This window comes from Lysinibacillus sp. NPDC093197 (assembly GCF_044754025.1).
Taxonomy (GTDB): domain Bacteria; phylum Bacillota; class Bacilli; order Bacillales_A; family Planococcaceae; genus Lysinibacillus.
The window spans coordinates 1,013,603-1,128,945 of the sequence record NZ_JBIVOH010000001.1 but is presented as its reverse complement, the minus strand read 5'-3'; the positions used below and the strand labels follow the sequence as shown (position 1 = coordinate 1,128,945).

The 115,343-nt window shown below is 38.4% G+C and carries 117 protein-coding genes, 1 other RNA gene, 1 riboswitch and 4 other annotated features (2 of these 123 running past the window's edge); of the genes, 105 read left to right on the top strand and 13 right to left on the bottom strand.

From position 1 onward, the window contains the following. From ACIP9G_RS05735 to ACIP9G_RS05630, 22 genes are all read left to right on the top strand, one after another. On the top strand, nt 1–2,129 hold the 3' portion of the coding sequence (locus ACIP9G_RS05735) for a valine--tRNA ligase (protein WP_401018083.1). It extends 517 nt beyond the left edge of the window; the window shows 2,129 of its 2,646 coding nt (coding positions 518–2,646); its start codon lies beyond the left edge, outside the window; it ends in the stop codon at nt 2,127–2,129. Between the two features lie 124 nt (nt 2,130–2,253). Further along, a riboswitch (cyclic di-GMP riboswitch) is annotated at nt 2,254–2,355 on the top strand. 98 nt (nt 2,356–2,453) lie between these two features. After that, nucleotides 2,454–2,855, top strand: a complete 402-nt coding sequence (locus tag ACIP9G_RS05730; protein WP_401018080.1) for a hypothetical protein — start codon at nt 2,454–2,456, stop codon at nt 2,853–2,855. Nucleotides 2,856–2,996: 141 nt separating this feature from the next. After that, on the top strand, nt 2,997–4,289 hold the full coding sequence (locus ACIP9G_RS05725; protein ID WP_401018079.1) for a bifunctional folylpolyglutamate synthase/dihydrofolate synthase: 1,293 nt from the start codon (nt 2,997–2,999) through the stop codon (nt 4,287–4,289). Continuing rightward, nucleotides 4,286–5,545: a bifunctional folylpolyglutamate synthase/dihydrofolate synthase gene (locus ACIP9G_RS05720; RefSeq protein ID WP_401018076.1), complete on the top strand. Its 1,260-nt coding sequence runs from the start codon at nt 4,286–4,288 to the stop codon at nt 5,543–5,545. Before ACIP9G_RS05725 ends, ACIP9G_RS05720 begins: the two co-directional genes overlap by 4 nt. 352 nt (nt 5,546–5,897) lie before the next feature. Beyond that, nucleotides 5,898–6,548, top strand: coding sequence for a hypothetical protein (locus ACIP9G_RS05715; RefSeq protein ID WP_401018073.1), 651 nt, complete (start codon nt 5,898–5,900; stop codon nt 6,546–6,548). Nucleotides 6,549–6,646: 98 nt separating this feature from the next. Further along, nucleotides 6,647–7,240: a Maf family protein gene (locus ACIP9G_RS05710; RefSeq protein ID WP_401018071.1), complete on the top strand. Its 594-nt coding sequence runs from the start codon at nt 6,647–6,649 to the stop codon at nt 7,238–7,240. A gap of 33 nt (nt 7,241–7,273) precedes the next feature. Then, on the top strand, nt 7,274–7,945 hold the full coding sequence (gene radC / locus ACIP9G_RS05705) for a RadC family protein (protein ID WP_401009863.1): 672 nt from the start codon (nt 7,274–7,276) through the stop codon (nt 7,943–7,945). 571 nt (nt 7,946–8,516) lie between these two features. Then, entirely contained in the window at nt 8,517–9,536 is a 1,020-nt protein-coding gene (locus ACIP9G_RS05700) for a rod shape-determining protein (RefSeq protein WP_340823403.1), read from the top strand. A 13-nt stretch (nt 9,537–9,549) separates the two neighbouring features. Then, nucleotides 9,550–10,461 (top strand): rod shape-determining protein MreC, encoded by a 912-nt coding sequence (mreC, locus tag ACIP9G_RS05695; protein WP_340823405.1) that lies wholly within the window; start codon nt 9,550–9,552, stop codon nt 10,459–10,461. Beyond that, nucleotides 10,461–10,985, top strand: coding sequence for a rod shape-determining protein MreD (gene mreD, locus ACIP9G_RS05690; protein WP_340823406.1), 525 nt, complete (start codon nt 10,461–10,463; stop codon nt 10,983–10,985). Before mreC ends, mreD begins: the two co-directional genes overlap by 1 nt. A gap of 29 nt (nt 10,986–11,014) precedes the next feature. Next, nucleotides 11,015–11,683, top strand: coding sequence for a septum site-determining protein MinC (minC, locus tag ACIP9G_RS05685; protein ID WP_340823407.1), 669 nt, complete (start codon nt 11,015–11,017; stop codon nt 11,681–11,683). 1 nt (nt 11,684) lies between these two features. After that, entirely contained in the window at nt 11,685–12,482 is a 798-nt protein-coding gene (minD, locus tag ACIP9G_RS05680; protein WP_172772210.1) for a septum site-determining protein MinD, read from the top strand. A 142-nt stretch (nt 12,483–12,624) separates the two neighbouring features. After that, a complete protein-coding gene (locus ACIP9G_RS05675; RefSeq protein WP_340823410.1) occupies nt 12,625–13,179 on the top strand; it encodes a peptidoglycan DD-metalloendopeptidase family protein in 555 nt (184 codons plus the stop codon). Then, nucleotides 13,169–13,780 (top strand): zinc metalloprotease, encoded by a 612-nt coding sequence (locus ACIP9G_RS05670; protein WP_340823411.1) that lies wholly within the window; start codon nt 13,169–13,171, stop codon nt 13,778–13,780. The genes ACIP9G_RS05675 and ACIP9G_RS05670 overlap by 11 nt, the downstream gene beginning before the upstream one ends. 45 nt (nt 13,781–13,825) lie before the next feature. Then, nucleotides 13,826–13,901 (top strand) — a sequence feature (ribosomal protein L21 leader region). 14 nt (nt 13,902–13,915) lie between these two features. After that, nucleotides 13,916–14,224, top strand: coding sequence for a 50S ribosomal protein L21 (gene rplU, locus ACIP9G_RS05665; RefSeq protein ID WP_010860053.1), 309 nt, complete (start codon nt 13,916–13,918; stop codon nt 14,222–14,224). 16 nt (nt 14,225–14,240) lie between these two features. Next, nucleotides 14,241–14,597 (top strand): ribosomal-processing cysteine protease Prp, encoded by a 357-nt coding sequence (locus ACIP9G_RS05660; RefSeq protein WP_340823413.1) that lies wholly within the window; start codon nt 14,241–14,243, stop codon nt 14,595–14,597. After that, nucleotides 14,594–14,893: a 50S ribosomal protein L27 gene (rpmA, locus tag ACIP9G_RS05655; protein ID WP_024363181.1), complete on the top strand. Its 300-nt coding sequence runs from the start codon at nt 14,594–14,596 to the stop codon at nt 14,891–14,893. Before ACIP9G_RS05660 ends, rpmA begins: the two co-directional genes overlap by 4 nt. Before the next feature lie 137 nt (nt 14,894–15,030). After that, complete coding sequence (locus ACIP9G_RS05650; protein WP_401018065.1) at nt 15,031–15,558, top strand: Spo0B domain-containing protein; 528 nt, start codon at nt 15,031–15,033, stop codon at nt 15,556–15,558. 5 nt (nt 15,559–15,563) lie between these two features. Beyond that, nucleotides 15,564–16,853: a GTPase ObgE gene (gene obgE, locus ACIP9G_RS05645; protein WP_340823416.1), complete on the top strand. Its 1,290-nt coding sequence runs from the start codon at nt 15,564–15,566 to the stop codon at nt 16,851–16,853. Between the two features lie 24 nt (nt 16,854–16,877). Continuing rightward, nucleotides 16,878–17,333: an ACT domain-containing protein gene (locus ACIP9G_RS05640; RefSeq protein ID WP_172772204.1), complete on the top strand. Its 456-nt coding sequence runs from the start codon at nt 16,878–16,880 to the stop codon at nt 17,331–17,333. Between the two features lie 366 nt (nt 17,334–17,699). Next, entirely contained in the window at nt 17,700–18,578 is an 879-nt protein-coding gene (gene pheA, locus ACIP9G_RS05635) for a prephenate dehydratase (RefSeq protein ID WP_340823417.1), read from the top strand. A gap of 20 nt (nt 18,579–18,598) precedes the next feature. Then, nucleotides 18,599–18,988 (top strand): thiol-disulfide oxidoreductase DCC family protein, encoded by a 390-nt coding sequence (locus ACIP9G_RS05630; RefSeq protein WP_401018062.1) that lies wholly within the window; start codon nt 18,599–18,601, stop codon nt 18,986–18,988. Between the two features lie 205 nt (nt 18,989–19,193). Here ACIP9G_RS05630 and ACIP9G_RS05625 read toward each other — a convergent pair whose 3' ends face one another. Further along, on the bottom strand, nt 19,194–19,724 hold the full coding sequence (locus ACIP9G_RS05625) for a transcription repressor NadR (protein WP_340823421.1): 531 nt from the start codon (nt 19,722–19,724) through the stop codon (nt 19,194–19,196). 142 nt (nt 19,725–19,866) lie between these two features. Here ACIP9G_RS05625 and ACIP9G_RS05620 point away from each other — a divergent pair, with 142 nt between their 5' ends. The 8 genes from ACIP9G_RS05620 to ACIP9G_RS05585 all read left to right on the top strand — a co-directional run bounded on the left by ACIP9G_RS05620 (nt 19,867) and on the right by ACIP9G_RS05585 (nt 27,050). Then, nucleotides 19,867–20,907, top strand: a complete 1,041-nt coding sequence (locus tag ACIP9G_RS05620; protein WP_401018059.1) for a LysM peptidoglycan-binding domain-containing protein — start codon at nt 19,867–19,869, stop codon at nt 20,905–20,907. A 70-nt stretch (nt 20,908–20,977) separates the two neighbouring features. After that, nucleotides 20,978–21,775: a phosphotransferase gene (locus ACIP9G_RS05615; protein WP_401018058.1), complete on the top strand. Its 798-nt coding sequence runs from the start codon at nt 20,978–20,980 to the stop codon at nt 21,773–21,775. Between the two features lie 112 nt (nt 21,776–21,887). Next, complete coding sequence (ruvA, locus tag ACIP9G_RS05610; RefSeq protein WP_340823426.1) at nt 21,888–22,508, top strand: Holliday junction branch migration protein RuvA; 621 nt, start codon at nt 21,888–21,890, stop codon at nt 22,506–22,508. Between the two features lie 19 nt (nt 22,509–22,527). Further along, nucleotides 22,528–23,532 carry a Holliday junction branch migration DNA helicase RuvB gene (ruvB, locus tag ACIP9G_RS05605; RefSeq protein ID WP_340823427.1) on the top strand — a complete coding sequence of 335 codons (1,005 nt, stop codon included), beginning with the start codon at nt 22,528–22,530 and terminating at the stop codon, nt 23,530–23,532. Between the two features lie 18 nt (nt 23,533–23,550). Then, nucleotides 23,551–24,597: a tRNA preQ1(34) S-adenosylmethionine ribosyltransferase-isomerase QueA gene (gene queA / locus ACIP9G_RS05600; protein ID WP_401018055.1), complete on the top strand. Its 1,047-nt coding sequence runs from the start codon at nt 23,551–23,553 to the stop codon at nt 24,595–24,597. Between the two features lie 114 nt (nt 24,598–24,711). Then, the gene (gene tgt, locus ACIP9G_RS05595) at nt 24,712–25,857 is read left to right on the top strand and encodes a tRNA guanosine(34) transglycosylase Tgt (RefSeq protein WP_340823429.1); all 1,146 of its coding nucleotides are present in this window, start codon (nt 24,712–24,714) and stop codon (nt 25,855–25,857) included. A 147-nt stretch (nt 25,858–26,004) separates the two neighbouring features. Beyond that, nucleotides 26,005–26,271 (top strand): preprotein translocase subunit YajC, encoded by a 267-nt coding sequence (gene yajC, locus ACIP9G_RS05590; RefSeq protein ID WP_340826447.1) that lies wholly within the window; start codon nt 26,005–26,007, stop codon nt 26,269–26,271. Between the two features lie 143 nt (nt 26,272–26,414). Continuing rightward, nucleotides 26,415–27,050: a DUF421 domain-containing protein gene (locus ACIP9G_RS05585; RefSeq protein ID WP_401018052.1), complete on the top strand. Its 636-nt coding sequence runs from the start codon at nt 26,415–26,417 to the stop codon at nt 27,048–27,050. Here ACIP9G_RS05585 and ACIP9G_RS05580 read toward each other — a convergent pair. After that, complete coding sequence (locus ACIP9G_RS05580; protein WP_401018050.1) at nt 27,047–28,564, bottom strand: putative polysaccharide biosynthesis protein; 1,518 nt, start codon at nt 28,562–28,564, stop codon at nt 27,047–27,049. The genes ACIP9G_RS05585 and ACIP9G_RS05580 overlap by 4 nt on opposite strands. 93 nt (nt 28,565–28,657) lie before the next feature. Between ACIP9G_RS05580 and ACIP9G_RS05575 the strand changes: the two genes are divergently transcribed. Both ACIP9G_RS05575 and secDF read left to right on the top strand, forming a co-directional pair. Further along, nucleotides 28,658–28,996: a post-transcriptional regulator gene (locus ACIP9G_RS05575; protein ID WP_340823434.1), complete on the top strand. Its 339-nt coding sequence runs from the start codon at nt 28,658–28,660 to the stop codon at nt 28,994–28,996. A 356-nt stretch (nt 28,997–29,352) separates the two neighbouring features. Further along, on the top strand, nt 29,353–31,620 hold the full coding sequence (secDF, locus tag ACIP9G_RS05570) for a protein translocase subunit SecDF (protein WP_401018048.1): 2,268 nt from the start codon (nt 29,353–29,355) through the stop codon (nt 31,618–31,620). A gap of 431 nt (nt 31,621–32,051) precedes the next feature. Here the strand turns inward: secDF and ACIP9G_RS05565 are convergent, their stop codons facing one another. Continuing rightward, nucleotides 32,052–32,462, bottom strand: a complete 411-nt coding sequence (locus ACIP9G_RS05565; protein ID WP_401018046.1) for a hypothetical protein — start codon at nt 32,460–32,462, stop codon at nt 32,052–32,054. Between the two features lie 103 nt (nt 32,463–32,565). On the opposite strand from ACIP9G_RS05565, the gene ACIP9G_RS05560 reads away from it, so the two are divergent. From ACIP9G_RS05560 to ACIP9G_RS05520, 9 genes are all read left to right on the top strand, one after another. Then, on the top strand, nt 32,566–32,754 hold the full coding sequence (locus tag ACIP9G_RS05560; protein ID WP_401018044.1) for a hypothetical protein: 189 nt from the start codon (nt 32,566–32,568) through the stop codon (nt 32,752–32,754). A 147-nt stretch (nt 32,755–32,901) separates the two neighbouring features. After that, nucleotides 32,902–33,216, top strand: a binding site (T-box leader). Between the two features lie 102 nt (nt 33,217–33,318). Further along, nucleotides 33,319–34,692: a chorismate-binding protein gene (locus ACIP9G_RS05555; RefSeq protein ID WP_401018041.1), complete on the top strand. Its 1,374-nt coding sequence runs from the start codon at nt 33,319–33,321 to the stop codon at nt 34,690–34,692. Beyond that, nucleotides 34,692–35,723, top strand: a complete 1,032-nt coding sequence (gene trpD / locus ACIP9G_RS05550) for an anthranilate phosphoribosyltransferase (RefSeq protein WP_340826448.1) — start codon at nt 34,692–34,694, stop codon at nt 35,721–35,723. The genes ACIP9G_RS05555 and trpD overlap by 1 nt, the downstream gene beginning before the upstream one ends. Then, nucleotides 35,720–36,511 (top strand): indole-3-glycerol phosphate synthase TrpC, encoded by a 792-nt coding sequence (trpC, locus tag ACIP9G_RS05545; RefSeq protein WP_401018039.1) that lies wholly within the window; start codon nt 35,720–35,722, stop codon nt 36,509–36,511. The genes trpD and trpC overlap by 4 nt, the downstream gene beginning before the upstream one ends. Continuing rightward, on the top strand, nt 36,508–37,143 hold the full coding sequence (locus tag ACIP9G_RS05540; RefSeq protein ID WP_401018036.1) for a phosphoribosylanthranilate isomerase: 636 nt from the start codon (nt 36,508–36,510) through the stop codon (nt 37,141–37,143). Before trpC ends, ACIP9G_RS05540 begins: the two co-directional genes overlap by 4 nt. Next, complete coding sequence (gene trpB, locus ACIP9G_RS05535; RefSeq protein WP_401018033.1) at nt 37,121–38,329, top strand: tryptophan synthase subunit beta; 1,209 nt, start codon at nt 37,121–37,123, stop codon at nt 38,327–38,329. Before ACIP9G_RS05540 ends, trpB begins: the two co-directional genes overlap by 23 nt. Then, nucleotides 38,329–39,111 carry a tryptophan synthase subunit alpha gene (gene trpA, locus ACIP9G_RS05530; protein ID WP_401018030.1) on the top strand — a complete coding sequence of 261 codons (783 nt, stop codon included), beginning with the start codon at nt 38,329–38,331 and terminating at the stop codon, nt 39,109–39,111. The genes trpB and trpA overlap by 1 nt, the downstream gene beginning before the upstream one ends. Nucleotides 39,112–39,319: 208 nt before the next feature. Next, a complete protein-coding gene (recJ, locus tag ACIP9G_RS05525) occupies nt 39,320–41,659 on the top strand; it encodes a single-stranded-DNA-specific exonuclease RecJ (RefSeq protein ID WP_401018174.1) in 2,340 nt (779 codons plus the stop codon). Between the two features lie 14 nt (nt 41,660–41,673). Next, the gene (locus ACIP9G_RS05520) at nt 41,674–42,186 is read left to right on the top strand and encodes an adenine phosphoribosyltransferase (RefSeq protein ID WP_340823452.1); all 513 of its coding nucleotides are present in this window, start codon (nt 41,674–41,676) and stop codon (nt 42,184–42,186) included. 78 nt (nt 42,187–42,264) lie between these two features. On the opposite strand, the gene ACIP9G_RS05515 is transcribed toward ACIP9G_RS05520, so the two are convergent. After that, a complete protein-coding gene (locus tag ACIP9G_RS05515; protein WP_401018028.1) occupies nt 42,265–42,717 on the bottom strand; it encodes a MarR family winged helix-turn-helix transcriptional regulator in 453 nt (150 codons plus the stop codon). Between the two features lie 189 nt (nt 42,718–42,906). Between ACIP9G_RS05515 and ACIP9G_RS05510 the strand changes: the two genes are divergently transcribed. From ACIP9G_RS05510 to ACIP9G_RS05485, 6 genes are all read left to right on the top strand, one after another. Further along, nucleotides 42,907–44,163, top strand: a complete 1,257-nt coding sequence (locus tag ACIP9G_RS05510; RefSeq protein ID WP_401018025.1) for an MFS transporter — start codon at nt 42,907–42,909, stop codon at nt 44,161–44,163. 201 nt (nt 44,164–44,364) lie between these two features. Continuing rightward, on the top strand, nt 44,365–45,456 hold the full coding sequence (locus ACIP9G_RS05505; RefSeq protein WP_401018024.1) for a carbohydrate kinase: 1,092 nt from the start codon (nt 44,365–44,367) through the stop codon (nt 45,454–45,456). Between the two features lie 3 nt (nt 45,457–45,459). Beyond that, nucleotides 45,460–46,374, top strand: coding sequence for a pseudouridine-5'-phosphate glycosidase (locus ACIP9G_RS05500; RefSeq protein WP_340823457.1), 915 nt, complete (start codon nt 45,460–45,462; stop codon nt 46,372–46,374). A 206-nt stretch (nt 46,375–46,580) separates the two neighbouring features. Continuing rightward, entirely contained in the window at nt 46,581–48,776 is a 2,196-nt protein-coding gene (locus tag ACIP9G_RS05495) for a RelA/SpoT family protein (protein ID WP_340823458.1), read from the top strand. An 83-nt stretch (nt 48,777–48,859) separates the two neighbouring features. After that, nucleotides 48,860–49,300 carry a D-aminoacyl-tRNA deacylase gene (gene dtd / locus ACIP9G_RS05490; RefSeq protein ID WP_401018019.1) on the top strand — a complete coding sequence of 147 codons (441 nt, stop codon included), beginning with the start codon at nt 48,860–48,862 and terminating at the stop codon, nt 49,298–49,300. A 71-nt stretch (nt 49,301–49,371) separates the two neighbouring features. Beyond that, nucleotides 49,372–49,593, top strand: a complete 222-nt coding sequence (locus ACIP9G_RS05485) for a DUF2642 domain-containing protein (protein WP_401018017.1) — start codon at nt 49,372–49,374, stop codon at nt 49,591–49,593. A 43-nt stretch (nt 49,594–49,636) separates the two neighbouring features. On the opposite strand, the gene ACIP9G_RS05480 is transcribed toward ACIP9G_RS05485, so the two are convergent. Further along, nucleotides 49,637–51,220, bottom strand: coding sequence for an N-acetylmuramoyl-L-alanine amidase family protein (locus ACIP9G_RS05480; RefSeq protein ID WP_340823462.1), 1,584 nt, complete (start codon nt 51,218–51,220; stop codon nt 49,637–49,639). A 163-nt stretch (nt 51,221–51,383) separates the two neighbouring features. After that, nucleotides 51,384–51,626, top strand: a binding site (T-box leader). A gap of 122 nt (nt 51,627–51,748) precedes the next feature. Here ACIP9G_RS05480 and hisS point away from each other — a divergent pair. The 17 genes from hisS (at nt 51,749) to ACIP9G_RS05395 (ending at nt 68,088) form a co-directional block, all read left to right on the top strand. Then, on the top strand, nt 51,749–53,014 hold the full coding sequence (hisS, locus tag ACIP9G_RS05475; protein ID WP_340823464.1) for a histidine--tRNA ligase: 1,266 nt from the start codon (nt 51,749–51,751) through the stop codon (nt 53,012–53,014). Between the two features lie 18 nt (nt 53,015–53,032). Then, the gene (aspS, locus tag ACIP9G_RS05470; protein ID WP_340823466.1) at nt 53,033–54,802 is read left to right on the top strand and encodes an aspartate--tRNA ligase; all 1,770 of its coding nucleotides are present in this window, start codon (nt 53,033–53,035) and stop codon (nt 54,800–54,802) included. A gap of 137 nt (nt 54,803–54,939) precedes the next feature. Further along, a non-coding RNA gene (gene ssrS / locus ACIP9G_RS05465) (6S RNA) lies at nt 54,940–55,143 on the top strand. Nucleotides 55,144–55,465: 322 nt separating this feature from the next. Next, complete coding sequence (gene nagA, locus ACIP9G_RS05460; protein WP_401018012.1) at nt 55,466–56,623, top strand: N-acetylglucosamine-6-phosphate deacetylase; 1,158 nt, start codon at nt 55,466–55,468, stop codon at nt 56,621–56,623. A 30-nt stretch (nt 56,624–56,653) separates the two neighbouring features. Then, nucleotides 56,654–57,376, top strand: coding sequence for a GntR family transcriptional regulator (locus ACIP9G_RS05455; RefSeq protein ID WP_340823470.1), 723 nt, complete (start codon nt 56,654–56,656; stop codon nt 57,374–57,376). A gap of 1 nt (nt 57,377) precedes the next feature. Then, nucleotides 57,378–58,100, top strand: a complete 723-nt coding sequence (locus ACIP9G_RS05450) for a sugar isomerase domain-containing protein (protein WP_340823471.1) — start codon at nt 57,378–57,380, stop codon at nt 58,098–58,100. Between the two features lie 17 nt (nt 58,101–58,117). Next, entirely contained in the window at nt 58,118–58,387 is a 270-nt protein-coding gene (locus tag ACIP9G_RS05445) for an HPr family phosphocarrier protein (protein ID WP_340823472.1), read from the top strand. Continuing rightward, nucleotides 58,381–60,093, top strand: coding sequence for a phosphoenolpyruvate--protein phosphotransferase (ptsP, locus tag ACIP9G_RS05440; protein ID WP_401018007.1), 1,713 nt, complete (start codon nt 58,381–58,383; stop codon nt 60,091–60,093). The genes ACIP9G_RS05445 and ptsP overlap by 7 nt, the downstream gene beginning before the upstream one ends. Nucleotides 60,094–60,132: 39 nt before the next feature. Beyond that, nucleotides 60,133–61,308: a GNAT family N-acetyltransferase gene (locus ACIP9G_RS05435; RefSeq protein ID WP_401018004.1), complete on the top strand. Its 1,176-nt coding sequence runs from the start codon at nt 60,133–60,135 to the stop codon at nt 61,306–61,308. Between the two features lie 262 nt (nt 61,309–61,570). Beyond that, nucleotides 61,571–61,882, top strand: a complete 312-nt coding sequence (locus tag ACIP9G_RS05430) for a PTS sugar transporter subunit IIB (protein WP_340823478.1) — start codon at nt 61,571–61,573, stop codon at nt 61,880–61,882. Between the two features lie 12 nt (nt 61,883–61,894). After that, nucleotides 61,895–62,215, top strand: coding sequence for a PTS sugar transporter subunit IIA (locus tag ACIP9G_RS05425; protein ID WP_340823480.1), 321 nt, complete (start codon nt 61,895–61,897; stop codon nt 62,213–62,215). Between the two features lie 36 nt (nt 62,216–62,251). After that, nucleotides 62,252–63,583 carry a PTS sugar transporter subunit IIC gene (locus tag ACIP9G_RS05420; protein WP_401018000.1) on the top strand — a complete coding sequence of 444 codons (1,332 nt, stop codon included), beginning with the start codon at nt 62,252–62,254 and terminating at the stop codon, nt 63,581–63,583. A 24-nt stretch (nt 63,584–63,607) separates the two neighbouring features. Then, on the top strand, nt 63,608–64,690 hold the full coding sequence (locus ACIP9G_RS05415) for a DUF871 domain-containing protein (protein WP_401017997.1): 1,083 nt from the start codon (nt 63,608–63,610) through the stop codon (nt 64,688–64,690). A 74-nt stretch (nt 64,691–64,764) separates the two neighbouring features. Then, nucleotides 64,765–65,745: an N-acetylglucosamine kinase gene (locus ACIP9G_RS05410; protein ID WP_401017995.1), complete on the top strand. Its 981-nt coding sequence runs from the start codon at nt 64,765–64,767 to the stop codon at nt 65,743–65,745. Nucleotides 65,746–65,925: 180 nt separating this feature from the next. Beyond that, the gene (locus tag ACIP9G_RS05405) at nt 65,926–66,687 is read left to right on the top strand and encodes a tRNA threonylcarbamoyladenosine dehydratase (RefSeq protein WP_401017992.1); all 762 of its coding nucleotides are present in this window, start codon (nt 65,926–65,928) and stop codon (nt 66,685–66,687) included. A 274-nt stretch (nt 66,688–66,961) separates the two neighbouring features. Then, complete coding sequence (locus tag ACIP9G_RS05400) at nt 66,962–67,348, top strand: hypothetical protein (RefSeq protein WP_401017989.1); 387 nt, start codon at nt 66,962–66,964, stop codon at nt 67,346–67,348. A 221-nt stretch (nt 67,349–67,569) separates the two neighbouring features. Beyond that, on the top strand, nt 67,570–68,088 hold the full coding sequence (locus ACIP9G_RS05395) for a hypothetical protein (protein ID WP_401017988.1): 519 nt from the start codon (nt 67,570–67,572) through the stop codon (nt 68,086–68,088). Nucleotides 68,089–68,308: 220 nt separating this feature from the next. Here ACIP9G_RS05395 and ACIP9G_RS05390 read toward each other — a convergent pair whose 3' ends face one another. Then, on the bottom strand, nt 68,309–69,592 hold the full coding sequence (locus tag ACIP9G_RS05390) for a replication-associated recombination protein A (RefSeq protein ID WP_401017985.1): 1,284 nt from the start codon (nt 69,590–69,592) through the stop codon (nt 68,309–68,311). A gap of 135 nt (nt 69,593–69,727) precedes the next feature. On the opposite strand from ACIP9G_RS05390, the gene cymR reads away from it, so the two are divergent. The 4 genes from cymR (at nt 69,728) to ACIP9G_RS05370 (ending at nt 73,425) form a co-directional block, all read left to right on the top strand. After that, nucleotides 69,728–70,147 (top strand): cysteine metabolism transcriptional regulator CymR, encoded by a 420-nt coding sequence (gene cymR / locus ACIP9G_RS05385; RefSeq protein WP_340823491.1) that lies wholly within the window; start codon nt 69,728–69,730, stop codon nt 70,145–70,147. 102 nt (nt 70,148–70,249) lie between these two features. Next, complete coding sequence (locus ACIP9G_RS05380) at nt 70,250–71,395, top strand: cysteine desulfurase family protein (protein ID WP_401017982.1); 1,146 nt, start codon at nt 70,250–70,252, stop codon at nt 71,393–71,395. Nucleotides 71,396–71,501: 106 nt separating this feature from the next. Further along, nucleotides 71,502–72,626 (top strand): tRNA 2-thiouridine(34) synthase MnmA, encoded by a 1,125-nt coding sequence (gene mnmA / locus ACIP9G_RS05375; protein ID WP_340823493.1) that lies wholly within the window; start codon nt 71,502–71,504, stop codon nt 72,624–72,626. Nucleotides 72,627–72,765: 139 nt separating this feature from the next. After that, complete coding sequence (locus ACIP9G_RS05370; protein WP_401017978.1) at nt 72,766–73,425, top strand: tetratricopeptide repeat protein; 660 nt, start codon at nt 72,766–72,768, stop codon at nt 73,423–73,425. A gap of 226 nt (nt 73,426–73,651) precedes the next feature. Here the strand turns inward: ACIP9G_RS05370 and ACIP9G_RS05365 are convergent, their stop codons facing one another. The 3 genes from ACIP9G_RS05365 to hisA all read right to left on the bottom strand — a co-directional run bounded on the left by ACIP9G_RS05365 (nt 73,652) and on the right by hisA (nt 75,770). Further along, the gene (locus tag ACIP9G_RS05365) at nt 73,652–74,386 is read right to left on the bottom strand and encodes a GTP pyrophosphokinase (RefSeq protein ID WP_340823496.1); all 735 of its coding nucleotides are present in this window, start codon (nt 74,384–74,386) and stop codon (nt 73,652–73,654) included. A 332-nt stretch (nt 74,387–74,718) separates the two neighbouring features. Then, a complete protein-coding gene (locus ACIP9G_RS05360; protein WP_340823497.1) occupies nt 74,719–75,006 on the bottom strand; it encodes a hypothetical protein in 288 nt (95 codons plus the stop codon). Next, nucleotides 75,003–75,770 carry a phosphoribosylformimino-5-aminoimidazole carboxamide ribotide isomerase gene (gene hisA / locus ACIP9G_RS05355; RefSeq protein WP_401017973.1) on the bottom strand — a complete coding sequence of 256 codons (768 nt, stop codon included), beginning with the start codon at nt 75,768–75,770 and terminating at the stop codon, nt 75,003–75,005. Before hisA ends, ACIP9G_RS05360 begins: the two co-directional genes overlap by 4 nt. Nucleotides 75,771–75,962: 192 nt before the next feature. On the opposite strand from hisA, the gene recD2 reads away from it, so the two are divergent. From recD2 to mtnN, 22 genes are all read left to right on the top strand, one after another. After that, the gene (gene recD2 / locus ACIP9G_RS05350; protein ID WP_401017970.1) at nt 75,963–78,407 is read left to right on the top strand and encodes an SF1B family DNA helicase RecD2; all 2,445 of its coding nucleotides are present in this window, start codon (nt 75,963–75,965) and stop codon (nt 78,405–78,407) included. 32 nt (nt 78,408–78,439) lie between these two features. Further along, nucleotides 78,440–80,155 (top strand): polysaccharide deacetylase family protein, encoded by a 1,716-nt coding sequence (locus ACIP9G_RS05345; protein ID WP_401017967.1) that lies wholly within the window; start codon nt 78,440–78,442, stop codon nt 80,153–80,155. 229 nt (nt 80,156–80,384) lie between these two features. Then, nucleotides 80,385–81,815: a 4-hydroxyphenylacetate 3-monooxygenase, oxygenase component gene (gene hpaB / locus ACIP9G_RS05340; RefSeq protein ID WP_401017963.1), complete on the top strand. Its 1,431-nt coding sequence runs from the start codon at nt 80,385–80,387 to the stop codon at nt 81,813–81,815. A 107-nt stretch (nt 81,816–81,922) separates the two neighbouring features. After that, nucleotides 81,923–82,140: a binding site (T-box leader), on the top strand. 75 nt (nt 82,141–82,215) lie between these two features. Further along, the gene (gene alaS / locus ACIP9G_RS05335) at nt 82,216–84,876 is read left to right on the top strand and encodes an alanine--tRNA ligase (RefSeq protein WP_401017960.1); all 2,661 of its coding nucleotides are present in this window, start codon (nt 82,216–82,218) and stop codon (nt 84,874–84,876) included. Nucleotides 84,877–84,964: 88 nt separating this feature from the next. Then, on the top strand, nt 84,965–85,231 hold the full coding sequence (locus tag ACIP9G_RS05330) for an IreB family regulatory phosphoprotein (protein ID WP_024363117.1): 267 nt from the start codon (nt 84,965–84,967) through the stop codon (nt 85,229–85,231). Between the two features lie 2 nt (nt 85,232–85,233). Next, complete coding sequence (gene ruvX, locus ACIP9G_RS05325) at nt 85,234–85,650, top strand: Holliday junction resolvase RuvX (protein ID WP_340823504.1); 417 nt, start codon at nt 85,234–85,236, stop codon at nt 85,648–85,650. 17 nt (nt 85,651–85,667) lie between these two features. After that, nucleotides 85,668–85,976: a DUF1292 domain-containing protein gene (locus ACIP9G_RS05320; protein ID WP_401017958.1), complete on the top strand. Its 309-nt coding sequence runs from the start codon at nt 85,668–85,670 to the stop codon at nt 85,974–85,976. Between the two features lie 152 nt (nt 85,977–86,128). Further along, nucleotides 86,129–86,656 (top strand): DUF1292 domain-containing protein, encoded by a 528-nt coding sequence (locus ACIP9G_RS05315; RefSeq protein ID WP_401017955.1) that lies wholly within the window; start codon nt 86,129–86,131, stop codon nt 86,654–86,656. Between the two features lie 567 nt (nt 86,657–87,223). Further along, a complete protein-coding gene (locus tag ACIP9G_RS05310; protein ID WP_340823507.1) occupies nt 87,224–88,030 on the top strand; it encodes a MetQ/NlpA family ABC transporter substrate-binding protein in 807 nt (268 codons plus the stop codon). Between the two features lie 52 nt (nt 88,031–88,082). Then, on the top strand, nt 88,083–89,162 hold the full coding sequence (locus tag ACIP9G_RS05305; RefSeq protein WP_401017954.1) for a methionine ABC transporter ATP-binding protein: 1,080 nt from the start codon (nt 88,083–88,085) through the stop codon (nt 89,160–89,162). Then, a complete protein-coding gene (locus tag ACIP9G_RS05300; protein ID WP_340823510.1) occupies nt 89,104–89,757 on the top strand; it encodes a methionine ABC transporter permease in 654 nt (217 codons plus the stop codon). The genes ACIP9G_RS05305 and ACIP9G_RS05300 overlap by 59 nt, the downstream gene beginning before the upstream one ends. A gap of 13 nt (nt 89,758–89,770) precedes the next feature. Continuing rightward, nucleotides 89,771–90,607, top strand: a complete 837-nt coding sequence (locus ACIP9G_RS05295) for a MetQ/NlpA family ABC transporter substrate-binding protein (protein WP_401017950.1) — start codon at nt 89,771–89,773, stop codon at nt 90,605–90,607. Between the two features lie 18 nt (nt 90,608–90,625). After that, nucleotides 90,626–91,969, top strand: a complete 1,344-nt coding sequence (locus tag ACIP9G_RS05290; protein ID WP_401017948.1) for an LLM class flavin-dependent oxidoreductase — start codon at nt 90,626–90,628, stop codon at nt 91,967–91,969. Further along, nucleotides 91,969–93,156, top strand: coding sequence for an acyl-CoA dehydrogenase family protein (locus ACIP9G_RS05285; RefSeq protein ID WP_401017945.1), 1,188 nt, complete (start codon nt 91,969–91,971; stop codon nt 93,154–93,156). The genes ACIP9G_RS05290 and ACIP9G_RS05285 overlap by 1 nt, the downstream gene beginning before the upstream one ends. A 130-nt stretch (nt 93,157–93,286) precedes the next feature. Next, nucleotides 93,287–94,414 carry an endolytic transglycosylase MltG gene (gene mltG, locus ACIP9G_RS05280; RefSeq protein WP_340823518.1) on the top strand — a complete coding sequence of 376 codons (1,128 nt, stop codon included), beginning with the start codon at nt 93,287–93,289 and terminating at the stop codon, nt 94,412–94,414. A gap of 275 nt (nt 94,415–94,689) precedes the next feature. Next, nucleotides 94,690–95,322: an O-methyltransferase gene (locus ACIP9G_RS05275; RefSeq protein ID WP_340823519.1), complete on the top strand. Its 633-nt coding sequence runs from the start codon at nt 94,690–94,692 to the stop codon at nt 95,320–95,322. Nucleotides 95,323–95,327: 5 nt separating this feature from the next. Beyond that, nucleotides 95,328–96,260 (top strand): peptidase U32 family protein, encoded by a 933-nt coding sequence (locus ACIP9G_RS05270; RefSeq protein WP_340823520.1) that lies wholly within the window; start codon nt 95,328–95,330, stop codon nt 96,258–96,260. 14 nt (nt 96,261–96,274) lie between these two features. Then, nucleotides 96,275–97,555, top strand: a complete 1,281-nt coding sequence (locus ACIP9G_RS05265; protein WP_401017942.1) for a peptidase U32 family protein — start codon at nt 96,275–96,277, stop codon at nt 97,553–97,555. After that, nucleotides 97,555–98,193 carry a uridine kinase gene (udk, locus tag ACIP9G_RS05260; RefSeq protein WP_340823524.1) on the top strand — a complete coding sequence of 213 codons (639 nt, stop codon included), beginning with the start codon at nt 97,555–97,557 and terminating at the stop codon, nt 98,191–98,193. Before ACIP9G_RS05265 ends, udk begins: the two co-directional genes overlap by 1 nt. Before the next feature lie 187 nt (nt 98,194–98,380). Further along, entirely contained in the window at nt 98,381–98,869 is a 489-nt protein-coding gene (gene greA / locus ACIP9G_RS05255) for a transcription elongation factor GreA (RefSeq protein WP_340823525.1), read from the top strand. A 106-nt stretch (nt 98,870–98,975) separates the two neighbouring features. Continuing rightward, nucleotides 98,976–99,620: a YrrS family protein gene (locus ACIP9G_RS05250; protein ID WP_401017938.1), complete on the top strand. Its 645-nt coding sequence runs from the start codon at nt 98,976–98,978 to the stop codon at nt 99,618–99,620. A gap of 202 nt (nt 99,621–99,822) precedes the next feature. Next, the gene (gene mtnN / locus ACIP9G_RS05245; RefSeq protein ID WP_401009199.1) at nt 99,823–100,515 is read left to right on the top strand and encodes a 5'-methylthioadenosine/S-adenosylhomocysteine nucleosidase; all 693 of its coding nucleotides are present in this window, start codon (nt 99,823–99,825) and stop codon (nt 100,513–100,515) included. 364 nt (nt 100,516–100,879) lie between these two features. Here the strand turns inward: mtnN and sigK are convergent, their stop codons facing one another. Next, a complete protein-coding gene (gene sigK, locus ACIP9G_RS05240; protein WP_340823529.1) occupies nt 100,880–101,587 on the bottom strand; it encodes an RNA polymerase sporulation sigma factor SigK in 708 nt (235 codons plus the stop codon). A gap of 87 nt (nt 101,588–101,674) precedes the next feature. Then, nucleotides 101,675–102,175, bottom strand: coding sequence for a CDP-diacylglycerol--serine O-phosphatidyltransferase (gene pssA / locus ACIP9G_RS05235; protein ID WP_173477657.1), 501 nt, complete (start codon nt 102,173–102,175; stop codon nt 101,675–101,677). 136 nt (nt 102,176–102,311) lie between these two features. On the opposite strand from pssA, the gene ACIP9G_RS05230 reads away from it, so the two are divergent. The 12 genes from ACIP9G_RS05230 to ACIP9G_RS05175 all read left to right on the top strand — a co-directional run bounded on the left by ACIP9G_RS05230 (nt 102,312) and on the right by ACIP9G_RS05175 (nt 111,958). After that, nucleotides 102,312–103,094 (top strand): phosphatidylserine decarboxylase, encoded by a 783-nt coding sequence (locus tag ACIP9G_RS05230; protein WP_340823531.1) that lies wholly within the window; start codon nt 102,312–102,314, stop codon nt 103,092–103,094. A 36-nt stretch (nt 103,095–103,130) separates the two neighbouring features. Continuing rightward, on the top strand, nt 103,131–103,652 hold the full coding sequence (locus ACIP9G_RS05225) for a YqeG family HAD IIIA-type phosphatase (RefSeq protein WP_172772137.1): 522 nt from the start codon (nt 103,131–103,133) through the stop codon (nt 103,650–103,652). Further along, nucleotides 103,649–104,752, top strand: coding sequence for a ribosome biogenesis GTPase YqeH (yqeH, locus tag ACIP9G_RS05220; RefSeq protein WP_401017933.1), 1,104 nt, complete (start codon nt 103,649–103,651; stop codon nt 104,750–104,752). Before ACIP9G_RS05225 ends, yqeH begins: the two co-directional genes overlap by 4 nt. Nucleotides 104,753–104,784: 32 nt before the next feature. After that, the gene (gene aroE, locus ACIP9G_RS05215; protein ID WP_401017931.1) at nt 104,785–105,615 is read left to right on the top strand and encodes a shikimate dehydrogenase; all 831 of its coding nucleotides are present in this window, start codon (nt 104,785–104,787) and stop codon (nt 105,613–105,615) included. 5 nt (nt 105,616–105,620) lie between these two features. Beyond that, on the top strand, nt 105,621–105,923 hold the full coding sequence (gene yhbY, locus ACIP9G_RS05210) for a ribosome assembly RNA-binding protein YhbY (RefSeq protein WP_139860444.1): 303 nt from the start codon (nt 105,621–105,623) through the stop codon (nt 105,921–105,923). Between the two features lie 9 nt (nt 105,924–105,932). Further along, entirely contained in the window at nt 105,933–106,523 is a 591-nt protein-coding gene (locus ACIP9G_RS05205) for a nicotinate-nucleotide adenylyltransferase (RefSeq protein WP_340823536.1), read from the top strand. Then, nucleotides 106,492–107,064 (top strand): bis(5'-nucleosyl)-tetraphosphatase (symmetrical) YqeK, encoded by a 573-nt coding sequence (gene yqeK / locus ACIP9G_RS05200; RefSeq protein WP_340823537.1) that lies wholly within the window; start codon nt 106,492–106,494, stop codon nt 107,062–107,064. The genes ACIP9G_RS05205 and yqeK overlap by 32 nt, the downstream gene beginning before the upstream one ends. Then, complete coding sequence (gene rsfS, locus ACIP9G_RS05195; RefSeq protein ID WP_340823538.1) at nt 107,061–107,405, top strand: ribosome silencing factor; 345 nt, start codon at nt 107,061–107,063, stop codon at nt 107,403–107,405. Before yqeK ends, rsfS begins: the two co-directional genes overlap by 4 nt. Continuing rightward, nucleotides 107,406–108,146 carry a class I SAM-dependent DNA methyltransferase gene (locus tag ACIP9G_RS05190; protein WP_401017928.1) on the top strand — a complete coding sequence of 247 codons (741 nt, stop codon included), beginning with the start codon at nt 107,406–107,408 and terminating at the stop codon, nt 108,144–108,146. It begins immediately after the preceding gene. Between the two features lie 195 nt (nt 108,147–108,341). Then, nucleotides 108,342–108,980, top strand: a complete 639-nt coding sequence (locus tag ACIP9G_RS05185; RefSeq protein ID WP_401017926.1) for a helix-hairpin-helix domain-containing protein — start codon at nt 108,342–108,344, stop codon at nt 108,978–108,980. A 120-nt stretch (nt 108,981–109,100) separates the two neighbouring features. Beyond that, a complete protein-coding gene (locus ACIP9G_RS05180; RefSeq protein WP_340823543.1) occupies nt 109,101–109,670 on the top strand; it encodes a ComE operon protein 2 in 570 nt (189 codons plus the stop codon). Nucleotides 109,671–109,705: 35 nt separating this feature from the next. Continuing rightward, on the top strand, nt 109,706–111,958 hold the full coding sequence (locus ACIP9G_RS05175) for a DNA internalization-related competence protein ComEC/Rec2 (RefSeq protein ID WP_401017922.1): 2,253 nt from the start codon (nt 109,706–109,708) through the stop codon (nt 111,956–111,958). 32 nt (nt 111,959–111,990) lie between these two features. On the opposite strand, the gene ACIP9G_RS05170 is transcribed toward ACIP9G_RS05175, so the two are convergent. Further along, on the bottom strand, nt 111,991–112,128 hold the full coding sequence (locus ACIP9G_RS05170) for a YqzM family protein (RefSeq protein WP_340826450.1): 138 nt from the start codon (nt 112,126–112,128) through the stop codon (nt 111,991–111,993). 169 nt (nt 112,129–112,297) lie between these two features. On the opposite strand from ACIP9G_RS05170, the gene holA reads away from it, so the two are divergent. Next, on the top strand, nt 112,298–113,308 hold the full coding sequence (holA, locus tag ACIP9G_RS05165; protein ID WP_401017919.1) for a DNA polymerase III subunit delta: 1,011 nt from the start codon (nt 112,298–112,300) through the stop codon (nt 113,306–113,308). Nucleotides 113,309–113,365: 57 nt separating this feature from the next. Then, nucleotides 113,366–114,403: an acyltransferase gene (locus ACIP9G_RS05160; protein ID WP_401017916.1), complete on the top strand. Its 1,038-nt coding sequence runs from the start codon at nt 113,366–113,368 to the stop codon at nt 114,401–114,403. A 187-nt stretch (nt 114,404–114,590) separates the two neighbouring features. On the opposite strand, the gene rpsT is transcribed toward ACIP9G_RS05160, so the two are convergent. Continuing rightward, complete coding sequence (gene rpsT, locus ACIP9G_RS05155) at nt 114,591–114,839, bottom strand: 30S ribosomal protein S20 (protein ID WP_172772128.1); 249 nt, start codon at nt 114,837–114,839, stop codon at nt 114,591–114,593. Between the two features lie 163 nt (nt 114,840–115,002). On the opposite strand from rpsT, the gene gpr reads away from it, so the two are divergent. Further along, nucleotides 115,003–115,343 carry the beginning of a GPR endopeptidase gene (gene gpr, locus ACIP9G_RS05150; protein ID WP_340823549.1) on the top strand. It continues 676 nt past the right edge of the window, so only the first 341 of its 1,017 coding nucleotides appear in the window; it begins with the start codon at nt 115,003–115,005; its stop codon lies off the right edge, out of view.

Sequence of the window (115,343 nt, the reverse complement as noted above, 5' to 3'; positions counted from 1 at the left end):
GCGGTGAGCGTATTATTAACTGGGACCCAGCAGCGAAAACAGCCTTATCGGATATTGAAGTAATCTATCAAGATGTTCAAGGTGCATTCTACCACATGAAATACCCGTTAGCAGATGGCTCGGGCTATGTGGAAGTTGCAACAACACGCCCTGAAACAATGCTGGGTGACTCTGGTGTAGCAGTTCACCCGAAAGATGAGCGTTATCAACACTTAATTGGTAAAACAGTTATTTTACCAATTGTGGGCCGTGAAATTCCAATCGTAGCAGATGATTACGTTGATATGGAATTCGGTACAGGCGTTGTAAAAATGACTCCAGCCCATGACCCGAATGACTTTGAAGTTGGTAACCGTCATAACTTAGAACGAATTCTTGTTATGAACGAAGATGGCACAATGAATGAGCTTGCTGGTAAATACAATGGCATGGATCGTTTTGAATGCCGTAAACAAATCGTAGCAGACTTACAAGAAGCGGGTGTCTTAATCAACATTGAAGAGCATATGCACTCTGTAGGGCACTCTGAACGTTCTGGAGCGGTTGTAGAGCCTTACCTATCAGCACAATGGTTCGTTAAAATGCAACCACTTGCAGATGCCTCTTTAGAGCTTCAAAAAGACGAGGAAGGTAAAGTAAATTTCGTTCCATCACGTTTTGAAAACACATATTCTCGTTGGATGGAGAATATCCGTGACTGGTGTATCTCTCGCCAATTATGGTGGGGACACCAAATTCCTGCCTGGTATCACAATGAAACAGGCGAGATTTACGTAGGGAAAGAAGCTCCTGCTGATGCAGAAAATTGGACACAAGATGAAGATGTATTAGATACATGGTTCTCATCTGCACTATGGCCATTTTCTACAATGGGTTGGCCGGACGAGGCAAATGAAGAATATCAACGTTACTATCCAACAAGTACGCTTGTAACGGGCTATGATATTATTTTCTTCTGGGTTTCTCGTATGATATTCCAAGGTATTGAATTTACAGAACAACGCCCATTCAAAGATGTATTAATCCATGGATTAGTACGTGATGGTGAAGGACGTAAGATGAGTAAATCACTTGGTAATGGTGTGGACCCTATGGATGTTATTGAGAAATACGGTGCTGATTCACTTCGTTATTTCTTAGCAACAGGCTCTTCTCCGGGTCAAGATTTACGTTATACAACTGAAAAAGTAGAGTCTGTTTGGAACTTTGCTAATAAAATTTGGAATGCTTCTCGTTTTGCATTAATGAACATGGATGGTATGACGTATGATGAAATCGACTTGACCGGTGAAAAATCAGTGGCTGATAAGTGGATTCTGACTCGTTTAAATGAGACGATTGAACGTGTAACATCATTAGCAGAACGCTATGAATTCGGTGAAGTAGGTCGTGAACTATATAACTTCATTTGGGATGATTTCTGTTCTTGGTATATTGAAATGGCGAAATTACCAATGAATGGTGAAGACGAAGCTGCTAAAAAAACGACTCGCTCTATATTAGCTTATGTACTAGACCAAACAATGCGTCTATTACATCCGCTTATGCCATTCATTACAGAAGAAATTTGGCAACACTTACCGCATGAAGGTGAGTCGATTACAGTTGCAACATGGCCAACTGTACGCACAGACCTTCACTTTGCAGAGGAAGCAGACAATATGAAGCTTCTTATGGATATTATACGTTCAGTGCGCAATATTCGTGCGGAAGTTAACACACCAATGAGCAAAAAAGTACCATTATACATTTCTGCTAAGGATGCTGCTACGGTTACCATTCTTGAAGCCAATAAAGGCTATTTAGAAAAATTCTGTAATCCAGAGTTATTAACAATTGGTGAAGGCTTAGAGGCTCCAGGACAGTCTATGACTGCTGTAGTAACAGGGGCAGAGCTATTCTTACCACTTGTGGGACTGATCAACCTGGAAGAAGAGATTGCTCGTCTTGAAAAAGAATTAGAAAAATGGGCAAAAGAAGTGAAGCTTGTAACTGGTAAGCTGTCAAATGAAAAATTTGTTTCAAAAGCACCAGAAGCGTTGGTTAACGCAGAACGCGAAAAATTAGCGGACTATGAAGAAAAACATGCCGTTGTATTAAAACGTTTAGAAGAACTAAAAAATATGTAATAACATAGTGAATGATAGAAACAGCAGATGGCGAAAAAGTCATCTGCTGTTTTTCTTTTTGTAAGCCAAAAGATATGTGTTGAGTTAGGAAAAAATGTATAGTATCATACAATGTAGTTAGTATAATAGATAAAGGCAAACTATCCGAAAGGTTAGGACGCAAAGCCTAGGGTCTAAGGTGAAGAGAGAATTGTTTTCTTTCAACTACGATTGCCTGGTTACCATTTAAAGTAATTTCATTTAATTTTATGGCTATTCTATATTGATTAGAATGGCTTTTTTCTTTGGTATGAAAAAGTTATGAAATATAAATGGAGGTTTATCATGTCTGGAAATATTGGAACAATAGTTGTGAAGGTGAACAAAGCCTGTGATGATTTAGATTTTGTTAATGCAAGAGGGCTGATAGAGGTAAATCTACTAAAGCTATCGGAAGCGAAATACTATCGCTTATTAAACGCAAGCGGGCGCGTTCTTATTAAACATGTTTTAGCGAATAGCAATGGGCAAAATGAAGTGAAGAAAACATTAACACGTACAGATTTACTAGTTATTAATAAGATTAATGAATATTGTTCAAATTTTGATATTTCGATGTTGAAAAGAACATTAAAGAACTCGTTTGAATTAGTGCAAAGATCGGATGTTTTGCCACTTTTAAATAATGATGCAAAAATTATTTTAGATGATATGGGTGCGCTATTAGGTGTCCATCAATTACAATAATTTGCTGTTTATTTGAAATAAACTAGTTGAAAACACACAGATAATCACTCCTAAAGTGCTTTTCTGTGTGTTTTTAAAATTGTGTCTGAATTGTTTGTGTGCCTGGCACCCTTTATACTAGAGTGAGAGGGAGTGTTTCTTTTGTTTACAACGATAAAAGCATGTACAGATTTTATTTTTACATTAAAAGCAGTTGATTTTAAACGTGAGCCATTAGTAATGATGCGTGAAGTATTGGCCCGTTTGGGAGACCCGCAAAACAAGCTACGAACTATACATTTAGCTGGTTCCAATGGCAAGGGGTCTACAGTAAACGTATTGAGGGAAATGTTAGAGGATGCAGGTTATCGAGTAGGAGCTTTTACTTCTCCACATTTAACACGCGTTAATGAACGAATGACTATCAATGGCACGCAAATTTCTGACGAGCAATTTTTACAGTATATGAACAATATCGCTTCAATTATTGAGGCGCATTATAATGGGGACTATCCGAGCTTTTTTGAAGTCGTAACACTTATTATGTTCCAGTATTTTGCTGAAGAAGAAGTAGATTTTGCACTAATTGAAACAGGGCTTGGCGGTCGTTTAGATGCGACAAATGTCATCACACCACTTGTTTCAATTATTACGACAATTTCATTGGAGCATACAGCATTTTTAGGCGATACGTATGCGAAAGTTGCATTTGAAAAGGCAGGTATTATTAAAGAAGGAGTACCTGTTGTGGTAGGGGTTAAAAACGATGAGGCGCTTGATGTTATTCAAAAAGTTGCACAAGAACGTCATGCGGAATGCCTTGTTTTAGGAAACGATTTTCACGTAGTGGCAAAAAATCAAGGGATTGTTATGCAAACCTTCAACTATCGTAACGCAAATGTTGAAATAAATGATATTCAACTAAAAATGGCTGGTGAGCATCAAATTGCGAATGCCAGTCTTGCCATTACAGCGATGGATATTTTACGTGAGCAAGGACATATTCAACTAACAGAACAATCCATGCGTCAGGCGTTGCAAAATGCTCAGTGGGCAGGCCGCTTTGAACAATTTCCAAATAATATCGTGCTAGACGGTGCTCATAATTCTGAAGGAACAGCCGCGTTGATTCAAACACTTCAGACTGTTTATCCAAATCATCATTATCGCTTCATTTATGCAGCGCTGTCTGATAAGGATCATGCAAATAGTATTGCATTAATGGATGGAATCGCTTCATCCATGTCCTTTACGCAAATTGGACTGCCAAATGCCATGCCAGCTGAAAAATTAGCGATGCTGTCTACGCATAATGACAAACAATATGATGCAAATTGGCAAGCAATCGTCCGTTCTGTTATACAAAGCAAGGGCCTTCACGATATTGTTGTTATTACTGGCTCACTTTATTTTATAGCGGAAGTTCGCCAATGGTTGCAGGAGGAAGTACGATGATTCCACAGTTTGATATATATAAGAAAAAATGGGCAATAACAAGCGATGATATCATTAAGCCTGGTCTGAAAGCTATTGAAGAGGCATTAGCGCTCGTAGGAAACCCAGAGAGAAAACTACAGATTGTACATCTTGCAGGTACGAACGGCAAAGGCTCAACACTTACATTTTTAGAGTCAATTGCACAGGAGCATGGCTTAAAAGTAGGCAAGTTTATGTCTCCATGCATTTTAAATGTGCATGACCAAATTCAAGTAACGAAAAAGCCCATTACAGAAGTAGAGATGGATCGCGTTTTTCAACAAATGAAAAGCGCTGGACTTAGCGGTAAACTAACAGATTTCGAATTATTAACGGTTGCTGCATTCTTGCACTTTGTTAATTGTGATGTAGATGTGGCTTTAATTGAAGCAGGAATGGGTGGCTTATTGGATAGCACCAATGTAGTGATGCCAATTGTCTCCATTATTCCAAGTATAGCGCTCGAGCATACGAAATTTTTAGGCTCAACAATCGAAAGTATTGCTGAGCATAAAGCAGGGATTATTAAACAAAATCGGCCAGTTGTTATAGGTGAGGTACCTTTACAAGCGAAGGCAATAATTAATAATGTAGCACATGCAAAGCAAGCACCAATTCTTGAGCTTAAAAAACAATTTACGCTAGAGCAGTCGAATCATTATGAGTGCTATAAAAATAATGAAAAAAACATCTGTATCTCCAATCTTACACGTAATATGAAAGGGCCACATCAAGGAAATAATATGGCATTAGCCATCACTGCCTTTATCGAAGTGGCTACAGTACTAGACGTTGCTATTAACGAAGAAAGTATACGCCGTGGAATAAAAGTGGCACGTATTTTAGGACGATTTGAAGAAGTAATGCCTTATATTATTTTTGACGGTGCACATAATCCTGCTAGTGCAGAGAAATTGGTCGAAACTGTTCGTCTTGAATTTCCTAATGAGTCGGTTACCTTCGTTATCGGCATATTAGGTGATAAAGATGTAAAAGAAGTTTTGCAATACTTTGAGCAAATAAGTGATAGCTTTTATTTTGTTGATTTTGATAATCCACGAGCAATGTCAGCAAAAGATATGGTAGAACTAAGTAATGCACCGCACAAAGCGGTTTTAAGTGATTATCTTCAATTTATTCAGCAGCAATCAGAAAATAAATGTAGAACTATTGTATCAGGCTCTTTATATTTGTTAACAGAAGTGCGTAGTAGGTTGCTACAACAAAACAATTAGGACCGTTAAGCCATTTTCACCTCATTGCGTCAAATTATGTATATGTCATTGTTAGAAGGACAAGCAATTCGTCATAGTTCTACTGAAAACAACGTAACACTACTTTTGCTAAATTACAGGTTTTCTGAATTTAGCAGAAGTTTGATACAAGCTATGCACTGCTTTCTATAATACCTAGCCCAAATGACCAAGAGAACACAAAAACATCGGCTAGATAGGATGATGTGACGAGCCTTGAAAGTTATGGACGATTTTTGATAATTAATAGCGATAAATTTTTTAGGCGAGGCGACAGCAGTCTCGTCTTTTTTCATCCTCATTTTGATAGGTTGAAATAAGAGGTGATGAACGTATGAAAATTGTTAGTCAGGTAATAAGAAAACAAATAGTGCGCGCAATGCTAATTGGTGGCATCGTCGGGCTTTTTGGAGTAGCCATTTTTTTAGGCGTTCTACAGGCGAGTACCCAATTTTCTTTAAAAAAGGACAGTGAGGTAGCGAAAAACGAAACTGAAACACAAGCAGAAACAGATTCAGAAACAATACCGACAGCAGGAGGTACTGGGACCTCAACTATGTTTTATGCGAGTCAAGCTGGTGTATTTTCTAATTATGAAAGTGCAAGTGCATTTATAGCAGAACATCCTACACTGCAAGAAAGTGCAGTAGTAGAAGTAGAGGGTAAATATTATGTTTGGACAAGTATGGTGACAGCGGAAAGTGACTTAGTTTTTTTAAAGGATCCCCCAACATTTAAAAAAGCATTTAGTGTTAGTGGCGATAGTTGTAAAGAGGCGACAATTGCAGAAATAACAAATGTATTAGCTGATAAAAATACTAAAAAATTAAATTTTAGTGAGGCAGCAAATGATTCTACGCTACCTTCTGATTGGCAAAGCATTGGCAAGGCCGCAACCTCTATTTCCAGTGATATAAGCATTATACGCCTTCAAATTTTCGCGCATTACAAATCAAAAAATGCTTGTCTTCAAACAAAATTTTAAGTAGATAATTTAGCTAAAAGCGCATTATCTTGATTTTTAGAAAATTTTCAAATATCACATTCTCCGTTATGATAGAGAGAAGGAGGAATGGTGAAATAATGTTTGAAACGAATCATAAATTAGTGCTTGCTTCCGCTTCACCACGACGAAAAGAATTGCTTGCTATGCTTGACCTTCCGTTTGAAATTGTGACAAGTAATGTAGAAGAGACAAGCGTAACAGCAACAACAATGCAAGATTATGTAAAAGGTGTGGCACTTCTAAAAACGCGTGATGTAGCGCAAAAAAATCCAAATGCAACGATTATTGGTGCAGATACGATTGTCGTCTTTGACAATGAGCTACTGCATAAGCCAAAAACCCGTGAGGAAGCAATTTCTCACTTATCACGTTTATCAGGCAAGCGTCATGCGGTCATGACTGCTGTTGCCATCATTGAACCAAATGGATTGGAAACGACATTTGTGGAAGAAACAGCCGTTGTATTCCATACTTTATCGCAGGAGCTTATAGAAGCGTATGTAGCATCTGGAGATCCTTATGATAAGGCAGGCGGTTATGGTATTCAAACAGCTGGTACCCTTTTAGTTGAGCGAATTGAAGGAGATTATAACAATGTTGTAGGGTTACCACTTGCAGCGTTGTTTGCGCAATTGGTAGCACGACATATTATCCAATTTGCGAAGGAGTGAAACTAATTGCCAATAGATGTTTTACCAGATATGATGATTCGTGACGTCAATATAGCAGACCGACCACGTGAACGACTTTTAAGGCAGGGGGCAAAGAGCTTATCCAATCAGGAGCTGCTAGCCATTTTACTTAGGACAGGCACGAAGGAAGAATCTGTACTTGTACTTGCCAATCGTGTTTTAAGTACATTTGAACGTTTACATCATTTAAAACATGCGACAATTGAAGAAATGGTTGCCATAAAAGGTATTGGAGAGGTAAAGGCAATCCAAATTTTAGCTGCAATCGAGCTTGGAAGGCGCTTGTCTCAAAAGCAAAATGATGACAAGTATACTGTTCGTTCTCCACAAGATGCCGCTGCATACCTAATGCCTGATATGACCTCACTGAGTCAGGAACATTTTGTTGTACTTTTTCTTGATGTAAAAAATCAAATCATTCATAAAAAAACGATTTTTATCGGGGGTTTGAATGCGTCCATTGTGCATCCGAGAGAAATTTTTCGGGAGGCTGTAAAGCGATCCGCTGCCTCTATTATATGTGCTCATAATCATCCAAGTGGTGTGCCGACACCGAGTCCAGAAGATATTGAGGTAACGAAAAGAATTCAGGAAGCTGGTTTTATTATTGGTATTGAATTACTTGATCACGTCATCATCGGTGACCATCAATTTATTAGCTTAAAAGAAAAAGGCTATTTTTAGCACTGTACGATTAACTTAACTCCTCGTCTGCTAAATGCGCGTATTAGTAAGGAGCATGTCGCTCACGCATGCAATACGCAGTAGTGGAGCTTGCTAGTTTTACTACAGAACAGCTTTTTGTAAATTAAATAGCTTTGTTGACAAGCTGAGCTCTGCAAATATTTTGCAGAGCTCTTTAGATTGATACTTCTGTTAATATTACTAAGTGACTCCCTAGCACATTTATTTAGGAGAAAAAATTTTTCTAGTATATTTTAGCTTTAGTATAGTTTGAGCGATTTTAAGCACTTTAATAAAAAAATGAACCTTTTTCATTGAATGACGTTATTGTATTCGTAGAAATATCTATAGCATTCACAAAAATTGGTAGCCTATAATGCGTTGTTTTACATGAAAAAAAATAATATGCTAATCTATACGTACTATTTTTAGTTTAAGAGGGAATTAAAATAGTAAGTTTTCTGCAAGATGAGGTATGTGGCACTACAAATTCTTGCATTTATCCGTTATAATGAACGGTATGATTTTATGTCAACGATAGTATGGCTTAAATAGAAAGGGAGTACACAATTTGTTTGGATTAGGTAGTAAAGATGTCGGGATTGACCTTGGCACAGCGAATACATTAGTTTTTATTAAAGGGAAGGGGATCGTTTTACGCGAGCCTTCTGTAGTAGCGAAAAACACAAAAACAGGAGACATCGTTGCAGTTGGTAATGATGCGAAAAATATGATTGGCCGTACACCTGGGTCAATCGTGGCGATTCGTCCGATGAAAGATGGCGTTATTGCTGATTATGATATTACAACAGCGATGATTGAATATTATTTAAAAGAAGCTTGTAAGAATTCTGGCGGTAATTGGAAAAAACCGAATGTAATGATTTGTGTGCCATACGGTATTACATCGGTTGAACAACGTGCAGTTATCGATGCATCTCGTCAAGCAGGCGCAAAAGAAGCCTTTACAATCGAAGAGCCATTTGCAGCAGCTATTGGAGCGAACCTACCAGTTTGGGATCCAACAGGTTCGATGGTTGTTGATATCGGTGGTGGTACTACTGAAGTAGCGGTTATTTCTTTAGGTGGTATCGTTACAAGTGAGTCTGTACGTATCGGTGGGGATGCGATGGACCAATCGATTATTTCATATATCCGTAAATCGTATAACTTAACAATTGGTGAACGTACAGCGGAAGCAGTAAAAATGGAAATTGGTACAGCGTTTGCTGAAGGACCTGATGAGAAAATGGAAATTAGAGGTCGTGACCTTTTAACTGGTTTACCAAAAACGATTGAAATTTCGTCTCAGGAAATTTCAGAATCATTGCGTGAAGCGGTATCATCAATTATTGATGGTGTACGAAAAACGTTGGAACAAACACCTCCAGAATTATCTGCTGACGTGATGGAGCGAGGTATTGTTTTAACTGGTGGTGGCGCGTTATTAACGAATTTAGACAAAGTTATTAGCCGTGAAACAAATATGCCTGTATTTATTGCTGAGGATCCATTAGACTGTGTAGCTATTGGGACAGGTAAAGCTTTAGATCATATTGATTTAATTCGTCAACAACAAGTAAAAGGGTAAGGAGGTTTAGGCAATGCCACATTTTTTTTTCAATAAGAAAGTAATACTGCTACTTGTGGGCATGGTTTTTCTTGTGGCATTGATTAGCTTCTCATTACGAGATCGGACGAACGCAACTTTACCAGAGCAAATTATTAAAGATACTGTCGGCGTCGCACAATCTATTGTTGCGAAGCCGGCGAATTACATAACTGGTATTTTTAATAATATTGACTCCCTCTTAAACACGTACGAAGAAAATAAACGTTTAAAAGCACGCTTAGAAGATTTTGCAGCTGTACAAGCCGAAGCATTGGTATTAAAATCTGAAAATGAAAAACTACTAGAACTTACAAAGTCAGAAAGTTTAAAGGCGTTTAATCCTATTCAAGCAACGGTTATTGCTAGAAATCCTGACCAATGGGAAGAAAAAATTATTTTAAATAAAGGTTCATCTCATGGTGTAGAAAAAAATATGGCAGTTATGACAGCGAAAGGGCTAGTCGGTAAAATTACGTTAGTGACCCCTTTCACCTCTGAGGTTGAGCTTTTATATACAAATAATCCTAACTATCGTGTTTCAGCGATGGTTTTAGGAGAAAAAGAGGCATACGGTTTAATCGAGGGCTTTGATAAAGAACGAAATGAACTCATTATGAAGCGAATCGATTCTAGCTTAACTGTAAAAGTAGGCGAAAAAGTAGTTTCTTCAGGTCTTGGTGGTATTTTCCCTAAAGGTGTACCAATCGGAGAAATTACGGAAGTTAGCACAGATGATTTTGGCTTAACGAAAATGGCTTATGTAAAACCATCTGCTGATTTTTCTATTTTAGAAAATGTTGTAATCGCAAAACGATCAGTAACAGTTATTGATGGTTCTGACGGTGATGCAACAAATGAAGATTTAACAAATCCACAAAAGGTTACTGAAGAGGGGGAAAAGTAATGGTTCGATTTCTTATTCCCTCTGTTGCAGTATTGCTATTTTTACTAGAACCAGAGTTTGCTATGCTCTCACCGATTGAAGTGGGAGGGCATATCTATTATCTAGTACCTCGATTTTTAATTTTATACTTAATATTTATATCCATCTATTACAGCCGTCAACGAGCGGTAATGTATGGACTTTTTTTTGGTGTCTTGTATGATGTGTTTTACATTGATATTATTGGATTATATTCGGTACTATATCCGCTTATTTGTTTTTTAGCAGGGTCTATCGTGAAAATAATTCATCAGCACTTAGTTGTGACAACGACTATTTCAGTTGTTTTAGTAGCAATTTTAGAATTCGTACTTTATCAATTCTTCTACCTAATCGCTTTTACAACGATACCGTTAACGGATTTCTTACAATCACGACTACTACCAACAATCATTGCTAATACGTTATTTTTAATGATTCTTGGTTGGGCCTTCAAGTATCTAATTAATGCGCGTGTCTTACAGAGAGCACGTGAAGTTTCTTAATATCAAGAGCAACGTGGGGTGAGGCATTCATGAAAAAACAATTAGTTAATATGAAGGGAACAAAGGATGGTTTTGTTCTTCGTTTAGACGATCAATGTTCGTATGCCGATTTAGTAGATGAGCTAAAACGAAAAGTTTCAGAAGGCGGTATCGATGGTAAAGTAGATGTACAATTACATTTAGGCTATCGATACTGTTCAGATGAACAAGTAAAAGAGCTAGTAAAAATTGTTCAAGAATCAGAACAGTTAATTGTAGCAAAGGTGCAAAGTGATGTACTGACTGTCCATGAAAGCAACCAGAAAATGATAGAAAGCCAACAAGATACATATGTAGGAGTGGTCAGATCGGGACAAATTCTACGTGCCACTGGGGATATAGTAATTGTGGGGAATGTGAATCCGAATGGACGTGTAGAAGCTGGTGGTAATGTTTACGTCCTTGGCAGACTAAAGGGAATTGTACATGCAGGTGTACATGGAAATAAGGAAGCAATTATTGCTGCCTCTCGTTTAGAAGCCACACATATTATGATTGCTGATCAGGTTGAGGCAATGTCAGATGAACATGTAAAAGCTATCAATCAAGCAGACATGGCTTGTGCATTTATTGGCTATGATGGGCGTATTGCGTACGATCAAATTCATGCGTTAAAAAATATTCGACCATTATTGAATGTGTCTAAGGGAGGAAGCTAGTGTGGGAGAAGCGATCGTCATAACTTCAGGTAAGGGCGGTGTCGGTAAAACGACAACAACGGCTAACCTCGGGACTGCATTGGCTCTACAAGGGAAAAAAGTATGTTTAGTAGATACAGATATTGGCTTGAGAAATTTAGATGTCATTCTAGGTCTCGAAAACCGTATTATTTATGATTTAGTTGATGTTGTTGAAGGACGATGCAAGATCCATCAAGCATTAATTAAAGATAAACGTGTAGATGATAAACTATTTTTATTACCTGCTGCTCAAACGACAGATAAAAATGCTGTCACACCTGAGCAAATGGAGAGCTTAGTAGAGGAATTAAAGAGAGACTATGATTATGTTTTAATTGATTGTCCCGCTGGTATTGAGCAAGGCTATCGCAATGCAGTGGCAGGTGCAGACCATGCAATCGTTGTAACGACACCGGAAATTTCAGCTGTACGAGATGCAGATCGAATTATTGGACTGCTTGAACAAGAAGAAATAACTGCTCCTAAACTAATTATTAATCGTATTCGTCAGCATATGATGAAAAACGGCGATACACTGGATGTCAATGAAATTACAACACATTTGTCAATTGATCTATTAGGCATTATTGTCGATAGTGAAGGTGTTATCTCATCATCAAATAAAGGTGAGCCAGTCGTTATGGATCCGACTAATAAAGCATCTTTAGGTTACCGTAATATTGCCCGACGCATATTAGGTGAATCTGTGCCCTTGATGGCCATTGAGGACGAGCACCGTGGAATGTTCTCAAAACTTAAAGCATTATTTTCAAGATAATCAAAACCTTTTCGTGCATGTGCGCGGAAAGGTTTTTTTATTGAAAGCGAATTGTGTAAGAATTGTGTGAGTGACTGGCACATTTTTTGCGTGCATGAATGGACATGCTGCCTCATATAGTGTGAAAAAAGAGGATGAGAGCTTGTTTAAAAAATGGAAATGGATTGTCATGATATTACTTGTGGCTGCAATTATGCTTGTTATTCGATTAGAAGATCAAGGCGTAATGGAAACTCCTGTGCGAAAGCTTGTAACGACATCAGCAGATTTAACATACTTAAGTGAGCTCGGAAAAAGTCTGCTAAAAAAAGAGGAAGAAACGATAATGGTTTCAAGTGATGTAGGGCAAACTGAACTATTAACGTTCACGAATGCGCAAGTTTTTAAAGAAGGGTTTTTATTACAATATGATGTGGGTCTTCCTGTATACGCAGGGCAAAGTGGGCTCGTTGTTTTTACAGGCCATACAAAATATACCGGTAAAACGATGACAGTTAGCTATGAAGATGGCACAACGGTCTCCTATGGGATGCTCGATAGTTTAGCGCAGTTACCATATACGACTATACAGGCCAATGACTTAATCGGTATGAAGCAGACTGGACAACTCTATATTTCGATTGAGAAAGACAAAACTCATTTTGATTTAGAACAAATTGTCCAGTGGCTTGAAACAACGGAGAACGATGAAAGTTAAATTGCATTTATTATGTATCCCTCTGATTCTGTTAATGATTTTCAGTGGCCAGATTGCTTATTATGCAATTATTTTAACTTCGTTGCTATGGCATGAAGCTGGTCATATATTGGCCGCGGTGCTTTGTGGCGTGAAAATAAAATCATGTGTTATTGCACCATATGGAGGGGAAATTGAATTTGAAAATCCAGCAGCTGTGCAGGCATCTTCACTACTTTGGATTGCACTAGGAGGTCCAATCGCCACTATACTGGGGATTGGTCTTGCTTTTTTCATGCCGGATTTAATTGCAATTCGACTAGTCAATGTGCAGTTAGTGTTACTAGTAATTAATCTAATCCCAATTATTCCACTGGACGGTGGAAGGATACTCTTAGCATGTTTATTTTTATTTTATCCAAGTGTGCGAGTATTTGAATATTATTATTCGCTCTCACTTATTTTTGCCACAATCCTATTCATTGTAACCTTAGTGAATTTGCCACAATCCATTTTTTTGACTGTCCTTTGCCTATTTATATGGTTGCAAGTACTAAAAGAATGGAATTATCGAAAGTATCGTTTAGCTTTTGAGAAATATGTAATGAACAGGTTGACTTGATAGAATTCGTGTGGTAGTATTTTAATGTTATTGTTTGTAGCACCCGTGCTACTACAACCGCTCTGGGAAGGTTCAAGTATCTTTGGATCACCTTCATATACAGGCGAGTCTGAGTCTAAGAGGAGGTGCAGTAAAATGTACGCAATTATTGAAACTGGTGGTAAACAAATCAAAGTAGAAGCTGGTCAAGAAATCTATGTTGAGAAATTAGGCGTAGAAGCTGACGAGGTTGTAACTTTCGATAAAGTTCTATTCGTAGGTGGCGAAAACGTAAAAGTTGGAGCTCCATTCGTAGAAGGCGCTACAGTAACAGCTAAAGCTGTTAAAGAAGGCCGTCAAAAGAAAATCGTTGTTTTCAAATTGAAAGCTAAAAAGAACTACCGTCGTAAACAAGGTCACCGTCAACCTTATACAAAATTAGTTGTTGAATCAATCAATGCTTAATTGTGAGGTGTAACATTTGATAAAAGTTACGATACATCATGATGAAAACAGACATGTGTCTGCATTTGAATTTTCAGGACATGCTGAGTACGACGAATCTGGTAAAGATTTAGTATGTGCAGGCGCATCTACCATTGCCATTGGTACGGTGAATGCGATTTATGCATTACTACAATTACAACCAGAAGTTGAACAAGCGGCTGAAGGTGGAGGCTTTCTTAAGGTATCCTTACCAACAGATTTAGAACCTGAAATTGATACAAAACTACAATTAATTGTCCAAGTAATGACTGCTCAAGTGTATTCTATGGTGCAAAATTACGGACAATATATCCAAATCAACTACAACCAAGTAGGAGGTGGAACAGAATGAAATTGTTATTAGCATTAGACCTTCAACTTTTCGCATCGAAAAAAGGGGTAGGTTCTACAAAAAACGGACGTGACTCTGAGTCTAAACGTCTTGGCGCTAAACGTGCTGATGGCCAATTTGTAACTGGTGGTTCTATTCTTTACCGTCAACGCGGTACAAAAATTTACCCAGGTACAAACGTAGGTCGTGGTGGTGATGATACGCTATTTGCTAAAGTTGATGGCGTTGTTAAATTCGAACGCTTAGGTCGCGATCGCAAACAAGTATCTGTATACCCAGCTACACAAGAAGCTTAATTTTAATAAAGTAGACATAAAGCGGAGGACTGCATTTATTGCAGTCCTTTTTTTGGCTAAATTTCAATGAAGAATTAAGGGAAAAATACATCAAAACTTGTTATACTAGTTAAGATAACTTTATTGGAGTGAATGGGATGAACAATCAATCACTAACCATTAGTGAGGTATTACGTTTTGCAAATCATGATTATGTGAATCAACTTCAACTTATTCGCATGAATTTAGATTTAGGTAGAATTGATGAATCAAAAGAACTTATTCAACATTATTCGGAACAGCTACGAGTATTGTCTATCATGAGTCGTCTACAATTACCACAAACAATGGAGTGGCTACAAACAGCAGGATGGCGCTATCCATCTTTATCGCTGGAGCTTAATGGTGAGATCAAAAAACCAGTCACTAATAATATTGACAAGGATGTTGTAGAGTATTTAAACAAAACAGTTATGCATGTTTATGATACATTAGATCCATTTACGGAGCAGAGCTTAACGCTTGATGTACGTGTTGACGATCATACATTTGTTTTGGCGTTTACGCTAAATGGACTGTGGAGTGCAGACGCATTCACCGAAAGAGGTTTGAAACAATTCGACATTCAAACAATTGTGCAGACAAATACGTGCTGGCAATATGTGTTGAGTGCAAATAGGGAGTGAAATAAATGTTTGTCGATCACGTAAAGATATATGTAAAAGGTGGCGATGGCGGCGATGGAATGGTAGCATTTCGCCGTGAAAAATATGTACCAAATGGTGGTCCAGCTGGTGGAGATGGCGGTCACGGAGGTAACGTTGTCTTTGAAGTAGAAGAAGGCTTACGTACGTTAATGGATTTCCGTTATAAACGCCACTTTAAAGCAGATCGTGGTGAACACGGGATGAGTAAAGGGATGCACGGAAAACGCGCTGAAGATTTAATTGTCAAAGTGCCACCAGGTACAGTTGTGATGAATGAGGAAACAGGAGAAGTCATCGCAGATTTAGTTGAGCATGGTCAACAAGCGATTATCGCTAAATCAGGTCGAGGTGGACGTGGGAATTCCCGCTTTGCAACCCCGGCTAATCCTGCGCCTGAGCTTTCTGAAAAAGGCGAGCCAGGACAAGAATTAAATGTTATATTAGAGTTAAAAGTATTAGCAGATGTTGGTTTAGTTGGTTTCCCAAGTGTAGGAAAATCAACACTATTATCTGTTGTTTCTGCAGCAAAACCAAAGATTGGTGCTTATCATTTTACGACAATCGTGCCGAATTTAGGAATGATTGAAACAGATGATCACCGAAGCTTTGCAATGGCAGATTTACCTGGGCTAATTGAAGGTGCACATGAAGGCGTAGGGTTAGGACATCAATTTTTACGTCATATCGAACGTACACGTGTAATTGTGCATGTTATCGATATGTCAGGAATGGAAGGCCGTGACCCGTACGAAGACTATTTAACAATTAACGAGGAGTTAAAGCAATATAATCTGCGTTTAACAGAGCGTCCTCAAATTATTGTAGCAAATAAAATGGATATGCCAGAAGCAGAAGAAAACTTAGTGGAATTCCGCAAAAAGGTAGGCGAAGATGTGCAAATCTTCCCAATCTCAGCAGTTTCACGACAAGGCTTAAAAGAATTATTATTTGCTATAGCAGATTTACTTGAAGTAACGCCTGAGTTCCCTCTATTTGAAGATGTAGAGGAGCAATCAGACGCAACGGTGATGTACAAGCATCAATCACAAGGTGATGATTTCGAGATTACACGTGATGACGACGGTACATTTATCATTAGTGGCTACTCGATTGAACGTCTATTTAAAATGACAGACTTTAGTCGTGAAGATGGTATTCGCCGTTTCGCACGCCAATTGCGCGGTATGGGCGTGGACGAGGCATTGCGTGAGCGTGGTGCTCAAAATGGTGATACAGTTCGTCTGCAAGAGTTTGAGTTCGAATTTATAGATTAAGACAGGAGTTTTAGGGGGAAGCGTATGAAGAATGTTGCGAATCAGCGATATTATTTAGTTCGTGAAGATGTATTGACGGATGCTATGCAAAAAACATTGGAGGCGAAGCAATTACTTTCAAGTGGTTCAGTATCCTCCATCTGGGATGCGGTTAAGCAAGTGGATTTATCGCGCAGTGCGTTTTACAAATATCGTGATGCTGTATTTCCTTTTCACTCTATTGTACAGGAGCGCATTTTAACTGTCTTTTTACAGCTTCAAGATCGAAAAGGAACGTTGGCTAAGTTATTAGAAACTGTGACAAATTCACATTGTAATGTACTAACAATCCATCAAACTATACCAATTCAAGGACGTGCTAATGTGACATTGTCATTAGATGTGACGAGTATGACTTCTGAACTTGATGACTTAATCCAGCAGCTAAAACGATTAGATTTTGTTGAATCTGCTGAGGTAATTAGTTCTGGTGCATTGTAAGGGGCTATTTGAAAAAGCCCCTTGCCTTTTATTAGTTAATGCTGGTAGCTGTTGATACAAAATTTCGCTCCCTTTCCGCATGCGATGAGCAAGCCTCTCTGAAGCTAAAAATAGCCTCTGTGAGGTTTCGCTTAAGTCGCTATCCTGCGAAATACTGCGAAATTTTTTTAAAATACCCAAACATAGTGTGTAATAACTGCATTTGATATAAGCAATTTTATCTTAACAGCTAGCAAAAGCAGTACATATTTTCACATTTACTCTTTTTAGGGGAGGCTATGTAACATAGCCTTTTCTTTTTATAAAGAGTTTTCCAAACATTAAAAATGTTTAAGATACTATGAATTGTAGAAGGAGGTCATTTTGATGACAGAGCGACAGTGGGAGAAACGAATTGCATATTTAGGACCGGAAGCATCATTTACATATTTAGCAACAAAATCTATCTTCCCAACTGATAGCCTTGTACCATGTACAACGATACCTGAATGCATTGAGGCAGTAGCAGAGGGCAAGGTTGATTTAGCGGTTGTACCATTAGAAAATGCATTAGAGGGCTCAGTGCCATTGACGCTCGATTATTTATTCCATGAGGCAACGCTTTATGTGACAGGTGAGCTACAATTAAAAATTCAACAACATTTAATGGTCAATAAGGCGCAAAAGGACAATTGGGAATCGATCAAAGGAGTATATTCACATCCGCATGCTTTAGCACAATGTCATAAATATTTATTTTATCGCTTCAGTGATGTGCCTTTACATCAAACAACATCAACAGCGGCCGCAGCTAAATTTGTTTCCGAAAATCCAGATGAATGTATTGCAGCAGTAGGTAATGCAGCCGCAGCAGCGAAATACGGACTAGAAATCGTGCAAGATAATATACATGATTTTCATTTTAATCATACTCGTTTCTTTGTGTTATCCAAGCAAAATAAACGTCTACCCCAGGAATTATCAGAAGGGCAAGCGAAAACAACCTTCATGATTACGTTACCGACAGATCGTTCAGGTGCTTTACACCAAGTTCTTTCCGTCTTTGCGTGGCGACAATTAAATTTAAGTAAAATTGAATCACGTCCATTAAAAACAGGTCTTGGGGATTATTTCTTTATGATTGATGTGTTAGCAGATGAAAAACAACCAATGATGCGGGGGGCTATGGAGGAGCTAGCGGCACTTGGCTGCAAAGTGAAATCCCTTGGTACATACTTTACGTATTTAACATCTGACGAAGACTAACAGGTTTAGGGGTGTCAAAAATGAGTGGTATAATATTGTTTGATGGAATTTGTAATTTCTGTAATAGCAGTGTGCAATTTATAATCAAACGCGATCAAGCTGCGTTTTTTAAGTTTGCTTCGATTCAAAGTGAGGTTGGCCAAGCGCTTCTTGCGCAATACAAAGTACCAGCAAATATCGATAGTGTGATTTACATTGAACAAGAGAATATTTATTTTGAATCAACAGCAGCGCTTAAAATTAGTCGACGTTTAGATGGCTTATGGCCTGCTTGCTACGTGCTAATTGTTATACCACAATGTATACGAAATACAGCATATAAACTTTTTGCAAAAAATCGTTATCGTCTTTTCGGTAAAAAGCAAGCATGTCTATTACCAACACCCTCACAACGACAACGTTTTCTTTAAGGTGCCAGGCACATAAACGATTTCGAAAATTTTGAAAATTTTATTACTAACCGAGTAAAAATCCACGAAGATTTCTGCGGCTTACATCGTGCCCGCGGAAACCGAAGTGGATTTTTTCACGTTCGTTATAGAAAGCCTGGTATTATGCACAAGAACATCTATGAGCTAGCTCTCGGCTCTAATTTTCGTCCGTCACCATACCTTATTAATCTGAAACGAGATAGCCCTTTTTTTGCAATGATTGCTCAATTAAGTCTAAAACTTCAACGGAAGGTGCTGAAATAACATGAAGATGAGTGCCGCCTGTAAGTGCAGATAAGTAGCTTGCTTGTGTGTCGTTAACACGTTGTACAAATTTTTCAACTTCATGACGATTGGAGACCATGAACGAAGCGGTAAGCTCTCCGTAAATGGGATGCTCGACAATTACATTTTTAACGGTTCCACCACAGTCTACAATTGTTAACAATTCATCTTTAGCGTCTTCTGGTTTGTGGAAACATGGGATTGTCCGTTCAACAGTTTGACTGAGTTGCTCTTGGTGCATATAAATATAACCTTGGCTTGTTGCAATGATAGGTTCATTTCTAGCCTTTAATAATGTCATATCGTTAACAATGACCTGTCTAGAAACGTTTGCAAATTTAGCGAAGTCTGTCCCAGTTATAGGTGTGTTGCTTTTTTTTAGCAGTTCTAAAAGTTGCAGTCGGCGTTCCTCGCCTAACATTTTTTTCATAAAAGATCACCTCTGCCATGTAATAAAGGAAGTGTTATTCCTTAAGCATTAGTGTACCATGAAGCATTTCCACCATGCGTAATTTTTTGTATCCAAATGAAACATTGAACATATGATACGTAGAGAGGAAGGGAGGAAAAAATTGCGTATTCATATTGTTCAAAAGGGAGATACGTTGTGGAAGATTGCGAAAGAGTACGGTATTTCGTTTGAGGATTTAAAGCGACTCAATGCCCATCTTGCCAACCCTGATTATATTGTTCCGGGCATGGAAATTATTTTGCCTGAAAAAATAAACATGGAGCCACATAAAGGATCACATAAGGAAACACATAAAGAAACACAAGTGCATAAAGAGATGCCAACTCAAACAAAGCCAAAGGAAAGTGTTAAAAAAGAGGTGCAAAGACCGATGCCGGTACCACCACCTATTGTTATTCAACCACCAGCACCGATGCCGATGCCAGAACCACAGATGATTCCAATACCGTTTCCAATGCCAATGCCGATGCCACAACAACAGCAACCGATGTGGGTGCCACAGCCAGTAGAACTTAGCTGGAATCAACAATTAGTAATGCCGCAAGTGCAACAACCAGCACCACCACCACCAGTAGCACAGCCAGCACCGCCGCCGCCACCACCGCCGCCGCCACCACCGCCAGCACCAGCACCGCCGCCGGTTCATATGGTACCACATATGCCAATGGTACCTCATTGCTCTAGCTGCCATCAGCCAATGCATCATCAAATGTGGTGGCATATGCCAATGCATCCACAAGTAGAGGCATATACAATGCCACAGCAACAAATGCCATTTGCTATGCCGCAACAACCAATGCCAACATATGTAGAAGGTGCGAATTTCTTAGAATCGAGCTCATCACCATTCTTTAATGAGCCACAAATGCAGCCTCAATTTGAGCAGATGCCAATGATGCCGATGATGCCGATGAATCAACCTTGCGGATGTGGTGCACAGCATGGAATGGGTCAATCTTGCGGATGTGGTGCACAACATGGAATGGGTCAATCCTGTGGATGTGGCTCTCAGCCGGTAATGATGCCTAATTGGCAATTTGACCATAACTGCCCACCGCCATGCCCGCCACCATGTCCTTCACCTGGACCATGGGTTTCACCGAACTTTTTCCCAGGCGGGATGACGCCTTATCGATGGTAAAAAGGCATTCATTGTTGAGGAAGTAAAACCGAACATTTGGAAGTATAAATATCGATCAAATCATTATTTTGTGAAACGAGCAAAGCAGTTAGAAATAGCAGATAAGGTGAGGGCAATTCATCGTCAACTTGGACGAATAGAGCCCTCCCTCGTCCTGCCTCTAGTAAAAAGTGATGATGAGCAACTTATCGTTCAAATGTGGCAAGAGGGAAGCCACAGTGCGAATTTTGCACATAAAAAAGATAGAGAACAATCTTTAAAGTTATTAAACACACTGCATGATACAAATCAAAAAATTGCGTGGCAACGAGTGCCAGGTTTGTATACCTTCTCACAGCTTTTAAAATGGCAGATGCGTCATATGCGTTTTAAAAGCAGACGAAATGAATTTAGAGCATTTTTAACGAGAGAAGAAGTGGATCAAATCATTCATTTTAGTGAAAAGGCTTTGCAGTTAATGGAGCAAGAAAATGTGCCAGAAAAAGATATAACATTGCTACATGGTGATGTCGTACATCATAATTTCTTATGGTGTTCAGATGGGGAATTGCGCTTAATCGATTTTGATCTTGCACATCTTGGTGAAGCTGATGATGAATATATATTATGGCTACATCGTGTGTTACCTGCAGTAGATTATAATATTGATAGTGTTTTGAACGAATTACCAGAGCTTCAACGGTTAGATAAGAGAAAGTTACATCGTCTAAAGTTTCCTAATGAGTTATTACGAGAGTGGTTATTTGCTGTAGATTTGCCACTAGAACAACAGCTAGTATTTTTAGATTATTTAATACCGTTTACTAAGCGAGCCCTAACATACTGGCCGAAACTGTGGTACGATATTGATAGAGTGATAAAGAAATGACCGTCTCCGAGGCGGTCATTTTTGCATGTGAACGGTACTATCGCCATTTATATAGTCGAGCATTCGTTCGCTATATGCTATAATCGAAGACGATGAATGTGAGGGATTTTACATGTATGATTATTTAAAAGGACAAGTAGTGCGTATTACGCCTGAGTATATCGTTTTGGAGCAACAGGGGATTGGCTGGCAGTTGAATACACCTAATCCATTTGCATTTCGTGCGTCAGCCGTAGAACAACAAATCTACGTACATCTACATGTTCGAGAAGATGCACAAATGTTGTATGGCTTTCCTAATTTAGACCAACGAGAGCTGTTCCGAAAATTAATTTTAGTGTCGGGCATTGGACCTAAAGGGGCGCTTGCGATTTTAGCAACAGGCAATCCACAACAAGTAATCAGTGCCATCGAACGTGAAGACGAAGCATTTTTAGTGAAATTCCCTGGTGTTGGTAAAAAAACAGCACGTCAAATGATTCTAGATTTGAAAGGCAAACTTGGTTCTTTACTTGACACTATTGAGTTACCTAGCTCTGAGGATGAGTTACCGTTATTTGGCGTCAATCCATATAAGCATGAATTAGAAGAAGCCATTCTAGCATTAATGGCACTTGGTTATTCAGAAAAAGAACTCGATAAAATCCGACCGCTTCTTGAAGATAATGACAAGCTAGAAACAACAGATGCCTATATGAAGCAAGCATTACAGCTTCTACTGAAGTTAAAATAATGAAAGGGGGGGCAGGTACATGTCAGAGCGCATGATAGCAAGTGAAGCAGGTAGTTATGATGAACAATTTGAATTATCTCTAAGACCACAAAGATTGGCTCAATATATTGGGCAGCAGAAGGTTAAAGAGAACTTACAAATTTTCATTGAAGCGGCGAAGCTTCGGCAGGAAAGTTTGGATCATGTACTATTATATGGTCCTCCTGGATTGGGAAAGACGACATTAGCCGCGATTATTGCAAATGAAATGAATGTTAATGTTCGTATGACGAGTGGCCCTGCTATTGAGCGTCCAGGAGATTTAGCCGCAATTTTAAGCTCACTGGAGCCGGGGGATGTATTATTTATTGATGAAATTCATCGCCTTCCCCGTGCGATTGAAGAGGTACTTTATCCAGCAATGGAGGATTTTTGTTTAGACATCGTTGTTGGAAAAGGCCCTGAAGCACGTTCTGTCCGTCTTGATTTGCCACCTTTTACACTCGTTGGGGCAACTACAAGAGCGGGAGCGTTGTCAGCGCCACTCCGAGATCGATTCGGTGTTCTACTACGTCTAGAATTTTATGATGATACATCATTAGCTGAAATTGTAGTTAGAAGCGCGCATTTATTTGATGTCGATATTGAGCAAATAGCCGCAGGTGAAATGGCAAGGCGCTCTCGTGGTACGCCTCGTATCGCTAACCGCTTACTTAAACGAGTGCGAGATTATGCACAAGTGCTTGGAGATGGTATGATAACGGAGGACCTTGCCAAGCAAGCGCTAGAACTTTTACAAGTTGATCCTAGAGGGCTTGACCATATTGACCATAAACTTGTGACCAATATGATTGAGCGCTTCCGTGGTGGCCCAGTAGGCTTAGATACACTTGCTGCCTCTATAGGTGAAGAACGAGTGACGATAGAAGATGTGTACGAGCCTTATTTAATGCAAATAGGCTTTATTCAACGTACACCGCGTGGACGTGTTGCAACGCATCTTGCTTACGAACATTTTGGATATGATTATCCACAACAAACATAAAAGAAGGAAGTTTTTTCAATGCGTGTAGAAGATTTTGATTTTGAATTACCAGAGGAGCTCATTGCACAAACGCCACTTGTCGATCGTACGGCAAGCCGTTTAATGGTAGTGACACCGGGCTCAGAAAAAGTCGAGCATCATCATTTTGCCCATATATTAAATGAGCTACATGCTGGTGACTGTCTTGTATTAAATGATACAAGAGTATTACCAGCACGTTTAATGGGTGTGAAAGAGGAAACAGGCGCACATATCGAAGTATTGCTTTTAAAGCAAACAGCAGGCACTGATGAATGGGAAACGCTTGTAAAGCCAGCAAAACGTGTTAAAGTGGGTACCGTTGTGACATTTGGCGACGGTTTACTAACCGCTACTTGTACAGCTGAGTTAGACCATGGTGGCCGTATGTTTGAATTTAAATACGAAGGTATTTTTTATGAAATTTTGGAGCAACTTGGAGAAATGCCATTGCCCCCATATATTCGCGAAAAATTAGATGACAGTGAACGTTATCAAACTGTATATGCGAAAGAACGCGGCTCGGCAGCAGCACCAACAGCAGGTCTTCATTTTACGCAAGAATTATTAGATCAAGTTCGCGCAAAAGGTGTGGAAATTGTTTTTATAACGCTGCATGTTGGTCTTGGAACATTCCGTCCAGTGAGTGTGGACTCGATAGAAAATCACGAAATGCATGCTGAATTTTATAGCGTAACAGAAGAAGCGGCTGCTACGATCAACCGAGTGAAAGCAAATGGTGGGAATGTGATAGCTGTTGGTACAACTTCTACTCGTACGCTCGAAACAATTGGCTCTAAGTATGGAGAAGTACGTGCAGAGCAAGGTTGGACATCTATTTTCATTTATCCAGGCTATAAATTTACTGTAGTGGATGGTTTAATTACAAACTTCCACTTACCGAAATCGACATTAGTAATGCTCGTTAGTACACTTGCGACGAAGGATACGATTTTAAGTGCTTACAATCAGGCAGTAGAAGAAAAATATCGCTTCTTTAGCTTCGGGGATGCTATGTTTATACGTCCAAGTTCAATTCGTAAATAATGTTTATCAATATTCTATTAAGACAGTTGAATGTTGATATTGATTTTTCAAATGAAAAATTTTAAAAAATCGGAGTACTGTTTTTACTTTAGATAAGAGAGGATTTATTATTTTATGACACAACCAGCAATTCGTTATGAACTACTTCATACATGTAAGCAAACAGGAGCGCGACTAGGCATCGTGCATACACCACACGGCTCTTTTGAAACACCAGCATTTATGCCTGTGGGGACTCAAGCGACCGTTAAAACGATGTCTCCTGAGGAATTAAAAGAAATGAATGCGGGCATTATTCTTTCAAATACGTACCACTTATGGCTTCGTCCAGGCAATGATATTGTGAAGGAAGCAGGTGGACTGCATAAATTTATGAACTGGGATCGCCCGATTTTAACGGATTCAGGTGGCTTCCAAGTGTTTTCACTGAGCCAATTCCGTAAAATCGAAGAAGAAGGTGTCCATTTCCGTAATCATTTAAATGGTGATAAGCTATTTTTAAGTCCAGAAAAGGCGATGGAAATTCAAAATGATTTAGGGTCAGACATTATGATGGCATTTGATGAATGTCCACCTTACCCAGCAACATATGACTATATGCTGAAATCGGTAGACAGAACGACGCGTTGGGCAAAGCGATGCAAAGAAGCGCATGCTCGTCCAGAAGATCAAGGCCTATTCGGCATTATTCAAGGTGGAGAATTCGAGGAATTACGTCGTCGCTCTGCTGAAGCATTAGTAGAGCTTGATTTTCCTGGTTATGCAATAGGGGGCTTATCAGTAGGCGAACCTAAAGATGTGATGAACCGAGTGCTAGAGTTTACGACACCATTAATGCCATCCAATAAGCCGCGTTATTTAATGGGTGTTGGTTCGCCAGATTCTCTTATTGACGGCGCTATTCGAGGAATCGATATGTTTGACTGTGTATTACCAACACGAATTGCACGTAATGGTACATTAATGACATCTGAAGGCCGTTTAGTCGTTAAAAATGCGAAATATGCACGTGATTTCGGTCCAATCGATCCAAACTGTGATTGCTACACATGTAAAAATTATTCTCGTGCGTATGTTCGTCATTTAATTCGTACGGAAGAGACATTCGGTATACGTTTAACTTCTTATCATAACTTGCATTTTTTACTGAAGCTAATGGAGCAAGTTCGTGAGGCTATTCGTGAGGATCGTCTTGGTGATTTCCGTGAAGAATTTTTCGAGAAGTACGGTTTTAATGGACCAGATGCTAAAAACTTCTAAAAATGGAATGCATCTTAGCGAAAATTTACCTGTTATAGAAAAACTATTGATAATATAGAAAAATTTTGGGCTTGTCCATCGCTTTTTTAGGGTGAAATAGTCTATACTAAAAAAGTGAGATTTGGAAAGGGGGCTAACAATATGAATATGGAATCAATTTTAGGATTTGCGCCTATTATATTGATGTTCGTTGCGATGTGGTTCATTTTAATCCGTCCTGCTAAAAAGAGACAGCAAGAAACGCAAAATATGCAAGGAAGCTTACAGCGCGGTGATAAAGTTATTACAATCGGTGGCTTACATGGTGTGATCGACTCAATCGAGGACACTGCTATCACTTTAGTTATCGCTGATAATGTTCGCGTTAAATTTGACCGTCAAGCAATTGGACGTGTCGTAAATGACCAAGTATAATAATATAAGGCGTTGTCCCAAATAATTTTTGGACAACGCCTTTGCAATTCTAAAAGCTTTGTCGAAATGTGCGCATTTTTGACACAGCTTTTTTGTATAAAAAGCAACTGATACGGTCACCTTGATATTGTGGGGGTGTCTGTATGGAAGAATATTTAACAATTATTTTTAGAACGTGCTTTTTATATGTGTTTATACTTATTGTTTTTCGTTTAATGGGTAAACGTGAAGTAGGTGAACTTTCTGTCATCGATTTAGTCGTGTTTGTTTTGATTGCGGAAGTTGCTGCTTTTGCACTTGATGATTACGAAAATCCTTTATTTAATGCCATTTTACCGATTATTATTTTGCTCTTTATTCAAATATTGAGTGCTTATTTATCGTTAAAAAATAAAAAGATACGTGATTTAGTTGACGGTGAACCAGCACTTCTCGTTAAAGATGGTATTATCCAAGAAAAAGAAATGCGGAAGCAACGCTATAATTTGGATGACCTATGTCAGCAACTACGTGAAAATGGCATCGCTTCTGTTACTGAAATTGCTTATGCTTACTTAGAGCCTTCTGGCAACCTTTCCGTTTACAAAAAGGATGAGAAGGCATTTATCTATCCGCTGATCATTGATGGTGATATCCAAAATAGACACTTATTGATTATTCATAAGGATGAAGAATGGTTAATGGAAGAGCTAGCTAAAAATAATATTCAGGATACTAGTACGGTGTTCTTTTGTATATGGGAAGACAATCGACTCCATATTCAATTAAAGGAATTTTAAACCTTCTTGGCTAATTTACGTATATAAAGGAAATCTGTAAAGCGTAATTGGTTTGTCAGTAATAACAGCGTAAATAGTAAAAATAATGTAACACAGCTACTTAATAGGAACGGTAATGGCATAATTTGCATGAAGAAATATTGCGCAATACAAACGCCGATAAAACAACTATAAGGTACAACAAACATACGGAAGCCTGCGCGTAAATTTTTACGTTGTCTAACTGTAGCGATATGCAAGAACGATGTAAGTAACACACCGAAGCCAATTGCTACAACAGCACCTTTTTCTTGTATCCCAGGTTGGGAGGCCAGTACAAACATGACGAATAGTTTGCCAAGGCCACCGTATATTGAATTCATCATTGCAGCACGAGCTTCACCGACAGCTTGTAAAATCGAATGTAATGGACTTTGAATATAATAAAAATAAAAAATGGGTGCTAATATTTTCACATAGCCTCTATTTTCTTCTAAGTGAAATAATTTCATTGCTAAGTCATCACCGTGTACGAAAAAATACGTAGCAGCGACGCAACCTACCAATGAAGATAAGCGTAGAGAAACGGATATACGTTCCTGTAAAAGAGCGTTATGTTGACGAGCGACTGCATCACTGACAGCAGGAATAAGGACAATTGAAAGTGCTGTGGATACAAAGGCTGGGAATAATAGCAGGGGCACTAAAACACCTGAAATAACTCCGTATAATATAGTCGCGGCAGATGCTGTCAATCCTGCCATCGTTAATGCCTTTAAAAAGATAATTGGTTCTAAAAACCAAGTGAAAGAGCCAAATAGTTTGCTTCCTGCTGAAGGTACGGCAACCCGCAACATAGGTGAAGCAGGATAGGACTCCACTTTGCTTTTTCTTGGCAATAATTTTTTCTTTGAAACCGTATAATGTAGCCATAAATACAAGAAAGCAACTACTTCAGCTAACAGTGTAATACCCATTGCAGAAGCTGCAGTTATCGAAGCATTATTATAAGCAGCAACCAGTGGTAACATGAAGGTAATAAACCCGATACGAACAATTTGTTCAAGCATTTGTGCCCAAGCAGTTGGTGTAATTTTAGCAACGCCCTGTAAATAAGCGCGAAGTAATCCTGAACCAACCGAAACTGGCACAGCGAATAGTGCAATCCAAAGTGTAAAGGTTGTTTGTTCATTATGTAACAGCGTAGTAGAGATATAAGGTATTGTTAGTGCAACGAGTGGCATAAAAACAATCATACCAATAAATGACCAAAGGATTGCTGTACGCATCACGCCAAAAATGCTTTCGCGTTTATTTTTTGCTAGTAATTCAGCTACAATTTTTGCTACAGCGATAGGTAGTCCAAGTTGAATGAGTGAGATGAAGAAAATAAATGCAGGATAGGCGGTCATATAAATACCGACTGCCTCTTCACCAGCAATACGCATAAACTGCATTCTATAAAAGAAGCCAAAGAGTTTAGATAAGAAAATCACAAACATTAAAAATAGTGTACCTCTTACAAAAGAACTCATGCCATCCGTCCCTTCTCAAGCCGCAAAAATTCATTTACACTATTTGTATGCAAACACTTCTTACGATACAACTTTGATTGGAGATGATTCAAAATGAGTATGCAACATGCACAACTATTTGAAAAAATTCGTCCGGCAATTGATAGTAAGATTGCAGAATTTAAGTATTATAATTATGATGCGATTACAGCAGAAGAATTATGGCGTTTTTGCGTAGAAAAAAAATGGCGGAAAAAAAATATAGAGCAATTGCGCTTATATGAAATTATTGCTACTATTTTTGCAGTATCACCGTCCGATATTGTCTCATTCAACCAAGTAGAGTTTTTACAAAGTGATGATTGGTTTGCAGAAATAAACACAGAGGAACTAAAATCATTGCTTGGTCCGGTGAAAACACAAGCAGAATATGTCGGTTCTGTAAAAGATTAATAAGAATAATACAGTGTTGAATTGACACCAAGCGCAACGTGTTTCATAATGAGTGTGTTGCGCTTTTTTACTTTGTACAAGCCATATTAAAAAAAAGGCTGTAAAAAGTTGTAAGGAATTTTGATTTCCCTACATAAATGTTCCGCTTACTATTCATAATGAAATGGGAGACGCATCTTCTATTAGTACGGGATTTGCGCGTTATTGAACGATTAAAATAAGTAAAGCAACCCTTTTGAAGCACGAGCTACAATTATTCTAAGGAAAAGGAGGAATACAGGTTTCAAAAGGTATTGCTAGTATACTTGTTTGCAGTGTAAGGGATGCCCTTGCACCAATTCGAGGAGGATTTATAGATGAAATTAAGAAGTCGAATTGTTGCATTCGTGCTACTTTTGGTGCTATTTGCAGCTTCCATGGGTACGACTGTAGATGGCGTCTTAAAGGACATCAAGCTTGGTCTTGATTTACAAGGCGGGTTTGAGGTACTTTATGAGGTCAACGAATTAAAAGAAGGACAAAAAATCACACCTGAGGTTGTAACCGCAACGGCAACAGCTCTTAGTAACCGTGTCAATGCAATTGGGGTAAGTGAACCAAGCATACAGGTTGAAGACAAAAACCGTATTCGCGTGCAATTAGCGGGGGTTGAAGACCAAGAATCTGCTCGTAAAATGCTATCTACATCTGCGAATTTAACATTCCGTGATGTCGATGATAATTTACTTTTAGATGGTGATGATTTAAAGGCTGATGGTGCGTCAGCTTCCTTTGACCAACAAAACCGTCCAATTGTTTCGCTAACGTTAAAAGATGCGAAAAAATTTGCGGATATTACGAGTAAAATTGCTGCCAAACCACAAGGCCAAAATTTACTTGTTGTATGGCTAGACTTTGAAGAAGGCGTCGATTCTTATAAAGCGGAATCACAAAAAGCGAAACCTCGCTATGCTTCTGCAGCAACAGTTAGTCAAACATTAAATACTACAGATGTAATGATTAGTGGTAGCTTTACAGTTGACGAAACAAAAAATTTAGCAGGTATTTTAAATGCAGGGGCACTTCCTGTGAAACTTGATGAGATTTACTCTACATCAGTTGGTGCACAATTCGGTGACCAAGCATTAAAAAGTACAGTATTTGCAGGGATTGTAGGCGTAATAGTAATATTCCTATTTATGCTATTCTACTACCGTTTACCTGGTTTCATTTCGATTATTACTCTTGCTGTTTTCACATTCCTAGTACTTGTTGTGTTCGACTGGATTAATGCCGTGTTAACATTGCCAGGTATTGCAGCTATCGTGCTCGGAATAGGGATGGCAGTAGATGCCAATATCTTGGCAGCAGAACGTATTCGGGAAGAGCTACGTGTTGGTTATTCGGTAAAACAAGCATTCCAGATTGGTTCAAAACAATCTTTATCAGCGATTGTCGATGCGCAGCTCACAACATTATTAGCTGCAGGTGTATTATTCTACTTCGGTACAAGCTCTGTTAAAGGATTTGCAACAACATTAATCATTAGTATCTTATTGAGCTTCTTAACGGCTGTTTGGGGTTCTCGTGTGCTATTAGGATTACTTGTAAACAGCGGTTACTTTAATAATCCAGCATGGTTTGGTATACCAAGATCTAAACAACATAGCTTGGATGAAAAAATCGGTACATTAGATTTATCAACAAAATTTGATCGTTTTGACTTTGTACACAACCGTAAAAAATTCTATACGCTCTCTTTAGCTATTTTTGTTGCAGGGATTGTCGTTCTTGGAATTTTCCGCTTAAATCTTGGAATTGACTTCTCAAGTGGTACGCGAGCGCAAATTGAAGCGGATCAAACATTAACGAAAGAAGAAGTTTCAAAATATGTGGCTAGCATCGGTTTCCCATCTGATGATATTGTGCTTTCAGGTGAGAAAAGTAATATGGCGGTTATCCGTTATAAAGATGACTTATCACAAAGTGAAGTTTTAAAATTCAAGAAGGTAGTAGGCGAGAAATATGGTCATGAGCCTGCAGTAAGTACTGTATCTCCAACTATCGGTAAAGAGCTCGTGAAAAATGCTATTAAAGCATTAGCTCTTGCTGCACTTGGAATCATTATTTATGTAGCGATTCGATTTGAATGGCGTATGGGTATTGGCGCGATTGTATCGCTTCTGCATGACGTATTCCTTATCATTGCTGTCTTTAGTTTTATGCGCTTAGAAGTGGACATTACGTTTATTGCAGCCGTACTGACAATTGTTGGTTACTCCATTAACGATACAATTGTTACATTTGACCGTATGCGTGAAAACTTAGAGCAGTATGATACGATTAAAGACAGAGAAGTTTTGGCGAACATTGTTAATAAATCATTACGTCAAACGATGGGACGCTCTGTAAATACAGTATTAACAGTAATTATCGTAGTAGTGTCGCTCCTAATTTTCGGTGCACCATCAATTGAAACGTTCTCAATTGCGTTATTAATTGGTTTAATTACAGGTATGTATTCTTCAATCTGTATTGCAGCCCAAATCTGGTACTCACTAAAAGTGCGTGAGATGAAAAAATCAGATGGTCAATTACACAAAAAAGAGAAAAAACAATGGGGAACAGACGAACCTACTGTTTAATAAATAGTTAAAAGAGCCATTCTCAACTGATGTTGAGATGGCTCTTTTTGTATGGTTAGGATTAGTGTTTTACAAATAACTTAATTATTGAGAATTTTTGTTGAAAATTTTAGTGTTTCTAATAATAATCTTTTATTGTGTTAATGATAGATTGTTTCATGTCTTATTAGCCCTATATATTGTGAGTATTTGTAAAAATATACATCTTCTTTATATCTTTTATATAGTAAGAGAAACTGTTCGTGTGGTTTTGTATATCTGATGTGCTTATAATATACACTTCTTCTTTCAGAAGAGACTGAAGAAAAAATGGCAGTTGCTATAGAAGCTAGAACACCTACTATTACATTTTTTGTAAGTATGGCTGCGAGGACACCTAATAGTGCAGCTTTAGTTAAGCCAGATACATTAATTTGTCCATAATCTGTAAATTAATAAACCCATGTTGTACCAAATCCAGCACCTTGATCAACTGATAAAGGTCTTGGATTATTGTTTTGCAAGTGAATAGATTGATGGTTATTGATTGATGTATGCTCATTTTCAATTTCAGCAAATTTTTTTAAAGAATTTACTATTTCATCTGAAAGTTTTTCACCGTTTAAAAACATTTCATTTTTTTTAGTATCGTAGACAATGTTTTCAGTCGTGTTTCCGTCGTCTACAATCACCGTTTTTATGCCGTTGTCAGTATTTATTGTTACGATGAAACTTTCTTTTGTTGCAGAGTCAGTTAAAATAAATCTTTTATTATTTGATGATACTTCTGCATTAGCTGAGGGGAGATTGAGAGTAAATATTACTAGTAGTATTAACGCTGTAAGGTTTAGAAATTTTTTCATGATTATACTCCTTTCTTTAAAAGACTATAAATATGATATATAAATTATATATAGAAAAGGAAATAAATTAAACTAACAAGTGATTTTATAGGAGGGAAATTTAATGAAATTGCTGAAAATTGTATTGAGTTTGTTTATTGTGCTGGTTGGTTCTTTCTTTTTAAATATTACTGTAAAAGATGAATTACTTAAAAATATTGTATTGAATTTTTTAGGAGTTATATTTTTGTTCGTTGGTTTATTTTATCTACTTAAAATAATGAAAGTCCATAACAAATGTGAAAAGAAGTAAGCAACTTTGTAATCTTTTAATCAGAATTGGTTGACAATTATTGTAGGGTGGCATAGAATAAGGCTAACTTTTCGTTCGGATACGGTAGAAGGTCTCGGGAGCGAGATCAGCCTAGAACAGATGAGCAGAGCATAGACGAGAATAGCTGAGAAATTGTTGAATAAGAGTAGTAGCATAAGTGTGCAATCTAGAGAGTCAGTGGCTGGTGAAAACTGATTTGTAGCTTATGTGAATGGACTTATGAGAGTTGCTATGCAAATAGCAAACGGATTCCCCACGTTATCGGGGGTGCTTCATCTTAAACAGTTAACTACACAACTGTTTAATAGACATATGCCTATAAATTTTTCGCACAAAAAACACTGCGATAGATTTTATTTGCTATAGGTAAAAATGATGCACATAAGTGAGAGCTTTATAGCTCTAATATGAGGTGGCAACGCGGTCATGATCGTCCTCTGTAATTAGGAAAATTCCTTTTTGCAGAGGGCTTTTTTTGTTTTGTTTTATGCTTTTGCTAAATCGAGAAACGTAAAATTAATGTTTAAAAGGAGTTTAGTCGATATGCAAACAACCAGTTCAAGAACAAAGGTAAAGAAAATAAATGGGGATTCGTTAACGCCAATATTAATTTTTAGACGCTTGCAAGGTACACATAAATTTTTGCTAGAAAGTTCAGCACAGCATGAAGGGGCAGGACGCTATTCGTTCATAGGTGCCAATCCTCGAAAAACATATAAAGGTATAGGCGATGAGATTACGGAATACTCCTATAAAACGGGAAAAACGTATACACATAAAGGCGACATTTTCGTATTGTTGAAACGCTTGATGCCTCGTATTTCGAATACGACTGAATTTCCATTTTCAGGTGGTGCAATAGGTTATATTGGCAGTGGTGCTACAAACAATGTAGCAAGAAATCAAGAAATTTTAGAGGGACCAGATATACATTTTCATGTTTATGAAACAATCGTTGTTTTTGACCACCTAACGGATGAAGTTACATTGATCCATACAAACATCGATGCAGAAAATAAAGAGCCGAATTTAGAGGAATTGGCTCTGCAGTTATTAACAGGCAAAGAAGTTGAAGATACAACATGGAGCTATCATGCGCTAAAGCCGTTATCAGATAAACAATTTGCAACATCTGTTACAAACTTAACAGAGACGTTAAGCGAGGAGCATACACGTGTTATTCTTTCCAAACACTTTATAGCTACTATGCATGGAGATGCCTTTGCATTATATCGTCAATTACGAAAGAAAAATCCTGCCCCATATATGTATTATGTAACATTTGATGATCATATTGTGATGGGAACATCGCCTGAAAGTTTGGTTCAAGTAAAGGGTGAACGCGTTATTGCGACACCTACGGAGGGCTCTTTTCCACGCGGCACAACCAACTTAGAAGATAGAGAAAATGAACGTAAGCTGTACGAAAATACTGAAGTGAGGAAATCGCATGCAGTTCTTGTTACGGCTGTACAACAAGAGCTAGCAAATGTATGTTTTCGTGATTCTATTCAAGTGATTGATGCGATGAGAATTGAGCGTTCGAAGCAGAAGCTGCATATGACATCCTATGTAGAAGGGCAACTATTACCGATGCTACATGCAATAGATGTCTTAGCTGCGACAATACCGCCATTTTCATCTACATGTATGCCAGATCAACAAACCGAGAGTAATATAGCAAAAACAACGCAAACAGCAGGTGTTTTTGGTGGTGCTATAGGATTTATAGGATTTAATGGGCATTTAGATTTTGCATTAACTGGTAAGTCAATTGTTGTTGAAAATGAAACAATGCATATGCAATCCACGATAACGGTAACAAAATATTCAAATGTGAAAAATGTACTGAAACAAGTAACAGCGGAAGAACAGTCGTTTTTACAACATTTGAAAAATGAAGGTGAGATAAAATAATGGAAATGATAAAAAGAAAGGTTCAGCAGCGTCAACATTTAATGTACGAGGAAATGATAGAAGCGGCAAAATGGATGTTCCAACAAACTACACCGAAAGAAGAAATAGCTAATTTTTTATTAAGCTTATCGGCAAAGGGCGAAACGGCTCATGAAGTGGCGGCATTAGCAACGGTTATGCGTTCATTTGCACTGGAAGTACCAGCTAAAGCAGGTGTCTATATGGATAACTGTGGTACAGGTGGTGATGGATTAAATACATTTAATATTAGTACTGCATCAGCCTTTGTATTAGCGGGGGCAGGTGTCAAAATGGCTAAGCATGGTAATCGTAAAATTTCATCTGCATCAGGTAGTGCGGATGTGTTAGAGGCATTAGGTATTCATACAAATATTTCTATTGAGCAAACGGTAGAGCTTTTAGAAAAAGAAGGTATTGCTTTTTTATATGCTCCAAATGTACATCCAAAATTGAAGCGTATCGGAGAGGTGCGCCGTGCCTTAGGAAAGCCAACTATTTTTAATCTTGTCGGGCCACTGACAAATCCAGTCCCATTATCAACTCAGTTTACTGGCATTAATCGACCAAACTTTGTAATGGAATATGCTTCCGTTTTACAAATGCTCGGACGTGAGCGAGCGATAGTTGTTTCTGGTCCAATGGGTTTAGATGAAGCGTCACTTGCTGGTCAAAATACATTTGTCTTAGTAGATAAGGGAGATTTGATTCCGTTTGCCTTAACAGCAGAGGACGCAGGACTTCACTATGCACCTTTAGAAGCGATTCGAGGTGGCAATGCTAACGACAATGCAGCCATTATGCGCAAATTGCTGGCAGGTGAACAAAGTGCTTATTTTGATACGGTATTGCTAAACGCTGGAATTGGTTTATTTGGCCATGGGATTGCGCAAACCGTCAAAGAAGGTGTGGCTATTGCTAGGGATAGTATCATCAGTGGACGCGCATTACAAAAATTAGAGGCAGTAGCCGCTTATAGTGAGCAAATTAAAGAGGTGGAGATTGGGCAATGAATATATTAACTAAAATTATAGAACAAAAAAAAATAGAGGTAGCCGACTTACTTACACAGCCAGATCCATTAGCCGATTTCAACGAAATAAAGCGCAACTCTCTTTTTGCAACGTTAAACACTGCTGACACTTTGCAAGTCATTGCGGAAATGAAACGTGCTTCTCCGTCGAAGGGCCTTATTGCACAAGGCGCTGATCCTGTAAAACAGGCGAAAATTTATGCTGAAGCAGGTGCAGCAGCTATTTCGGTCTTAACTGACAAAGCATTTTTTCAAGGTTCGTTTGAAGATTTGGCTGCAGTTGCGAAAGCTGTGCAAACACCATTACTTTGTAAAGATTTTATGATTGATCGTGTGCAAATTCGATTTGCCAAGGCTGCTGGGGCATCTATTATTTTACTAATTGTTGCAGCACTTGACGATGTAACGTTACAAGAATTATTTAGCTTTGCAACAAGCTTGGGGCTAGAAGTGCTAGTAGAAGTTCATGATGTTGAAGAGCTTGAACGAGCACTAGCTCTAGGTGCAAAGTTAATTGGTGTCAATAATCGAGATTTACGCACATTTGAAGTAGATTTAGCACGTACGAAAGAAATTGCAGAGGCTTTTCCATTTGAGCAGCAACGGGTGCTGATTAGTGAAAGCGGCATTTGGCACAATGAAGATGCTAAAAAGGTTGCGGCAATGGGCGCAAGTGCTGTGCTTGTAGGAGAATCATTAATGCGCAGTGGCGATGCAGGCAGTGCACTTCGACAATTACAAGTAAATAAAGAGGGTGCATCAGTATGACGAAAGTAAAAATTTGCGGTTTGAAAGAAGTACAGCATGTGAAAGCGGCGGTGCTAGGAGGAGCGGATGCCATCGGTTTTGTCTTTGCACCAAGTAAACGCCAAGTGTCCATAGAACAGGCGCAACAATTGGCACAGCATGTACCTGAAGGAATTATGAAAATAGGTGTTTTTGTTAATCCAACACCTGAGGAATTACAACTGGCCGTCTCGAGTGTGCCATTGGATTATGTGCAGTATCATGGCGAGGAAACGCCGGCCTTTATTGTTCAGCAAGGCTATCCTTCGATTAAGGCTCTTTCTGTCCATTGCGCGGAGGATGTGCAGGCGGCGACCAACTATGATGTTGACTATTATTTATTCGACGCTCCTGGCACGGATTATAAAGGCGGAAGTGGTCATACGTTTGATTGGACATTACTTGAGGCAGCCGGCATCCAACGAGACAAGCTAATACTAGCAGGTGGCTTGAAATTAGAAAATATTCAAGAGGCGCTGTCACTTGTATCACCTTCTATGGTAGATGTTTCAAGCGGTGTTGAGACGGAGGGTAGCAAAGACACGAAAAAAATAGAAGCATTTTTACAAGCAGTAAGAGGGGGAGAGCATAATGACAAATTCAATCGCAAATAGTGTACCGACGAAGGAAGGGCGCTACGGGAAATTTGGCGGCCAGTATGTTCCAGAAACATTAATGACGGCATTAATAGAATTAGAAGCATCTTTTGATGAGGCGATGGCAGATCCAATATTCACAAACGAGCTAGCTTATTATTTACAGGAATATGTAGGTCGTGAGACACCGCTGTACTATGCTGAAAATTTAACAAAAGAGCTTGGTGGAGCCAAAATCTATTTGAAGCGTGAAGATTTAAATCATACAGGCGCTCATAAGATTAATAATGCTATTGGTCAAGCGCTTCTTGCCAAGCGCATGGGTAAAAAGAAAATAGTGGCGGAAACGGGAGCAGGACAACATGGAGTAGCGACAGCGACTGCTTGTGCATTGTTAAATCTGGAATGTGTTGTTTTTATGGGTGCTGAAGATATCAAACGACAACAATTAAATGTTTTTCGTATGGAGCTACTTGGCACAAAGGTAGAGTCTGTTGAAACAGGTTCGAAAACGCTAAAAGATGCAGTTAATGCTGCTCTTCGTTACTGGGTGACGAATGTCGAAGATACACATTATATTTTAGGCTCAGCTCTAGGTCCTCATCCTTTCCCGAAAATAGTGCGTGATTTCCAACGTATCATTGGTGTGGAGACAAGAGCACAAGTCCTTGCAAAAGAAGGACGTTTACCAGATGCCGTTGTCGCTTGTATAGGCGGTGGCAGTAATGCTATTGGCATGTTCCATCCATTTGTCGATGATGAATCGGTAGCGTTATACGGTGTAGAAGCAGCTGGAAGTGGTATTGATACAGGGAAACACGCTGCGGCCATTGCAGGTGGTCAGTTAGGCGTTCTTCACGGAGCATACATGTATTTACTTCAAGATGACAATGGTTTTGTTCAGGAGGCACATTCCATTTCAGCAGGTCTTGATTACCCTGGGAAGGGGCCAGAGCATTGTTATTTGCATGATATTGGACGCGCAAATTTTGATTCTATTACAGATGATGAAGCGCTTGAAGGTCTACAATTACTAAGTCGCACAGAAGGTATTTTACCGGCTCTGGAAAGTGCACATGCTATTGCGTATACAGCAAAGCTTGCAAAAGAAATGAATGCTGGTGATATCATTGTTGTTTGTTTATCAGGCCGCGGTGATAAGGATGTACATACTGTTCGTGCAGTACTTGGAGGTGATAAATAATGACAACATTACAGCAGGCAATTGATCAAGTGAACAACGCTGGTAATAAAGCATTTGTGCCCTATATTATGGCAGGAGATGGTGGGCTTGAAACGTTAAAGCCAACTATTTTGTCATTACAAAAAATGGGTGTGACAGCCATTGAAGTGGGTATTCCTTTTACCGATCCTGTTGCGGATGGTCCTACGATAGAGCAGGCAGGAGAACGAGCTTTGGCAGAAGGTGTAACATTGCGAAAAGTTCTAGAAGCGCTTGCTTCATTCCGTCAAGAGATTACAGTTCCATTAGCCGTTATGACATATTTTAATCCAGTTTTAGCTTATGGTTTAGAGCAATTTGCCATCGCTTGTGAAGCAGGGGGGATAAAAGGGTTAATCGTTCCTGATGTACCACTAGAGGAAAGTGAAATACTTCGTCAAACTTTAAATCCCCATGGTGTTGACATTGTGCAACTTGTATCGTTAACAAGCCCACCAGAGCGAATTGCTCGTATAGCAGCGGCTAGTCAAGGTTTCGTTTATGCAGTAACTGTGAACGGTATTACTGGGGCTCGTGCAAGCTTTGCAGATGATTTAGAAGGTCATTTTACACGTTTGCGTAATATGAGTCACATACCTGTGTTAGCTGGCTTTGGCATTTCAACGCCTCAACAAGTGGTGAGCATGGGTGCCCTTGGCAATGGCGTAATTGTAGGCAGTACAATAGTGGCGGCTTTGCATGAAGGAAATGTTGCTAAAATCGAAGCATTAGTCGCAGCCTCAAAAGGAACTGAAATTGTTTGAGTGCCTGGCACTTTATTTGTCGCCGTCCACTCCGAAGTCTACTCTTTTTTAGAGTAGGCTTTTTAATATGCGGAAGGAAAGTGTCTTGCATGTTAGAAATAACGAAAAAATAGACAATCTATTAAATCAGGATAAATCTAGTAAGCTAGTGGATAGTGCGAACATACTCGATTTTCGGTATAATAGCCTTCGTGAGGAAGTGAGAAATATGATTTTATCGAAAAAAAGATGGCAGGTCGAGCGTCCAGACGCACAACTTGTACAAACATTACAAAATGACTTACAACTTTCTGCTATTGCGGCGAAAATTTTGGTGGCCCGAGGCTGTTCAACATCAGCTGATGCAGAAAGCTTATTAAATATGACAGAAGCAAATATACATGATCCGTTTTTAATGCATGGTATGGCAGAAGCGGTAGAGCGCATCCAAAAAGCGCTTGAAAATAATGAGAAAATTTTAGTTTACGGAGATTATGATGCCGATGGTGTGACAAGTACGACGGTCATGCTCAATGTCCTACAAGACCTTGGAGCAGATGTGTCTTTTAAAATACCTAACCGTTTTTTACATGGCTATGGTCCGAGCGAAGCGTTATTTCGTGAAGCCTATGAAGAAGGCATTCAATTAATACTAACGGTGGATAATGGTATCTCAGGTATTGAACCGATTCGAGTGGCAAAGGAACTTGGAATGGATGTGATTGTGACAGATCACCATGAGCCTGGAGAAGAGTTACCACAAGCGGATATCATTTTACATCCACGTGTACCTGAGGGTCATTATCCGTTTGGTGAGCTGGCGGGTGTTGGTGTGGCATTTAAATTAGCGCATGCCCTATATGGTGAGCTGCCAACACATTTATTTGAGTTTGTGGCAATTGGTACCGTTGCCGATTTAGTACCACTAGTCGACGAAAACCGTTATCTTGTAAAACGTGGCATTGAGGAAATGAGACGTTCACTTAGCCCGTGGATACAGGCAATGTGCGAAGTAGCAAGTGCAGAGCAAGCCACTATCAATGAAGAAACGATTGGCTTTTATTTTGGGCCACGTTTAAATGCAGTTGGTCGACTTGGCGAAGCGTCTCCAGCTGTTGAGTTACTAATGGCAGAGGATGCACCAAAGGCGACAGCACTAGCGAAACAGCTAAATGGATGTAATACAGAACGTAAAGATATCGTGAAAAGTATTACAGATGAGGCGATTGCCTTAATCGAAGCAGATGAAAAGATTGGGGATTCACTTGTTTTAGTTGTAGCAGGGGAAGGCTGGAATGCTGGCGTTGTAGGTATTGTAGCATCAAGACTTGTTGAACTTTATTATCGTCCAACAATTGTCCTGTCACTAGACTTTGAGAAAGGGACAGCAAAAGGGTCTGCACGTAGTATTGAAGGGTTCCATTTATATAATGAATTGGCGAAAAACAGAGATATTTTACCACATTTCGGCGGACATCCGATGGCAGCAGGAATGACGTTACCATTGGAGCATGTAGATGAACTTCGAGCGCGTTTGGATGTACAAGCAAGAGAATGCTTAACAGAAGAGCAATTAACGCCCGTTGTTTCAATTGATATTCCGCTTAAAATTGATGAGATTTCTGCGGATGCCATAGAAGAAATTGCGACGCTCGGCCCGTTCGGCACAGATTTCCAGAAACCAGTGTATGTACTTGAAGATGTGGAAATTGCATCGATGCGTAAAATTGGTGCTGCTGAAAATCACATTAAAATGGAATTAACCGACGGCCTTGAGAAATTGGATAGTGTAGGTTTTAATAAAGGGCATTTGTATAATGAGCTGACATACGGCATTAAAGTATCGTTTATTGGCGATCTTCAAATTAATGAGTGGCAAGGACGTAAAAAGCCACAATTTATGATTGAGGATGTTCAAACGACAGAGTGGCAATTATTTGATATTCGTGGAATTCGTCAAACATCTCGTTGGTTGCATACAGTGCCAAAAGAGGAAGCTATTTTTTATGCGTTCCGTCCTGAGACGATGAGCTATTATCACTCATTGCTAGATGTGCCAATTCAATTAGTTGATGCTGAGCTGACCAATGTAGAGCAAACAAATTATATTGTGTTGCTCGATTTACCACACAACGTTCAATTATTAGAAAATGTATTACAAAAAACTGCACCTTCCCGTATTTATGCTCATTTTTATATGCCAGATTCCCAGTACTTCAACGGAATGCCTACGCGTGAACAATTTGCCTGGTACTATAAATTTCTAAAGCAACGCCCTGCATTTCCATTAGATATGCATTTAACGGATTTAGCAAAGCATACGGGTTGGCCGTTAGAAGCATTAAAATTTATGACACAGGTGTTTTTTGAGCTCAATTTTGTTAGAATGGAGAGTGGACTGACGACTGTCAACGTGAATGCGCCGAAAACGGCATTAACTGAGGCGCCGTCTTACAAACAACGTTCAGAACAGATTGAAATAGAGCAAAAACTTGTCTATGCACCATATATAGAGCTAAAGCAATGGTTTGATGAACGATTAAATTTATATACGAATACAATTTCGTAGGAGGAGCAAGAACTATGGATTTAAAGCAATACGTGACAACAGTTGAGAACTGGCCAAAAGAAGGCATTAGCTTCAAAGATATTACAACAATTATGGATAACGGTCCAGCTTATAAATATGCAACAGATCAAATCGTTGAATACGCTAAGGAAGTTGGCGCAGAAATTATTGTAGGTCCTGAAGCTCGTGGTTTCATTATAGGCTGCCCAGTTGCTTATGCGCTTGAAATTGGCTTTGCACCAGTTCGTAAACCAGGAAAATTGCCACGTGAAGTAATTAGTGCAGATTACGGTTTAGAATATGGTAAAGATACATTAACAATGCATAAAGATGCCATCAAACCAGGTCAAAAAGTGCTTATTTGTGACGATTTACTTGCAACTGGTGGTACAGTGGAGGCAACTGTTCGCCTAATTCAACAATTAGGTGGGGAAGTTGTTGGCTGTGCATTCCTAATTGAGCTAATCGAACTAAACGGTCGTGCAAAACTTGGCGATCTAAGCATGAAAACATTAATTCAATATTAATAAACGAAAAAGGCTGTCCCGAATATTGGGACAGCCTTTTTTTTATAAAGTGCCAGGCACCCAAACAATTCTGATAAATTAGTCGTAGGATTTCACTACTTTTTGAATTTTTTTTAGCGTTTCATAAAATTCTATATATTTTTCAAGTCCAATATCCTCTATGATTTTTTCCTGTATGTCCATCCAAATTGGCTTTGCTTCATTTAATTTTTCGATTCCTATAGCCGTTAAAGAAATTATCTTTGTTCGGCCATCTTGTGTATCACGCGTAACATCCACATAGCCATTTTTCTTCAATAGATTGACATTACGGGTTATCGTTGTCTGATCAAGTAATAGAATATCACCCAATTGACTAACTGAAACTGCTTTATGATGGGCAATATTTGCTAGCATCGAGTATTGAGTAACTTTTAAATGAGTGGGTTCAAGAGCTTTATCATATAGCTGCGTAACGGCCCTAGTCTTTTTTCTAAGATTCGCACAAACGCAAATTTGAGTATAGTCAATGTCTGTGTAATTTTTCTCCATAACTAGATCTCCTTTTAAGTTTTTCGTTAAACTATATTGTACCACTAAAATGGAATTATTTTCTTGACATCTAAAATAGCGAGTCATTATTATATATGTATATACATATATTTTTAACATACCTGTTTTCTAAATTTTTTTCATATAAAAACAATCGTTTTACATTTTACTGGAAATGTAGGTGGCATTATGAAACGTATTCATTACAGTTGGTTTATTTTAATGATAACTTTTTTTTCAATTATTGTAGCTGGCATTACCTTATCCTCATCAGGTGTTTTTATTGGCCCGTTTGAACATGAATTTGGGTGGGATCGTTCGGTAATAGCAATGGCTTTTGCTATTAGTCTTTTTTTATACGGAATTTCAGGTCCGTTTATGGCGGCATTACTTGAAGTTCTGGGATTAAAGAAAATGATGCTAGCTGCTATGGCGATATTAATTATAGGCATATCGCTCACATTATTAATGCAGCAAGCATGGCAATTGATTATTATTTGGGGTTTTATTATTGGTCTAGGGGCTAGCCTCTTTTTAACCGTTTTAAGTCCTTTTGTTGCGAATCATTGGTTTGAAAAAAGAAGAGGGCTCGCTTTAGGAATATTAACTGCCAGCACGGCAACAGGACAATTAGTTCTTCTCCCGATATTAGCAATGATTATTGAAAATTCTTCATGGCGATGGGCAATTGCTTTAATAATGGTGTTAAGCTCCATTATGTTTTTCATTATTTTATTGTTTATGAAAAATAAACCGATGGACGTTGGGCTTCTTGCATATGGACTTGAAGAAGAAAAAGCGGAAAGTGTAGTAGAAAATAAGAAAAACCCGATTATTATTGCTTTTAATGGTTTATTCGTTGCAATAAAAGTGAAAGAATTTTGGCTTTTAGCAGGTAGTTTTTTTATTTGCGGATTATCAACAAGCGGGTTAATTGGTACGCATTTTGTATCGTATTGTATTAGTTTCGGTGTACCTTTAGTAACGGCTGCTTCGTTTCTATCGTTCATGGGAATATTCAATTTAGTCGGAACTACATTATCAGGCTGGTTATCTGATCGCTTCGATAATCGTTGGTTACTATTTTGGTATTATCTTTTAAGAGGTGCTTCTCTCGTTTTACTGCCGTATGCCTTAATGCAAGGTTCTCTTACATTGCTCATTATTTTTACTGCGTTCTATGGATTAGATTGGATTGCAACTGTACCGCCAACTGTTAGTATTTCAAGACAAATTTTTGGCACGCAAAAAAGTGGTATTATTTATGGTTGGATTTTTGCATCCCATCAGGCAGGTGCTGCAGTAGCAGCATATGGTGGAGGTTTAATTTATAAATTTTTCAACTCGTACACATGGGCGTTTTTCTTAGCTGGTGTATTATGTGTTTTAGCTAGCTTGTTTGTTATCGTCGTGAAAAAGCAATCTCCGAATAAACTAGCACATTAAAACGAATTCTATAGTAATGAACAGAACGGATTGAACATAATAGTATAAACGACATGAAAAGTACAAATAGTATGCTAGGAAGTATTCTAGCGTGCTATTTTTTTGTTGTAAAACCTTGTAAGCATGCATAAATAAGAGAAATGTTTGACTTTATTCAAACAAAAGTTTATGATATAAACAAATATAATAAAAGGTGATGCTATGAATGAAAGAGAACAAGCGGTACTGGCTTTAATTCGTAAAAATCCGTTTATGTCTCAGCAAGAGATGGCAGATAAGATGAATCTGTCCCGTCCAGTACTTGCAAACCTAGTGTCGAGCTTAACGAAGCAAGGGAAAATTGTTGGCCGTGCTTATATTTTACCTGAGGAAAATGAAATTATTTGTATCGGTGGAGCTAATCTCGATCGGAAATTTCATGTAAGAGGGACCGTGCAATTAGGAACTTCTAATCCTGCTAGCTCCTCATTCAGTGTAGGTGGGGTTGGTCGAAATATTGCGGAAAATTTAGGTCGACTTAATCATGAGGTGACGTTGCTCACGACAGCTGGAAAGGATGCGGATTGGCAAGTAATCCAAGAAGCATCAGAATCATTTATGAATTTACGCTATGTCGAGCAGTTACCAGATGCTTCAACTGGTTCTTATACTGCGATTATGGACGAGCAAGGTGAACTTGCATTAGCTGTTGCAAACATGGAAGTTTATGATTTATTATTGCCAAGTTTATTGAAGAAATATGAGCCAATGCTAATGAATGCAGGCTGCTTTATTATGGATTTAAACTGCCCGAAAGAAACGGTAGCTTACATCCAACAAGTAGCGATTGCGCGAGCTATTCCGTTTGTCATTGTACCGGTATCTTCGCCAAAAATGAATCGATTACCAGATACATTGCAAGGGGTTACATGGTTTATTTGTAACACAGATGAAGCAGAAACAATCGTTGGTCATAAAATTGAAAACGATGCCAACTATGAAAAAGCTATTCAAAAGCTTCTTCAATTAGGGGCCGAGCATGTCATTATTACTGCAGGTAGCAAAGGTGTCTATGCTGCATCTACAACTAGTACACCAAGTCATTTTGCTGCTAAGAAAATCACTAAAATTGAAGATGTAACTGGCGCGGGTGATGCTTTTGTAAGTGCTGTCATCCATAGTTGGTTAAGGGGACAATCCTTTGAGGTTTGCATTGATGCAGGCTTAACGAATGCTAAAAATACACTTGCATCCCCGTACACAGTAAGACCTGAATTATCAGAAGAATTGTTAAAAAGTGAAATGGAGGAATAACACATGAAAGAATTCATCGTATTATCAGAAGAAGTAAAAGCTGGACAAGCAAAAGGACTACCAATTGTTGCATTAGAGTCAACAATCATCTCACATGGTATGCCATATCCTCAAAACGTACAAACAGCACGTGAAGTAGAGCAAATTATTCGTGACAACGGTGCGGTACCTGCAACGATTGCGCTAATTGACGGTAAAATTAAAATCGGTTTATCTGACGAAGAACTTGAAATGTTTGGTAATGCACAAGGTGTTGCTAAAACTTCTCGCCGTGACCTAGGCTATTTATTAGCTACGAAAAAATTAGGCGCGACAACAGTTGCTGCCACAATGATTTGTGCTGAGCTTGCCGGCATTGAAATTTTCGTTACAGGTGGTATCGGTGGTGTGCACCGCGGTGCTGAAACAACAATGGATATTTCAGCTGACTTAGAAGAATTAGCACAAACAAATGTAGCTGTAATTTGTGCAGGTGCTAAATCTATTTTAGATATCGGTTTAACACTAGAATATCTTGAAACAAAAGGTGTACCTGTTGTAGGTTATGGCACTCCAGAGCTTCCTGCATTCTACACACGCCAAAGCGGATTTGATGTAAACTTTAAGCTTGATACACCAGAAGAAGTAGCAGCAATGTTACGTGCTAAATGGGATTTAGGCTTACGAGGTGGAGCGGTTATTGCAAACCCTATTCCAGAAGCAGAGGCACTTGAGCATGAATTCATCACTAGCATTATCGAAAAAGCGTTACAAGAAGCCGAAGAAAATGGTATTCAAGGTAAAAATGTAACACCATTCTTACTTGGCAAAGTAAAAGAATTAACTGAAGGTAAGAGCCTTGATGCAAACATCGCATTAGTGAAAAACAATGCAGTAGTTGGTGCGAAAATTGCTGTTGCCTACAACAAAGCAAACTAACTAGTAAATTATAGACTCTTTGCGAAGCTCACTTGCCTCGTGAAGGGTCTTTTTGTCTATAATAATGTATTTTTTACCCATTAATACAAAGTGTTCACGATATTATCTAAACTATATGACACAGTCCCTTTACAATCGACCTCTATTTTTTATACAATTAAGTTTATATCTAATCTGAAAAATTTGACGAGCAAGGTGGACATGTTATGGCGAAAGAGCAAATTTTGACTCCTGAGGACGTTTTTGATTTAGTCAAATCCTACATGAATGAGGAAAATGTCGCATTCGTGAAAAAAGCATATGAATTGGCAAGAGATGCGCATATTGAGCAATTTCGTAGCTCTGGTGAACCGTATATTATTCACCCAGTGCAAGTTGCCGGTATTTTAGCTGAATTACAAATGGATCCAGAAACTGTGGCAGCAGGCTTTTTACACGATGTTGTTGAAGATACGGAATTTACACGAGATGATTTAGTCCGTGAATTTGGCGAGGAAGTTGCGGTACTTGTTGACGGAGTAACGAAGCTTGGGAAAATAAAATATTTATCGAAAGAAGCACAACAGGCGGAGAATCACCGCAAAATGTTTGTAGCAATGGCTCAAGATATTCGCGTCATCTTGATTAAGCTTGCTGACCGTCTGCATAATATGCGCACGTTAAAGCATTTACCTGCTGAAAAACAACGTCGTATTTCGAAAGAAACGCTTGAAATTTTTGCACCACTTGCACATCGTCTAGGGATTTCGACAGTAAAATGGGAGCTGGAGGATACTGCACTTCGATATTTAAATCCACAGCAATATTATCGTATTGTCAGTCTGATGAAGAAGAAACGAGATGAACGTGAAGCTTATTTAGACAATGTCATGGGGGAAATGAAATCTCAACTTTCTGATGTCGAAATTGATGCGGATGTTTATGGTCGTCCAAAGCATATTTACAGCATTTATCGTAAAATGGTGCTACAAAAAAAGCAATTTAATGAAATTTATGATTTATTAGCGATTCGTGTACTTGTTGATAGCATAAAAGATTGCTATGCAGTGTTAGGAATAGTCCATACTTTATGGAAACCGATGCCTGGACGTTTTAAAGATTATATTGCAATGCCAAAGCAAAACTTATATCAATCATTGCATACGACCGTTATTGGGCCTTATGGCGACCCACTAGAAGTTCAAATCCGTACAAAAGAAATGCATAAAATTGCAGAGTACGGGATCGCAGCTCACTGGGCATATAAAGAAGGTAAAAAGATTGATATTGAAAAACAAAATGTCGATCAAAAATTAACGTGGTTTAGAGAAATTTTAGAATTCCAAAATGAATCTTCTAACGCAGAAGAGTTTATGGAGTCATTAAAATTCGACTTATTCTCTGATATGGTGTACGTATTTACACCTGAAGGGGATGTTATTGAATTGCCTGCTGGTTCTGTACCTATCGATTTCGCATACCGTGTGCATTCAGAAGTCGGCAATCGTACAATCGGAGCTAAAATTAATGGTAAGATGGTACCGCTTGATACACCATTAAAAACAGGTGACATCATTGAAATTTTAACATCGAAGCAATCATTTGGTCCGAGTCGTGACTGGCTTAAAATTGCGCAATCATCACAAGCAAAAAATAAGATTAAGCAATTTTTTAAACGTCATCTGCGTGAGGAAAATATCATCAAAGGTAAAGAGATGATTGAAAAAGAAATACGCTCACAAGATTTTGACATGAAAGAAACAATGTCATCGGAAAACTTAAAACGTGTTTGTGATAAATTTAATTACACGAATGAAGAAGATTTATATGCGGCTGTTGGTATGAATGGTATTACGGCACAACAAGTTGTAAATCGTTTAGCCGAAAAACGCCGTAAAGAGCGTGAGCAAGAAGAAGCACTTGAAAAAATCGAACAAAAAATGAAAAATCCGATTCCACAAAAGCGTACAGAGTCAGGCGTTATTGTAAAAGGCATTGATAATATGCTTATTCGACTATCACGTTGCTGTACACCTGTTCCTGGTGATGACATCGTCGGCTTTATTACAAAAGGTCGAGGCGTATCAGTACACCGTGCGGATTGTCCTAATATCCAAATAGAGGATGAGCAGGAGCGTATAATCGAAGTTGAATGGGAGCATGGGCTTACACCAGAGAAAAAAGAGTATCCTGTCGACATCGAGGTTTCTGCCTTTGATAGACCTGGAATATTAAATGAAGTCATGCAAATCGTTAGCGAAACAAAAACGAATATTTTAGCTGTGAGTGGCCGCGCTGATCGTGATAAAATTGCGACCATCCACCTAACAATTTCTATTTCAAATATTTCACATTTGCATAAGGTTGTTGAACGCATTAAACAAACACCGGATATTTACTCTGTGCAACGTGTGATTAATTAGATGCACTAGTATTCATACGGTAAGGGCACTTCAGTTTAAACGACAGATGGAACGGATTTTGATAGATTGAGGGGTTAAACATTATGAAAGTAGTTTTACAGCGTAGTAAGGCCGCATCTGTAACGGTACAAGGGGAAGTTACAGGTGCTATTGATAAAGGCTATGTGCTTCTCGTTGGTATTACACATGAGGATACAGCAGAAGACGTCGCATATCTAGCAAAAAAAATTGCAAATCTACGCTTATGGGAAGATAGTGAAGGGAAAATGAATCATTCCATTTTAGAGCATGGTGGCGCAATCCTATCTGTATCTCAATTTACATTGTATGGGGATACAAAAAAGGGCAATCGTCCGAGCTTTACAAGTGCAGCAAGACCGGAAATAGCTGCACCGTTGTGGGAGGCTTTTAATGATGCTTTACGTGGATACGGCTTACAAGTAGAGACCGGTATTTTCGGTGCTATGATGGACGTTGCATTGACGAATGATGGTCCAGTCACGATCCTACTTGAGTCAAAATAGAGGTACATTTTCTATCATTCCTACATATACTAAAAAGAATGGCAAATTTGTAGGAAGGAAGTGTATCGTCGATGACGCAAATAGGAAGGATATCCAATCCTTATTTATATGAAACACTTAAGTTGATGATTAGCCAAATAATTGTAGTGCAAACAGAGAAAAGTATCCAACAAGGTATTTTAACCTCTGTATTACCTGACCATATCGTTATCGAGTTTGATCATACACCCTTCTTTATTCGTATGGAGGAAATTATATGGGTTACATTGGACAAAATAAATACAAACAAATAAAAACCTTCATTTTCTAAAATTATAAGAAAATGAAGGTTCTTTTTTATTCATTTGCATCAAAGTAATCTAAAATGCCTTGATAAATACCGAGTGTAGCCTGTTCTCTGAATTTAGCCGTTGTAATGATCCGTTCTTCATTGGCATTACTTAAAAAACCTAGCTCCAGAAGCACTGCTTTTTGTCGGTTTTCACGAAGTACTAAGTAATTTCCTTCCTGTGTACCACGATCTTTAATGTTAATTTTACTAGCAAGGCCATTGTGTATTGCTTCAGCAAGCCCTTTTTGATTGTTATTTAAATAGTAGGAGGTAAAACCTGAAATTGAACTATTATCAGTAGCGTCATAGTGAATACTTATAAAAGCATCTGCATCATGCTGGTGGGCAACGGATACACGTTTACGAAGTGCAACATATTCATCTGATTCACGTGTCATCACAACATTTGCACCAGCTGCACTTAACTTGGATGCGAGAAGAGACGCAGTTTTCAATGTTATATCTTTCTCGTCAGTTCCTCGCTGACCAGTTGTACCGTGGTCATTTCCACCATGACCAGCATCGACAACAATTGTAAGTCCGTTTAGAGTCCCTTTTTTTCGAGGCTCAGATTTTGTATAGCTAGTTGTTACCGCTGTGCTTTGTGAAGTGGAGACTACCCAGTTTGCGACGAATGCGGTTTTATCTTCTAATTGTATTTCGTAAAAATCATCTTTAGCACCTACAATTGGATAGGTTTCGCCAGCATCTACACGTTTAACAACTTCCGCAGTTGTGGTCGCGTCAGTACGTAAGTTTGTCCCATTATAAATAATTGTGACAGATTCAAGCGAGGATGATGATGATGGTGATGATGACGTTGAAGTTTTCGCAGTCGTTTTTACCGTATCAGAAAATGTCCCGTAGAAGCTGTATACCCAACCAGTTTTTTTGTTATTGTACTGAATTTGAACCCAATTATGTTCTTGTGCTAGTACTTTAAAAGATTGTCCATTCGAAACAGTCCCTATTTTTTTTGACGTTAAATCTGCCTTTTTGCGGACATTTAACGTATCGACTAAAATAGTAAATGTAGTACCTTTAGGTTCGGTTGTTGTAGATACTTCTACTACTTGGTCAGTTGTTGTTTTTTCTGTTGTTTCATTAATTGTCACATAGTCTGCAGATACCCAACCGACTAGTCCATTCCAATTAATTTTTGCCCATTCACCATTTTCTGTTATGAGTGCTGCTTGATTGCCTGTTGACAGCTGCCCAAGGACTGGTGATGAAATATCCGGGTCAGTACGGATATTGAGGCGATCAACTTGGGATATGACCGTTTTATCAATTGTTTGTTGCTCATTTATAGAAGCTGTTAGCCAAGATGCTACCCATCCTTCATAATCGTCTGTTTTTACTTGAATCCAGTCACCTTCGCGACCGATGGATGTTAACAAATCACCTTCATCTAATGTTGTAATAATCGGGTAAGAGAGCCCAGGTCCTTCGCGTAAATGAAGTATAGTTCCAGTAACTTTTAAATCACTCGAATCGGCAAATACTAGTTCTTTATTGATGATACTTGGAAACAAAAATGTTAATAATAGGACAAAGATAATGGTTTTATGTATAAGTTTTGTCGTCATTGGACCCCTCCTTTTCTTGTGCTATTTTACCATGTTTTCATGATAAAATTCGAGGGAAAAAGGTAACGGAAATCATTATTTTAATAACTACTTTGTGAAAAATAAGAAAACAGTTGACATTACCTTGCGTTGTGACTAACATAAAGGGTAATCAAAAAATGATTAACCGCTTATGACCAAGCAAGTAGCGTATACCTCTATTGGAAAAGAGAGGGAAAGACTTAGGCTGCAATCTTTCCTACAAAAAAGTATAAGGCGAATAACACTTGAGAGGCTTTTTTCTGAAAAGGAATACTTAGTAGGAAAAAACGGAATCGGCCGTTACCCGATTATGAGGAGGACGCAATGTAGTTTGTGCGTCAACTAGGGTGGAACCGCGGAAGCATATACAGCTCTCGTCCCTTGCAATTTTGCAAGGTGGCGAGGGCTTTTTTTGTTGGATTTCTCTAAAAAAAGTCACTCTGTACTGCTGTTTCGCGCTTTACATACGAAGGCTGGCTCATAAGCAATTGAAAAGGAGGTATTTACATGAGTTTTAAAGTGCCAAGAGGGACCCAAGATATATTGCCAGGTCAATCAGAAAAATGGCAAAAGGTCGAAGCAATTATTCGTGATATTTGTCGTGTGTATCGATATAACGAAATTCGTACACCTATTTTTGAACAAACAGATTTATTTGCGCGCGGTGTTGGAGAAACAACTGATGTAGTGCAAAAGGAAATGTATACATTTGAAGACCGAGGTGGTCGTTCATTAACATTACGTCCAGAAAATACTGCTGGGGTTGTTCGTGCATATGTTGAACATAAAATGTTTGGTGCACCCGATCAACCAGTGAAGCTATCTTATTTAGGACCAATGTTCCGTTATGAACGTCAACAGGCTGGTCGTTACCGTCAATTTGTACAATTTGGTGTTGAAGCTATTGGCTCAGCTGACCCTGCAATCGATGCAGAAGTGATAGCATTAGCAATGGACATTTATGAATCAACAGGCTTAAAAGATTTGAAATTAGTCATTAACTCACTCGGTGATAAAGTAACGCGTGATGCACACCGCACAGCATTAATTAATCATTTTGAGCCACATATCCATGAGTTTTGCTCTGATTGCCAAAATCGTTTGCAAAAAAACCCATTACGTATTTTAGATTGTAAGGTAGACCGTGAGCATCCATTAATGGCAACTGCCCCTGCATTAACTGATTTTTTAACAGAGGAATCAGCGGCATATTTTGCTCAGGTTAAAACGTATCTAGATACGCTAGGTATTTCATATGAAGTAGACCCGAATTTAGTACGTGGCCTTGACTACTACAACCATACGACATTTGAAATTATGTCAACAGCTGATGGCTTTGGCGCAATTACAACGCTTTGCGGTGGTGGTCGTTATAATGGGCTTGTAGAGGAAATCGGTGGTCCGAATGTACCGGGCATCGGCTTTGCATTAAGTATCGAACGTTTATTATTAGCACTTGAAGCTGAAGCGGTAGAGTTAGATACAGAATCAGCATTAGAGGTTTACATGATTGCTATGGGCGATGAAGCGAAGCTAAAAGCAGTCGAGCTAACAAGCTCATTCCGTGCAAAAGGTATTTCTACTGATATGGATTATTTAGATCGAAAAATGAAAGCACAAATGAAATCTGCAGACCGTTTAGGTGCTAAATATACTATCGTTTTAGGTGAAACAGAAATAGAAGAGCAAGCAGCAACAGTAAAGCATATGGCATCTGGGGAGCAGCAAAAAGTAGCCTTCTCAGAATTAGTGAACTACTTATTAAATAAATGATTTTGGAGGAAATGCAAAATGGCAAAAAGAACACATGCTAGTAACGAGCTTTCTGAAACGTTACAAGGCGAACACGTTGTATTAAAAGGTTGGGTACAACGTCGTCGCGATTTAGGTGGATTAATCTTTATCGACCTACGTGACCGTACTGGTATTACACAAGTTGTATTTAGTCCTGATGTAGCAGAAGCACATGCTTTAGCTGATAAAGTACGTAGCGAATACGTAATCGAAATTGAAGGAAAAGTAATTCTTCGTTCGGAAGATCAAATCAATCCAAATATGCCAAACGGCAAAATTGAAGTGGAAGCGACAAGCTTAATCGTTATTAATACAGCGAAGACAACTCCTTTCCAAATTGAAGATCGTACGGATGTATCAGAAGATTTACGATTAAAATATCGTTACCTAGACTTGCGACGTCCTGCAATGTTCGACACGTTCAAAATGCGTTCAGACGTAACACGTACAATTCGTAACTTCTTACAAAATGAGGGCTTCCTAGAAGTAGAAACGCCTATTTTAACAAAATCAACGCCAGAAGGTGCCCGTGACTACTTAGTACCATCTCGTGTACACGAAGGCGAGTTTTATGCATTACCACAATCTCCACAACTATTTAAACAATTATTAATGGTAGCTGGATTTGAAAAGTATTTCCAAATTGCTCGTTGTTTCCGTGACGAAGACTTACGTGCTGACCGTCAACCTGAATTCACACAAGTTGATATCGAAACAAGCTTCTTAACACAAGAAGAAGTTTTAGAAATGAACGAACGTTTAATTCAAGCTGTTATGAAAGATGTAAAAGGCATCGATATTCCTGCGCCATTCCAACGCATGAAATACCAAGAAGCGATGGATCGTTACGGCTCAGATAAACCAGATGTTCGCTTCGGTTTAGAATTAGTAGCGTTAAACGAAGTTTTCGATGGCTGTGATTTCAAAGTATTTGCTGATACAGTAGCACAAGGCAAGCAAGTGAAAAGTATCAACATTAAAGGTGCGGCTGATAAATACTCTCGTAAAGATATGGATGAGCTTACAAAATTCGTTGGTATTTACGGCGCAAAAGGTCTTGCTTGGTTGAAAGTAACAGAAGAAGGATTAAATGGACCAATCGCAAAATTCTTTGATGAAGCATTAGCTGCTGCATTAATCGAGCGTATGGGTGCTGAAATCGGTGATATTTTAGTATTCGTAGCTGACAAAGCTGATGTAGTTGCAGCATCTCTAGGTGCTCTTCGTACAAAATTAGGTCAAGATTTAGGCTTAATCGATGAATCGCAATTTGCTTTCTTATGGATTACGGACTGGCCTTTATTCGAGTACTCTGAAGAAGATGGCCGATTCAAAGCAGCGCACCATCCATTCACTCGTCCATTTGACGAAGATATCGAATTAATGGATACAAACCCTGCTGCAGTTCGCGCACAAGCTTACGATATCGTATTAAACGGCTATGAGCTTGGCGGTGGTTCATTACGTATTTATGAGCGTGATTTACAAGAAAAAATGTTTAAACTACTTGGTTTCTCAGATGAGGAAGCACAAGCACAATTCGGCTTCTTATTAGAAGCGTTTGAATATGGCGTGCCTCCACATGCAGGTCTTGCATTTGGTCTTGACCGTTTCGTAATGTTACTTGCTGGTCGTAATAATTTACGTGATACAATTGCATTCCCGAAAACAGCAAGTGCAAGTTGCTTATTGACAGATGCTCCAAGTGAAGTGTCTCCAGATCAATTAAGCGAATTAAGTTTGGCAATTAAAACATTTAAAAGATAGAAGTAATGCAAAATACCTGGATTCTCTAACAAAAAATGTTGGGAATCTAGGTATTTTTTGCGTTTTTTGAAAGAATTTATTTTTTTGCTATAAATCGTTTGAATTATCTGAAATATGGTGTTATTATAACTGTAATACGAATCCTGATGTGTTTGTCTAACTGCTATCTCTATTTAACAGTTTTGACCGAACACTATATCGTCGGGAGCCATCTAATTTTGTAGTGGCAAACAAGCCCCATTTTGGAGAGGGACGTTTAAAGCTATAAAGCGGGCACCCACCTGCAAATTGCGGGTTCAAAACGAATGTTTCATTGGCATTACGGCACAATCGGGATTCGTCCATACATAGTATACTAGAGTCTAGGGGTACGGTATGTCTAATAGCGCCTGCCGTAGCGAACCTTAACGTTTACAACGAAGAAGTGTTAGATTGATTAAAGTCAATCTAACACTTTTTCTGTTTTGTCCCAGCATTTTTACGCCTAAAAAGCATAGGGTGTTATTTACTAAATTAAACGAAAAATAAGAAAAATTGTAAAATTTACTTTTTATTTTTGAATTTCCATACTATAATTGGTATAGACAACTATACCAAATAACATAGCTTGTCCTTACGTTAAAAAGTAAGCTTCGTAAAAACATAGACAGCGGAGGTGTTAAATTGAGCAGTACATTATTAATTTCCAATGTAACGATCGTCAACCATAACGAGGTACCTTTTAAAGGTGACGTATTGATTGAGAATGGCAAGATAATTAAAGTAGGTAAAGAATTATTCGATAAGGCAGAGCAATATATTGAAGGCAAGGGGAAAGACTTGTTACTATTTCCTGGCTATATTGATATGCATATTCATGGATCGGCAGGCAATGATGCAATGGATGCTACACAGCAAGCGCTTCATAATATGGCTGCGTCATTAGTTAAAGAAGGTGTCACAGGCTTTCTTGCAACGACGATGACACAAGCGCCAGAAGCGATTGAAAATGCATTAAAGACAATCTCGCAATTTGAAGATGGTGACAATGAAGCCAGTTTATTAGGTATCCACGTTGAAGGTCCTTATGTGTCAACGAAACGTGCAGGTGCTCAGCCAATCGACTATATGATTCTGCCATCAAGCGAACAATTTGCGCAATGGCAAACATTAAGTAACAACCGCATTAAACAAATAACCATTGCACCTGAGCTAGAAGGTGGCTTTCCGTTTATTGAAGAGCTTTACAAGCAAGGGGTTATTGTATCAATCGGTCATTCAGATGCAACATTTGAAGAGGTAGAGAGAGCAGTAGCACTAGGTGTCAGACAGGCAACGCATTTATACAATCAAATGCGACCATTCCATCATCGAGATCCAGGCGTTGTAGGGGGAGTACTTGTTGAAGATGCTGTAAAAGTCGAAATCATTGCAGACTTTGTGCATTGCCATCCTATGTCTGTAAAACTTGCCTACCGAGTTAAAGGGGCAGCAGGTATTATTTTAATTACAGATGCTATGCGTGCAAAAGGATTACAATATGGCGATTATGATTTAGGTGGTCAAACAGTCCATGTCACAGAAAGCGGAGCACATTTACCGAATGGAGCATTAGCTGGAAGTGTATTGACGATGGAACAAGCAGTGAAAAATATGAAAGCGGTCACAAATTGTTCGTTGTCAGAGCTTGTTGCAATGTCCTCAACAAATGCTGCGGAACAATTACAATTACGCACAAAAGGCCGTATTGCAGAAGGCTTTGATGCAGATGTCATTTTGTTAGATCAACATTTAAATATTGAAAAAACTATTTGTCGGGGAAAAATTGTATTTGAGAAATAATAGTAAAAATGCGATAGGATGGTGCAAGGCGTGTTAGATAAAAATTCTCATATACCAATCTATATACAAATAGAAGAAGTATTAAAGCAACGGATTTATTTAGAGGAATACAAAATTGGCGAAAATATTCCATCAGAGCGAGAGCTTTCAGTTCAATTTGATGTGAGTAGAATGACTGTCCGTCAATCGATTACCAATTTAGTAAATAGTGGATTGCTTTATCGTGAAAAAGGCAGAGGTACTTATGTTGCCAATCCAAAGTTGGAACAGCCATTAATGGGATTAACAAGTTTTACGGAGGATATGCGTGCAAGAGGTATGGAACCAACTAGTAAAGTACTACGTTTCGAAAAAATTGTACCACCGTTAGATATTGCAGGAGATTTAATGTTAGAACGGGGTGAGGAAGTATTTTTCGTTACAAGGATACGAAGTGCCGATTCTAAACCGATGGCGATTGAAAGAACCTATATTCCAGTGAAAGTATATCCTGAATTAGATGAAAAGAAAATTATGGGTTCGTTGTATGCGCTTATTGAAGCGAAATTCCATCAGAAAATTGGCAATGCCATTCAGCAAATGGAAGCGGCAATTGTAGCAAAAGAAGATAGTAAATATTTACAAATCAATAGTACTGCACCGGTTTTAATTATTAAACGAACAAGTTATTTAGCAGATGGCGTACCATTCGAACTTGTGCGAAGTACTTATCGTGCTGATCGATACAAATTTATAAGTGAAATTAAAAGGTGATATGATGCGTGCTTATTTTCATGAACTACAAAGGCTATTAGATCTTGTGCTAGAGCAGGAAAATACGCTATTAGCAGAAGCTGCACAAATGATTGTTTCACGTCTTCAAAGTGGTGGAATTGTCCAATTGTTTGGTTGTGGACATTCACATCTTTTAGCACAAGATGCATTTTATCGTGCGGGAGGACTTGTGCCTGTACGTCCAATTACGGTCGAGCCATTAACTTTATATGCAGGAGCTTTAACATCTTCAAAAAATGAAAAGGACCCAACGATTATCGTACGACATAAAGATGAATTTCAATTTCAGGAAAATGATGTTTGCATCGTCATTTCCACATCTGGTCGAAATAATGCCCCAATAGATGCGGCATTACTAGCAAAACAGTCGGGTATCCTTGTTATGTCTATGCAATCACTTGAGTATTGTGAACAACCAACACGTCATATTAGTGGAAAACGTTTAGAGGATGTTGTGGATGTTGTTATCAACACACATATTCCTGTAGGGGATGGTCTATTGCACCATCAACAGATGCAATACGCACCTGCGTCGACGGTGATTGGTTCTGCAATTCTTCAAGCGCTATTCAGTCACGTTATTGAGTCATTGGCTGATTGTCAGGAAGTATTGCCTGTTTTTGAAAGTAACAATGTTGAATCGAATAAGCATCATAACGAATTGATGATTGCAAACTATCAATCTCGCATTAATTTTGAGTGAAATTTGGAGGGGTATCGATGAAAAAAACATTTAAAATCACAACACCAGAAGGTTTACATGCTCGGCCAACAGCGTTATTAGTAAGTGCTGTCACACCATTTGAGAGTGAGGTTCAGTTAACTTACAATGATAAGTCTGTCAATTTAAAGTCCATCATGGGGGTTATGGCGCAAGGCATCGTGACGGGAAGTACGATTACGGTTTCTGCACAAGGAGCAGATGCAAAACAGCTAATGCAAACAGTTACAGAAGTGATTGTTACTAAAGGAATTGGTGAAGAATGTTAGAAATACAGGGTATTGCCGTTTCTGAAGGCATTGCCTTTGCTAATGCTTTTTGTTTAGTAGAACCAGATTTATCATTTGAGAAATTAACGATAACAGATATACAGGCAGAATTGGAACGTTTTAAAGTAGCACTCGCGCAATCGAAGAGGGAATTACAAGAAATTTTAACACTCGCTCAGAATAAATTTGGCGAGGACAAGGCGGCTATATTTGCTGCGCATTTATTATTGCTAGAAGACCCTGAAATGTTAGCAGCCATTGAAGAGAAAATTAAAACAGGCAGTAATGCTGAGTATGCCTTACATGAAGTTACCAAGATGTTTATTGGACTGTTTGAAGGAATGGACAATGTTTATATGCAAGAGCGAGCAGCTGATATTCGTGATGTATCAAAGCGTTTATTAGCCCATTTATTAAATGTTGAACTACTAGATATGAGCCGTTTATCAACAGATGTCATCATAGTAGCAGAAGATTTAACACCATCAATGACGGCACAGCTAGATACTAATTATGTCAAAGGATTTATAACAGATATTGGTGGGAAAACTTCTCATTCTGCTATTCTCGCACGCTCACTAGATATACCAGCAATCGTTGGAACAAAAACGGCTACTAAGACAATTAAACATGGCACACCAATTATTATGGATGGCTCAAATGGCAATATTATTATCAATGCTACACCAGAAGTGTCAGCATTTTATGAGCAACAGCAACAGATGCTCAAGCAGCAGCGACACGAGCTCCTTCAATATCGAGCAATGTCGAGCGTAAGTGCGGACGGACATAGTATTGAGCTTGCGGGCAATATCGGCAAGCCAGAAGATGTGGAAAAGGTAATAGATGCAGCTGGAGATGGTATTGGCTTATTTCGAACGGAGTTTTTGTATATGGGACGGCAGGAGCTCCCAAGTGAAGATGAACAGTTTCATGCGTATCGCACAGTCCTTGAAAAAATGCAGGGAAAGCCAACGATTGTTCGGACATTGGATATTGGTGGTGATAAGCATCTCCCTTATTTAAAGCTACCAGCTGAAATGAATCCATTTTTAGGCTATAGAGCGATTCGTATTTGCCTAGACCAACAAGCAATGTTCCGTACACAGCTACGTGCATTACTAAGAGCAAGTGCTTATGGCAACTTGAAAATAATGTTTCCAATGATTGCAACGTTAGATGAATGGAGAATGGCAAAGCAATTGTTGAATGAGGAAAAAGCACATTTGCAAGCACAAGGGGTTGCAATAGCTGAAGCAATTGAACTCGGAATAATGGTAGAAATTCCGGCAGCTGCGATGATTGCTGATTTATTTGCAAAAGAAGTAGACTTTTTCTCAATCGGTACAAATGATTTAATTCAATATACTTTGGCAACAGATCGTATGAATGAAAATGTCTCTTATCTATATCAACCATATCACCCAGCAGTACTGAGACTTATAAAAAATGTTATTGATGCAGCACATAAGCAGGAGAAATGGGTAGGTATGTGCGGTGAAATGGCAGCAGATGAAATAGCAATACCTATTTTACTTGCTTTAGGCTTAGATGAGTTTTCCATGAATGCGTCTTCCATTCTCAAAACGAGGGCACATATTGCAAAGCTTTCAAAGGAGCGGTTAGTTCACCATATTGAGCACCTTTTAATGCTATCAACTGCATCTGATGTTGAAGCATACGTAAAAAAACATCTAGGTATTTAAGTTCTTATTTTAGAATATTCTGAAAATAAGGAGGGCGTCATGGACATACAATACGTTCCGGCAAAAGATTATCAACAAATTCATCGATTACGAGATTATTGCTTTCCAAATAAATATAGCGGTGCGCGGCGCGATGATTTTCATTATTGGATTGAGCATAGTGCAACTTTAGGTGCTTATGATGGCGATAAGGTTGTTGGGCAGCTATTAATACTACCGCTTAATATGACGATACATGGTGAAAACTATGAAATGGGTGGTATTGGATTTGTGGCAACATATCCTGAGTACCGTCAGCAAGGAATTATAAAAAAGCTAATGACTGCTTCTCTAGAGGAAATGCGACAACATGGGCAAACCATCTCGGTACTTGCACCCTTTTCCGTTTCTTTTTACCGTTATTTTGGTTGGGAATTATTTTTTGACAAACTACATTATGCTATTCCTAACTCACAGTTTCCTCATTTCGGCAAACAGTTAGATGTTGTAAAACGTATGAGCTTTGAATGGCCGGATAGTACGTTGTTCGAAGCAATTCAACAATTTCATAATGCACAGGCAAGTGTTACAAATGGTGGGATGCTACGTGACGCAGCATGGTGGAAACGCATTGTAAGAAGATCACCTGAAAGCCATTTTGCTGCGTGTTTTCTGGAACAAAAAATAGTAGGGTATATCCGCTATACGATTCAAGATGGCATCTTTACAATTCATGACTTTATTGTGGAGGATCATTTAGCAGAACAAGCACTATGGCGCTTTATAACATCACATGCAGCAAGTGTACACACGATCGAAGGAATTACGGCAAATGATAGCCATTTTGGTTTTAATTTTGAAAATCCACAATTTCCAAAAAAGATTATACAAGATGTCATGGTCAGAATCGTGGATGCTTTTGCCTTTATGCAACGCTATCCATGGGGAGATTTACAGCAAACTTTGTACGTTCGTCTAGAGGATCACTTTTGTCCGTGGAATGAACATATTTACATGATAAATAAAGATGGTGAGATCTCGATAATTGAGGAAAATTCCATGTGTGAAAAGCATATGCTTACATTACCAATCAACTTATTTTCTGCGATGATGGTCGGTTATCTTAGTGTGAAAGATGCAGTGACTTTTGCGAATAAAGAGCTAGGTGACGAAGAAATACACCATTGGCAACAGGCAATTCCAGCGAAGCGACCTGCATTTTATGAATATTTTTAACTTTCTGCAGCAGATGATAAAAAACGAAAAAATTTTTTGAATATTTTTCTGGACTATACCAGTTAGTTAAAGCCATTATTTAGCAAGTATCGAAGCAATAGCCCAATTATTTATTAGCTTTGAAAAGGTATAAAATGACTAAAAAAGTATATTGTGGTATATACCAATTGGTGCTATTCTCAATATAAGAAAGCGATTTCATTGGAGTCGTCAATTCGTTAAAAGGTTCTAAATTTAAAAAAACAAAAAGGGAGTGCTGACAATGAAAAATATTATGTTAGTTTGTGTTGCAGGGATGAGTACGAGTTTACTAGTTTCGAAGATGCAGAAGGCTGCACAGGAACAAAATATTGAAGCTGATATTTTTGCTATAGCTGAAAGTGAGGTAGATAAAGTTTTAGCAAATAAGAAGGCGGATGTACTGTTACTTGGACCGCAAGTTCGTTACTTAAAATCAACATTCGAAGTAAAATTCAAAGATTTAAATTTGCCAATTGATGTAATCAATATGGCTGATTACGGCATGATGAACGGTGGAAATGTCTTACAACAGGCATTGAAGCTAATTGGATGAGGAGGCAAGCCAATGGATGAAACAGCAATGATGCAGTCCATTATGGGCTTAATCGTCCATAGTGGTAATACGAAAAGTGAATGTATGGAAGCACTTCAGTTAGCAAAAAAGGGGCAAATTAACGAAGCAAAGGAAAAAATAAAGCAGGCAAATGAAGCGCTAGTTGAGGCTCATCATTCACAAACAGCATTGTTAACGCAGGAAGCAAGGGGAGAAAAAGTCGAAGTATCGATGCTATTAATTCATGCACAGGATCACTTAATGAATGCAATAACGTTTCGTGATTTAGCGCAAGAAATGATCGAACTATATGAACAAATCAAAGGGGAGTAACATCAGTTTTTGATGTCACAATAAAAAGCAAAGGGAGTGTGTGGAATGTTCCGATTTTTAGAAGAAAAATTTGTGCCGGTAGCTGCTAGAGTTGGGAGTCAGCGTCATTTAGTTGCCATTCGCGACGGTTTTATTACGATTATGCCATTGACAATTGTAGGCTCGTTAGCTGTATTAATTAATAACTTACCAATTGACTTTTACCAAAATGCACTGGACTCCATTTGGAAGCATGAAACATGGACGCAATGGGGCGGAAATATGTGGGGTGCGACATTTGGTATTCTGTCGCTGTTACTCGCGTTCGCAATTGCTTATAACTTAGCAAAAAGTTATAACAAAGACGGTCTTTCAGCTGGGGTTATTAGTCTTTCGAGTTATTTGACATTTGGTACGTTTGGTGAAGGCGGTTTATCAGGTTTAACAACTGGAACAGGCGGGATATTTATCGCCATTATCGTGTCCTTGTTGTCTACTGAATTATTTTGTAGGTTATCAGGTAATAGTAAGCTACTAATTAAAATGCCTGATGGGGTACCGCCAGCAGTTTCGAAATCATTTGCAGCATTGCTGCCAGCTATTATTACAATTGGTGTTTTTGCATTAGTTCGTACAATTATTTCTGCAGGTTTTGATATTCCAGATATTGTTGGTTCATTCTATTCAACGATTCAGGAGCCGTTTATGGGCTTAACAAATACGTGGGTTGCTGCCATAATTTTAGCCTTTATTCCAGCATTCTTATGGACGCTAGGTGTTCATGGTGCTAACATTATCGAGCCATTTATGCAAACGATTAATTTACCCGCGATTGATGCAAACGTTGCAGCAATTTCTGCTGGCAAAGTTGCACCTTATATCGTGAATAAGCCATTCTTTGATGCATTCGTCAATATGGGTGGATCGGGTACGACAATTGCACTTATTATCGCGATTTTCATTATTGCACGGAAAAACAAGCAATATAATACCGTTGGAAAATTATCCGCGGCACCAGGGCTATTTAATATTAATGAGCCATTACTATTTGGTCTACCAATCGTTTTAAATCCAATTTTATTTATACCATTTATTTTAACGCCAATGGTAAACGTAACAATTGCTTTCTTTGTTACAAAATGGGGTTGGGTTCCTGCGGCAACTGTTGCAGCCCCATGGACTACACCGCCTGTAATTAACGGATTTTTAGTGACACAATCTTGGACTGGAGCAGTTTTAAGTCTTGCGTTAATTGTGATATCAGTTTGTATCTATCTTCCATTCTTAGCGATGGCAAACCGAATTGCTAAACAAGACCAAAAAAAGGCAGAGCAAGCACAAGAACAACAAGCTGAAATTACAGCTGAGAATCCAAAAGTAGAAGTGTAATAGCTTAGCATTGGAGGTATTGTCATGAGAAGATTAGGAATTTCACTCTATCCACAGCACAGCACGCTAGAAGAAATGAAACAATATGTTCAGCTAGCACACGATAATGGTTTTGATCGTATTTTTACATGTCTTCTATCTTTAAACAATGAACATGAAAAGCTTAAATTGCAGCAAATCAATTATTTTGCAAAACAGCTAGGCTTTGATATTTCTGCTGATATTGCACCGGCTGTTTTTGAAGATTTAGGCTTAACGTATAAAAATATTGATTATTTTAAAGAACACTACCATCTGGCGGCATTGCGTTTAGATATGGGATTTTCAGGTCAAGAGGAAGCGTTAATGTCTTTCGATGATAGTCAGTTGAAAATTGAGCTAAATATTAGTAATGGAACGAAATATGTGGATAATATATTATCCTACCAACCGAACCGTGACAATATTATAGGCTGTCATAATTTTTATCCAAGACGATTTACGGGTCTTTCAAGACAGCATTTTCTTGCAACATCGAAAAATTTTAAAGCCAACCATATACGGACAGCTGCGATGATTTCATCGCAGCATGCACTGTACGGTCCTTGGGAAAAAACCGAGCATGGCCTACCAACACTAGAAGAGCATCGCGATTTACCGATTACTGTGCAAGCGAAAGATTTATGGCATACAGGCTTAATCGATGATTGTATTATTGGCAATATGTATGCCTCAGAGGAAGAACTAAAAGCATTAGGACAATTAAATCGGCATAAGTTGGAGCTGAAAGTTGTACCATCCTCTGAAACAACGGTGTTAGAAGAAGCAGTCTTATTCAAAGAGCCTCATTTTAATCGAGGTGATGTATCGGATTACGTTATTCGTAGTACACAATCGAGAGTGAAATATAAAAATGGTGATTTCCCAGTTCACGATGCGCATGCATTGCAACTAGGGGATGTCACGATTGATAATAATTTAGATGTTCGCTATAAAGGTGAACTACAAATAGTTTTAAAGGAAATGCCGAATGCTGGCTCTACAAATGTAGTTGCCAAGGTAGTGGAGGATGAACGCTTTTTAATAGCGCAAATTCAACCATGGGCGTCATTCGGATTTACAAAATAATTGAACTTAAAAGGAGGATTAAGCCGACAATTGTATGTGCTTAATCCTTTTTCATATAGAAAGGAGCAAATAGGATGTATGTGCTAGCGATAGATGGAGGGGGTACAAAAACTTGTGCTGTTATTTGTGATGAATATGGCACTATTTATGGCAAGGTGATGACGTCACGTAGTAACCCAACTGCAATGGATGCACATGATTTTGAGGCAACAATTCACGGATTGTTACAGAAAATGCAGGAGCAAACGCCACAAATATTGACAGCAATACATAGTTGCTTTGCTGGTATGGCAGGGGTGAAGGAACGGCAAGCTGAAGGCATAGTAGAAAGTATTATTCGTCAATATGTTGATCAGACGACGACCGTTGTAATAGAGAATGATGCTTTAATTGCGCTATATGCTGGTACGATGGGACAAGAAGGAATTGTCCAAATTGCTGGTACGGGTGCGATTACGATGGGGTTCAACCATCAGCATATGGTTAATCGTGTTGGTGGCTGGGGGTACTTATTTGATGATGAAGGTAGTGGTTATGATTTAGGTATTCATGTGCTAAAGGCTGTTTTTCAAAGCTATGATCAGCGTGCACAGCCAACCGTTTTAACAGATATAGTACTACAACATTTCTCAGTTGATTGTGTTCCGCAATTAATTGAACTTATTTATGGAGTGGAGCACCCAAGAACTGTAATTGCACCAATTGGCAAATATGTTTTTCAAGTTGCAGAAAAAGGAGACCGTATAGCCAAACACATTGTGCAAGACGCTTGTGTCAAATACTATACGGCGATAAAAACATGTTATGCCAGCATGTCATGGGGGAGAGAAAATGTACCCGTAGTATTAGCAGGCGGTGTATTTTCAAATAATCCTACTATTGTTTCGCACCTTGAACAATTAGCATTAGCAGACCAGTTGCCAATGCAATTTATTTTACCTGATTTAGAGCCGATTGGTGGGGCGGTTGTCGGAGCCTTTAAACAAGCGCACGTTCAACTAGATGTGTCATTTATTGAAGCGTTTCAAACAAATTTTGAGAAATGGGAAAAATGAAAATGTCTAAATAGGCTAAAACAACCCTCTATGCGAAATTTTTTAGTACAACAACTGTGCGAGTTCTTTTTGAGAATTTCCACTTGAACAATATCATGATAGAATGTAATATAGGTTTGATTTTATCTTAGTATATAACTAGGTTTACTAATAAAAATTGGATAGATGGAGAGTGTAAGGATGTTACATCAATTTTCTCGTAACGAGCTCGCGATAGGTACTGAGGGACTCGAAAAATTAAAAAATACAACAGTAGCCATTCTAGGTGTAGGTGGCGTCGGCTCATTTGCTGCAGAGGCATGTGCTCGTAGTGGGATTGGTCGCATTATTTTAGTTGATAAGGATAATGTAGATATTACGAACGTTAACCGTCAATTAGTAGCGTATCTTTCAACAGTAGGAAAATCCAAATCTGGCGTTATGAAAGAGCGTATTGCTGATATTAATCCAGAATGTGAAGTAATTGATATGCATATGTTTTATACGGAAGAAACATATGAGGAATTTTTTGCACAAGGAATCGACTATGTTATTGACGCGAGCGATACTGTGATCTATAAAATTCACATTATGAAAGAATGCTTAAAACGTAACATCCCAATTATTTCAAGTATGGGTGCTGCCAATAAAATGGACCCAACCCGCTTCAAAATCGCGGATATTTCGAAAACGCATACAGATCCATTAGCGAAAGTTATTCGTACAAAATTACGAAAAGATGGTATTCATAAAGGGATAACAGTTGTATTCTCTGATGAAAGTCCGATTGTCGTACGTCCAGATGTCGTAGAGCATGTGGGTAAACCAGATGCCGCTATCCGTAAGGCGAAAATGCCACCATCTTCTAACGCATTTGTCCCTTCTGTTGCAGGTTTAATAGCAGCAAGTTGGGTAGTCAATAAAATTGTAGAAGATGTGAAAATTACTCGCGTACAAGGTTAAGCCATTTGTCTTGGATTTAGCAGTAACTAGCACATTGAAAATGTTCTTATGTTAATTAAAAGAAGAATCTGCAAAGTTTTCCTTGAGGAAGTTGTGAGTTTGTGCCTGCACATGCTTACTTTCTCTTAGATGACTTGTAGATTCTTTTCTTTTATGACAAGAAAATCAGTAGGAGAAATGACTAAAAATGCTCCCTTATGTTACTTACGCAACAGACGTTCACTTTTTCTATGTTACAATAGGGCTGTTATAAAAGAGGGGGCATTCATTAATAATGGAGCAAATTTATCAAATGGAATATAGAGGATTGAATCTATTCGATGAAATTAGCACAGTGGAATTAGCGATTGATGAGGAGAGAAAGACGATACATATTTTTGATGTTGGACAGGTTGTGACACCTGTTTTTAATTTTGATGTATCTGCTTATGAATTATCAGATGGCTTTTACAAAATGGCGGATATACTTCGGCATAAACGAATTTTAACTGAACAGCAACCAGCGACAGAGCTGACGTTAAGCCAATGGCTAATTACGAATAATGCGTATTTTTATAGTCCAAAACAAAGAATTAAAAAATATGCAAACGGTAGCATCGTCGAAATAATAAATCAAGAAAAGGAACAATTTTTGTTTGATTACTATATACAAAGAGTTTAATTTTACCAAAATAATTAATTTAACGTACACAAAATGCTAATAATTCACGAAATTGCCTTATTTTTTTCATGTCCTCACTTCTTCTTTTGGTTTATTGCTATAATTTGAATAATTCCAATATATAGAGATAATAGGTCAGCTTGTTTGGAATGTTCAAATCTACTTAGGGGAAGTGGAAATGGCGTTTGCTAAAACAAATGAGAACATGGGAGAGTGGAAAAATGGAAATACAAGTAATTCGTGAACATTTAGATATCGTAAAACTTCAAGAGAAAATGAATAGTATTGTATTTGATTATTTAGATACGTCTAATAATTACACAAAAGCCACGAGAGCTTTATCGCCTTTATATACACAAGCTACAACATTTTATAAGGAATATTTAGTTGCTAGAGCTGGTGAATTACCGAAAGCCAATACATATTGGCATTTGTTTATAGATTGTAGTGCCAAGCTTTGTTATTTTTTAGCTGCATCCATTTATTATTCTTCAAATGAACTACAAAAAACACCTGAAAAAGTAGCGCGTTTATTAACGACTGCCGCCCGTTCTTTACCAAGTATTGAGCAGGAAGAGAATGAGGAGCTATTAGCTGCTATTATCGCTCTATATGGTGATGTAATAGAAAATAGTGATCAGGTAGCTGCTTTAAAAGAAGAGGTCCTTGCCCAAAAAGGTGACGTCAAGCAATGTTTACAGCAATTTAAATTGTTTGTTGAGAAGGAATCCATAAATTAATAAGTAATGAATTATTACCATTGTCGAAAAGCATAACGACAATGGTTTTTCATTTTTGTGAGGGAAATGTAGATAAAATTGTTTATGTGCCTGGCACTCCATTACGCTATCCGTCCAGCACAAGTTGTAAGAAGCAACCCCCGCTATCTCGCGGTCTGTTGCGTCTTACGTTGCGTGCGTTCTTTTAAAGGCACGGTAAATTGTTTGAGTGCCTGGCACTTTACTTGTGACGGAATGATTTAAGCTTATCGTAAATACTTGCCATCCGTTTCTCTTCACCTGCAATAACTGGTTTATAAAATTCTGTACCAACAAGCTCATCTGGTAAATATTGTTGATCTACCCATCCACCAAAAGTACCGATAGGGCTGTTATGTGGATATTGATAACCAACATGCCCTAAATCTTTGGCCCCTTCATAATGTGCATCACGTAAATGGTGTGGAATATCTCCCGTTTTACCTGCGTGGATACTTGCAATAGCAGCGTCAATAGCAGCTATTGCAGAATTTGATTTTGAAGCAAGGCACATTTCAATTACAGCACTTGCTAGCGGAATCCGTGCTTCAGGTAACCCTAAACGCTCTGCTGCCTGGACAGCGGCAAGCATGTTTGCCCCTACTTGTGGGTTGGCAAGACCAATATCCTCATAGGCCATGACGAGTAAACGGCGACTAACTGCAACCAAATCGCCTGTTTCAAGTAAATGTGCTAAATAATACAACGCCGCATTCGTATCGCTCCCACGTACCGATTTTTGTAATGCTGACAGCAAGTTATAAAAGTGTGAGCCATTTTTATCACCGTACACGCCAATTCTGCCAATAAGATGTTCTAGAATATGGTCAGAAGCTATTGTTTGTCCGTTCACTTCATCACTTGCATAATAAATCGACTCGAGCAATGTTAGTGCTTTGCGTGCATCGCCATTTGCTGCTGTTGCAATTTGTTCAATTTGTGGATCTGTCAGTGCAAAATGATACTTTCCTAGTCCTCGTTTGTCATCAGAAAGTGCCTTTTGAATAAGTTCTATTAAATTTGCTGTTGTTAATTTTTTTAACTGATGAATTTCTCCGCAACGTGAGCGAATAGCAGGGTTTACATCATGATATGGATTTTCAGTTGTCGCGCCTATTAAAATAATAGAGCCGTTTTCTACATGTGGTAGTAATGTATCCTGCTGTAATTTATTGAAACGATGTATCTCATCTAGAAACAGTATAACTTTCCCAGAAATTCTTGCTTCTTGTACAATATCTTCAACGTCTTTTTTCCCAGCACGAGTCGCATTAAGTGCGAAAAAGGGTAGTTTAGAGCTTCCTGCGATGGCATTTGCTATCGATGTTTTACCTATGCCTGGCTCTCCGTATAATAACATGGAAGGAACATGCCCATTTTGAATCATTTTGTATAGAGCAGTATCAGGACCGACGAAATCTTGTTGACCAATGATTTCATCTAGCGTTAATGGGCGCATCCGATATGCAAGTGGTTCATTATGCAAAAGAATATCCCCTTTCGTACGTTTGTTCTAATTCATAGTATATCATAACCTTCCAAGAGTATTTCCGAGTTCTTCAAGAGGAGATTATGATATACTGTTGGTAGTATTTTGACTAGACTAATTGAGGGTGATAAAATGAAAATTTCTACAAAGGGCCGTTACGGTCTCACGATTATGATTGAATTGGCAAAGCATTATGGTGAAGGGCCAATTCCATTACGCAAAATTGCTGCTGAAAAAGAGCTTTCTGAAGCGTACTTAGAGCAACTCGTATCACCATTGCGCAATTCGGGCTTGGTAAAAAGTGTTCGCGGAGCTTATGGAGGTTACATGCTTGCAAACCCACCTAGTGAGATTTCTGCAGCGAATGTAATTAGTGTATTAGAAGGTCCGATTCAGCCTGTAGAGGGTATCGAAAATGAGGAAGCGCCTCAACGTGAACTATGGTTACGAATCCGTGATGCTGTGAAAAATGTATTAGATACAACGACTATTGAAGATTTAGCACAGTATACAGAGGAAAATGCAACAGACGGCTATATGTTCTATATTTAATATTTCTAGGCTAAAGCACCTCCAAAGGTATAAACACTGTTACGTTTTTACTACTTGGGAATGAATAGTGCTTTAGTGTTTTCGTATAAAGGAGTTTTCAACATGAATTCATATATCTATCTTGATCATGCGGCAACATCCCCGATGAATGACAAGGTAATAGACGCGATGACTTTGGCGATGCGTGATGTATTTGGAAATGCATCAAGTATTCACGGAGCTGGACGAGAGGCGCGCAAACATTTAGATAATGCACGTGATGTCCTAGCACAATCAATAGGTGCAAAGCCAGGGGAAATTATTTTAACAAGTGGCGGTACGGAAGCGGATAATACGGCCATTATTGGAACTGTTACTGCGCGAGCTGCTGAAGGAAAGCACATTATTACAACTCAAATCGAACATCATGCGGTGTTACATACTTGTGAGAAGCTAGAACGAGAGGGCTTTGAAGTGACGTATTTACCAGTTGATGCGCATGGACGCATAACTGTCGAAGCGGTACAAGAGGCATTACGTGACGATACGATTCTCGTAACAATTATGTATGGCAATAATGAAGTTGGTTCAATTCAGCCAATTGCTGAAATAGGTGAGTTGTTACGTGAGCATAAAGCGTCGTTCCATACAGATGCTGTTCAAGCTTATGGTTTAGAGAAAATAGACGTGGAAGCTTTGCAAGTTGATTTATTAAGCGTGTCGGCGCATAAGATTAATGGGCCAAAAGGGATTGGCTTCCTTTATCAGAAAACTGGTACACCACTTGCTAGCTATGCGTTAGGCGGTGACCAAGAGAAAAAACGTCGTGCTGGTACTGAAAATATACCGGCTGTTATAGGCTTTGCTACTGCTGCTGAAAATGCAAGTCAGTTGCGTGAAAGTAAGCGAACACTGTACAATCGCTTTAAACAAATTATGCTTGAAGTTTTTACACATGAAAAATTAGTATTTCATGTCAATGGCGATACACAAAATGTTTTACCGCACGTATTAAATGTCAGCTTTGCTAATATGGAGGTAGAGTCATTTTTAGTGAATCTTGATATGGCTGGCATTTGTGCATCTAGTGGTTCTGCATGTACAGCTGGTACAATTGATCCTTCACATGTGTTAGTTGCTATGTACGGCAAAGGGGCAGAGGAGTTACGAAACTCTATTCGCTTTAGCTTTGGCCAAGGTCTAACAGAAGAAGCTGTCCGTCAAGCGGCAGAAAAAACAGCAGCGATTGTGAAAAAGCTGGCAAAATAATTTGTTAATTACTATCAATTTAAACCGAATTAATTAAATGCTATGTAAATTTGCAAAGCCTTATAGTTCGGTTTATATGAATTGAATAAAAGAAAAGGTGACCACAATGATCGAAACACGTGACCCATCGGAAATTCGTGTCGTCGTCGGCATGTCAGGTGGGGTAGACTCTTCAGTTGCTGCATATATGCTAAAGCAACAAGGGTATGAAGTAATTGGTATTTTTATGAAAAACTGGGATGATACAGACGAAAATGGCGTTTGTACAGCAACAGAAGATTATGAAGATGTAATTAAAGTATGTAATCAAATTGGCATTCCCTATTATGCTGTGAATTTTGAAAAGCAATATTGGGATAAAGTTTTCACATACTTTTTAGAAGAATATAAAGCGGGACGCACACCTAACCCTGATGTAATGTGCAATAAGGAAATTAAATTTAAAGCATTCCTAGAACATGCAATGGATCTTGGTGCAGATTACTTGGCAACAGGACATTATGCACGCATTGATCGCAGTGGTGATGGCGAAGTACGTATGCTTCGTGGTGTTGATGATAATAAGGACCAAACTTATTTCCTTAATCAATTATCGCAAGAACAACTAGCGCATGTAATGTTCCCAATTGGAGATATTGAGAAAAAAGAAGTGCGTAAAATTGCAGAAGAAGCAGGTCTTGCTACTGCCAAGAAAAAGGATTCGACTGGAATTTGCTTTATTGGAGAGCGTAATTTTAAAGAGTTTTTAAGTCAATACTTACCTGCTCAACCAGGCAAAATGGAAACGATGGATGGCGTAGTTATGGGGCAACATGATGGTTTAATGTATTATACATTAGGTCAACGTCATGGTCTTGGTATAGGTGGAGACGGTGAGCCTTGGTTCGTACTTGGAAAAGATTTAGCACGCAATGTGTTACTTGTCGGCCAAGGGTTCGACCACGATGCTTTATACTCAACTTCGCTGACAGCTGTGAAAATGGGCTATACTTCGACAAAAAAATTGCCCGGGAAATTTTCTTGTACTGCGAAATTCCGCTACCGTCAAACAGACACACCTGTTGAGGTAGAAATTTTAGAAGATGGTCGCGCACACATTGAGTTTGCTGAACCAGTACGTGCCATTACGCCAGGACAGGCTGTTGTTTTATATGACGGTGAAGTTTGCTTAGGTGGCGGTACAATTGATGAAGTCTTTAAAAGTAATGAAAAACTAACATATGTTGGATAACTTGCAAAAGGGCTGCAAAACATACTTATTTCAGTTGATTTCTTAGGAAATAAGGAAATACATTGAGTTACTATAGTCACAGTGTAAACGAATAAGCGATCGGATTTGCAGTCTTTTCGCTACATAGAGGTGGAAAGATTTGGATTTTAACGAGCAGGGCATACTTGCATTCCAAGAGAAGCGTTATGAGGATGCTGCACAGCTATTTACCCAAGCAATTGAAGCAGAGCCTGATAATGCAATTGGCTATGTGAATTTTGGGAATTTATTGGCTGTACTAGAAGATACAGAACGAGCAGAACGCTTTTTTCAAAAGGCAATTACTGTAGACGAAACGGCAGCTACTGCATATTATGGCTTAGCTAATTTATATTATAATGCGGACCGCTATGCAGAAGCGTTAAAACTTTATGAGCAAGCGGTACAGCATAAAATTGCAGGTGCAGATGTTTATTATATGATGGGGAAATGCTTTGAACGAATGGAAAATTCAAAGCTCGCATTGCCATATTTACAACGTGCGGCAGAGATTGCGCCTGAAGATACACAAATTCGACTTGCGTATGCTATCGTGCTATGTGCATTAGAAATGTTCGAAGAAGGTAAGAAGGAATTAGATTATTTAATCGAGCTAGATTGGAATAATGCAGATGCTCATTATAATTTAGGTGTTCTGTATGCGGTATCTACAGAACAAACAGAGGATGCTATGTATCATTTGAAGCAGGCATTTACGATTCAACCAGAATATGACCAAGCGCGTTATATTTACGATATGATTGCCCAACGATTTAACTAAAGAGGTTGGGACAAAAGTGAAAAAGTGTTAGATTGACTGTAATCAATCTAACACTTTTTTGCTGTGACCGTTGTTGTCCGCGGGCACACCGTATCCCCAACACTCGCTAACGCGCGGAATGCCCACGTCTTACGCTGCGTGCGTTCTTGCAGGAGTCGACGCCTTTCGCTACCAACAACTAATGCTCTCGCTTCTATAAGTTGTCCCTGCTTGATCTTCCGGTCAATTATTTACTATCTTTACTGTCAAATGTGAGTTGCGATAAGTATTGCGCTAAATGTGCAATCGGAGTTGATTCTAAAAGTGAAGATTCTGCTTCATTTTCCTTTAAAATATTGATTTCTTTATTGAGCCGCTCCATTTTACGATCTAATTCTGCTGCTTGTAATGCTGCATCTTTAAGTTCATTACGAATATGTTCAGGTACTTCTTTATTATATTTATAATAAATTTTATGTTCGAGACTTGCCCAAAAATCCATTGCAATCGTACGAATTTGAATTTCCGTATATACTTTTTCCATTCGATCGGACATAAAGATTGGAATTTTAATAATAAGGTGTAGGCTTTGGTAGCCATTGTCTTTTGGATAAGCAATATAATCTTTTACGTCAACAACTTCAATATCATTTTGTGCTTGAAGCATCGCACTTACTTTGTAAATATCTTCTACAAAAGAGCATGTAATACGGACGCCTGCTATATCACGAATATGTTCGCGAATACTATCAATGGCGGGTGTTAGCTCTTTTTTTGACATCTTCAATAATATACTTTTCGGTGATTTCACTCGGGTTGAGACATGTTCAATTGGATTATATTCATGAATAAGCTTAAATTCTTCTTGTAAAATATTGATTTTCGTTTCAACTTCATTTAATGCAAATTTATATGCTAGGAAAAAGCGGGTAAGCTCTGTTTGGAAAGTTTTTAAAGTTGTGGCTTCGAGTTCGTTTTTCATAATAAAATAAATCCTTTCTTCTGAAAAAAATCGTTCTATCCATGATAGGATGCAAGATGAGCTCCTTATTAGATGATAGGGCAACAAAATTAGTATTCCTTCTTTCAAGCTTAACAAAAAGAAGGGGAAAATAGAAATTTGTGCTCTACAAAAAAATGCATGCAACACACGGTAAGACACCGTTGATTCTCGTTCCAAGCGCTCCCATTCCACAGGCACGGCTTTAATTAATTGTTGTGTCTTTGTTTTTGAAGGACATTATCCGCTTCTAAAATAAAAAAATACTTCGAAAGGTATGGCCCTCGAAGTATTTTGTCTGCGTTTTTATTATTTTAAACGATAATTTTAGCATCTAAATTGTAACGCTTATTGAATTCGTCAACGAATAGTTGTAAGTCAATATAAGTACCGATATATGGTTCGGTTTCTTGATCACGAAGGAAGCCACAAGTTGCTTTTAACGATTTAGAAAACTCAAGTAACATTTGTTCGTTATCAAGTTGAATCTGTAATGATAAAGAATCATCTAACGTATTCACCTTGAAATATTTTCTATCAATAATGCGTTCTAAATTTGTCTCTTCAAATGGAAAAACAAAATCATTATATATTAGTTTCACAGTATCCCGCCTTTTTTACAATAATTCACAACTTCAACATAAGGTAAATCTCCACCAAAAATAGAAAGTGAGCTACCAATTGTGATATGAAGCTTACCATTTGAAATTGCTTTGAATTTTTCTAAGTCTTCTAAAGAACGAACTCCGCCAGCATAGGTTGTTGGAATGGATGTCCAAGCAGCTAAATCCCGTACTAAGCTTTCCTGCATACCACCTTTTTTTCCTTCTACATCGACGGCGTGAATCAGTAATTCATCACAAAATTTCTCAATATAGGCAATGGTCTTTGCATTCACTTCAAAATCACTAAACTTGGTCCATTTATCAGTTACTACAAACCATTTATTATCGCGCATTCTGCAGCTTAGGTCAATTACGAGATGTTTTTTCCCGATGGCATGAACTAGTTGCTCTAAGCGATTAATATCGAGTTTTCCATCATGAAAGATATAGGATGTTACGATAACATGCGAGGCACCCGCATCTATGTACTTTTTTGCGTTTTCTGAAGTAATGCCGCCGCCGACTTGTAGGCCTCCTGGATATGCTGCTAATGCTGCTATTGCGGCATGCTCATTTCCACTGCCAAGCATGATGACATGACCACCTACTAATTGATCCTCTGCAAACATGTTAGCATAATAGCTAGAGTCATAATCTGAAATGAAATTTTCGATAACTTCTTGATCTGTATGTCCAAGTGTGCTTCCAACAATTTGTTTCACTTTGCCATCATGTAAATCGATGCAAGGTCTAAATTCCAATAGCTTCACAATCCTTCCAAACAACAAGTTCATTGTATCTATCATAGCATGGTTAGAGTTAAATTAGCGGTAATTCGTCATTTGTCAAAATAATGTTAAAAATTTTTAGGTTTTTCTAGTTAAAACGATATTTTTTAACGTGCTGTGGTAAAATAATAAAATTGAAATATACGAGAAGGGGACGAATCGATAATGACAGAAAATCTAGATTTATTTGAGTTGAATAAGCTATTTATTCTCGGACGTCCTATTGTATCCGTTTTCCATAATACTCAAAATATGTATTCTATTGTACGTGTGAAAATTCAAGAAACTAATTTGCAATATGACGATAAGGAAATTATTGTAGTTGGTTATTTCCCGCAATTGCAAATGGACGAACAATATCGTTTTACAGGTAGTATGAGACAACATCCAAAATATGGTGTACAATTTCAAGTTGAGACGTTTACAAAGGAAGTGCCCGCAACTGAGCAAGGAATTGTTCATTACTTATCAAGTGACTTATTTGTTGGTATAGGAAAGAAAACTGCTGAAACAATTGTTGAAAAGCTTGGTGCCAATACGATCCGTCTTATATTAGAAGATCCAAATGTGCTCGATGTTGTACCTCGATTATCGGCTGAAAAAAAGGAAGTCATTCATCGCACAATTGAGCAAAATCTTGGATTAGAGCGTGTCATGATTCAATTGAATGAATGGGGATTTGGCCCGCAGCTCGGTATGAAAATTTATCAAACGTATCGTACAGAAACAATTGACTTTTTAACTGAAAATCCTTATCGCCTTATTGAAGATGTGGATGGTGTCGGCTTTTTTCGGGCAGATGAGCTTGGTGCAAAATTAGGCATTACTGGTAATCATCCTGACCGTATTAAGGCTGCAATTTTACATACTCTAAATACAGCTGCATTATCAGACGGCCATGTATTTTTAGATGCGGAGCACGTTTTACCACAAGTGAAAGATATGCTCGAGCAAAGTCAACGCCAAGAAATTCCGTATGAAGCAATCTCTAAGGCATGTATCGATATGCGTGAGGAAAATAAAATATATGGTGAAGAAACAAGGCTTTATTTGCCATCACTATATTTTTCTGAGATTGGAATTGCTTCAAAAATTATTGCGTTAACCGAACGAAATAGTCAGGCTAAGCATTTTAGTAAAGATGAAATTCGCAAGGCTATCGGGGATACGGAAGCTTTTTTAAACGTCACCTATGCAGAAACACAAGCATTTGCGATTGAACAGGCCCTTAATTCAGCTGTGATGATTTTGACGGGTGGTCCTGGTACAGGAAAAACGACTGTTGTCAGAGGTATTGTAGAAGTATATGCAAAGCTTCACGGTCTATCATTAAATCCTAAGGAATATGCGCAAAAAGAAGAGCCGTTTCCTATCATTTTATGTGCACCAACAGGACGTGCTGCTAAACGATTATCAGAGTCCACAGAGCTACCTGCTATGACAATTCACCGTTTGTTAGGTTTTACTGGCCAGGAGAAGGAAGAAGAAACCGAGCGAGAGGTTACTGGAAAACTTATAATTGTCGATGAAATGTCAATGGTTGATACATGGCTTGCCCATCAATTATTAAAATCATTACATGAGGATGTTCAAGTTGTCTTTGTAGGTGACCAGGATCAGTTACCACCAGTCGGTCCAGGACAAGTACTCAAAGATTTACTTGCCTCGCAACAAATTCCGACAGTTGAACTGACTGATGTTTATCGTCAGGCGGAAGGTTCAACGATTATTGAACTTGCCCATCAAATTAAACGTGGGACAATTCCTAATGATTTGGCGATGAAAACGTCTGATCGTTCATTTATTAAAGCATCACCAGATCAAGTGGCAAACGTCGTAACGCAAGTTGTAAAAAGTGCTGTATCGAAAGGTCAGGAAATTCGTAATATACAAGTTTTAGCACCGATGTATAAAGGGCCTGCTGGAATCGATAATTTAAATAAAATGATTCAAGACCTTGTTAATCCGAATGATACAGGCTCAAGAAAAGAGCTTATCTTTGGTGATGTAACGTATCGAATTAAGGACAAGGTGCTACAGCTTGTAAACCAGCCAGAAAGCAATGTCTTTAACGGAGATATGGGGGAAGTCATTAGTATTATTAAAGCAAAGGAAACGATTGAAAAGCAGGATTTGCTTGTCGTGTCATTTGATGGTATTGAAGTAACTTACCAACGGAGCGATCTTAATCAGTTAACCCTTGCGTATTGTTGTTCTATCCATAAATCGCAAGGCTCAGAGTTTCAAACGGTAATTATGCCAGTTGTTCGTGGCTATTCTAAAATGCTACGTCGTAATTTGTTATACACTGGAATTACGCGAGCGAAAAATTTCTTAATTTTATGTGGTGAGCCAGATGTGCTAGCTAATGGCTTACAGCGTACAGACGATTTACAACGGTTCACGTCTCTGCGAGCACGACTTAACCCAATGGATGCATCATCCAATGAGGTTATTGAAGTGAAGGAGACATCAGTGGAGAGAATTGCAGAAGAAGACCGACAAGAGGAGCCTGTGACTGTTCTACAGCTAACAGTAGATACGGTTCCATATATACATCCAATGATTGGAATGGATGGCATTTCTCCATATGATTTTATGGATGAATAAAAATTGAAAATAAGTTTTATGAGGTGAAGAAAGTGAAACGCATCGTGTTATTGCTTCTATTCATGCTGTTATTACCGTTCGTACAGAAGGTACATGCCAGTAATGTCGTTATTCAAGTGAATGAGGAAGCAACTGTCTTTGATAATCGTTCAGGCTCACTTGAACAAGTAGGAACATTATCTGGAGGACAAACTTTTGAAGTGACAAAAGATTATGGGGCAAATTGGTGGCAAATTCGTTGGGGCGGTAGTTATGGTTATGTCGATAAACGATATACAACCGTTGTTCCATCCACAACATATAAAAATACTGTTCCTTCAGTTGCGAAAATAAAAGATTATATTGTAGCAACAAAGGTAACGCCTATATATGATAATACAAGTAATAAGTTGGTGCAATTTGCAACATTGTCGGAAGGTGTTCGCTTCCCTATTTATAGTAGAATGGGCAGTTGGTACGGAATTGCTGTGAACGGACGACTTGGTTATGTACATAGTAATTTTGTTAAAGAAGAAAAAGGACAAGAGACAGATACATCAACAAAGCCGACTGAAAAGCCAACTCCAACTCCAAACCCAACTCCAAACCCAACACCGACACTGCCAAGTAAGCAAAATGGCTATATTGAAGCATTAGAAAACATTGTGCTTTATGACCTTCGTAGAGAACAACCAATGTCTATAGCGACGCTTTTAAAAGGTCAGCAATTGGAAGTTGCAGGTGTAGGAGATGAAACGTATGTCCAAGTTCGTTGGGGCAAGACGTTTGTCTATGCTGAAAAATCGAAAGTGAAGTTTGTGAATACGCCAACTTATAAAAATATTGGTAAGGATAATGCAGTATTAAATCAACATTTCATTCCAATATCAGGAAATAGTGAAATTTATGATCGAACAGCTAACAAATTAATGCCATTTGCAAAGCTTGATACTAATCGACGTTATCCTATATTACGAAAAGAAGCCAATTGGTATGTAACGACAATTGGTGGACGTGAAGGCTATATTCACAGTTCTAAGGTAGCTTTAGATCGTGGTGTTCCTGTTATGATGTATCATCATTTATTGAAGGTGCATGAGCTTGGGCGCTTTAAAAATGTAAGTACTACAATGACAGATACTCAATTCGCTAATGAAATGAAGTATTTGAAAGATAAAAAATTTGAAACGGTTAGCGCTGATGATTTATTACGTTTTATGCGTAACGAAATTACATTGCCTGCGTATTCTATCGTCTTAACATTTGATGATGGTTTATTATCAACAAGGGAATATGCTTATCCGATATTAAAAAAACATGGTTTTCAAGCAACGCAATTTTTAATTACGTATCGAAATGAATATTCTCCCGCAGAGCAACTATTTAATTATAATGATTTACAAGCACTTTCAAGACAAGATATGGAGCTTATGCAAGATGTCTTTACGTATGAGTCTCATACTTACAATTTACATGATATGATCGGGAATAAAGGAAAAATGCTGCTGATACCATATCATGAAGTTGTACAAGATTTAAAGCGTAGTTTAACAATAATTCCGGGGGCAAAAGCATTTGCTTATCCATTTGGTCAATATAATACCAATACAATTTATGCTGTAAAAGAAGCAGGTTTTGCAATGGCCTTTTCAACAAAGCCTGGTTACAACAATCCGTATGATGATGTTTACCAAATTAAACGTTTATACAGCGATCAACAAACATCCTTCTCGCAGTTTAAAAAAATGGTCTCACCATATGCACAATAGCAGAGGAAGGCTTCTAATTGCCTTCTTCGACTAGACAAAACAAACCCGTATCTTCCATGAAGATGCGGGTTTATTTTGTAGGGGCTTACTCAATTTATTTTTTTATGTGCAAACAAAAATAGCACCGTTTGAGCGTTTATCATACAGATAAGATGCGAGGAACGATTTAGCCTAATAGGTCATATAATACATGAGAATTAAAACATAGGTCCATATTAGGGGTGAATGTATGCCAGCAATTACAGGCCAGCAATATATTAAACGCATTGACGCATTGCAAACATATATATCGATAGATGGGGAAGTCGTGATGGGAAATGTTTCCGAACATCCGGCATTTAAAGGTGTTATACAAAGTCAGGCTAAACTTTTTGATTTGCAGCATGATGAAAATTTACATGATAGTATGACTTATCTGTCACCTACGAGTAACCAGCGGGTCGGGATGTCTTATTTACAAGTGACAAAGGACGAAGATTTGGTGAAAAGACGTCAAGCTGCTCGAGAGTGGGCTTTATCTAATCATGGATTTATGGGAAGAAGTCCTGATTATATGAACACTACTTTAATGGCATTGGCTTCAGCAGCCGAATACTTAAAAGATAAGCCGAATTGTTTTCCAGATCATCTGCTGAATTATTATGAATATGCACGTGAAAATGATTTAACGATGACACATACGTTTATCGAGCCTCAAGTAAACCGTCATAGTTTTCATTATGAAGATGATGAGGTCATCATTGCGGCTAAAATTGTAGGGAAAACGAGCGAAGGTTTGGTCATTAAAGGGGCAAGATTGCTTGCAACACAGGGTGGCATTACTGATGAGCTCCTTGTTTTATCAACGAATGGTATTGATAAGGAAAAAGGATTTGGTTTCTCCATACCTAGTAATACTAAAGGATTGAAATTTTTATGTAGACAGTCTTTTGTTGGCGGTGAATCCACGTTCGATTATCCACTAAGCGCTCGATTTGAGGAAATGGATGCGATTGTTGTATTTGACGATGTCGTAGTACCGTGGGATCGCGTATTTTATTATGAAAATACAGAAGTTGCGAATAGTTTCATGAATGTGAGTGGCTTCCAAGCATATTCTTTACATCAAGTATTGTCTCGCCAAATTGCTAAAACTGAATTTGTTTTAGGCGTAGTACAATCCATTGTTGATACGATTAATATCGGTAGTTATCAGCATGTGCAACAAAAAGTAGTTGAAATCATTGTAACGCTAGAAACAATGAAGGCTTTATTACTTAAATCAGAAATAGAAGCAAAAAGGGATGTTTTTGGCTTTATAAGACCAGATTTACCAACATTGCAAGTTGCCATTCAAGTTTTCCCAAAAGTCTATCCAACCTTTACGGAAATAATCCAATTACTTGGTGCAAGTGGATTAATGTCTATTCCAAGTGAAAAAGCATTTGCCGCAGATAATGGGGACTTAGAGCATTATTTACAGTCATTTAGAGATGGTGGAGAGGACCGTGTGAAAAAATTCCGCCTAGCGTGGGATTTAACGATGAGTACTTTTGGCACAAGGCAAACACTTTATGAGCGATATTTCTTTGGAGATCCTGTTCGCTTATCGAGCTTGCTCTACCAAACTTATAATCGCGAGCCATTTATGCAAAGAGTAGAAAATTTCTTAAAAAAATAACTTTCAAGAAACGACTTATGTTTGAAGAATTCGATAATTTTGTATAGAATAGAAATGCAATGATTGACAGAAGAACATAATTTTTTTATAATGTGCGTTAGAAAATAGAAAAAACGATGATGGAAAAAGTACGTATTTGTGCGTGTGAAGAAAGGGATTTCTAGGCTGAAAAAATCCTCACGTTAACAAGTGCCGAAAGCTACTCCAGAGTGCAGCTAATCCCTGCCGTTCACTTACGTTACAAGTGCTAAAGAGGTAAGTATGTATATTATGCTTACAACTAGGGTGGTACCGCGAGACAATACACAAAGTCCTCGTCCCTTTTTGGGATGAGGGCTTTTTTATGCGTACAAGCGGATTCATATCGTAATTTTACACAATTTGAGGAGGAACTTTTCATATGAAAGCAGCAGAAATTCGCCGTTTGTATTTAGAATTCTTTAAAGAAAAAGGACATCATCATGAACCATCAGCACCACTTGTGCCAATTAATGACCCTTCATTACTTTGGATTAACTCAGGTGTTGCTACATTAAAACCTTATTTTGACGGTCGTATTATTCCTGATAATCCACGTATTACAAATGCACAAAAATCAATTCGTACGAACGATATTGAAAATGTAGGGAAGACTGCACGTCACCATACATTCTTTGAAATGCTAGGGAACTTTTCTATTGGCGATTACTTCAAAAAAGAGGCAATTCATTATGCATGGGAATTTTTAACGGACAAAAAGTGGATGGGCTTTGACCCTGAACTTTTATCGATTACAATACATCCAGAAGACCAAGAAGCATATGATGTTTGGCATAACGAAATTGGCATTCCTGAAGAACGCTTAATTCGTTTAGAAGGAAACTTCTGGGATATCGGTGAAGGTCCATCTGGTCCAAACTCAGAAATTTTCTACGACCGAGGAGAAGAATATGGTTCAGATCAAAATGATCCAGAAATGTATCCTGGTGGTGAAAACGAGCGTTATTTAGAAGTTTGGAACTTAGTGTTCTCTCAATTTAACCACAATCCAGACGGCACTTATACACCATTACCAAAGCAAAATATTGATACAGGGATGGGTCTAGAACGTATTGTTTCGGTTGTGCAAAATGTACCGACGAACTTTGATACAGATTTATTCATGCCAATCATTGAAAAAATTGAACAGTTTGCAAATCGAAAATACAAACGTCCAGGTGAAGTTGCATTAAGCGAAATCTTCGGCTCAGAAGAAGACATTAATACGCCTTTCAAGGTGATTGCAGACCATATCCGTACTGTAGCATTTGCTATCGGTGACGGTGCACTTCCTTCAAATGAAGGCCGTGGGTACGTATTACGTCGTTTACTACGTCGTGCAGTGCGTTACGCTAAGCAAATTGGTATTGAAAAACCATTCATGTTTGAATTAGTACCTACAGTTGGCGAAATTATGGTTGATTTCTACCCAGAAGTTACGGAGAAATGCGAATTTATCCAACGTGTTATTAAAAACGAGGAAATTCGTTTCCATGAAACATTAGATGGCGGTCTTACGATCTTTAACGAGGTTGTGGAAGCTCAAAAAGCAGCAGGTCATGATTATATACCTGGAGCAGATGCATTCCGTCTTTATGACACGTACGGCTTCCCAATTGAATTAACAGAAGAATATGCGGAAGAAGTAGGCATGAAGGTAGATCACGAAGGATTTGAAGTTGCAATGAACGAGCAACGTGAGCGTGCGCGTGCTGCTCGCCAGGATGTTGATTCAATGCAAGTACAAAATGAAGTTCTAGCAAACTTAACAGTAGCAAGTGAATTTGTTGGGTATGATACATTATCGGTTGAAACTGAAATTGCAGCGATGATTGTTAATGGACAAGTAACTAAAGTAGCTTCAGAAGGTCAAGAAGCGCTAGTTGTATTAGCAAAAACACCATTCTATGCTGAAATGGGTGGACAAATTGCGGATAGCGGTGTAATTGCTAATGATGGCTTTACAGCAATCGTTAAGGATGTTCAAAAAGCACCAAATGGACAACCGTTACACACGGTTCTTGTGGAATCAGGCGAAATGCATGTTGAAGATGCGGTAAAAGCGGTTGTTAATCGTGAGGAACGTAATCTAATCATTAAAAACCATACAGCAACGCACATTATGCAACGTGCATTAAAAGATATATTAGGTGATCATGTGAACCAAGCAGGATCATATGTTGGTCCAGATCGTTTGCGTTTTGACTTCTCTCACTTCGGTCAAGTAACAAAAGAAGAATTACAACAAATTGAACGTATCGTTAACGAAAAAGTGTGGGAAGATATTGAAGTCGTGATTGAAGAAAAAGCGATTGATGAAGCGAGAGCAATGGGAGCAATGGCATTATTCGGAGAGAAATACGGTGATATCGTTCGCGTCGTATCGATTGGTGATTATTCAATCGAACTTTGCGGTGGTATACATGTAAAACGTTCTTCTGAAATAGGCTTCTTTAAAATTGTTTCAGAAGGTGGTATTGGCGCGGGAACTCGTCGTATCGAGGCTGTAACTGGTAAAGTGGCATATGAGGCAGTCAAAGAAGAAGAGGCGCTTTTAAATGATGCAGCAGCACTTTTAAAAGCAAATCCGAAAGATATTGTGACAAAAGTCCATGCATTACAAGCAGACTACAAAGAATTACAACGTGAAAATGAAGGGTTGTCACAAAAAATTGCGAATGCTCAAGCAGGCGCTATCGTAGATGCAGCACAAACTTTTGGTGATGTAACAGTACTTTCAACTAAAGTGGAAGCAAAAGACAACAACCAATTGCGTCAAATGATGGATGACTTAAAAGGTAAAATGACGAAAGCTGTTGTTGTATTAGGTGCTGTTGATGGCGATAAAGTGATGTTATGTGCAGGTGTCACGAAAGATTTAGTTGGTGGCAATTACCATGCAGGAAATATTGTGAAAATGGTTGCGGAAGCTTGTGGCGGTAAAGGTGGCGGTCGTCCAGATATGGCGATGGCAGGTGCAAAAGATGCATCAAAACTTGATGAAGCGCTACTTTCTGTGTATGATTACGTTAAATCCATTTAATTAATACGTCAAATCGGTTATAATAAAGAGAAATCGGAGATGAGCTTCTTTTGCACATCTCCTTATTTCTGAAAGCGAGGTGCTGGTCATGAGTTCATTTGATCAAACGATGAAATTTAATTTTCCAGAAGAATCAATGGAACAGGAAGTCAAGCAGGTAATGTTGAAAGTACATTCTTCATTAGAGGAAAAGGGATATAATCCTATCAATCAGATTGTCGGTTACTTACTTTCTGGTGATCCGGCGTATATTCCTCGCCATCAGGATGCTCGTAATTTAATTCGCAAGCTAGAGCGTGACGAAATTCTAGAAGAGCTTGTTAAATTTTATATCAAAAAGAATAACGAGGGCTAGAAATGAGAATTATGGGATTGGACGTTGGGTCGAAAACAGTAGGTGTTGCAATTAGCGACGCACTTGGCTGGACGGCCCAAGGTATTGAAACCGTAAAAATTGATGAAGCAAATGGCGAATTCGGCATCGACCGTATTGCTGAGCTAGTGAAGGAATATACTATTACTGAATTTGTTGTAGGGTTCCCGAAAAACATGAATAATACGGTAGGACCGCGTGGTGAAGCTTCTGAAAACTATAAAAAGTTATTAGAAGATACATTTTCACTGCCGGTTAAACTTTGGGATGAGCGTTTAACGACGATGGCTGCCGAGCGCATGCTAATCGAAGCGGACGTAAGTCGCAAAAAACGCAAGCAAGTCATTGATAAAATGGCGGCTGTGATGATTTTACAAGGCTATTTAGATAGCAAAAACTAATTAATGAGGTGGCAAACATGGCACACGAGCATAACCATGAAGAAGAATTACACGTACAACACATTACAGTGATTGACGAAAGCGGAAACGAGCAGCTTTGCGAAGTGATTCACGTACACGAGTCTCCTGAGTTCGGCAAATCTTACGTATTTTACTCAATGGTAGGCGCTGAAGAAGATGAAGATGGCTCTGTAGAAATCTTCGTATCTTCATTTGTACCATCTGAAAACGGTGAAGATGGCGAATTAACACCGATTGAAACAGAAGCAGAGTGGGACATGGTAGAAGACGTTTTAAACGCTTTAGAGGACGAAGACGAAGAATAATTGTTTTCATTTTAGAGTGTAGGGAACAAGGATGGCACAAGCGGTCCTTGTTCTTTTTTTACGCCATCAACTTGTTGTTCCGAAGAAGTGGTAGTAATGATAGAGCAAATAGAAACTTAGACAATAAGTAATTTTTGTAAGGAGGAATAAAAATGAACGAGGAAACACAAGAATTCATAATAATAGGTGACAATGGCAAAGAGCAAACATGCCGTGTTGTTTTTACATTTGATGCAGAGGAAAAATCGTATGTACTGTTTTCCCTAATCGATGAAAATGGGCAGGAAATTCCTGGTGATATTTCAGCTATGACATTCGATTATGATGATAACAACGGAGAAATGACCAATTTACAACCTGTGGAAACAGAAGCAGAATGGGAAATGATTAATGAAGTTGTATTAACGCTTCTTGATGAATTCCAAGAAGAGCCACAGCTTATTACGGTAACGAATGAAGATGGTACGGATCAAGTGTGCGAGGTGATTCATACATTCGCCTCAGACCAATTTGGTAAATCTTACGTGCTATATGTAGCTGTCTCAGATGAGCCAATGGAGGAGCGAGATATTTTCGCTGCGCAGTATGTACCTGGAGCAGATGGATCGATTGAGGATTTATTACCTATCGAAACGGATGAAGAATGGGAATTTGTAGAAGATGTTTTAAATGATTTATAAAAAGAACGAACGATAGTTAAAAGTCAAAGCATACTCGAAGTACGACTTCGAGTATGCTTTTTTACTGTCTTTACAAAGTGCCAGGCACGCAAACAATTCACTAGTCAACGAAGACCCCTATGGCTTACGTCGTGCGCTATCTGCGATACTAGAGTTTTATCAGCGATTAGTGTTTCGGTTTATAATATGCCTGCGGAAATCGAAGTTGATTTTACGATTTGAAAGCTTGATTAGTATACAACGGTTGGTCTAATAGAAAATTTCTATATGAACCTTAAAAGTATTCTATCTGATGATGACTATTTTGCATTTTAGAGAAGAAATAGCGATTTAAGTACGTAAATAAGGGAAAACACTTTGTGGGAAATGGTTTATTCAAAGATATGTGGAAAAAATAAGAAAAAAAGGCATTGACCAATCACTAGTAAACAGATAAGATTTGTTGTAATAAAAATAGAAAATTTCAAATACTTTAATTTTTAAAGAGCACAATTCAATTGCAAATGAAATTCTCTGTTTTTATTGCTTATAAAACCAAGTAAATTAATAAATTAAGGAAGATATGATATGAAAAAAATATGGTTATTGCTTATCAGCACATTATTTATTGTATTAGCAGGCTGTACAGATTCAGGGCAGGCAAAAAAAGACGAAACAGTGACATTAAAAGTAGGAGCAGCGAGTGTACCACATGCGGAAGTTTTAGAGTATTTAGCAGATGATCTTGCAAAAGATGGTGTGAAACTAAATATTTCAATATTAAAAGATGCAGTACAAACTAATCAACAAACAGCAGATGGTGAACTTGATTTCAATTATTTTCAGCATATCCCTTTTTTAGAACAGACGAACAAAGAAAGTAATTTAGATTTAGTAAGTGTCAAAGGAATTCATATAGAGCCATTTGGTGTTTATTCAAAAACGATTAACGATATTAAAGACTTACCACAAAATGCAAAAGTAGCTGTACCAAATGACGTTGTCAATTTTTCGCGTGCACTATTATTGTTTAAAAATAATCACCTTATCGAATTAGACGATGCAAAGAAAAATGATTACACAGTTGAGGATATTACAAAAAATGAAAAGAACATTCAATTTATCGGTGTCGATTCATTGCTGTTAGTTCGCTCCTTAGATGATGTAGATGCATCTGCTATCAATACGAACTACGCTTTAGAAGGTGGCTATAACCCACTTGAGGATGCACTCATTATGGAAGGATCAGATTCTCCATATGTCAATATTATCGCAACGACGAAAGAAAAACAGGAAGATGCTGCTATTCAAAAAGTTGTGAAATGGCTGACTAGTGAAAAGGCTCGTAAGTTTTTTGAAGACCAATATAAGGGAGCTGTCGTACCAGTATTTTAGTTTTTAAAGTGAATTTTAATAGCTCGAACTTAAGTGAATAGGGGGTAAGTGGATGATTGAATTTATTGATACGACGAAGGAATTCCATGTTGGGCAATCGACTGTAAAGGCGTTAGATCACATTAATTTAACTGTTCAAAAAGGAGATATTTTTGGCGTGATTGGGTTTAGTGGTGCTGGAAAAAGTACTTTAATTCGGACTGTGAATTTACTAGAGGAGCCGACATCTGGCCAAGTACTTGTGAATGGGAAAAATTTGACAAAATTAAGCAAAAGACAATTACGTGAGGAAAAGAAAAATATCGGCATGATTTTTCAACACTTCAATCTTCTTCATTCAAAAACGGTTTTCGATAATGTGGCGATGCCGTTAGTGTTAAGTGGGGCTAAAAAATCGAAAATATCAGCGCAAGTTCAAGAGGTCTTAACTTTTGTCGGCTTAGAAGATAAGGCGCACCGTTATATTGATGAATTATCAGGTGGACAAAAGCAACGAGTAGGTATTGCGAGAGCTCTAATAACAAAGCCAACGATTCTATTATGTGATGAGGCGACTTCTGCTCTTGATCCGCAAACGACAAAATCAATATTAGCGTTACTAAAGCGTGTCAATATCGAGTATGGCATTACGATTTTAATGATTACACATGAAATGGAAGTCATTCGTGATATTTGTAATCGAGTAGCAGTAATGGAAAACGGGAAAATTATTGAAGAAGACAATGTATTACACATTTTTTCTGCACCAAAGGAAGAAACGACGAAAAACTTTGTGCAATCTGTTGTGCGAAACGAAATTCCTCAATCTATTTACGATCAACTCAAGGTAATCGATGGAACGAAGCGTATTTATAATATCAAGTTTATCGGGGTGGATGTAGGCCAGCCCGTTGTATCACAAGTAGCTAAAAAATTCGCTGTCGATGTTAATGTTTTATTCGGCAATATTACGGAGCTTCAAGGCATACCATTCGGACATTTAATTGTAGAGCTAGTTGGTACAGCAACTGAAATTCAGAAGGCATTTTTATATATTCAAAGCAAAAATATTCATATAGAGGAGGTTGTTGCACATGAAGGTGAGCACGCAAATTATTATCGACGCAGTGCTGGATACGCTGTACATGGTTAGTATTTCATTATTTTTTGGCGCTATTTTAGGATTTATATTAGGTGTTGTTTTAGTTGTTACACGAAAAGGGCACATTCTTGAAAGTAATATCATCTTCTCGATTGTAAATCCGATTGTAAATACATTTCGATCCATTCCGTTCATTATTTTATTAGTTGCCATCATTCCATTTACACGTTTACTTGTTGGAACAGCTATTGGCACAACAGCTGCTATCGTTCCGTTAGTCTTGCATATTGGACCATATATTTCAAGATTAATTGAAAACTCTCTTCTTGAAGTAGATGAAGGCATTATTGAAGCTGCCAAAGCAATGGGGGCTTCTCCATTTCAAATTATTCATAAGTTTTTACTACCTGAAGCCTTCCCATCATTAATTTTAAGTGTTACGACAGCAACAATTGGACTGATTGGTGCAACGGCAATGGCAGGTGCAGTAGGTGGAGGCGGTCTTGGGGATGTAGCCATTACTTACGGCTATCAACGTTTTGATAATGTTACCATTTTAGTAACAGTCGTTATTTTAGTAATACTTGTTCAAATTATCCAGAGTATCGGCAATACGATAGAAAGAAAGTTAAGAAGAGTAGCATAAAGGAGAGCTGGCCATGAAGAAAATACATTATCTAATAGGACTCATTTCATTATTATTTTTACTTGTAGCATGTTCAAAATCAGAAGGAAAAGATGTTGTGAAGGTCGGCATTCGTAGTTCGGAAATAAAGACGTGGGAATATATTAAAGAGCAAGCTGCAAAGGAAGATATCCAATTAGAACTTGTGACATTTTCGGCACAATATGATCCCAATCAAGCATTGGCAGAGGGAGAAGTTGATATCAATGCCTTTCAGCACGTTGCTTACTTAAATTTGTTTAATACGAATAACGGTACAGATTTACAGGCGATTGGTACAACGATTATGGCGCCTATTGGTCTTTATTCGAACAAATACAATCGAATAGAAGATATAAAAGATGGTGCTAAAATCGCTGTGCCAAATGATCCTTCCAACTGGGGGCGAGCATTGTTACTTTTGCAAGAATATGACCTGTTAACGGTCACGGATAATTTTGATGGCAGTGGTGGAGAAGACCGAATAAAAGATAACCCTAAAAATTTAACGATTGTGCCTGTGGATGGAGCGACGACTCCTCGTGTAATGGAAGACACTGATTTTGCGGTTATTAATAACGGGGTTGCTGTCGAAGCAGGCTTACTTTTAAAGGACGCCATTGTTCATGAAAATGAAACAGCGAAGCCTTTTATCAATGTTATTGTGGCAAAGCCCGAAGACAAGGACAAAGACATATTGAAAGCAATTGTTGAAATATATCAGCGTAAAGAAACGGCAGATTTTGTCTCTGAGGTTTCCAAAGGTAACTATATTCCTGTCAAGATGTCAATGGATGAATTAGCAACATGGAAAGCATTTTACTCATATTAAAAGGAGAGATGATGAAAAATGACAGAGAAAAAACAATTGAAGCTTGCTTTATATTTAATTGGGGCAGGAATGCATGTTGCAGCATGGAAGCATCCTTTAGCGCAGGTCGATGCAAGCATCGATATAAAGGCTTTACAGAAAGCAGCACAGCTTGCCGAAAAAGGGAAGTTTGATATTGCCTTCGTTGCGGATAGCTTAGCAATTAATCACGATTCCCACCCACATATTTTAAATCGATTTGACCCATTAATCCAAATTACAGCGCTGGCAGCGGCAACGTCAAAAATAGGCCTTGGTGCAACAGCCTCAACTACTTATAGTGAGCCGTATGTGTTAGCAAGACAATTAATGTCCATCGATCATATAAGTAATGGACGTGTCGCATGGAACTTAGTAACAACGGCAGACGCAACAGGTGAAACAGCTCTAAACTTTAGTCGTGATAAACATTGGGAGCACGATCATCGCTACGAGCGTGCGGAAGAATTTATTGACGTCGTCCAGTCGTTATGGGATTCGTGGGAGGATGACGCATTTATCTATGATCGCGAAAACAATATTTTTTATGACCAACAAAAAGTTCATGAAACAGCATTCAAAGGTAAATATTTATCTGTGAAGGGTCCGTTAAACATTGCGCGTTCAATACAAGGGCAGCCTGTCATAGTTGAGGCAGGAGCATCTAAGCCAGGGCAAAAATTAGCTGCACGGACAGCTGAAGTTGTTTTTGTGCACTGGGATGATATCGAAAAATCAAAGGTGCATTATCGCGATTTAAAGGCACAACTAGTGCCATTTGGTCGCACTGAGGACGAATTGCTTGTTTTACAAGGCATATCTCCAATTGTTGGTGAAACAGAAGAAGAGGCAATACGTAAATATAATGAGTTACAATCCTTAGTAGATCCGTATGAGAGCTTGAAGTTTGTTTCAGGTTATATGGGCAATGTTGATTTTTCGAAGTATGCACTTGATACACCTGCGATTGAAGTTGATTTTCCAGTCGTTAACAGTATACAAAGTCATTTTGATGAGCATTTAGATATTATTAAAAAAGAAAATTTAAAAGTCGGCGATTTATATGCCCGTCTTTTTGGTCCAGCAAGACGTGATGCTTTTGTTGGAACAGCCGTGCAAATTGCTGATGAGATGGAACGTTGGTTAACGGAGAAGGCAGCGGATGGATTTATGCTTCAATTCCCGTTGTTACCGCGTGATTTAGAAAGCTTTGTGGAAAAAGTGGTACCAATTTTGCAGGAACGTGGAATCTATCGTGAAGATTATACGGGATCAACATTACGTGAGCATTTAGGGTTGAAAAAACCACAAAATCGATTTGTCAAAAGTAAGGTGATCCAGTGATGAGTGATATATTTATTCGAAATGAGCGAGAGCAACACCTTGTTCAATATGCGCGCAAACTTGCTGAACAAATTGAAGAAACGGCTGCTGTTTATGATGAAAGTGGTGCGTTTCCATTCGAACATTTTAAAATTTTAGAGGATGCAGGTTATTTCCGATTGACTGTACCTAAGAAATACGGTGGGGATGAAATCTCACTCTATGAAATGCTATTAGTGCAAGAACAGCTTGCTAAAGGAGATGGGTCAACTGCTTTAGCCGTTGGTTGGCATTTGTTAACCTTTTTAAATGTCCGAGAGGCAAAGGCGTGGCCTGAGCATGTATTTGCAGAATTGAGTCGTAAGGCAGTAGAGGAAGGATCGCTATTAAATATTATTAATAGTGAACGAGGAAAGGGCAATATTTCACGTGGTAGTATGCCAGGAACGACAGCTAAAAAGGTTTCGGGGGGGTATATTATTTCTGGTGAAAAGGCGTTTGCTTCATTAGCGCCAATTTTAAAGCAATTTACTATTATCGCCTATGTAGAAGATGAAAATGTAACTGCTGAATTTCTCATTGAGAAAAATGAACAAGTAGAAGTTGTTAATACATGGGATGCTATGGGCATGCGTGCGACAGGCAGTCATGATATTATATTTCATGATACCTTTGTACAGGATGACGCATTATTATATCGTCATCGTCCGAATGAAGTAAATCGGTTTTTAGCAGATGGGCGGGTTTATTCGTTAGAAATTCCTGCTGTATATTTAGGGATTGCAGGAGCAGCTAGAGATTATGTAATCGAATTTGCGAAAAATACGTATTCCTATAGTTTGGAAAATACGATCGCCCATGCTAGTCATGTGCAACAAAAGATTGGGGAAATAGAGGTGTTGTATCAAACAGCACGCAGAACACTATATAGCATTGCTGCACAAGTAGAACAGCAACCGGCATTGAAGGAGCAACTAGCGCCTGATGTTAGTATAGCTAAGTATGTTATTTGCCATCATGCCATTGACATTGTGACAAAGGCGATGCAAATCGTTGGTGGTCGCAGTTTGTCGAAATCTAATAAATTGCAACGTCTATTTCGAGACGTCCAATGTAGCCGCTTTAATCCACCAGCTGATGATGTGGTCATTTCTCAGTTAGCACAAGGCTTGTTAGTAGAAGAAAAGCAAGGAGCCTTGCAATTATAAAGTATCAAATCTGCTAAAGAATGTGTTAGCAGATTTTTTTATGTGTGCAATTTCACCTGATTTGTCCATTTCTGTTTGTCGTAAAAGTTGATTTCTAGTATGATATTGGATAGTGATAGGGGGGAAACCCGTGGATAACGGTTCTAAAAAACAAGAAATGTTTTCAAAAATGCAGGAAAAAAAGACTGAGGTAAAAATTGTGAGAAAAATAGTAGCTATTATAGCCATTACATTTGTATTAGTATTTGGGATTATAGGTTTGATGGGTTACAACTACGTAAAAAGTGCTTTAAAACCGGTTGATCCAGATGCAACAAAAACAATTGCTGTTGAAGTACCAATTGGCTCGAGTTTAAGCTCGATTTCGGCTTTACTAGAGAAAAAGGGCATTATTAAAGATGCAAAAGTTTTTAAATACTATGCAAAATTTAAAAATGAATCCCAATTCCAAGCAGGAAATTATGATTTAACACAATCCATGACATTGGACGAGCTAATTGAGAGCTTAAAAACAGGGAAGGTATATCGTGAGCCTGTCTTTACGATGACGATTCCTGAAGGTTTAACACTTGATCAGATAGGTAAAATCGTTGAAAAGAAAACGCCTTACACACAAAAAGAGTTTATGGATTTAGTGACAAGCGAAGCATTTGTTCAAAAAATGATGGCCAACTATCCAGAGCTTATTACAGATGCGGTATTAGCAGACAATATTCGCTATGATTTAGAAGGTTATTTATACCCTGCAACATATTCATATTTTGAAGAGAAACCTTCGTTAGAAGCAATCGCTGAAGAAATGATTGGTGCTATGAATAATGTTGTGAAAAATTACAGTGAAGTTCTAGTAGAAAAACAAATGTCAGTACATCAACTACTAACTTTTGCCTCATTATTAGAGGAAGAAGCAACAGCACAAACAGATCGTGAAACAATTGCAAGTGTCTTCTATAATCGTATTGAGGAAGGCATGCCTCTACAAACTGACCCAACTGTTTTATATGCACTTGGCTCACATAAAGACCGCGTTTTATATGAAGATTTAGAAGTAGAAAATGCTTATAATACTTACAAAAATAAAGGGTTGCCGCCAGGTCCAATTGCAGGTGCTGGAAAAACTTCGATTGAAGCAGCGTTAAATCCGAGCAAAACAGATTATTTCTATTTCCTAGCAGATAAAGAAGGTGTCAACCACTTCTCAAAAACTTATGATGAGCATTTGCAAAAGGTAGAAAAATATTTACGTCAAGCAGAGTAGTTTCTAGTAAATAAAAACGAATGTAACTCAATAAAATGAATAGAAGGAAAGAAAAATAGCTTTCCTTCTATTTTCGTGCTATTATAAATTGTGATTTTTAATCAATTAATACGTGGTGGCAATTGTTTCGTGCTTATAGACAAACAATTGCTCATTTTTGTATGGCAAAGTACCAAGACATCACGTTTGGTCTTTTTCTTTTTGTAGCAAAGTGATGATGAAGTTTGGACAACGGGAATGTGCTCGTTTCCTTTTAAATGAGGGTGAATTTTACAATGGAATTATCGGATGCATATATACAATCCTTTATTCAACCACGTAATGAGTTGCTTTTAGAAATGGAAGCATATGCGGAAGAAAATCATGTACCGATTATGCAACTAGCTGGGATAGATGCGCTTAATCAGTTACTTCGTATTCAAAATCCGTCAAAAATATTAGAAATTGGCACGGCAATTGGTTACTCAGCAATCCGTATGGCAGACGCTTTGCCAAATGTGCAAATTGTGACGATTGAACGCGATGAAGAGCGTGTAGCTCGAGCGAGAGATTATATTGCACGTTCATCTGTTTCAAACCGTATTACGGTAATTGAGGGAGATGCCTTAGAGGTAGACGATGAGGCAATTCATACAACTTTCGATGCAATTTTTATTGATGCAGCGAAGGGACAATATCAACGGTTTTTCGAGAAATATGCCCCACTTGTAAAATCAGGAGGAGTCTTGTATATCGATAATATGTATATGCACGGATTGTCGGATTTGGACTTAAAGGACGTGCCACGTCGCAAGCGGACAATGATTCGAAATTTAAAAAATTTCACTGATTGGATAATGCACCATCCTGAATATACAAGTGCATTTTTACCAGTCGGGGATGGCTTATTATTATGTTTGAAGAGGTGACGACTATGAAAAAACCTGAATTGCTTGTCACACCGCAATCAGTGGACCATGTAAAAGCACTTTTAACAGCTGGAGCAGATGCTTTTGTCATTGGAGAACAACAATTTGGTCTTCGTCTTGCAGGAGAATTCTCTGTGAGCGAAGTTGAAGAAGCAACGAAGCTAATTCACGAAGCAGGCAAAAAGGTTTATGTTGCAGTGAATGCGCTATTTCATAACGAAAAACTAGATGCACTAGGTGAATACTTAAAAGAAATGCAACGTATAGGTGTAGATCGCTTAATTTACGGCGACCCTGCTGTTATTATTGTGCGTCGTGAGCAAGGTGTTACAATTCCGTTGCATTGGAATCCTGAAACAACAGCGACAAACTGGTTTACTGCAAATTATTGGGGTAAACGTGGTGCAACAAGAGCTGTTCTTGCACGTGAGCTTTCGCTAGATGAAGTACTAGAAATTAAGGAAAACGCGGAAGTAGAAGTTGAAGTGCAAGTGCACGGTATGACTTGTATGTTCCAATCAAAACGTCCATTACTAGGTCATTATTTCCTTTATCAAGATAAAATAATGGCAATAGAAAATCGTCAGGAAAACCGTAATATGTTCCTACACGATGATGAACGTAACAATAAATATCCAATTTATGAGGATAACAACGGTACGCATATTTTTAGTCCAAACGATATGTGCATTATCGATGAGCTTGGCGAGTTATTTGAAGCAGGCATCGATGCATTTAAAATCGAAGGTGTTTTACACTCGCCAGAATATGTTGTCACAGTAACGGAAGCATATCGTCAAGCAATTGACACATATTTTGACGAATCTGAAGACGCATATGACGATATTAAGGATGATTTACTGGCTAAAATTGAAGATATCCAGCCTGCTATTCGACCACTCGATACTGGCTTTATCTTCAAAGAAACAGTGTACTAGGAGGTGGCAAGAATATGGCATTGGCATTAGAACAAAATGACAAAATTCGTGAAGTTGTTAACGGCAAGCGCGTCATTACAAAAAAACCTGAACTACTTGCCCCTGCAGGTAGCTTAGAAAAACTAAAAGTAGCTGTCCATTATGGTGCAGACGCAGTATTTATTGGTGGTCGTGAATTCGGTCTTCGTTCAAACGCAGATAATTTTTCTATCGATGATATGCGTGAAGGTGTAGAGTTCGCTAATCAATACGGCGCAAAAATTTACGTAACAACAAATATTTTCGCTCATAACGAAAATATGGATGGTTTAGAGCAGTACTTGAAGGATATTGAATCTGCAGGAGTTACCGGCATTATTGTAGCGGACCCACTAATTATCGAAACATGTCGAACTGCTGCGCCGAAGCTTGAAATTCATCTTTCTACACAACAGTCACTATCCAATTGGAAAGCTGTGCAGTACTGGAAAGAAGAAGGCTTACATCGAGTAGTGTTAGCGCGTGAAGTTGGCGGCGAAGAGATGAAGCTAATGAAAGAAAAAGTCGACATCGAAATTGAAGCATTCGTTCATGGGGCGATGTGTATCGCATATTCGGGTCGTTGTGTACTATCAAATCATATGACAGCGCGAGACTCCAATCGTGGTGGCTGCTGCCAATCTTGTCGTTGGGACTATGACCTATACGAGCTAGAAGACGGTGAGGAAAAAGCACTTTTCGATGATAACCATGCACCATTTGCGATGAGTCCGAAAGATTTAAAGTTAATTGAAGCGATTCCGCATATGATTGAGCTTGGTATTGATTCATTAAAAGTAGAAGGTCGTATGAAATCAATTCACTATGTGGCTACAGTTGTTTCTGTGTATCGTAAAGTGATTGATGCTTATTGTGCTGATCCAGAGAATTTTAAAATTAAACGTGAATGGCTAGAAGAATTAGATAAATGTGCAAACCGTGATACAGCTGAGGCATTTTTCCATGATGCACCAGGACACGAGGAGCAAATGTTTGGCGTTCATGGCCGTAAAACAACATACGAATTTGCAGGCCTTATTTTAAATCATGATCCAGAGACGAAAATCGTTACAATGCAACAACGTAACTATTTTAAACCCGGTGATGAAGTTGAATTTTTCGGTCCAGAAATCGAAAACTTCAGCATTACAATGGGAGAAATCTGGGATGAGGACGGCAATAGCTTAGATGCGGCACGTCATCCATTACAAATTGTTAAATTTAAATGTGATACGTTGCTTCAACCGCATAACATGATGCGAAAGGAGAATAATTAATGGCAATCAAGCGTCCAGTTGTCATCGGAATCGCTGGTGGTTCATGCTCAGGTAAAACGAGTGTGACACGTGCTATTTATGATGTTTTCCGTGAGCATTCTGTTGTTGTAATTGAGCAAGACTATTACTACAAAGATCAAAGTCATTTAACATTTGAAGAACGTTTAGGAACGAATTATGACCATCCTCTAGCGTTTGATAATGATTTATTAATTGATCATATTAAAAAATTATTAAAGCGTCAGTCTATCGATAAGCCTGTATATGACTATGTACAGCATACACGTGCCAATGAAGTTATCCATGTTGAGCCAGTAGATGTTATTATACTAGAAGGAATTTTAGTATTAGAGGATGCGGACTTACGTAGTTTAATGGACATAAAATTGTTTGTAGATACGGATTCAGATTTACGTATTATTCGACGTATTCTCCGAGACATTAAAGAGCGTGGACGTACAACGGATTCCGTTATAGAGCAGTATTTATCTGCGGTGCGCCCAATGCATAATATGTTCATTGAACCAACTAAACGTTATGCTGATATTATTATTCCCGAAGGTGGGGAAAATGGAGTAGCAATTGATTTGATGGTAACGAAAATTAAAACTATTCTTGAAACTGACAACGTATTGTAATAAGATAGAGTGGTATTGACAATATTTACATGAATTTCAAAGCATATTTTTGTAACGCATGCATACTATTAGGTCAAAGCGTATTTTGAAATGAGATTAAAAATAATAAAATTCGATTAAATGCACTTTCTAAAGCATTTGGTCGAGTTTTATGTTTTTATATTGATGAAATAAGGAGTGAAGTACTTTGTCAAATGAAAAACAGTACCCAATGACAGCAGAGGGTAAACGAAAATTAGAAGAAGAATTAGTGAAATTAGAAACAGAAACACGTAAAGAAATCGTAGAGCGTATTAAAATCGCACGCGACTTCGGTGACCTTTCTGAAAACGCTGAGTACGATTCAGCTAAAGAAGAACAAGCCTTTTTAGAGGGCCGCATTTCTACATTAAAATCAATGATTCGTAACGCAGTTATTATTTCTGAAGATGAAACCGACAACAGTGTAGTTTCACTTGGGAAAACGGTTACATTCGTTGAAATTATTAACGGTAAACCATCTTCTGATAAAGAATCTTATACAATCGTAGGTTCAGCAGAGGCAGATCCAATGGAATTCAGAATCTCGAACGAATCACCAATTGCAAAAGGCTTACTTGGAAAAGCAGAAGGTGAAGAAGTAGTTGTACAAACACCTGGTGGCGAAATGAAAGTGAAAATTATTTCAATTAAATAATCACTGATGTACAAGCAGTTAGCTTCTTTATTAGAGAAGCTAGCTGTTTTTATTTTGCAAGCGCTGTAGAACTTGATAAAATATTGGCTAGAGAGGGGGAGACTTCATGAGTGAACGAAAAACACGAAGCAGTCGTCATTTGCAGCCATCTCGCAATAAAAAGCTAGATAAAATGTTGAATGTTTTAATTGGTATTGTCATTATACTGATTGTTATAACGGCAACGTATGTGTTTAAATGGCAGGATGACAAACAAGAAACAGTTAAAGAGGACCCAGTTCAGGAGCAAAAGAACGATGAAGGTGAGAAAGAACCTCAGAAAGAGGAAGACGTCTCTGGGAAAGAAGAACCGTCTAAAGACGAAGAACAGCCTAAAGAGGAAGAACAACAGCCAGAACAAAATACGGCTGAGGAAACGACGTCAGACGATCCGATTGTTGAACGTGTTGTGACAGATAAAAACTGGAAAGCAACGCCTACAACGCAAACAGGAGCGCATGTATCATCGTATGATGATCAATCTGTCGATTGGGCAGAAAAAATCGCTACGATTACAGCTGTTACAGGTATTACAAATGATAATATGATTGTTTGGCGTCTACAAAATAATGGTGGTGCAAATAAAGCAATTGCAACAGTTTCTACGAAAGATAAGAGTGAAAAGTATCGGGTCAGTATGGAATGGATCGATAACGAAGGCTGGCTGCCAGTGAAGCTAGAACAGTTGAATACATTAGAAGGTGCCTATTGACGAAAGTTGTTGTTTTGATTATTTTTAAAGATGGTCAAAGAAATACGGATTCGTTCCTAGCTTTAATGAAAGCGGAACAATCGGTTAGAGAAGTGTCTGGCGAATAATTTCGATTTTGATTGGATATAGATCATCAAAATGCAGATGCAAACTAGACAGAGACAGAATTAGAGTTGAATAGTAGAAGGGAAGTAATGGATTCATGAAAATCGCAGTTATCGGTGCAATGGAAGAGGAAGTAGAGCTGCTACGGGCTTCTTTGGAGGATGCTAAAAGTACAACAATTGCTGGCAGTGAGTATACAACAGGGACATATGAAGGAAAAGAAGTAGTATTATTAAAAAGCGGTATTGGTAAAGTCAATGCAGCAATGTCTACAACAATTTTATTGCATGAATTCAAGCCAGATGTAGTAATTAATACGGGTTCTGCTGGGGGCTACGATGAGGCACTTGAAGTAGGAGCAGTTGTTATTTCTGATGAAGTACGCCATCATGATGTCGATGTGACAATCTTCGGTTATGAAATTGGTCAAATGGCAGGAATGCCTGCTGCTTTCCAATCTGATGCAAAGCTCATGAAAGTAGCTGAAGAAGCTGTAAAAGCAGTAGGTGAACACCAATACGGTATTGGCCTAATTTGCTCAGGTGATGCTTTTATGAATGATCCTGTACGTGTAGAAGCAGTTCGTCAGCATTTTCCACAAATGAAAGCTGTTGAAATGGAAGCGGCAGCTGTTGCACAAGTGTGCTATCAATTCGGTACACCATTTGTTGTTATTCGTGCATTATCGGATATTGCTGGAAAAGAATCGAACATCAGCTTTGATGAGTTTCTACCAGTAGCCGCTAAACACTCTACACAAATTGTATTAAAGGCAATTTCGTCTCTATAAATCTACATGAAATAGACAAAATGAACAGTTTAAAAGTGAGAAAAATCACAGTCGTAATGAATCTTCAATGTTACAATGGCATTAATTAATTCTCTTCATAGTTAGAGGGGAGGTATTCATTATGCTATTTTTAACAGCAGGTGTCGTCATCATTACGATGTTAATCGGCACGCTTATTTCGGCCGACCTTACTGAAACGACTCATTAATACTGTATAGAAAGCTCCTTTGTGGCTGTTGAGCCTAAAGGAGCTTTTTATATGGAACAAGTAACTGCTAAATCAAAATAAGCTCTTCGATGTAATTTTTGAAAACAAGTGGTAATATTCTTGATTGAATTTTTATGAATAACACATTACAATAAATTACTCAATAGACTTTTGATCTCTTTTGTAAAATTGATAGAGTTTAATGAGTGCTCGCTTTTCTATGCGAGATACATAACTACGAGAAATGCTCAAGCGGGCAGCGATTTCTTTTTGGGTAAGTGCGTCGTGTTGATTTAATCCATAGCGGAGTGTGACAATTTCAAGCTCTCGTTCATCAAGCATATGCAAATAATGATACAACTGAGCAACATGCTCTTTATGTTCTAATTTTTCTGTCGCACTTTCTTCATCGCATTGTAGTAAATCGCGAATTTGCAGTGCGTTCCCATCTTTGTCTGTACCGATTGGTTCAAACAGGGATACATCCTTTTGTACTTTTTTCTGTGTTCGTAAGTGCATTAAAATTTCATTTTCAATACAGCGCGCTGCGTACGTAGCAAGGCGCGTCTTTTTATCAGGGGTATAACTTTCGACGGCTTTCATTAGACCGATTGTACCGATGGAAATATAGTCATCAAGTTGCTCGTGCTTTGGATGGAATTTTTTTACGACATGTGCAACAAGTCGCATATTGCGCTCGATTAAATCAAGACGCGCTTGCTCATCTCCACCTAAAAATCGTTCAATACAAGCAGCTTCCTCTTCTTTAGAAAAGGGTTTATGGAATGTTTGCCCTTTTAAATAACCGAATAACGCAGGAATTTCAAACCATAACTGCAACATAGAAGTAAAAATTCCGCTCATTGAATGATTTCATCCTTTCCCCATTTTTCGACAGTATATGTTAAGAAAAGGCGTTCAATGAAAAAAAGTGCAACAGCAATTGCGCTGTTACACTTTTTTTAACGTGAATGTACTAATCATTAGTAAAGCTAAAATGGGAAGTAGGAAAAGATAAAAAGCTGGGTGGAACGTATTAGATGCAAAATACGTTAATGTTAATAGCGTCCCAGCCGCTGTAATCGGTAGTCCTGTGAAATAACCGTTTGCTTCACTAATGTTGAAGCGAGCTAATCGCATCGCACCGCAGACGATATAAAGAACGGTCATCATCATGCCCGCGAAACCAAAATCAACTAGGACAACTTCATACATTAATAATGCAGGGGCTACACCAAATGATATAATATCACTCATAGAATCTAATTGCTTACCTAACTCGGACACCTGTCCGAGTGCACGTGCCACTTTCCCATCATAGCGATCGAGAAGAGCAGCAATAAAGATAAACAAGACACTATAGCTATAATATTCATGTAAAGTGGCCATTATGGCCGCGCCACCAAAGGACATATTACTAATTGTTATGAAGTTTGCTGCGTGCGATTTCATTTTCTTAACCGTCGTATCCACCAACTTGTGATAAAAAAACAAGGCGGATCACTCCTTTGCACTTAAGATATTGTACCATTATACTTCGGATGCGAAAAAATTGACAGTCTAATTTAATCGATAGGGGTTTTACTTTATGAAAGAGAAACTTTACCAACGCTTAATAGAATTAACGAATGGCAAACAATCTTCCCAGCTTTTACAAACTATTGCTAAAGCGAAGTGGAGTAAGCGAATAATTCCAAGCTATATGAAAATATACGATATTAACCTTAAAGAAGTTTCAAAAAAACAACAACAATTTTCAAGTTTACATGATTTTTTTACAAGGGAACTTTTAACGGATGCACGACCAATCGATCAAAGTCCTTTCGTTTATACGAGTCCAGTAGATGCAAAAGTGGAATCATTTGGGCGCATTGAATGGGATATGACTTTCCTTGTGAAAGGCAAGCCTTATTCCTTACAGGATTTACTAGGTAATAATGATCGCGCTGCACAATATGCCGATGGACATTATATAGTATTTTATTTAAGTCCTGCTGATTATCATCGAATCCATAGCCCGATTGATGGTACTGTATTAAGACAATATACACTTGGACAAACGTCTTTCCCTGTCAATCAGCTTGGCCTCACGTATGGTAAAAAACCAATTTCTCATAACTATCGTCTTGTAACGGAGTTAAAAGTAGCAAATGACCAGCAGATAGCATTTATTAAAGTTGGTGCTACCTTTGTCAACTCCATTGTGCTGACAAATACAACAGTACATTGGGAAAAAGGTGAGGAAGTCGGTTATTTTTCATTTGGTTCGACAGTGGTCATGCTATTTGAAAAAGATACTATTACATTTACGGACAATGTTGTGCAAGGAAGTCCAATTCGCATGGGTGAAGCCTTTGCAAATATGCTATAATGGTCGAATAATACGTTTAGATTAGGGGTCGCTATTTTGTATAATTTTTTATTACCAGATGAATTTGTGACAAGCATTTTTGAAATTACACCAGAAAAGCTTCAAGAATTAGGCATTAAAGGGATTATTACAGATTTAGATAATACGCTTGTGGAATGGGACCGTGCAGATGCAACGGAAGAGCTTATTATTTGGCTACGTATTATGAAGGAATCGGGTATTCGCGTTATCATCGCGTCGAATAATAAAGAGGCGCGTGTAAAGCATTTTGCTGATCCGCTTAATATTCCGTATATTCATAAAGCAAAAAAGCCACTTCGAAATGCCTTTTATAGTGCCGTAATTCAATTAGGATTACGTCCAAATGAAGTAGTAATGGTAGGAGACCAACTACTAACAGATGTAATGGGTGCCAATCGTTTAGGACTGCATACTATTTTAGTAAAACCAGTTGCACAATCAGATGGGCTCGTAACAAAATTTAATCGTTTCGTTGAGCGTCGTGTGTTCAATGATTTAAAACGAAAAGGAATAATTACTTGGGAGGAAAAAGAATGAACGAAATGCCAAATTGTATTGGCTGCGGTACGACAATTCAAACAGAAGATAAAACAGCAGTAGGGTACGCACCCCCATCATCATTAGAAAAAGACGTGGTTATTTGCCAACGTTGCTTCCGTTTGAAAAATTACAATGAAATTCAACCTGTGTCATTAACAGATGACGACTTTCTACGTATTTTAAATGGTCTTGGAACACAGCAAGGCTTAATCGTGAAAATCGTTGATATTTTTGACTTCAATGGTAGCTGGTTGCCAGGGCTTCATCGCTTTGTTGGCAAAAATCCAGTGCTATTAGTAGCGAATAAAGCTGATTTGCTTCCAAAATCAGTAAAGCCTAAAAAGGTTATCAACTGGCTCAAACGTGAAGCAAAAGCACTCGGCCTACAACCAATTGATGTGCTTTTAGTGAGTGCACATAAAGGACAAGGAATGACTGAGGCGATGGAAGCGATTGACGAGTATCGCAAAGGCCAAAACGTTTACGTAGTAGGTTGTACAAATGTTGGGAAGTCCACGTTTATTAACCGCGTTATTAAGCAGGCTACAGGTGAAGGGGAAGTCATTACAACTTCTCATTTCCCAGGAACTACATTGGATATGATTGAAATTCCACTCGATGATGGTAGTGCATTATATGATACCCCAGGGATTATTAATCACCACCAAATGGCGCATTACATTGATGCGAGTGAATTAAAATATATTATGCCTAAAAAAGAAATTAAGCCGAAAGTGTATCAGCAAAATCCAGGTCAATCATTATTCATTGGTGCACTAGCACGCTTTGATTTCATTCAAGGTGAACGTTCGGCATTCACAATTCATGTGGCAAATGATTTGCCAATCCACCGTACGAAGTTAGAAAAGGCAGATGATTTATACGCTGAGCATAAGGGCGAATTACTTGCACCACCGACTGCAAACTTTATTGACAAGCTACCTGAGTTAATCCGTCATGAGTTTTCAATAAAAGAAGCAAAAACAGATGTCGTCTTTTCAGGGCTTGGTTGGATTACGGTACAGCATGCTAATGTAGTTATTGCTGCTTATGCCCCAAAAGGTGTACAAGTTTCAATTCGTCCATCACTCATTTAATCATTAGTAAAGTAGAGAAGAGGAACTAGGACATGAAGAAGTGGTTTGCAGTAATTGGTGATCCAATCGAGCATTCAAAATCACCAGCCATGCATAATGTTTGGTTTGAAGAAATGGCAATCGATGCAACATATATTCCAGTACATGTGACACCCAATCAGTTAGAAGCGGCAGTTGCTGGTTTTAAAACATTAGGTGCAAGTGGTTGGAATGTTACTATTCCCCATAAGACAGCAATCATTCCCTTTTTAGATGAGTTAGATGAGCTAGCAGAAAAAATGGGTGCGGTAAATACGGTTGTACGTACAAAAGATGGTAAGTTAAAAGGATACAATACGGATGGGCTTGGTTTTGTTCGCTCGTTGGAAGAGGCTGTGGGCAAGTCACATAAAGAAAAGCCAGTGCTTCTTATCGGAGCAGGAGGGGCAGCTCGTGGCATAGCGTTTGCGATGCAACAACAAGGTTATACGAATTTAACGATTGCCAATCGTACAGTTGCCAATGCTCAGGCAATTATCGATGAACTTGGAACAGGTCGAGCGATTTCATTAGCGCAAGCTGAGGAAACGTTGGCTGACTATGGCATTTTAGTACAAATGACGTCAGCGGGGCTTGTTGCGGGTGATTTTTCAATGCCATTTTCACTGAATCGACTAATGAAAGGCGCAATTGTTGCAGATATTGTGTATAATCCATTAATGACGCCTTTTTTACAAGCGGCTGAGGAAAAAGGTGCAACTGTAGTAACTGGTCTTGGCATGTTCGTACATCAAGGTGCGATTGCGTTCCAATACTGGCTCGACGAATATCCAAAAACAAATTCAATGATTGCGCGATTGAAGGCGCAATTAGGAGGACAATAATTTTTATGTTAACAGGTAAACAAAAGCGTTTTTTACGTGCAGAAGCACATCATTTAACACCGATTTTCCAAGTAGGAAAAGGCGGCGTGAATGACGAAATGACAAAGCAAATTCGTGAAGCATTAGAAGTACGTGAGCTAATTAAAGTGCGTATTTTAGATAACTGTGAAGATGACAAACAAGAAGTAGCAGAAGCTCTTGCGAAAGGTGCACATGCTGAGCTTGTTCAATTAATCGGATTAACAGTTGTTTTATATAAAGAATCACGTAACAACAAAAAAATTGTGTTACCAAAAGTAGCGAAATAAGGTGAAACGATGAAGAAGGTCGGTTTACTTGGAGGTACGTTTAATCCACCACATATTGGACACCTAATGATGGCAAACGAAGTATTTCATGCATTGGAATTAGATGAGGTACGTTTTTTGCCGAATGCATTACCACCTCATAAACAAGCTCCTCATGATGCAAGTGATGCGAAGCGATTAGAAATGGTTGAACGTGCTATTCAACCATATCAGCATTTTCGTGTGGAGTCGTATGAGGTTGATAAGGGAGGCGTATCCTATTCATATAACACACTTGCTGCATTATGTGAAAGAGAGCCGACTGTAAAATTTTACTTTATCATTGGTGGGGATATGATTGATTCACTCCATACGTGGTATCGCATTGATGAGCTAGTGAAGCTCGTTCAATTCGTCGGCGTAAAGCGTCCAAGTACTGAAGCGCGTACGGAGTATCCTGTATTGATGGTGGAAGTACCGCAAATCGATTTATCGTCTACACTGATTCGTGAACGCCTTGCCACTGGTAGAACGGTAACCTTTTTACTGCCAGAAGCGGTAGAGACGTTTATACGAGAGGAAGGTCTTTATGGAACGCGAACAGTATTTAGCAGCGATTAAACCACGTATGCCTGAAAAGCGTTATATCCATACACTAGGTGTAATGGAAACAGCCATCGCGTTAGCAAAAATCTATGGTGAGAACGAGAAGAAAGCTGAAACAGCAGCCATTCTCCATGACATTGCAAAGTATGCAGATGTCGAATGGATGGAGCGCATCGTTCAAGACGAAAAATTAGATCAACAGCTGATTGGCTGGGGCAGTGAATTACTACATGGTCCAGTTGGGGCATATATTGCTGAAAGTGAATTCGGCATTACGGATGAAGATATATTAAATGCTATTCGTTTTCATACAACAGGACGTGTAGCAATGAGTCGTTTAGAAAAAATACTTTTTGTCGCAGATATGATTGAACCAAATCGAAATTTTGAAGGTGTTGAACGCCTGCGAAAAAAAGCTCAAAAAAATTTGGATAAGGCAATGAGTGCCTGTATACGCCATACATTAGCGTTTTTAATTGATTCAAAGCAGGCAATTTACCCATTATCTATAGCATGTTATAACGATATGATGAAAAGAGAGGAAAGTGAAGGATGACTTCAACTTTATTACAAGCAGCTTACAAAGCAATCGACGACAAACATGGTGAGGATATTGTCGTTTTAAATATGCAAGGTATTTCACTATTAGCAGATTACTTCATCATTGCACACGGGAACTCAGATCGCCAAGTACAAGCGATTGCACGGGAATTACAAGATGTAGCAGTCAAAGAAGGACATGAAATTCGTCGCGTGGAAGGTTTCGATGGCGCACGATGGATTTTAGTAGACCTAGGGGATGTTGTAGCACACGTATTCCATAAGGATGAGCGTGCTTACTATAACTTAGAGCGTCTATGGGGCGATGCACCACAATTAGACGTACCAGAGGCGTAAGTGAGTAGCTACGAACGTTTTGCTCATGTATACGATGAGCTCCAAACTGATATTCCATATAAAAGCTATGTGGAATGGATTGAGCAACATGCACCGAGCAAACATTTCCCGAGGCTTTTAGATATTGGCTGTGGGACCGGTGTTCTTGGCCTTATGTTAGCCAATACTGGCTATAGTGTAAGTGGCATCGATTTGTCAGAAGATATGCTTGCTATAGCGGCAGAGCGTTTTACAGATGCAGGTCTACAAGTACCGCTATTCTGTATGTCGATGCATGAATTAGAAGGCTTTGAGGCACTGGATGTTGTAACGATTGCAATTGATTCGCTTAACTATGTTGTGGAACAACCAGATGTTTATTCGACGCTAGAACGTATTTTCCATGCTTTACGTGAAGGTGGTCAACTGTTTTTTGATGTCCATTCATTATTTAAAATGGATGAGATTTTTTTAGACGGACCATTTACGTATGATGATGGAGATATTAGCTATGTATGGCATACAGAGCCTGGCGATTATGAACATTCTGTTGTTCATCAAATGACGTTTTTTGTACGAGATGTAGCGAGTAATTTGTATGAACGTTTTGATGAGGAGCATTTCCAGCGCACATTTCCAATTGAGCAATATATGACATGGCTTCGTGAAATTGGCTTTACAGATGTAGAAGTTACAGCAGATTTTACAGATGAAGCACCTGAATACGAAAGCGAACGCATTTTTATTCGTGCAGTGAAATAAAAAAGCAAAAGTGACTCAAAAAAGTTCGGTATTATACCGAACTTTTTTTTACTTAAATATAACTTTTTGGACACATCGGGCAAGAACAATTCACTTTTTGAAATATAGCATCAATCAACTTTTCAATACGAGAATGATAGTATATGATGAAATTAACTCCATATGATTGCCTTTTGCATAGAAAGGATGGTTTGTATGATCCAATCTTTATGGCAAAAGTATAGAAAAAGTATGTTGCTCCCCAGCATACTTGGTATCAGTGGACTATGTTACTTCTTTTTTTCGAGTTTTGACTCTTCACCTCCCCAAGAAGAGCTCATCGAAACAATCCAACCTACAGAACAATTAGCAATAACAGAACCTGCAGAAGAAGCGGTCTTACAGCAGGTGTTTATAGATATAAAGGGCGCTGTCTTACACCCAGGTGTTTATGAGCTAAATCCTGACCAACGAATTATGGATGCTATACAGCTTGCTGGCGGTTATAGCGAAGATGCGGATACACGTCTTATTAATCATGCCCAAAAGTTGCAAGATGAAATGGTTATTTATATACCTGTAAAAGGTGAGCAGCTTGATGAAGTGATGGTCAGTTTCAATAATGCCACCTTTGCTGCTGGAAGCCAAACGTCAACAAATAATAAGGTGAATGTTAATAAGGCAGATAATACGGAACTGACAACATTAGCAGGTATTGGCCCGTCAAAGGCACAGAGCATTATTGCGTATCGTGAGGAAAACGGACGCTTTCAAACAATAGAAGATATAAAAAAAGTGACTGGAATCGGCGAAAAAACTTTTGAAATGCTTAAAGATTCAATTACAGTCAACTAATTGGTTATATAGTATCAAGTTGACGACCCTTTTCGAAAAGGGCTACACTATAGTAGAAAAGTGACTGGGACAATGATGCACAGTCCATAAACAATGATAGTAAATTTTGGAGGTAGTCATATGGAGCGTATTACTTGGGATCAATTTTTCATGGCACAAAGCCATTTACTCGCGTTACGTAGTACTTGTACAAGACTGGCAGTCGGAGCGACGGTCGTACGCGATAAACGTATTATAGCAGGAGGGTATAACGGTTCGATTACAGGTGATGAACATTGTATTGAAGAAGGTTGCTATGTTGTTGATAATCATTGTGTACGTACAGTGCATGCAGAGATGAATGCACTCCTACAATGCGCAAAATACGGAACGCCGACAAAAGGAGCAGACCTTTATGTTACACATTTCCCTTGTCTACCATGTACAAAATCAATTATTCAAGCAGGAATTGAGCGAATTTATTATGCAACGGACTATAAAAACAATTCATATGCGCAAGAATTATTTGAAAAAGCAGGTGTAGAGGTATTGCATGTACCTTTTGATGAACGCAAAATAGACTTTTTAAGAAATGAAAAATTGGCTTTGTACATAGATATGCTTAATGAGCTACGTGAAAGTGGTGTGCCTGCTGAAAAATTACTCCCTTATGAACAGAAGGTGAGTGCATTATTTGGCAAAATACTATAAAGCATAAATGGATATATGTAGCACTTGCTGTACTTGTGGCTTCACTGGCAGCACACAAGTCAGCTTGGCTACTTGCTAGTTTACTTATCGTAGTAACTTGGCTTACTTTAAAAGGTGAAACTTTTTTCATCTCCGCACTCGTAGTAGGTGCTGGACTTCTTTCCTTCTTCTTTATTACAACTTTTCGATTGACGGAACCTTCCCCTTTACCGTCAACTTTTCAATTAACATGGACGAGCGATTATAAAATTAACGGACAACGGCTTAGTGGTTTTGCGAGAACGGAAACAGGCGAAAAACTTTATGTCACGTATACGTTATCCTCAGAGCTAGAAAAGCATTTTTATGAAACTACATCAATTACTGGCTTTACCTATGTCGTGCAAGGAGAAATTGTAGCGCCAAATCCACCTGCACATACTTACACTTTTTCTTTTGAGAAATATTTAGTGAGCAAAGGTGCAAGGGGCATATTTGAAGTGAAGAGTTGGTCGTTGATGTCGGAGAAAAAAACAATTAGCTCTGTTCTTGCTAAGTATAGATTTCACTTAAAAAAGCATATTGAGACTTTCTTTCCACCATCGCTTATTGCAGAGGCACAGGCGCTGCTTATTGGTTTTCGAGATCAAATGGATGATGAGCTCCAACGAGCATATCAAAAGCTTGGTATTACACATTTATTTGCCATCTCCGGCTTACATGTAGCGCTTGTATCATGGTTGTTTTATGAGGGGTTATTACGTTTGGGGATTCGCAAAGAAATGGCCATAATCGTCTTACTCATCATGTTACCTGTTTATGGTGTAGTAGCGGGTGGAGCACCTTCAGTAATCCGTGCAGTTTCTGTTGTGGAACTGAGCATGTTATTGCGCTTTACGAGGTGGCATATGTCAGTTGATGATGCACTAGCCATCAGCTTTATTAGCTTTGTCTTACTAGAGCCAGGTGTTATTTTTCAAATTGGCTTTCAACTATCCTATTTAGCAACAGCTAGTCTTATATACTCGTGGGGGATATTTCAGAACAGGAGTTGGTTACAAAAATCATTTTTAATCACGTTTGTATGCCAACTACTTGTTTATCCGCTATTACTGTATCATTTTTATGAACTATCCATATCTTCGTTTTTAGCAAATATTTTCTTTGTACCATTATTCTCATTTATAATTCTACCAATAAATATTTTGATGCTTATCGCTACATTCCTCTCGACGCCTTTAGCAAAGCTATTATTTGAAGTATATGAGCCAATGCGTCATTGGCTAACGGAGGCAATCCTGTTTTTACAAGCCTTGCCAATGCAACTTTGGTCGCCTGGGAAACCTGCCTTCTGGCTAGTATGCATCGCTTTTGTCAGCGTGCTTATTAGTTTATATTTTTTAGAAGCAAAGCACTATAGCAAAGTTGCCATTGTCCTTCTTATTCCTGCTCTTAGTATACATCTTGCGCCTATATTATATAAGGAAACAAAGATTACGTTTTTGAATGTAGGTCAGGGTGATTGTACCATCATTGAATTACCGTTTAGAAGGGCCGTATACGTGGTTGATGCAGGAGGTGTACTTCGGTTTAGGCAAGAGCCTTGGAAGCTCTCAAACAGCCCCTATGAGGTTGGTAGACAGGTTGTTGTACCGTTTTTAAAAGGAAAAGGTATTCGGGAGGTGGATATTTTGATTTTGACGCATCCTGATGCCGACCATGTAGAGGGAGCAGAGGAAGTGCTTGAGGAAATAACGATGCGTGAAATTCATGTAACACCAGGCTCATTAAATACACCTGCGATGCAAGATTTATTGGTGGAAGCAACGAAACAAAAAGTACCTGTGAAGGAAAAGATGGAAGGTACGTCATGGCATGTAGGTTCTACAAGTTTTCACTATTTATATCCCCGCGATACGCTTTATGAAGGCAATAACGATTCCCTTGTATTATTTATACAGCAGCAATCGTTTCGTGCATTGTTAACTGGTGATTTAGAAGAAGCTGGAGAACGCGAGCTGATAAAGCTATATGGCCAACAGCTAGCAAACATTACGCTGTTAAAAGCAGGTCATCATGGTAGTAAAACATCCAGTATAGAGCCATTTGTGGAGCTTCTACAGCCTACATTAACGGTTTTTAGTGCAGGACGTAATAATCGCTACCAGCATCCTCATGATATTGTAGTTGAGCGTTTTAAGAAGCGCCGATTAGCGACAAAAACGACCAGCATAGATGGAACAATCGAAGTCACTATTTATCGTGATAAAAGGATTGTTCGAACAGAAAAAGACCTTGTCCGAAACTGAACAAGGTCTTTTCCATTGGTATAAGAGGTAGATTACATGCTTGCGTAGTCTACTATTACTGCGATGATGAACATAATAGTGAAGACCCCAAATGATACGCCGAAGCCAACGCCTGAATCGATAGCATCGTTACGTTTGCATTGTATATTATTACCTTCAAATGGATTCATTGTCATCCCTCCAATTCTGTTACTAATTATAAGACATCGTTTTCATAAAAGCTATATCGAAAAGATGAATTCCCAACTGTGGCAAGGAATGGACACAATTTAGCTCAAAGTCACAACCGAAACTAAATCATGTATACTAGTAGTATTGCTATATGGAGGTAAAAATATTATGATTTCGACGGTTTGGAACAAAATAAAAAAAGGTGAGCTTTCGCCAGTGTATTTGATTATTGGTGAAGAAAGCTATTTTATAGATGAAACTGTAAAACGTTTAAAGGATGCACTAGGAAATGAAGAAGAGATTGAAATGAGCACTTTTGATTTGGAAGAGTTGCCAGTTGATGTCGTTATAGATGAGGCGGATACAATCCCGTTTTTTTCAGAACGGAAGCTTGTAATTGCTAAAAATGCGTCGTTTTTAAAGGCAAGTGAAAAAGGTAAGGAAAAAATAGATCACGATGTTAAGCGATTAGAGTCATGGCTTGCAAACCCTTCAGATTTTTCGGTGACGGTTTTTATTGCCCCATATGAAAAGCTGGATGAACGAAAAAAAGTGACGAAAATGATGAAAGAGCATGCGTTCATCGTCCAAGCAGAAACACCGAAAGAACAAGATTTAGCAGTGTGGATTCAAGGGCTTGTAAAAGCGCAGGGTAATACAATTACTCAAAGTGCTATTGAGCAGCTTGTCTCAATGGTTGGATCGAATATGCTACAACTTCAGATGGAAATAGAAAAACTCGCATTATACGTAGGTGAGGGTGGAGAAATTACAACGAAGCTAGTGGAGGATTTAGTAGCAAAAACACTCGAACAAGACGCCTTTAAAATGTTAAACGCGTATTTGGCACACGACCCAGTAGCAGCATTGACAATTTACCATGATTTATTGAGACAAAAACAGGAGCCAATAATGCTTGTCGGTCTTCTTGCCTCCAATGTGCGAACGATGTCGAATGTTTTTTACTTGCTGAAAAAAGGCTACCATCCACAGCAAATTGCAAAAAATTTAAAAATCCACCCTTATCGTGTAAAGCTAATGGTTGAGCAACGCAACCGACCATCTGAAGAGAGCTTATTGAAGGCTTTGTATCAATTAGCTGAGGTTGATTTACAGCTAAAAACAGCTGGTGGAAACCGCGAGCGTTATTTAGAACTATTTTTACTGCGCAGACTGTAAAAAATATTTACTAGTTGGGCATGAATGGTTGTATAATGTCGTGGGGGGTTTTTGAACGTGCAAACACGAATTCAGTACATGGATAGCCTACGTGCCATTGCAATTATAGGCGTACTATTTTTACATGCTGCGACTCCTTATGTCGTACTTTATGACAAAATATCTAGTTTTGATTGGCAAACAGGCATTGTATTCAATGCATTGTCACGATGGTGTGTACCCATTTTTTTAATGATTAGTGGGGCACTTTTACTTGGACGAAAGGAAGAATCTTTAAGTACCTTTTTTAAAAAGCGTGCCAATAAAATTTTACTACCTTTCATTGCTTGGTCGATTATTTATTATGCCTGGGCAACATATATGTGGAATCCAGGGTATTCATTAAAAGAATTTCTAATCATGTTTTTTAATGATCAGATATACTATCATTTGTGGTATTTTTATGCGCTTATCGGTATTTATCTATTAGCGCCAGTTTTTAATATATTTGTTAATCATGCCTCTAAACAAATGATAGGCTATGTGATTGTTTTGTGGATGTTATTTTATGGGGTATTCCGTTATTATTCATATATCGTGAGTAATGAATTTACATTGTTTTTCCCTTTAAGTGAGTACATCGGCTTCTTTTTACTAGGCTATTATTTAGCGAAATTTGAGCTATCGAAAAAATGGCGTGTCGGAATTTACATATTAGGGATAATTGGTGCGCTTGAAACGATTTGGAGCACAAATGCGTTGACAGAGCAGCAAGGACAATTTTCAGGCTATGCATTTTCGTATTCCAGCCCTAATGTTATTGCGATGAGTGTTGCACTTTTTGTTTTTGTGAAATATTGGGTTAATCGAAAAGTAGCAAGAGGAAGTTATGAAACAAGTGGGATAGTCAAGCTAATTGGACAAACAAGCTTTGGTGTTTACTTAGTACATGCGATGATTCTAGATAAAGTCCGTCCGCACTTTTTTGAAGGAAACGAGCTCTTTGTAAAGCCGCTTATGGCGATTCCGTTACAAGTAGTAATCATTTTGGTGCTATCTACAATTACCGTGTGGATTATACAGAAAATACCATTATTAAAAAGGCTGATTCAGTAGGGAAAATCGAACATAAACTTTAAAAGCCGCTTTGCTTTTTAGCGGGTGAGTAAGGCACGAATGTTTCGTGCTTTTACGTATCCCGCAGTAGCAAGGCGGCTTTTATTTGTTTATTATTCCTAATAAAAAAATTAGAAATGAAAAAAGACCAGTTACTCCTAAGAGTAAACTGATCCTTAATAAACACTTACGCTTTTTTAGCTAGGCGAGACTTTTTACGAGCCGCCGCGTTTTTGTGGATAAGTCCTTTTGAAGCTGCTTTATCTAAAGATTTGTAAGCTGCTTGTAAAAGTTCTTGTGCGTTTTCAGCGTTTGCAGCAACAGCGTTTTCAGCTTTTTTCACTGTAGTACGCATTGCAGATTTAGCTTGAGTGTTAGCAGCGTTAGCTTTTTCGTTAACTTTTACGCGTTTAATCGCAGATTTAATGTTTGGCATATCTTTCACCTCCTAAAATAGGTACGAGATGATATCTTCTCATTGATTTCTTGTGTCAATACAACAAAAATCATTTTAACAAACGCTAGGCTAAATTGCAATAGATAAATGCAAAGAATATTTACTTGACAGTTTGAACAAACTACAATTTGAGGTGAACTGAATGCAAAACTTAAATTGGCAACGTACTGATTTAATTGATGAATCTGAAGAGGTAGTTTTACATCAAACGAAGGAACAAAAAGATACACTTGAACAATCAAGTGGGGTTCAAATTGAAGACAAAACTGCAGGGCGTGTGAAAATTACCGATGTTCAAGTAAATGCTGAGGGTAAAAAACAAATAGGCAAAAAGGAAGGGAAATATATAACCCTTTCCGTCCCAACGCTTACTTTAGAGGATGAAGATGGATTCGAACAGCTTGAGAAAGCATTGTTGGATAATTTTAAAACAATGCATGAATCAATTGCCTGGAAGGAAGATGACAAAATATTAATTATAGG

What these genes read in the sequence shown, in the direction of transcription:
- ACIP9G_RS05730 (WP_401018080.1), top strand. Translation starts at nt 2,454, where the DNA reads ATGTCTGGAAATATTGGAACAATAGTTGTGAAGGTGAACAAAGCCTGT.
- ACIP9G_RS05720 (WP_401018076.1), top strand. Translation starts at nt 4,286, where the DNA reads ATGATTCCACAGTTTGATATATATAAGAAAAAATGGGCAATAACAAGC.
- ACIP9G_RS05715 (WP_401018073.1), top strand. Translation starts at nt 5,898, where the DNA reads ATGAAAATTGTTAGTCAGGTAATAAGAAAACAAATAGTGCGCGCAATG.
- ACIP9G_RS05710 (WP_401018071.1), top strand. Translation starts at nt 6,647, where the DNA reads ATGTTTGAAACGAATCATAAATTAGTGCTTGCTTCCGCTTCACCACGA.
- radC (WP_401009863.1), top strand. Translation starts at nt 7,274, where the DNA reads ATGATTCGTGACGTCAATATAGCAGACCGACCACGTGAACGACTTTTA.
- mreC (WP_340823405.1), top strand. Translation starts at nt 9,550, where the DNA reads ATGCCACATTTTTTTTTCAATAAGAAAGTAATACTGCTACTTGTGGGC.
- mreD (WP_340823406.1), top strand. Translation starts at nt 10,461, where the DNA reads ATGGTTCGATTTCTTATTCCCTCTGTTGCAGTATTGCTATTTTTACTA.
- minC (WP_340823407.1), top strand. Translation starts at nt 11,015, where the DNA reads ATGAAAAAACAATTAGTTAATATGAAGGGAACAAAGGATGGTTTTGTT.
- ACIP9G_RS05670 (WP_340823411.1), top strand. Translation starts at nt 13,169, where the DNA reads ATGAAAGTTAAATTGCATTTATTATGTATCCCTCTGATTCTGTTAATG.
- rplU (WP_010860053.1), top strand. Translation starts at nt 13,916, where the DNA reads ATGTACGCAATTATTGAAACTGGTGGTAAACAAATCAAAGTAGAAGCT.
- rpmA (WP_024363181.1), top strand. Translation starts at nt 14,594, where the DNA reads ATGAAATTGTTATTAGCATTAGACCTTCAACTTTTCGCATCGAAAAAA.
- ACIP9G_RS05650 (WP_401018065.1), top strand. Translation starts at nt 15,031, where the DNA reads ATGAACAATCAATCACTAACCATTAGTGAGGTATTACGTTTTGCAAAT.
- obgE (WP_340823416.1), top strand. Translation starts at nt 15,564, where the DNA reads ATGTTTGTCGATCACGTAAAGATATATGTAAAAGGTGGCGATGGCGGC.
- ACIP9G_RS05640 (WP_172772204.1), top strand. Translation starts at nt 16,878, where the DNA reads ATGAAGAATGTTGCGAATCAGCGATATTATTTAGTTCGTGAAGATGTA.
- pheA (WP_340823417.1), top strand. Translation starts at nt 17,700, where the DNA reads ATGACAGAGCGACAGTGGGAGAAACGAATTGCATATTTAGGACCGGAA.
- ACIP9G_RS05630 (WP_401018062.1), top strand. Translation starts at nt 18,599, where the DNA reads ATGAGTGGTATAATATTGTTTGATGGAATTTGTAATTTCTGTAATAGC.
- ACIP9G_RS05625 (WP_340823421.1), bottom strand. Translation starts at nt 19,724, where the DNA reads ATGAAAAAAATGTTAGGCGAGGAACGCCGACTGCAACTTTTAGAACTG.
- ruvA (WP_340823426.1), top strand. Translation starts at nt 21,888, where the DNA reads ATGTATGATTATTTAAAAGGACAAGTAGTGCGTATTACGCCTGAGTAT.
- ruvB (WP_340823427.1), top strand. Translation starts at nt 22,528, where the DNA reads ATGTCAGAGCGCATGATAGCAAGTGAAGCAGGTAGTTATGATGAACAA.
- queA (WP_401018055.1), top strand. Translation starts at nt 23,551, where the DNA reads ATGCGTGTAGAAGATTTTGATTTTGAATTACCAGAGGAGCTCATTGCA.
- tgt (WP_340823429.1), top strand. Translation starts at nt 24,712, where the DNA reads ATGACACAACCAGCAATTCGTTATGAACTACTTCATACATGTAAGCAA.
- yajC (WP_340826447.1), top strand. Translation starts at nt 26,005, where the DNA reads ATGGAATCAATTTTAGGATTTGCGCCTATTATATTGATGTTCGTTGCG.
- ACIP9G_RS05585 (WP_401018052.1), top strand. Translation starts at nt 26,415, where the DNA reads ATGGAAGAATATTTAACAATTATTTTTAGAACGTGCTTTTTATATGTG.
- ACIP9G_RS05580 (WP_401018050.1), bottom strand. Translation starts at nt 28,564, where the DNA reads ATGAGTTCTTTTGTAAGAGGTACACTATTTTTAATGTTTGTGATTTTC.
- ACIP9G_RS05575 (WP_340823434.1), top strand. Translation starts at nt 28,658, where the DNA reads ATGAGTATGCAACATGCACAACTATTTGAAAAAATTCGTCCGGCAATT.
- secDF (WP_401018048.1), top strand. Translation starts at nt 29,353, where the DNA reads ATGAAATTAAGAAGTCGAATTGTTGCATTCGTGCTACTTTTGGTGCTA.
- ACIP9G_RS05565 (WP_401018046.1), bottom strand. Translation starts at nt 32,462, where the DNA reads ATGAAAAAATTTCTAAACCTTACAGCGTTAATACTACTAGTAATATTT.
- ACIP9G_RS05560 (WP_401018044.1), top strand. Translation starts at nt 32,566, where the DNA reads ATGAAATTGCTGAAAATTGTATTGAGTTTGTTTATTGTGCTGGTTGGT.
- ACIP9G_RS05555 (WP_401018041.1), top strand. Translation starts at nt 33,319, where the DNA reads ATGCAAACAACCAGTTCAAGAACAAAGGTAAAGAAAATAAATGGGGAT.
- trpD (WP_340826448.1), top strand. Translation starts at nt 34,692, where the DNA reads ATGGAAATGATAAAAAGAAAGGTTCAGCAGCGTCAACATTTAATGTAC.
- trpC (WP_401018039.1), top strand. Translation starts at nt 35,720, where the DNA reads ATGAATATATTAACTAAAATTATAGAACAAAAAAAAATAGAGGTAGCC.
- ACIP9G_RS05540 (WP_401018036.1), top strand. Translation starts at nt 36,508, where the DNA reads ATGACGAAAGTAAAAATTTGCGGTTTGAAAGAAGTACAGCATGTGAAA.
- trpB (WP_401018033.1), top strand. Translation starts at nt 37,121, where the DNA reads ATGACAAATTCAATCGCAAATAGTGTACCGACGAAGGAAGGGCGCTAC.
- trpA (WP_401018030.1), top strand. Translation starts at nt 38,329, where the DNA reads ATGACAACATTACAGCAGGCAATTGATCAAGTGAACAACGCTGGTAAT.
- recJ (WP_401018174.1), top strand. Translation starts at nt 39,320, where the DNA reads ATGATTTTATCGAAAAAAAGATGGCAGGTCGAGCGTCCAGACGCACAA.
- ACIP9G_RS05520 (WP_340823452.1), top strand. Translation starts at nt 41,674, where the DNA reads ATGGATTTAAAGCAATACGTGACAACAGTTGAGAACTGGCCAAAAGAA.
- ACIP9G_RS05515 (WP_401018028.1), bottom strand. Translation starts at nt 42,717, where the DNA reads ATGGAGAAAAATTACACAGACATTGACTATACTCAAATTTGCGTTTGT.
- ACIP9G_RS05510 (WP_401018025.1), top strand. Translation starts at nt 42,907, where the DNA reads ATGAAACGTATTCATTACAGTTGGTTTATTTTAATGATAACTTTTTTT.
- ACIP9G_RS05505 (WP_401018024.1), top strand. Translation starts at nt 44,365, where the DNA reads ATGAATGAAAGAGAACAAGCGGTACTGGCTTTAATTCGTAAAAATCCG.
- ACIP9G_RS05500 (WP_340823457.1), top strand. Translation starts at nt 45,460, where the DNA reads ATGAAAGAATTCATCGTATTATCAGAAGAAGTAAAAGCTGGACAAGCA.
- ACIP9G_RS05495 (WP_340823458.1), top strand. Translation starts at nt 46,581, where the DNA reads ATGGCGAAAGAGCAAATTTTGACTCCTGAGGACGTTTTTGATTTAGTC.
- dtd (WP_401018019.1), top strand. Translation starts at nt 48,860, where the DNA reads ATGAAAGTAGTTTTACAGCGTAGTAAGGCCGCATCTGTAACGGTACAA.
- ACIP9G_RS05485 (WP_401018017.1), top strand. Translation starts at nt 49,372, where the DNA reads ATGACGCAAATAGGAAGGATATCCAATCCTTATTTATATGAAACACTT.
- ACIP9G_RS05480 (WP_340823462.1), bottom strand. Translation starts at nt 51,220, where the DNA reads ATGACGACAAAACTTATACATAAAACCATTATCTTTGTCCTATTATTA.
- hisS (WP_340823464.1), top strand. Translation starts at nt 51,749, where the DNA reads ATGAGTTTTAAAGTGCCAAGAGGGACCCAAGATATATTGCCAGGTCAA.
- aspS (WP_340823466.1), top strand. Translation starts at nt 53,033, where the DNA reads ATGGCAAAAAGAACACATGCTAGTAACGAGCTTTCTGAAACGTTACAA.
- ACIP9G_RS05450 (WP_340823471.1), top strand. Translation starts at nt 57,378, where the DNA reads ATGATGCGTGCTTATTTTCATGAACTACAAAGGCTATTAGATCTTGTG.
- ACIP9G_RS05445 (WP_340823472.1), top strand. Translation starts at nt 58,118, where the DNA reads ATGAAAAAAACATTTAAAATCACAACACCAGAAGGTTTACATGCTCGG.
- ptsP (WP_401018007.1), top strand. Translation starts at nt 58,381, where the DNA reads ATGTTAGAAATACAGGGTATTGCCGTTTCTGAAGGCATTGCCTTTGCT.
- ACIP9G_RS05435 (WP_401018004.1), top strand. Translation starts at nt 60,133, where the DNA reads ATGGACATACAATACGTTCCGGCAAAAGATTATCAACAAATTCATCGA.
- ACIP9G_RS05430 (WP_340823478.1), top strand. Translation starts at nt 61,571, where the DNA reads ATGAAAAATATTATGTTAGTTTGTGTTGCAGGGATGAGTACGAGTTTA.
- ACIP9G_RS05425 (WP_340823480.1), top strand. Translation starts at nt 61,895, where the DNA reads ATGGATGAAACAGCAATGATGCAGTCCATTATGGGCTTAATCGTCCAT.
- ACIP9G_RS05415 (WP_401017997.1), top strand. Translation starts at nt 63,608, where the DNA reads ATGAGAAGATTAGGAATTTCACTCTATCCACAGCACAGCACGCTAGAA.
- ACIP9G_RS05410 (WP_401017995.1), top strand. Translation starts at nt 64,765, where the DNA reads ATGTATGTGCTAGCGATAGATGGAGGGGGTACAAAAACTTGTGCTGTT.
- ACIP9G_RS05405 (WP_401017992.1), top strand. Translation starts at nt 65,926, where the DNA reads ATGTTACATCAATTTTCTCGTAACGAGCTCGCGATAGGTACTGAGGGA.
- ACIP9G_RS05400 (WP_401017989.1), top strand. Translation starts at nt 66,962, where the DNA reads ATGGAGCAAATTTATCAAATGGAATATAGAGGATTGAATCTATTCGAT.
- ACIP9G_RS05395 (WP_401017988.1), top strand. Translation starts at nt 67,570, where the DNA reads ATGGAAATACAAGTAATTCGTGAACATTTAGATATCGTAAAACTTCAA.
- cymR (WP_340823491.1), top strand. Translation starts at nt 69,728, where the DNA reads ATGAAAATTTCTACAAAGGGCCGTTACGGTCTCACGATTATGATTGAA.
- ACIP9G_RS05380 (WP_401017982.1), top strand. Translation starts at nt 70,250, where the DNA reads ATGAATTCATATATCTATCTTGATCATGCGGCAACATCCCCGATGAAT.
- mnmA (WP_340823493.1), top strand. Translation starts at nt 71,502, where the DNA reads ATGATCGAAACACGTGACCCATCGGAAATTCGTGTCGTCGTCGGCATG.
- ACIP9G_RS05365 (WP_340823496.1), bottom strand. Translation starts at nt 74,386, where the DNA reads ATGAAAAACGAACTCGAAGCCACAACTTTAAAAACTTTCCAAACAGAG.
- recD2 (WP_401017970.1), top strand. Translation starts at nt 75,963, where the DNA reads ATGACAGAAAATCTAGATTTATTTGAGTTGAATAAGCTATTTATTCTC.
- hpaB (WP_401017963.1), top strand. Translation starts at nt 80,385, where the DNA reads ATGCCAGCAATTACAGGCCAGCAATATATTAAACGCATTGACGCATTG.
- alaS (WP_401017960.1), top strand. Translation starts at nt 82,216, where the DNA reads ATGAAAGCAGCAGAAATTCGCCGTTTGTATTTAGAATTCTTTAAAGAA.
- ACIP9G_RS05330 (WP_024363117.1), top strand. Translation starts at nt 84,965, where the DNA reads ATGAGTTCATTTGATCAAACGATGAAATTTAATTTTCCAGAAGAATCA.
- ruvX (WP_340823504.1), top strand. Translation starts at nt 85,234, where the DNA reads ATGAGAATTATGGGATTGGACGTTGGGTCGAAAACAGTAGGTGTTGCA.
- ACIP9G_RS05320 (WP_401017958.1), top strand. Translation starts at nt 85,668, where the DNA reads ATGGCACACGAGCATAACCATGAAGAAGAATTACACGTACAACACATT.
- ACIP9G_RS05315 (WP_401017955.1), top strand. Translation starts at nt 86,129, where the DNA reads ATGAACGAGGAAACACAAGAATTCATAATAATAGGTGACAATGGCAAA.
- ACIP9G_RS05310 (WP_340823507.1), top strand. Translation starts at nt 87,224, where the DNA reads ATGAAAAAAATATGGTTATTGCTTATCAGCACATTATTTATTGTATTA.
- ACIP9G_RS05305 (WP_401017954.1), top strand. Translation starts at nt 88,083, where the DNA reads ATGATTGAATTTATTGATACGACGAAGGAATTCCATGTTGGGCAATCG.
- ACIP9G_RS05300 (WP_340823510.1), top strand. Translation starts at nt 89,104, where the DNA reads ATGAAGGTGAGCACGCAAATTATTATCGACGCAGTGCTGGATACGCTG.
- ACIP9G_RS05295 (WP_401017950.1), top strand. Translation starts at nt 89,771, where the DNA reads ATGAAGAAAATACATTATCTAATAGGACTCATTTCATTATTATTTTTA.
- ACIP9G_RS05290 (WP_401017948.1), top strand. Translation starts at nt 90,626, where the DNA reads ATGACAGAGAAAAAACAATTGAAGCTTGCTTTATATTTAATTGGGGCA.
- ACIP9G_RS05285 (WP_401017945.1), top strand. Translation starts at nt 91,969, where the DNA reads ATGAGTGATATATTTATTCGAAATGAGCGAGAGCAACACCTTGTTCAA.
- ACIP9G_RS05275 (WP_340823519.1), top strand. Translation starts at nt 94,690, where the DNA reads ATGGAATTATCGGATGCATATATACAATCCTTTATTCAACCACGTAAT.
- ACIP9G_RS05270 (WP_340823520.1), top strand. Translation starts at nt 95,328, where the DNA reads ATGAAAAAACCTGAATTGCTTGTCACACCGCAATCAGTGGACCATGTA.
- ACIP9G_RS05265 (WP_401017942.1), top strand. Translation starts at nt 96,275, where the DNA reads ATGGCATTGGCATTAGAACAAAATGACAAAATTCGTGAAGTTGTTAAC.
- udk (WP_340823524.1), top strand. Translation starts at nt 97,555, where the DNA reads ATGGCAATCAAGCGTCCAGTTGTCATCGGAATCGCTGGTGGTTCATGC.
- ACIP9G_RS05250 (WP_401017938.1), top strand. Translation starts at nt 98,976, where the DNA reads ATGAGTGAACGAAAAACACGAAGCAGTCGTCATTTGCAGCCATCTCGC.
- mtnN (WP_401009199.1), top strand. Translation starts at nt 99,823, where the DNA reads ATGAAAATCGCAGTTATCGGTGCAATGGAAGAGGAAGTAGAGCTGCTA.
- sigK (WP_340823529.1), bottom strand. Translation starts at nt 101,587, where the DNA reads ATGAGCGGAATTTTTACTTCTATGTTGCAGTTATGGTTTGAAATTCCT.
- pssA (WP_173477657.1), bottom strand. Translation starts at nt 102,175, where the DNA reads ATGAAATCGCACGCAGCAAACTTCATAACAATTAGTAATATGTCCTTT.
- ACIP9G_RS05230 (WP_340823531.1), top strand. Translation starts at nt 102,312, where the DNA reads ATGAAAGAGAAACTTTACCAACGCTTAATAGAATTAACGAATGGCAAA.
- yqeH (WP_401017933.1), top strand. Translation starts at nt 103,649, where the DNA reads ATGAACGAAATGCCAAATTGTATTGGCTGCGGTACGACAATTCAAACA.
- aroE (WP_401017931.1), top strand. Translation starts at nt 104,785, where the DNA reads ATGAAGAAGTGGTTTGCAGTAATTGGTGATCCAATCGAGCATTCAAAA.
- yhbY (WP_139860444.1), top strand. Translation starts at nt 105,621, where the DNA reads ATGTTAACAGGTAAACAAAAGCGTTTTTTACGTGCAGAAGCACATCAT.
- ACIP9G_RS05205 (WP_340823536.1), top strand. Translation starts at nt 105,933, where the DNA reads ATGAAGAAGGTCGGTTTACTTGGAGGTACGTTTAATCCACCACATATT.
- yqeK (WP_340823537.1), top strand. Translation starts at nt 106,492, where the DNA reads ATGGAACGCGAACAGTATTTAGCAGCGATTAAACCACGTATGCCTGAA.
- rsfS (WP_340823538.1), top strand. Translation starts at nt 107,061, where the DNA reads ATGACTTCAACTTTATTACAAGCAGCTTACAAAGCAATCGACGACAAA.
- ACIP9G_RS05185 (WP_401017926.1), top strand. Translation starts at nt 108,342, where the DNA reads ATGATCCAATCTTTATGGCAAAAGTATAGAAAAAGTATGTTGCTCCCC.
- ACIP9G_RS05180 (WP_340823543.1), top strand. Translation starts at nt 109,101, where the DNA reads ATGGAGCGTATTACTTGGGATCAATTTTTCATGGCACAAAGCCATTTA.
- ACIP9G_RS05170 (WP_340826450.1), bottom strand. Translation starts at nt 112,128, where the DNA reads ATGAATCCATTTGAAGGTAATAATATACAATGCAAACGTAACGATGCT.
- holA (WP_401017919.1), top strand. Translation starts at nt 112,298, where the DNA reads ATGATTTCGACGGTTTGGAACAAAATAAAAAAAGGTGAGCTTTCGCCA.
- rpsT (WP_172772128.1), bottom strand. Translation starts at nt 114,839, where the DNA reads ATGCCAAACATTAAATCTGCGATTAAACGCGTAAAAGTTAACGAAAAA.